Origin of the sequence: Pseudomonas sp. Irchel s3a18, assembly GCF_900187535.1 — a bacterium.
Taxonomy (GTDB): domain Bacteria; phylum Pseudomonadota; class Gammaproteobacteria; order Pseudomonadales; family Pseudomonadaceae; genus Aquipseudomonas.
In genome coordinates, this window is the sequence record NZ_FYDV01000001.1 from 173,015 (window position 1) to 288,357 (window position 115,343).

At 57.3% G+C, this 115,343-nt stretch carries 83 protein-coding genes and 8 pseudogenes (2 of these 91 running past the window's edge); 42 read left to right on the forward strand and 49 right to left on the reverse strand.

Features of this window, described 5'->3' with window-relative positions; genetic code table 11:
• Nucleotides 1–823 carry the 5' portion of a LysR family transcriptional regulator gene (locus tag CKW29_RS00660; RefSeq protein ID WP_095144160.1) on the reverse strand. Its footprint begins 89 nt before the window's first position, so only the first 823 of its 912 coding nucleotides appear in the window; its start codon is at nucleotides 821–823; its stop codon lies beyond the left edge, outside the window.
• A 288-nt stretch (nucleotides 824–1,111) separates the two neighbouring features.
• On the opposite strand from CKW29_RS00660, the gene CKW29_RS00665 reads away from it, so the two are divergent.
• The gene (locus tag CKW29_RS00665) at nucleotides 1,112–2,080 is read left to right on the forward strand and encodes a DNA-binding protein (protein ID WP_095147701.1); all 969 of its coding nucleotides are present in this window, start codon (nucleotides 1,112–1,114) and stop codon (nucleotides 2,078–2,080) included.
• Nucleotides 2,081–2,119: 39 nt separating this feature from the next.
• On the opposite strand, the gene CKW29_RS00670 is transcribed toward CKW29_RS00665, so the two are convergent.
• Both CKW29_RS00670 and CKW29_RS00675 read right to left on the reverse strand, forming a co-directional pair.
• Nucleotides 2,120–3,892 (reverse strand): acyl-CoA dehydrogenase C-terminal domain-containing protein, encoded by a 1,773-nt coding sequence (locus CKW29_RS00670; RefSeq protein ID WP_095147702.1) that lies wholly within the window; start codon nucleotides 3,890–3,892, stop codon nucleotides 2,120–2,122.
• A 120-nt stretch (nucleotides 3,893–4,012) separates the two neighbouring features.
• Nucleotides 4,013–5,635, reverse strand: coding sequence for an acyl-CoA synthetase (locus tag CKW29_RS00675; RefSeq protein WP_095144163.1), 1,623 nt, complete (start codon nucleotides 5,633–5,635; stop codon nucleotides 4,013–4,015).
• Between the two features lie 213 nt (nucleotides 5,636–5,848).
• Between CKW29_RS00675 and CKW29_RS00680 the strand changes: the two genes are divergently transcribed.
• From CKW29_RS00680 to CKW29_RS00710, 7 genes and pseudogenes are all read left to right on the forward strand, one after another.
• Nucleotides 5,849–8,116 carry a PAS domain S-box protein gene (locus CKW29_RS00680; protein ID WP_095147703.1) on the forward strand — a complete coding sequence of 756 codons (2,268 nt, stop codon included), beginning with the start codon at nucleotides 5,849–5,851 and terminating at the stop codon, nucleotides 8,114–8,116.
• 75 nt (nucleotides 8,117–8,191) lie between these two features.
• Nucleotides 8,192–8,884: a response regulator transcription factor gene (locus CKW29_RS00685; RefSeq protein ID WP_095147704.1), complete on the forward strand. Its 693-nt coding sequence runs from the start codon at nucleotides 8,192–8,194 to the stop codon at nucleotides 8,882–8,884.
• Nucleotides 8,885–8,906: 22 nt separating this feature from the next.
• Nucleotides 8,907–9,005: pseudogene (locus CKW29_RS25900) on the forward strand (hydrolase); the annotation flags it as partial.
• A 366-nt stretch (nucleotides 9,006–9,371) separates the two neighbouring features.
• Nucleotides 9,372–10,319 carry a pirin family protein gene (locus CKW29_RS00695; RefSeq protein ID WP_095147705.1) on the forward strand — a complete coding sequence of 316 codons (948 nt, stop codon included), beginning with the start codon at nucleotides 9,372–9,374 and terminating at the stop codon, nucleotides 10,317–10,319.
• A gap of 22 nt (nucleotides 10,320–10,341) precedes the next feature.
• A complete protein-coding gene (locus tag CKW29_RS00700) occupies nucleotides 10,342–12,489 on the forward strand; it encodes an FUSC family protein (protein WP_095147706.1) in 2,148 nt (715 codons plus the stop codon).
• Nucleotides 12,479–12,682, forward strand: a complete 204-nt coding sequence (locus CKW29_RS00705) for a DUF1656 domain-containing protein (protein WP_095144168.1) — start codon at nucleotides 12,479–12,481, stop codon at nucleotides 12,680–12,682. Before CKW29_RS00700 ends, CKW29_RS00705 begins: the two co-directional genes overlap by 11 nt.
• Entirely contained in the window at nucleotides 12,679–13,638 is a 960-nt protein-coding gene (locus tag CKW29_RS00710; protein ID WP_095147707.1) for an HlyD family secretion protein, read from the forward strand. The genes CKW29_RS00705 and CKW29_RS00710 overlap by 4 nt, the downstream gene beginning before the upstream one ends.
• A gap of 84 nt (nucleotides 13,639–13,722) precedes the next feature.
• On the opposite strand, the gene CKW29_RS00715 is transcribed toward CKW29_RS00710, so the two are convergent.
• On the reverse strand, nucleotides 13,723–13,965 hold the full coding sequence (locus tag CKW29_RS00715) for a DUF6868 family protein (RefSeq protein ID WP_095144170.1): 243 nt from the start codon (nucleotides 13,963–13,965) through the stop codon (nucleotides 13,723–13,725).
• 604 nt (nucleotides 13,966–14,569) lie between these two features.
• Between CKW29_RS00715 and CKW29_RS00720 the strand changes: the two genes are divergently transcribed.
• Nucleotides 14,570–15,445, forward strand: coding sequence for a universal stress protein (locus CKW29_RS00720; protein ID WP_095144171.1), 876 nt, complete (start codon nucleotides 14,570–14,572; stop codon nucleotides 15,443–15,445).
• Nucleotides 15,446–15,464: 19 nt separating this feature from the next.
• Here the strand turns inward: CKW29_RS00720 and CKW29_RS00725 are convergent, their stop codons facing one another.
• Nucleotides 15,465–16,388 (reverse strand): universal stress protein, encoded by a 924-nt coding sequence (locus tag CKW29_RS00725; protein ID WP_095147708.1) that lies wholly within the window; start codon nucleotides 16,386–16,388, stop codon nucleotides 15,465–15,467.
• Nucleotides 16,389–16,577: 189 nt separating this feature from the next.
• Between CKW29_RS00725 and CKW29_RS00730 the strand changes: the two genes are divergently transcribed.
• Nucleotides 16,578–16,913 carry a hypothetical protein gene (locus CKW29_RS00730; RefSeq protein WP_143496815.1) on the forward strand — a complete coding sequence of 112 codons (336 nt, stop codon included), beginning with the start codon at nucleotides 16,578–16,580 and terminating at the stop codon, nucleotides 16,911–16,913.
• Complete coding sequence (locus CKW29_RS00735; RefSeq protein WP_095144174.1) at nucleotides 16,903–17,586, forward strand: hypothetical protein; 684 nt, start codon at nucleotides 16,903–16,905, stop codon at nucleotides 17,584–17,586. Before CKW29_RS00730 ends, CKW29_RS00735 begins: the two co-directional genes overlap by 11 nt.
• Nucleotides 17,587–17,752: 166 nt before the next feature.
• Here the strand turns inward: CKW29_RS00735 and CKW29_RS00740 are convergent, their stop codons facing one another.
• Nucleotides 17,753–18,178, reverse strand: a complete 426-nt coding sequence (locus CKW29_RS00740) for a potassium channel family protein (RefSeq protein WP_095144175.1) — start codon at nucleotides 18,176–18,178, stop codon at nucleotides 17,753–17,755.
• A 92-nt stretch (nucleotides 18,179–18,270) separates the two neighbouring features.
• Nucleotides 18,271–18,519 carry a hypothetical protein gene (locus CKW29_RS00745; RefSeq protein ID WP_095147710.1) on the reverse strand — a complete coding sequence of 83 codons (249 nt, stop codon included), beginning with the start codon at nucleotides 18,517–18,519 and terminating at the stop codon, nucleotides 18,271–18,273.
• Between the two features lie 363 nt (nucleotides 18,520–18,882).
• Here CKW29_RS00745 and CKW29_RS00750 point away from each other — a divergent pair, with 363 nt between their 5' ends.
• Both CKW29_RS00750 and CKW29_RS00755 read left to right on the forward strand, forming a co-directional pair.
• Nucleotides 18,883–20,139 (forward strand): MgtC/SapB family protein, encoded by a 1,257-nt coding sequence (locus tag CKW29_RS00750; protein WP_177452364.1) that lies wholly within the window; start codon nucleotides 18,883–18,885, stop codon nucleotides 20,137–20,139.
• A 183-nt stretch (nucleotides 20,140–20,322) separates the two neighbouring features.
• Nucleotides 20,323–21,246 carry a universal stress protein gene (locus CKW29_RS00755; protein WP_095144177.1) on the forward strand — a complete coding sequence of 308 codons (924 nt, stop codon included), beginning with the start codon at nucleotides 20,323–20,325 and terminating at the stop codon, nucleotides 21,244–21,246.
• 54 nt (nucleotides 21,247–21,300) lie between these two features.
• Here the strand turns inward: CKW29_RS00755 and CKW29_RS00760 are convergent, their stop codons facing one another.
• Nucleotides 21,301–21,864, reverse strand: coding sequence for a GNAT family N-acetyltransferase (locus CKW29_RS00760; RefSeq protein ID WP_095144178.1), 564 nt, complete (start codon nucleotides 21,862–21,864; stop codon nucleotides 21,301–21,303).
• A gap of 228 nt (nucleotides 21,865–22,092) precedes the next feature.
• On the opposite strand from CKW29_RS00760, the gene CKW29_RS00765 reads away from it, so the two are divergent.
• Nucleotides 22,093–22,989 carry a universal stress protein gene (locus tag CKW29_RS00765; RefSeq protein WP_095144179.1) on the forward strand — a complete coding sequence of 299 codons (897 nt, stop codon included), beginning with the start codon at nucleotides 22,093–22,095 and terminating at the stop codon, nucleotides 22,987–22,989.
• Between the two features lie 61 nt (nucleotides 22,990–23,050).
• Here the strand turns inward: CKW29_RS00765 and fnr are convergent, their stop codons facing one another.
• The gene (fnr, locus tag CKW29_RS00770; protein WP_095144474.1) at nucleotides 23,051–23,797 is read right to left on the reverse strand and encodes a fumarate/nitrate reduction transcriptional regulator Fnr; all 747 of its coding nucleotides are present in this window, start codon (nucleotides 23,795–23,797) and stop codon (nucleotides 23,051–23,053) included.
• A gap of 307 nt (nucleotides 23,798–24,104) precedes the next feature.
• Nucleotides 24,105–25,947: pseudogene (gene ftsH, locus CKW29_RS00775) on the reverse strand (ATP-dependent zinc metalloprotease FtsH).
• A gap of 549 nt (nucleotides 25,948–26,496) precedes the next feature.
• Here ftsH and CKW29_RS00785 point away from each other — a divergent pair.
• The 7 genes from CKW29_RS00785 to CKW29_RS00815 all read left to right on the forward strand — a co-directional run bounded on the left by CKW29_RS00785 (nucleotide 26,497) and on the right by CKW29_RS00815 (nucleotide 36,504).
• Nucleotides 26,497–27,417: a universal stress protein gene (locus CKW29_RS00785; RefSeq protein WP_095147711.1), complete on the forward strand. Its 921-nt coding sequence runs from the start codon at nucleotides 26,497–26,499 to the stop codon at nucleotides 27,415–27,417.
• Nucleotides 27,418–27,513: 96 nt separating this feature from the next.
• The gene (locus CKW29_RS00790) at nucleotides 27,514–28,896 is read left to right on the forward strand and encodes an MBL fold metallo-hydrolase RNA specificity domain-containing protein (protein ID WP_256577027.1); all 1,383 of its coding nucleotides are present in this window, start codon (nucleotides 27,514–27,516) and stop codon (nucleotides 28,894–28,896) included.
• A gap of 222 nt (nucleotides 28,897–29,118) precedes the next feature.
• Nucleotides 29,119–31,401 carry a heavy metal translocating P-type ATPase gene (locus CKW29_RS00795; RefSeq protein WP_095147712.1) on the forward strand — a complete coding sequence of 761 codons (2,283 nt, stop codon included), beginning with the start codon at nucleotides 29,119–29,121 and terminating at the stop codon, nucleotides 31,399–31,401.
• Nucleotides 31,402–31,581: 180 nt separating this feature from the next.
• Entirely contained in the window at nucleotides 31,582–32,280 is a 699-nt protein-coding gene (locus CKW29_RS00800; protein WP_095147713.1) for an ion channel, read from the forward strand.
• A 285-nt stretch (nucleotides 32,281–32,565) separates the two neighbouring features.
• The gene (fdhF, locus tag CKW29_RS00805) at nucleotides 32,566–34,662 is read left to right on the forward strand and encodes a formate dehydrogenase subunit alpha (RefSeq protein WP_095147714.1); all 2,097 of its coding nucleotides are present in this window, start codon (nucleotides 32,566–32,568) and stop codon (nucleotides 34,660–34,662) included.
• Nucleotides 34,649–35,668: a 4Fe-4S dicluster domain-containing protein gene (locus tag CKW29_RS00810; protein WP_095147715.1), complete on the forward strand. Its 1,020-nt coding sequence runs from the start codon at nucleotides 34,649–34,651 to the stop codon at nucleotides 35,666–35,668. The genes fdhF and CKW29_RS00810 overlap by 14 nt, the downstream gene beginning before the upstream one ends.
• Nucleotides 35,665–36,504, forward strand: coding sequence for an FAD/NAD(P)-binding protein (locus CKW29_RS00815; RefSeq protein ID WP_095144187.1), 840 nt, complete (start codon nucleotides 35,665–35,667; stop codon nucleotides 36,502–36,504). The genes CKW29_RS00810 and CKW29_RS00815 overlap by 4 nt, the downstream gene beginning before the upstream one ends.
• A gap of 57 nt (nucleotides 36,505–36,561) precedes the next feature.
• Here the strand turns inward: CKW29_RS00815 and CKW29_RS00820 are convergent, their stop codons facing one another.
• The 4 genes and pseudogenes from CKW29_RS00820 to CKW29_RS00835 form a co-directional block, all read right to left on the reverse strand.
• Nucleotides 36,562–37,527 (reverse strand): ribose-phosphate pyrophosphokinase, encoded by a 966-nt coding sequence (locus CKW29_RS00820; protein WP_095144188.1) that lies wholly within the window; start codon nucleotides 37,525–37,527, stop codon nucleotides 36,562–36,564.
• Between the two features lie 114 nt (nucleotides 37,528–37,641).
• The gene (locus CKW29_RS00825; RefSeq protein WP_095144189.1) at nucleotides 37,642–38,208 is read right to left on the reverse strand and encodes a phosphoribosyltransferase family protein; all 567 of its coding nucleotides are present in this window, start codon (nucleotides 38,206–38,208) and stop codon (nucleotides 37,642–37,644) included.
• A 180-nt stretch (nucleotides 38,209–38,388) separates the two neighbouring features.
• Nucleotides 38,389–39,755: pseudogene (locus CKW29_RS00830) on the reverse strand (erythromycin esterase family protein).
• 268 nt (nucleotides 39,756–40,023) lie between these two features.
• Entirely contained in the window at nucleotides 40,024–40,431 is a 408-nt protein-coding gene (locus CKW29_RS00835; protein ID WP_095144191.1) for a hypothetical protein, read from the reverse strand.
• Between the two features lie 1,066 nt (nucleotides 40,432–41,497).
• On the opposite strand from CKW29_RS00835, the gene CKW29_RS00845 reads away from it, so the two are divergent.
• Nucleotides 41,498–41,956, forward strand: a complete 459-nt coding sequence (locus CKW29_RS00845) for a hemerythrin domain-containing protein (RefSeq protein WP_095147716.1) — start codon at nucleotides 41,498–41,500, stop codon at nucleotides 41,954–41,956.
• 94 nt (nucleotides 41,957–42,050) lie between these two features.
• Here CKW29_RS00845 and CKW29_RS25350 read toward each other — a convergent pair whose 3' ends face one another.
• The 6 genes from CKW29_RS25350 to CKW29_RS00870 form a co-directional block, all read right to left on the reverse strand.
• On the reverse strand, nucleotides 42,051–42,410 hold the full coding sequence (locus CKW29_RS25350; protein ID WP_143496817.1) for a hypothetical protein: 360 nt from the start codon (nucleotides 42,408–42,410) through the stop codon (nucleotides 42,051–42,053).
• Nucleotides 42,411–42,715: 305 nt separating this feature from the next.
• Complete coding sequence (locus CKW29_RS00850) at nucleotides 42,716–45,811, reverse strand: efflux RND transporter permease subunit (RefSeq protein WP_095144195.1); 3,096 nt, start codon at nucleotides 45,809–45,811, stop codon at nucleotides 42,716–42,718.
• Nucleotides 45,808–46,920, reverse strand: a complete 1,113-nt coding sequence (locus CKW29_RS00855; RefSeq protein WP_095144196.1) for an efflux RND transporter periplasmic adaptor subunit — start codon at nucleotides 46,918–46,920, stop codon at nucleotides 45,808–45,810. The genes CKW29_RS00850 and CKW29_RS00855 overlap by 4 nt, the downstream gene beginning before the upstream one ends.
• 30 nt (nucleotides 46,921–46,950) lie before the next feature.
• Nucleotides 46,951–48,474 carry an efflux transporter outer membrane subunit gene (locus CKW29_RS00860; protein ID WP_095147717.1) on the reverse strand — a complete coding sequence of 508 codons (1,524 nt, stop codon included), beginning with the start codon at nucleotides 48,472–48,474 and terminating at the stop codon, nucleotides 46,951–46,953.
• Nucleotides 48,475–48,591: 117 nt separating this feature from the next.
• Nucleotides 48,592–48,807: a hypothetical protein gene (locus CKW29_RS00865; RefSeq protein ID WP_095144198.1), complete on the reverse strand. Its 216-nt coding sequence runs from the start codon at nucleotides 48,805–48,807 to the stop codon at nucleotides 48,592–48,594.
• Nucleotides 48,808–48,929: 122 nt separating this feature from the next.
• Nucleotides 48,930–51,827 (reverse strand): AAA family ATPase, encoded by a 2,898-nt coding sequence (locus tag CKW29_RS00870; RefSeq protein ID WP_095147718.1) that lies wholly within the window; start codon nucleotides 51,825–51,827, stop codon nucleotides 48,930–48,932.
• Between the two features lie 276 nt (nucleotides 51,828–52,103).
• Between CKW29_RS00870 and CKW29_RS00875 the strand changes: the two genes are divergently transcribed.
• The 7 genes from CKW29_RS00875 to CKW29_RS00905 all read left to right on the forward strand — a co-directional run bounded on the left by CKW29_RS00875 (nucleotide 52,104) and on the right by CKW29_RS00905 (nucleotide 60,979).
• Nucleotides 52,104–53,762 (forward strand): bifunctional 3-(3-hydroxy-phenyl)propionate/3-hydroxycinnamic acid hydroxylase, encoded by a 1,659-nt coding sequence (locus tag CKW29_RS00875; protein ID WP_095147719.1) that lies wholly within the window; start codon nucleotides 52,104–52,106, stop codon nucleotides 53,760–53,762.
• Between the two features lie 2 nt (nucleotides 53,763–53,764).
• Entirely contained in the window at nucleotides 53,765–54,409 is a 645-nt protein-coding gene (locus CKW29_RS00880) for a TetR/AcrR family transcriptional regulator (RefSeq protein ID WP_095144201.1), read from the forward strand.
• 270 nt (nucleotides 54,410–54,679) lie between these two features.
• Nucleotides 54,680–55,294 carry a TetR/AcrR family transcriptional regulator gene (locus CKW29_RS00885; RefSeq protein ID WP_095144202.1) on the forward strand — a complete coding sequence of 205 codons (615 nt, stop codon included), beginning with the start codon at nucleotides 54,680–54,682 and terminating at the stop codon, nucleotides 55,292–55,294.
• A gap of 85 nt (nucleotides 55,295–55,379) precedes the next feature.
• Complete coding sequence (locus CKW29_RS00890) at nucleotides 55,380–56,471, forward strand: VOC family protein (protein WP_095147720.1); 1,092 nt, start codon at nucleotides 55,380–55,382, stop codon at nucleotides 56,469–56,471.
• Between the two features lie 175 nt (nucleotides 56,472–56,646).
• The gene (locus tag CKW29_RS00895; RefSeq protein WP_095147721.1) at nucleotides 56,647–57,603 is read left to right on the forward strand and encodes a fumarylacetoacetate hydrolase family protein; all 957 of its coding nucleotides are present in this window, start codon (nucleotides 56,647–56,649) and stop codon (nucleotides 57,601–57,603) included.
• The gene (locus tag CKW29_RS00900) at nucleotides 57,603–59,504 is read left to right on the forward strand and encodes an acyl-CoA synthetase (protein ID WP_095147722.1); all 1,902 of its coding nucleotides are present in this window, start codon (nucleotides 57,603–57,605) and stop codon (nucleotides 59,502–59,504) included. The genes CKW29_RS00895 and CKW29_RS00900 overlap by 1 nt, the downstream gene beginning before the upstream one ends.
• 155 nt (nucleotides 59,505–59,659) lie before the next feature.
• Entirely contained in the window at nucleotides 59,660–60,979 is a 1,320-nt protein-coding gene (locus tag CKW29_RS00905) for an outer membrane protein transport protein (protein ID WP_095147723.1), read from the forward strand.
• A 226-nt stretch (nucleotides 60,980–61,205) separates the two neighbouring features.
• Here the strand turns inward: CKW29_RS00905 and CKW29_RS00910 are convergent, their stop codons facing one another.
• Nucleotides 61,206–61,436, reverse strand: coding sequence for a hypothetical protein (locus CKW29_RS00910; protein WP_095144475.1), 231 nt, complete (start codon nucleotides 61,434–61,436; stop codon nucleotides 61,206–61,208).
• Between the two features lie 175 nt (nucleotides 61,437–61,611).
• Between CKW29_RS00910 and CKW29_RS00915 the strand changes: the two genes are divergently transcribed.
• Nucleotides 61,612–63,273 carry a SulP family inorganic anion transporter gene (locus CKW29_RS00915; RefSeq protein WP_095147724.1) on the forward strand — a complete coding sequence of 554 codons (1,662 nt, stop codon included), beginning with the start codon at nucleotides 61,612–61,614 and terminating at the stop codon, nucleotides 63,271–63,273.
• A gap of 21 nt (nucleotides 63,274–63,294) precedes the next feature.
• Here the strand turns inward: CKW29_RS00915 and CKW29_RS00920 are convergent, their stop codons facing one another.
• Entirely contained in the window at nucleotides 63,295–63,483 is a 189-nt protein-coding gene (locus CKW29_RS00920; RefSeq protein ID WP_095147725.1) for a ribbon-helix-helix protein, CopG family, read from the reverse strand.
• Nucleotides 63,484–63,931: 448 nt separating this feature from the next.
• Between CKW29_RS00920 and CKW29_RS25915 the strand changes: the two are divergent.
• Nucleotides 63,932–64,191, forward strand: a pseudogene (locus CKW29_RS25915) (helix-turn-helix domain-containing protein); the annotation flags it as partial.
• A 169-nt stretch (nucleotides 64,192–64,360) separates the two neighbouring features.
• Here the strand turns inward: CKW29_RS25915 and CKW29_RS25920 are convergent.
• Nucleotides 64,361–64,645, reverse strand: a complete 285-nt coding sequence (locus CKW29_RS25920; protein WP_095144210.1) for a hypothetical protein — start codon at nucleotides 64,643–64,645, stop codon at nucleotides 64,361–64,363.
• A 527-nt stretch (nucleotides 64,646–65,172) separates the two neighbouring features.
• Between CKW29_RS25920 and CKW29_RS00935 the strand changes: the two genes are divergently transcribed.
• Nucleotides 65,173–65,934, forward strand: coding sequence for a histidine kinase dimerization/phospho-acceptor domain-containing protein (locus CKW29_RS00935; protein ID WP_256577028.1), 762 nt, complete (start codon nucleotides 65,173–65,175; stop codon nucleotides 65,932–65,934).
• A 648-nt stretch (nucleotides 65,935–66,582) separates the two neighbouring features.
• Here the strand turns inward: CKW29_RS00935 and CKW29_RS00945 are convergent.
• Nucleotides 66,583–67,881, reverse strand: a complete 1,299-nt coding sequence (locus CKW29_RS00945; protein WP_095147727.1) for a sodium:proton antiporter — start codon at nucleotides 67,879–67,881, stop codon at nucleotides 66,583–66,585.
• Nucleotides 67,882–68,058: 177 nt separating this feature from the next.
• On the opposite strand from CKW29_RS00945, the gene CKW29_RS00950 reads away from it, so the two are divergent.
• Nucleotides 68,059–68,793 (forward strand): Crp/Fnr family transcriptional regulator, encoded by a 735-nt coding sequence (locus CKW29_RS00950; protein ID WP_095144213.1) that lies wholly within the window; start codon nucleotides 68,059–68,061, stop codon nucleotides 68,791–68,793.
• 51 nt (nucleotides 68,794–68,844) lie between these two features.
• On the opposite strand, the gene CKW29_RS00955 is transcribed toward CKW29_RS00950, so the two are convergent.
• On the reverse strand, nucleotides 68,845–69,015 hold the full coding sequence (locus tag CKW29_RS00955) for a CsbD family protein (protein ID WP_095147728.1): 171 nt from the start codon (nucleotides 69,013–69,015) through the stop codon (nucleotides 68,845–68,847).
• Nucleotides 69,016–69,319: 304 nt separating this feature from the next.
• Here CKW29_RS00955 and CKW29_RS00960 point away from each other — a divergent pair, with 304 nt between their 5' ends.
• Both CKW29_RS00960 and CKW29_RS00965 read left to right on the forward strand, forming a co-directional pair.
• On the forward strand, nucleotides 69,320–69,478 hold the full coding sequence (locus CKW29_RS00960) for a DUF3309 family protein (RefSeq protein WP_095144215.1): 159 nt from the start codon (nucleotides 69,320–69,322) through the stop codon (nucleotides 69,476–69,478).
• A 69-nt stretch (nucleotides 69,479–69,547) separates the two neighbouring features.
• Nucleotides 69,548–70,108 (forward strand): YSC84-related protein, encoded by a 561-nt coding sequence (locus tag CKW29_RS00965; protein WP_095144216.1) that lies wholly within the window; start codon nucleotides 69,548–69,550, stop codon nucleotides 70,106–70,108.
• Between the two features lie 279 nt (nucleotides 70,109–70,387).
• Here the strand turns inward: CKW29_RS00965 and CKW29_RS00970 are convergent, their stop codons facing one another.
• Nucleotides 70,388–70,687, reverse strand: coding sequence for a hypothetical protein (locus tag CKW29_RS00970; RefSeq protein ID WP_095144217.1), 300 nt, complete (start codon nucleotides 70,685–70,687; stop codon nucleotides 70,388–70,390).
• A gap of 270 nt (nucleotides 70,688–70,957) precedes the next feature.
• Between CKW29_RS00970 and CKW29_RS25930 the strand changes: the two are divergent.
• Nucleotides 70,958–71,205, forward strand: a pseudogene (locus tag CKW29_RS25930) (hypothetical protein); the annotation flags it as partial.
• 472 nt (nucleotides 71,206–71,677) lie between these two features.
• Here CKW29_RS25930 and CKW29_RS00985 read toward each other — a convergent pair.
• From CKW29_RS00985 to CKW29_RS26220, 4 genes and pseudogenes are all read right to left on the reverse strand, one after another.
• A pseudogene (locus CKW29_RS00985) lies at nucleotides 71,678–71,855 on the reverse strand (Hsp20/alpha crystallin family protein); the annotation flags it as partial.
• Between the two features lie 71 nt (nucleotides 71,856–71,926).
• A pseudogene (locus CKW29_RS26215) lies at nucleotides 71,927–72,046 on the reverse strand (hypothetical protein); the annotation flags it as partial.
• 448 nt (nucleotides 72,047–72,494) lie between these two features.
• On the reverse strand, nucleotides 72,495–72,920 hold the full coding sequence (locus tag CKW29_RS01000) for an N-acetyltransferase (protein WP_095144220.1): 426 nt from the start codon (nucleotides 72,918–72,920) through the stop codon (nucleotides 72,495–72,497).
• 234 nt (nucleotides 72,921–73,154) lie between these two features.
• Nucleotides 73,155–73,382, reverse strand: a complete 228-nt coding sequence (locus tag CKW29_RS26220; RefSeq protein ID WP_095147730.1) for an Hpt domain-containing protein — start codon at nucleotides 73,380–73,382, stop codon at nucleotides 73,155–73,157.
• A gap of 233 nt (nucleotides 73,383–73,615) precedes the next feature.
• On the opposite strand from CKW29_RS26220, the gene CKW29_RS01010 reads away from it, so the two are divergent.
• Both CKW29_RS01010 and CKW29_RS01015 read left to right on the forward strand, forming a co-directional pair.
• Complete coding sequence (locus CKW29_RS01010) at nucleotides 73,616–74,602, forward strand: two-component system response regulator (protein WP_095147731.1); 987 nt, start codon at nucleotides 73,616–73,618, stop codon at nucleotides 74,600–74,602.
• A gap of 3 nt (nucleotides 74,603–74,605) precedes the next feature.
• On the forward strand, nucleotides 74,606–75,598 hold the full coding sequence (locus CKW29_RS01015; protein WP_095144222.1) for a LysR family transcriptional regulator: 993 nt from the start codon (nucleotides 74,606–74,608) through the stop codon (nucleotides 75,596–75,598).
• Here the strand turns inward: CKW29_RS01015 and CKW29_RS01020 are convergent.
• The 12 genes from CKW29_RS01020 to CKW29_RS01070 all read right to left on the reverse strand — a co-directional run bounded on the left by CKW29_RS01020 (nucleotide 75,507) and on the right by CKW29_RS01070 (nucleotide 100,926).
• Nucleotides 75,507–79,163 (reverse strand): PAS domain-containing protein, encoded by a 3,657-nt coding sequence (locus CKW29_RS01020; RefSeq protein WP_176465289.1) that lies wholly within the window; start codon nucleotides 79,161–79,163, stop codon nucleotides 75,507–75,509. The genes CKW29_RS01015 and CKW29_RS01020 overlap by 92 nt on opposite strands.
• A 62-nt stretch (nucleotides 79,164–79,225) precedes the next feature.
• Entirely contained in the window at nucleotides 79,226–80,674 is a 1,449-nt protein-coding gene (locus tag CKW29_RS01025) for a TolC family outer membrane protein (RefSeq protein WP_095144223.1), read from the reverse strand.
• Between the two features lie 91 nt (nucleotides 80,675–80,765).
• Nucleotides 80,766–87,896, reverse strand: a complete 7,131-nt coding sequence (locus tag CKW29_RS01030; protein WP_095147732.1) for a TcdA/TcdB pore-forming domain-containing protein — start codon at nucleotides 87,894–87,896, stop codon at nucleotides 80,766–80,768.
• Nucleotides 87,897–87,996: 100 nt separating this feature from the next.
• A complete protein-coding gene (locus tag CKW29_RS01035) occupies nucleotides 87,997–90,138 on the reverse strand; it encodes a type I secretion system permease/ATPase (RefSeq protein WP_095147733.1) in 2,142 nt (713 codons plus the stop codon).
• Nucleotide 90,139: 1 nt separating this feature from the next.
• Entirely contained in the window at nucleotides 90,140–91,528 is a 1,389-nt protein-coding gene (locus CKW29_RS01040) for an HlyD family type I secretion periplasmic adaptor subunit (RefSeq protein ID WP_095147734.1), read from the reverse strand.
• Complete coding sequence (locus CKW29_RS01045) at nucleotides 91,525–93,651, reverse strand: peptidase domain-containing ABC transporter (protein ID WP_095147735.1); 2,127 nt, start codon at nucleotides 93,649–93,651, stop codon at nucleotides 91,525–91,527. Before CKW29_RS01045 ends, CKW29_RS01040 begins: the two co-directional genes overlap by 4 nt.
• A gap of 476 nt (nucleotides 93,652–94,127) precedes the next feature.
• Nucleotides 94,128–94,496 (reverse strand): hypothetical protein, encoded by a 369-nt coding sequence (locus CKW29_RS01050; protein WP_095147736.1) that lies wholly within the window; start codon nucleotides 94,494–94,496, stop codon nucleotides 94,128–94,130.
• Between the two features lie 62 nt (nucleotides 94,497–94,558).
• The gene (locus tag CKW29_RS01055) at nucleotides 94,559–95,605 is read right to left on the reverse strand and encodes a fimbrial protein (protein WP_095147737.1); all 1,047 of its coding nucleotides are present in this window, start codon (nucleotides 95,603–95,605) and stop codon (nucleotides 94,559–94,561) included.
• A 141-nt stretch (nucleotides 95,606–95,746) separates the two neighbouring features.
• Nucleotides 95,747–98,356, reverse strand: a complete 2,610-nt coding sequence (locus CKW29_RS01060) for a fimbria/pilus outer membrane usher protein (RefSeq protein ID WP_095147738.1) — start codon at nucleotides 98,354–98,356, stop codon at nucleotides 95,747–95,749.
• Between the two features lie 184 nt (nucleotides 98,357–98,540).
• Nucleotides 98,541–99,281 (reverse strand): molecular chaperone, encoded by a 741-nt coding sequence (locus CKW29_RS01065; protein ID WP_095147739.1) that lies wholly within the window; start codon nucleotides 99,279–99,281, stop codon nucleotides 98,541–98,543.
• Between the two features lie 71 nt (nucleotides 99,282–99,352).
• A complete protein-coding gene (locus CKW29_RS25360) occupies nucleotides 99,353–99,895 on the reverse strand; it encodes a fimbrial protein (RefSeq protein WP_143496819.1) in 543 nt (180 codons plus the stop codon).
• Between the two features lie 401 nt (nucleotides 99,896–100,296).
• On the reverse strand, nucleotides 100,297–100,926 hold the full coding sequence (locus CKW29_RS01070; RefSeq protein ID WP_095147740.1) for a response regulator transcription factor: 630 nt from the start codon (nucleotides 100,924–100,926) through the stop codon (nucleotides 100,297–100,299).
• A gap of 136 nt (nucleotides 100,927–101,062) precedes the next feature.
• Here CKW29_RS01070 and CKW29_RS01075 point away from each other — a divergent pair, with 136 nt between their 5' ends.
• Nucleotides 101,063–104,710, forward strand: a complete 3,648-nt coding sequence (locus tag CKW29_RS01075; RefSeq protein WP_095147741.1) for a transporter substrate-binding domain-containing protein — start codon at nucleotides 101,063–101,065, stop codon at nucleotides 104,708–104,710.
• A 49-nt stretch (nucleotides 104,711–104,759) separates the two neighbouring features.
• Here the strand turns inward: CKW29_RS01075 and CKW29_RS01080 are convergent, their stop codons facing one another.
• The 4 genes from CKW29_RS01080 to CKW29_RS01095 form a co-directional block, all read right to left on the reverse strand.
• Complete coding sequence (locus tag CKW29_RS01080) at nucleotides 104,760–105,485, reverse strand: tyrosine-protein phosphatase (protein WP_095144235.1); 726 nt, start codon at nucleotides 105,483–105,485, stop codon at nucleotides 104,760–104,762.
• The gene (locus CKW29_RS01085; protein ID WP_095147742.1) at nucleotides 105,485–107,707 is read right to left on the reverse strand and encodes a polysaccharide biosynthesis tyrosine autokinase; all 2,223 of its coding nucleotides are present in this window, start codon (nucleotides 107,705–107,707) and stop codon (nucleotides 105,485–105,487) included. Before CKW29_RS01085 ends, CKW29_RS01080 begins: the two co-directional genes overlap by 1 nt.
• A gap of 63 nt (nucleotides 107,708–107,770) precedes the next feature.
• Nucleotides 107,771–108,310, reverse strand: a complete 540-nt coding sequence (locus CKW29_RS01090; protein ID WP_095147743.1) for a polysaccharide biosynthesis/export family protein — start codon at nucleotides 108,308–108,310, stop codon at nucleotides 107,771–107,773.
• A 321-nt stretch (nucleotides 108,311–108,631) separates the two neighbouring features.
• A complete protein-coding gene (locus CKW29_RS01095; protein WP_095147744.1) occupies nucleotides 108,632–109,876 on the reverse strand; it encodes an EAL domain-containing protein in 1,245 nt (414 codons plus the stop codon).
• 658 nt (nucleotides 109,877–110,534) lie between these two features.
• Between CKW29_RS01095 and CKW29_RS01100 the strand changes: the two genes are divergently transcribed.
• A complete protein-coding gene (locus CKW29_RS01100) occupies nucleotides 110,535–111,416 on the forward strand; it encodes a nucleoside deaminase (RefSeq protein ID WP_159950207.1) in 882 nt (293 codons plus the stop codon).
• A 439-nt stretch (nucleotides 111,417–111,855) separates the two neighbouring features.
• Here the strand turns inward: CKW29_RS01100 and CKW29_RS25935 are convergent.
• Nucleotides 111,856–112,040 (reverse strand): annotated as a pseudogene (locus tag CKW29_RS25935) (IS630 family transposase); the annotation flags it as partial.
• A 352-nt stretch (nucleotides 112,041–112,392) separates the two neighbouring features.
• Here CKW29_RS25935 and CKW29_RS01105 point away from each other — a divergent pair.
• On the forward strand, nucleotides 112,393–113,289 hold the full coding sequence (locus tag CKW29_RS01105; RefSeq protein WP_095147746.1) for a winged helix-turn-helix domain-containing protein: 897 nt from the start codon (nucleotides 112,393–112,395) through the stop codon (nucleotides 113,287–113,289).
• Entirely contained in the window at nucleotides 113,286–113,744 is a 459-nt protein-coding gene (locus CKW29_RS01110; protein ID WP_095144241.1) for a hypothetical protein, read from the forward strand. The genes CKW29_RS01105 and CKW29_RS01110 overlap by 4 nt, the downstream gene beginning before the upstream one ends.
• 524 nt (nucleotides 113,745–114,268) lie before the next feature.
• Here CKW29_RS01110 and CKW29_RS25365 read toward each other — a convergent pair.
• Together CKW29_RS25365 and CKW29_RS01115 are read right to left on the reverse strand one after the other, a co-directional pair.
• Nucleotides 114,269–114,610, reverse strand: coding sequence for a hypothetical protein (locus tag CKW29_RS25365; protein ID WP_143496821.1), 342 nt, complete (start codon nucleotides 114,608–114,610; stop codon nucleotides 114,269–114,271).
• 249 nt (nucleotides 114,611–114,859) lie between these two features.
• On the reverse strand, nucleotides 114,860–115,343 hold the 3' portion of the coding sequence (locus tag CKW29_RS01115; protein ID WP_095144242.1) for a response regulator transcription factor. 143 nt of this gene lie beyond the right edge of the window; 484 of the gene's 627 nt are visible here — the last part of the coding sequence; its start codon lies beyond the right edge, outside the window — the gene reads right to left on this strand; its stop codon occupies nucleotides 114,860–114,862.

Genomic DNA, 115,343 nt, shown 5'->3' on the forward strand with positions numbered 1-115,343 from the left:
CGACCAGCGCCGAACCTGTGACGTCCTCGGCAATCGCCACACAGACCAACTGCTGACCATCGTAGGTGCTGCTCGAGTGTGGCCGCGTCACCAGGACCGCGAAGCCGAAGCCCTGGCCCACCATGCCGCGCACCATTTCGATCGACGGCGAGCTGAAGACGATGTTCGGGGTCAGCCCCAGCTCTTCGAAAATGCTCACGAAGTACGTCCGGCTCGGCTGCACATCCAGCAAGATCATCGGCTCGAGCGCCAAATCTCGCAGCGACACTTGGGCCTGATCTGCAAACCGATGCCCCACCGGCAGCAAGGCATAGGGCCGTTGCGGGGCCATTAGCGCTTCGGTTTCGATGGTGCTGTCCAAATCGTGTTCATAAAAGATCGCCAGGTCGAAGCGTCCACCCGTGAGGCCTTGCACCAGTTCCTGCTGTTCGCCGTCCTGCAGGCGAATCTCCACGCCCGGGTAGCGCTGGTGAAAACCGGCGATCAGGCGCGGCAGGTAGAGCGGGGCGACGGTTTCGAAGCAGCCGATATCGATCTGCCCGCTGACCACATCGTTGTCGGCCAGCGCGTTCTGCTCGAACTCCCGCGCCATGCGCAGCAGTTCCTGGGCCTTGCGGTAGAAGCGCGCGCCGCTGGGAGTCAATGACACGCCCTGGGCGTGGTGACGGATCAACAATTGCACGCCGAAGCTGTCTTCCAGGCCCTTGATGGCCGTGGAGATCGACGGCTGGGCGATGTACAGCTTGCGGGAGGCTTCTGCAACGCTGCCACATTCGACGGTGGTGACGAAGTACTTCAACTGACGCAGGGAATAGGACGCCACGGCGTACCTCAGGCTTGGGGTTTTACCTACCTTACTCCGTCCGGCGCCCGGCGGGGTGCGGGCTCTGCTGTGGATTTTGCTGGGCATTGACGACATTTTAGCGTGCGCGTCTCCAGGGCCGGTTCTGGCGTACTGGATCACACGAGTAAACGCAGTTTTGACGATTACAGATGCGATAACGCTCAATTATTCAATCAGACAAACACGCTAATTGGCATCGTTGGCTTTGACATCAATGGAATGTATATACATAGTACGTAATACAGTACGAAATCGTAGGAGCAACACATGGCCCGTGGCGGCGTAAACAAGGCAATCGTGCAGAAAGCGCGGGAGGCATTGCTGGCGCGTGGAGAACATCCAAGCATCGATGCCGTACGGATAGAGCTGGGCAATACCGGCTCGAAAACCACGATTCATCGTTATTTGAAGGAACTCGAAGACCTCGATCTGCGCCGTGGCGCGCCCCAGCAGGCCCTCAGCGACGAGCTTGGCGAGCTGGTGTCACGGTTGGCGTTGCGCTTGCAGGAAGAGAGCGAGGAGCGCTTCGAGCAGGCGCTGAAGGTGTCCCAGGCCGAGCAGGCCGCACTCAATGAGCAACTCAGCGCCAGCCAGGCTGCGCTGGCGCACCTGCAACAGCAGCACGATATCCAGCGTGTCGCCCTGGAAACCGAGTCCGGCGAGCTGCACACCTGCCGTACGACCTTGCAGGCCGAACAGACCCGCAATGCACGGCTGAGCCAGTCGAACCTGGACCTTGAGGTGCACCTCAAGGACAAGCAGGAGCAGGTGCGCTCCCTGGAAGAAAAGCACCAGCATGCCCGTGATGCGCTTGAGCACTACCGCGCCGCGAGCAAGGAGCAACGGGAGCAGGAGCAGCGCCGGCATGAGGGGCAGTTGCAACAGGTGCAGATGGAGATGCGTCATCTGCAGCAGACGCTGATCATCAAGCAGGATGAAGTGACACAGTTGAACCGCGATAACGAGCGCCTGCTCACCGAGGCCCGGCAGCAGCACAAGGCCAATCTGGGACTGGAAACGGTGGTGGATCGTCAGCGCAGTGAAATCGGTGCGCTGAAGATCCAGGTGGCGCAAGTGGAGGGCGGCAAGCAGGTGTTGCTGGAGCAGGTCGCCCATTTGCAGCGTGAGGTCAGCGAATGGGGCGATGTGTCAGCACGTCAATCCGCCGAGATTGCCGAACTGCTGAAAACCCTGGAGGCGGTTGAGCCTCCCCCTGAAGACAAGGCCGAGGCGTGACCGGGCTGCGCCGACCCTGGCGGTCGGCGTAGCGCCCCGTCAGAACTGCTCGGCGCTGAGTCCATAAAGCGGCGCGCTGCCAGCGCGAATGCAGGCTTCCAGACCCAGGGTGCGGGGCAGCAAGCGGCTGAAGTAAAATTCCGCGGTGGCCAGTTTGGCGCTGTAGAAGGCAGGGTCCTGAGCGTGGTGCTGGCGAGCCACGGCGGCCATCCGTGCCCACATCCAGGCATAGGCGACATAGCCGAACAGGTGCAGGTACTCCACCGACGCGGCACCGACTTCGTTGGGGCTGCCTTTGGCCTGGGTCAGCAACCAGTCACTGGTGCTTTCCAGGCGTTGCACGGCATCCAGCAACGGCGCGGCAAAAGGCGCGTCCGCCTGGCTGGCGAACTGGCGGATCTGTGCGGTGAACGAGCGCAAGCCTTCACCGCCATTGGCCACGACTTTGCGACCCAGCAAGTCCAAAGCCTGGATCCCGTTGGTGCCTTCGTAGATCTGCGCGATACGCACATCACGGACCAGTTGCTCCTGACCCCACTCGCGAATATAGCCGTGGCCACCGAACACCTGCTGGCCATGGATGCAGCTGTCCAGTCCGGTGTCGGTAAAGAACGCCTTGGCCACCGGCGTGAGCAGGGCCACCAGGGCGGCGGCCTGCTGTTGCTCAAGGGCATCATCGCTGAACTTGGCCAGGTCCAGTTGCTGCCCGACGTAGCAGGCAAAGGCGCGTCCTCCCTCGGTCATGGCTTTCATGCTGAGCAGCATGCGCCGTACATCGGCATGCACGATGATCGGGTCGGCGGCCTTTTCCTCGGCCACCGGACCGGTGGCGGCGCGGCTCTGCAAGCGTTCCCGGGCGTAGCCGACCGCCGCCTGGTAAGAGGCCTCGGCGCAGCCAATGCCCTGGATGCCAATGGATAAGCGCTCGTAGTTCATCATGGTGAACATCGCCGCCAGGCCCTTGTTCGGCTCGCCGATCAGATGACCGATGGCACCGTCGAAGTTCATGACGCAGGTGGCCGAGGCCTTGATGCCCATCTTGTGCTCGATCGAGCCACAACTCACGGCGTTACGGGCACCCAGCGTGCCGTCGGGGTTGACCATGACTTTGGGCACCAGAAACAGTGAAATGCCCTTGGCCCCGGTCGGTGCATTGGGCAGCTTGGCCAGTACCAGGTGGATGATGTTTTCAGTCAGGTCCTGTTCGCCACCGGTAATGAAGATCTTGCTCCCGGTGATCGAATAGCTGCCATCGGCCCGTGGCTCGGCGCGACTGCGAATCAACCCCAGGTCAGTGCCGGCATGGGCTTCGGTGAGGCACATGGAACCGGCCCAGCGGCCTTCGTACATGGGCGGCAGATAGGTGGTTTTCAGGGTTTCGCTGGCGTGGGCGTCGATGGCCAGGCAGGCGCCGGAGCTCAGGGCCGAATACAGGGCAAAACTGGAGCCGGCGGCGTAGAGCATTTCTTCGAACTGCACGGCGAGCATCTTGGGCATGCCCATGCCGCCGTAGCCTGGGTTACCGGACAAACCGACCCAACCGCCGTTGATGTAGGTGGCATACGCCTGCTTGAAGCCGCGAGGGGTGCTGACCTCGCCATTCAGCCATTGCGCGCCTTCTTCATCGCCACTGCGGTTGAGCGGGGCGATCAGTTGTCCGGTGACCTTGGCGGCTTCTTCGAGAATCGCGTCGGCGGTGTCGGCGTCCACGCTGTGCGCCAGGGCCGGCAGGCGTGCCCACAGGCGCGGGGCTTCGAACACTTCATGGAGGACAAAGCGCAGGTCGCGCAGTGGAGCGTTGAACGTGGGCATGGGTGACCTCTTGTCGATGTGCGGGAGGGGGCGACCATCAAGCACCGGCAGTGCCGGTGCTTGATGATGACGGGGCTTGACCGTGCCCTGGCGTGAGGGCCCGGTGGGCTCGGTTCGGATCTAGAGCGCTTTGGCCATGTCGCGCAGGACGAACTTCTGGATTTTCCCGGTGCTGGTTTTGGGCAGCAGGGTGAACACTACGGTTTTCGGCACCTTGAACCCGGCCAGGTGACTGCGGCAGAAGCTGATGATCTCGTGTTCAAGAGTGCTCTCATGACCCGCCTTGAGGGTGATGAAGGCGCAGGGGGTTTCACCCCATTTTTCATCCGGGCGCGCGACCACGGCGGCTTCCAGCACCGCGTGATGACGGTAGAGCACGCCTTCGACTTCAATGGTGGAGATGTTCTCGCCACCGGAGATGATGATGTCCTTGAGGCGGTCCTTGATTTCGATGTAGCCATCGGGATGACAGACCGCCAGGTCGCCGGTGTGGAACCAGCCGCCCTCGAACGCCTCGGCGGTCGCGCTGGGGTTCTTCAGGTAGCCCTTCATCACGGTGTTGCCGCGCATGAAGATCTCGCCGATGGTTTCGCCGTCACGGGGCGTCGGCTCCAGGGTTTTCGGGTCGCCGACCATCACACCCTCCAGCGTCGGGTAGCGCACGCCCTGGCGCGACTTGATCCTGGCGCGCTCCTCCAGGGGCAACTCATCCCACTCGGCATGCCAGGCGCAGACGGTGACCGGGCCATAGACCTCGGTCAGGCCGTAGACGTGAGTGACCTTGATGCCCATTTCTTCCACGGCGCCAATCACCTTGGCTGGCGGCGCGGCGCCCGCCACCATGGCGTTGACCGGATGCTCGATGGCCGCCTTGGCGGACTCGGGCATGTTCACCAGAGCGTTGAGCACGATGGGTGCGCCGCACAGGTGGCTGACGTTGTGTTCGCGGATCAGGTACAGGATTTTCTGCGGGTCGACGCGCCGCAGAAAAACGTGCACGCCAGCCAGTGCCGTGATGGTCCAGGGGTAGCACCAGCCATTGCAATGGAACATCGGCAGGGTCCACAGGTACACCGGGTGGTTGCCCATGGCCCAGGTCATCTGGTTGCCCAAGGCGTTCAGGTAGGCGCCGCGGTGGTGATAGACCACGCCCTTGGGATTGCCGGTGGTGCCGGAAGTGTAGTTGAGGCTGATGGCCTGCCACTCGTCATCCGGCCACTGCCAGGCGAAAGCCGGATCGCCCTCGGCGAGCAGCGCTTCGTAGTCCAGGTCGCTGACGGCCTGGCCTTCGCCGTATTCCGGGTCATCGACATCGATCACCAGTGGCGGGTGATCCAGCATGCCCACCGCCGCGTGGATCACGTCGTGGAACTCGCGGTCGGTGATCAGTACCTTGGCTTCGCCATGCTGGAGCATGAAGGCGATGGCCTCGGCGTCCAGTCGTACGTTGAGGGTGTTGAGGACCGCGCCGATCATTGGCACGCCAAAGTGCACTTCGAGCATCGCCGGGATATTGGGCAGCATCACCGCCACGGTATCGCCCTTGCCGATGCCACGACCGGCCAGGGCCGAGGCCAGGCGTCGGCAGCGCGCATAGGTCTGGGCCCAGTCACGGCGAATAGCGCCATGAATCACGGCGGGGTAGTGGGGATAGATGCTTGCCGTACGCTCGAGAAAACTCAGGGGAGAGAGGGCGATGTGGTTGGTCGGGGCCGGCGAAAGGCCCTGTTCATAGATCGACATTCGGGTACCCATGGCAGATTGTTTGCTCTTGTATGCCCTGCATCGATGAGGCCGCAGGTGCTTGTTTTTACCGCTGGCGAATCTTTATATACTCACCAATGCCGATATGGAAGTAAGACTATATGCGTATAGTTATATTACTATATAGTGCAAGCCTGTCTGACCGTGGACGTTGTGCCGCGCGCACTCCCGATGATTCAAGGAAAGCCATGCATGAGTGAGGTTCGCGCGCAGTTACGCAACTGGTTGAGCCTGCAGCGCGAGGCGCTACCGCTGGCGGTGCGTGCCGATGGGTTGCGTCGCACGCTGCAAGCCTGCCCGCAGGTGCGCCAGTGCTTTTTCCTTGGCTGGCAAGCCAGCGCCGGTGTCTACAAGCACGCAGGCAACCCACCCCATCTACCGCCAGGTTTTGGCGATCCATTGCAGGCCAGCGATCAGCCATTGTTCGACGCCCTGGCCCGGCAACCACGCTTGAGCCTTGCCGAGCTGCGCCTGCTACCGTGCTGGTTGGCCGGACGTGTGCGGCGAGCCGCGCTGCGTCACGGCCAGGTGCTCACGTTGCCGCTGGACGAGGGTCAGCCAGGCGTGTTGTTGGTGGAGCTGGAGGAGGGCGTTGGCCTGGAGTGGCTGGAATTCATCCATGAGCTGCTGCTGGCCTTGCTGGAGAGCCTGCCACGGCAACGGCGTGGCAGCCCGTTGCTGGGCGCCGACCCGCAACCGAGCCTGTTGCTTGACGCCCAGGCCCGCCCACTGGAGTCGAATGCGGCGCTGCTCACGTGGCTGGGTGATCGGCCCCTGTGCGCGGCGACCGGGTTGCTGCCGGTGAACCACCGGCAACTGGTGCGTGCCTGCCTGCAGCAAGAACGTCCCATTGCCGACGTCGAGGCTCAGTTCGACGGTCAGGTCCTGATCTGGCAGTTTATTCCGGACCCTCTTGAGCAGCGGGTACTGGCCCGTGGTCGACTGGCAACCGCTCAGGTGGTGGCGGAGCGTGAGGCCGCCAAAGCCAGTCGGCTGTACCGTTTGATCACCGAGAACACCACCGACCTGATTTCCCGGCACACGCCGGACGGGCGCTTCCTGGATGCCTCGCCAGCCAGCTGGACGCTGCTGGGCTATTGGCCGCAGGCGCTGCGCGGCACCCGGGTCCAGGCGCTGCTTCACCGCCAGGATCAACAACAACTGATCCACAGTGCGCGTGAGGCACTGGAGCAGGACGGTTACCACACCATGACCTTTCGCATTGCCCATCGCGACGGTCACTACCTGTGGTTTGAAACCGCCAGCCGGGCTATTCGTGAAACCTACACCGGCGCGGTGGTCGAGGTGGTGAGCGTGTCGCGGGATATCACCGCGCGGGTGCAGGCCGAAGAAAACAAGCGGCGCCTGGCCGAAGTGGTCGAGGCCAATACTGATCTGGTGCTGTTTATCGACCCCGGTGGACGCTTGACCTACCTCAACCCTTCGGCGCGACATGCCCTGGGCCTTACCGAGCGCCAGCCGCTGCCCGCGCTCGATGCACTGCTGGCGCGCGATGACCTGCTCAACCTGCAGGCCAATGGCTGGTCCAGCGCCGACGCCTTGGGAGTGTGGAGTGCCGAAGTGCGGTTACTGCCCTTGAATCAAGCCGCATCGTTGCCGGTGTCCCTAGTGGTGCTGGCTCACCGGGCTACCAGTGGGGAGCGTTACTACTCGTTGGTGGCCCGGGACATGACCGAGCGTGAATTGCGCGAAGCCCAGCAACGACGTCACCAGGACGAACTGGCGCATACGGCCCGACTGGTGACACTGGGTGAGCTGGCGTCGGGCATCGCCCATGAGATCAACCAGCCACTGGCCGCGGTGGTCAATTATGCCAGCGCCAGCCAACGTTATCTGAAGGCCATCGCCAGCAATCCCCAGGCGGCGCAGAAGGTGGCGCAGGGCCTGGAGCGCATCAACGAACACGCCAATCATGCCGCGTTGGTGATCAAGCGCCTGCGCGGTTTTCTGCGCAAGGGCCAGCGGCGCTCACAGAAGCTCGACATGGCTCAGGCGGCGCGGGAGGCCGTGCGTTTGTGCCAGTGGGAGGCGAGCAATTGCCAGGTGACCATCAACGAGCAACTGGCGGACAATCTGCCGTCGGTGTATGCCGATCCGGTGCTGCTCGAGCAGGTGCTGCTCAATCTGTTGCGCAATGCCATCGATGCCAACCGAGAGCGTCACCCGGGCCAGCCATCGTGCATTGATTTGAGTGCCGGGGAGCGTGCCGGCCATTTGTGTGTCTGGGTCCGCGATCAGGGGCCGGGCGTCAGCGTCGAGCAGCTGGAGCATATCTTTACCCCGTTCTACACCAGCAAGCCGGAGGGTTTGGGGCTGGGACTGTCGATGAGCCGCAGTATCATTGAAGGCTTTGGTGGGGCGCTGGAGGCTCAACCCGCGGAACCGTCGGGGCTCTGCCTGGTATGCAGCCTGCCGCTGGGGCGCAACGAGGAATCGTAGCCCGCGCGCGGGTGATGGTTGCAGGTGCGGGACCGCGAGGCGGGGCCGCACGCAGAATAATAAAAGGATGAGTGAATGACTTCGCAACAGCAACAAAGGGTCTACGTGGTCGACGATGACCGGGGCATGCTCGACTCCACGGTCTGGTTGTTCGAGTCCGTGGGGCTGCAGGCGCTGCCGTTTACCAGCGGGCGGGCGTTTCTCGAGGCTTGTGATGCCAGCAGTCGCGGCTGCGTGTTGCTGGATGTGCGCATGCCCGGCATGGGCGGCTTGAACGTGCAGGAAGCTCTGCGTGAACGGGGCATCCACATGCCCATCATCTTTGTCAGCGGCCATGCCGATGTGCCGATTGTGGTTCGCGCCTTCCGCGCCGGCGCGGTGGATTTCATCGAGAAGCCCTATAACGAACAACTGTTGCTCGACAGTGTGCAACAAGCGCTGAGTCGCGAGCCGTTGCCAGGCGCTGTCGACCCACGGGTGCTAGAGGTGCAGGCGCGCCTGGACAGCCTGACGCCCCGGGAGCGTGATGTGTTGTTGCCGCTGGTACGTGGCTACACCAACCGCGAGGTGGCCGAACAACTGGCGGTCAGTGTGAAAACCATCGATTTGTACCGATCCCGGGTGATGAAGCGCATGCAGGCCGAGACCCTGGCGGACCTGGTCGGCATGGCCGTGGCGACGGGCTTGGTCGACGCCCTGCAGTTGCGTGTGGCAAGTGACCAGGGATCCTCTACGGATGGCGCGCCGGCGAGCAGGGAGCCACGATAACCGGCTTGACGGAGGCTAATGTCGCAATGACATCGAAGGGCTGGGGACGCTGTTCTCCAACCCTATCCCGGACTACCGCAACCTGATCACCCGCTACACCACCCTGACCGCCGGCAAGTAAGGCTGTCGAACAGGCCCTGAGCGATCGGGGCCTGTTTGTGTCGACGGCGGTCGACGAGCCCTGGCAGTCACTGCCGATTTACCTTGCGTGACGACACGGAACACCCCAACCCAGCGGCTACGCTTAGGGGAGGAGGCGAACGCATGCCTGATTCATCCGCTGTTGAAGGGCGCGTAGCCGTTTGAACCGAAGGGCAGGGCATACACGATGAACCGGCCAGGGTTGTTGATCGCTGGGGTTCCAACGCTTTTCGAGGCCCGGGGCCGGCTGTCCGTCGGGCGCCTTCTCGAACAGCTGCGCGCCCTGCTTAATGCCATTCAGGACTGGCTCACGAAACCCTGGTCCTGGTTATCCGAGAGATAAACGATGAGTAATCAAGAATCCCCCTGTCAGCTGTACACCTCCTGGGACTGTCCGGTGCAGGAGGGCAGTCGTGCGATCCAGCGGATCACCGCGCGCACCGCTGAAGTGGGGGGCGGGATCACGGTCAACCGCCTGATGCCCTCGCGCCAACGACGCATGATCGGGGCCTGGTGTTTTCTCGATCACGCCGGCCCCGCGGTGTTTGAAAGCAAGGCCGGCCTGCGTGTCGGTCCTCATCCGCACATTGGCTTGCAGACCTTCACCTGGATGATCGAGGGCGAGGTCCTGCACCGCGACAGCCTGGGCAATGTCCAGGTCATTCGCCCCGGCCAGGTGAACCTGATGACCGCCGGGCGTGGTATCACCCACACCGAAGAATCCTTGCCCGATGAGCATCATCTCCACGCCGCGCAGTTATGGATTGCCTTGCCCGCGGCCGACAAGGATTGCGCGCCCGCGTTCGATCACTATCCGGACCTGCCGGGCTGGGTCGACGGCGGGGTACAGGTCATCCTGCTGGCGGGCACCTTCGCCGGCCGCACCGCCCCGAGCCGCATTTATACACCGCTGGTGGGGCTGGACCTGTCGAGCCAGGGCGCGGCCTCGATTCGATTGGCCGTGGAGCCGCGCTTCGAGTACGGCATCCTGCCGCTGGAAGGCGCCTTCACGATCAACGGGCAGACCTTTGCCAGTAACGAACTGGCCTACCTGGGGCGCGGCCTCGATGAGGTCGAGTTGTCCTGTACCACGGGCTCGCGTGCCTTGCTGTTGGGAGGCGAACCCTTTGCCGAGGACATACAGCTGTGGTGGAACTTCGTTGGCCACAGCAAGGAGGATATCGCCAAGGCCCTCGAGGCCTGGAACAGCCGGGACCTGGAGCGCTTTGGCGAGGTAGAAGGGTTTGACGGGGCACGTCTGACCGCGCCTGCGTTGCCGTGGCAACGCGTGTGATGAGCGGCCTCGGCGTTTCCCGATGCAGCCACTGATCAATTACTTCAAGGTTGTGTTCAACCCCGGCCTCGGGGTGTTGCTGTTTGCCTTGCGCACCGTCGCCGCCGGCCTGCTGACCTTGTACCTGGCGTTCATCTTCGACCTTGATCAGCCCAAGTGGTCGGTCATGGCGGTGATCATCGTCAGTCAGCCGCTGGGGGGCATGGCCCTGCAGCGCAGTTTCTCGCAAATCATCGGCACCACGGTGGGCGCTGCGGTCGCGGTGTTGATCATGGCGGTGTTTCCCCAGGCACCGTTGCCGTTCATTGTCACCCTGGCGCTGTGGCTGGCGTTATGTACCGCCGGGGGCACCTTGCTGCGCTACACCAGCTCGCACGCCTTTGTCCTGAGTGGGTTCACGGCGGTGGTGGTGGCCTTGCTGGCGGTGCCCGAGCAGGAAAACACCTTGATGCTGGCCATTACCCGGATCACCGAGACCCTGCTGGCGGTCGCCTGTGTCTGCGTGGTCAGCCTGCTGACGGCGCGGCCGGAGGCGGTGGCCCGGGGCTACTTTGCCAAGGTCGACCAGGTCCTGAAATTGATGGCGCAGCACGCGGCGGCCGTGATCCGTACCGAAGAAAGCGAAGCGGACTTTCACAAGCGCCAGTTGCAACTGCTGGGTGAGATCAGTGCCCTGGAAGGGCTGCGTCGGCACTTGTACTTCGATGCCCCACGCTTGCGCAGTGCCAACGGCCTGGTGCAACTGCTGGGCAATCAGCTGGTGTTGTTGACCTCACGCCTGACGGTGTTGCGCCATCAGCGCAAACTGATCGGTGAACGCTGGGAAGGCGAGTTTCCCGAGCATATCCAGCGTCTGCGTGAAGACGAACTGGTGTTTCTCGACGAGCTGGCCAGGCAAGGGCGCTCGCTGCCCAATGAGGCTCGGCATCAGTTCAAGGTGCTCCAGCAACGCTTTGATCACCTGGCGGAGCAGGCCGAACAACTGAGCGAGCGCATGCCGGCCACCTTGCGTTCGCTGGCGTGGGCGTTGCGCTGGGAGCAGGCGCGCCTGCTGCAACAGCTGGAAGAAATCCTTGAGCTGAGCGACGCCATCCAGAGCGGTCGTGAAGCCAGCTGTGTCTACCCGCAACCACGTAGCAACCCCTTGCACCTGGACGTTCGCCTGGCGGCAATGAACGCGACCCGTGCATTCATTGCACTGCTGGTGTCCGGCTTGATCTGGATCGAAACCGGCTGGGACGGTGCCCGTGCGGGCATGATTCTGGTGGGCATCCTGTGCTCGTTGATGGCCACCTTTCCACGGCCGCTGGCGGCCAGCCAGAACTATGTCCGGGGCTTGGGACTGGCCCTGGTCGTTTCGGCCATCTATCAGTTCATGCTGGTGCCGGCGGTCACTGATTTCGAAATGCTCGCCCTGATCCTGGTGCCCTTGCTTTACGTGATCGCGGTCGGGCTGGCGAGCCCGGCGACCGCAGGGATTGCCATGGGGCTGGGACTGTCGACGTTCCTGATGGTCGGCCCGCAGAACATCGGGGCCTGGCAGAACAGTGCCATCCAGTGGTTCGAATTCACCGGGGGCTATGTCTGCGCCGGGGTGCTGTCGCTGCTGGTTTATTCGTGGGTATTTCCCTTCGATCCGGTGCAACGCATCAACCGGCTGTACCGCGAGACCCGTGAACAGGTCTACCTCCTGCTCAAGACCTCGACCGCCGACCAGCAGCAGTTTGCCTTTGAAAGCCGCATGGTCGATCGCCTGACGATGATGCTCGGGTTGTTGCCCGCAGCCAACGACCCTCGCAGCCATGAGCTGTACGAGGTCAGCCTGGCGTGCATGTCCCTGGGTGTGGCCCTCAATCAGCTCAAGCAACAAGGTCAGGACACTGCGCTGCTGAGCCCGCAGGCCAATGAGCGTTTGCAGTCGATCCTGCGCCAGACCGGCCGCTACATCGCTGACCGGCCGGGTATCGATCTGGATCAACTGGTGGATGAACTGCGCGCCCTGGGAGAGGAACTCGACCAGTTGCACGCCGGCGAACGGGCATCCGGTCACGTACAGCTATGGTCCGTGTTCCGTATCCGGGTCGCACTGTTGATCGTGGCCTCGTTCATCGAACGCTATCGCGAGCTTCTTCAACCCTCGGACATGGGAGTGCCGGTCCTTGCCCATTGATTTCGAATTGGGTGGCGTCTACTTGCCGCCGATTGCCCAGGCCCTGCTGTTGGCGCTGCCGGTCTTCCTGTTGCTGGACTGGGGCATACGGCGCAGCGGTCTGTTGAAGTTTGTCTGGCATGAAGCGCTGTTTGAAGGGGCGCTCTATGCCTGCGTGTGCTCGGTGGTGATTTTGCTGATGGGGGCCTCATGACTGTAAACAAAATCGTTGCGCAACTGGTGACGCTGGTCGTTGTGGGGCTGGCCGTGTTGCTCGGCTGGTTCGCCTGGGAGCATTACACACGGTCGCCCTGGACCCGGGATGCACGGGTGCGTGCCGATGTGGTGACGCTGTCCGCCGATGTCTCGGGGCGGATCGTCAGCTTGAAGGTGCAGGACAACCAGCATGTGGAGAAGGGCCAGCTGTTGCTGGAAATCGACCCGGCGCGCTATGCACTGGCGGTCGAACATGTCCGGCGCTCGGTTGAAGTGGCCAAGGCGACTCAGGGCCAGTCGCAGGCAGCAATCATTTCCAGCGAAGCACTCCTCAAGCAGCGCCAGAGCGAGGAGCGCAGGCGACGCGAACTCAAGCAGGGCTTTGCGATCTCTGGCGAAGAGTGGGAGAAGTCCAGCACCGAAGTGGCCGTGGCACAGGCCGAGCTGCTGAGCAACCAGGCCAACCTGAATCTGGCGCAAGCCAATGTCCAGCTGGCCATGGCAGTATTGACCCAGGCCGAACTGAACCTGCAACGCACCCGGGTGATGGCGCCGATCAGTGGCTATGTGACGAACCTGCTGACCCGCGAGGGCGACTACGCCAGCGCAGGCAGCGCGCTGTTGGCGCTGGTCGACAGTGACTCGTTTTATGTCAGTGGTTACTTCGAAGAAACCAAGCTGCCGAGGATCGAGGAGGGCAGCCGGGTGCGGATTCAATTGATGAGTGGCGAGACCTTCGGTGGCGTGGTGCAGAGCATCGCCTTTGCGATCAGCGACCGAGAGAACCTCCCGGGCAGTCGCTTGCTGGCCAACATCAACCCCAGCTACACCTGGGTCAAGCTGGCCCAACGGGTGCCGGTGCGGATCGCGATAGACCCACAGTACGCCGGCAAGGGGCGCCTGCGCGCCGGTACCACCGCCACGGTGACCGTGCTTGAGCCAGGGTCCCGTTGACAGCGCACGGTTGCAAGCTCGACTCGGATGCTTCCAGGTCGCTCAGTGGGTGGGGGGGCTCACTGAACACTCGGCTCCCGTGGTTCAGCCCATCAGTTGCAATGCCAGCCAGGGCGTCAGGTTCAACAGCAGCACGCCGGTTTTGTACAACGCCATGGCTGCGTAGTGCAGGGCGTCGAAACGCTCCCGGGGCAGTTGGAACCAGCGATTGTGCAGGCGCAGTAGCCCGTCATGGGCACAGCTGAAGACCAGAAACCACAGCAGAAGGATGGAGTAGTTGATGGCGAGGCAATACAGCAGAAAGCGCTTGAGTTCGACAATGTCCATGGTGGCCCTCGGCACAGTCATCCACCCGCGACGAAGATTGCCAGCGGGTTGGTTGTTCTGTTTGGACCGTCGCGTGAACGCCAGGTGCCGGGGATCGAGGACCGCGGGGTAGCACAGGCATGGCCAAGCTGTCTTTCATCGTCTTCGTGCTTTCTTGCATGGAGGCCTGTCGTTCGGTAGGTGTTTTGGCAGTCGCCACTTTGTCGAATGTTGCCTGCATCTTTTGCATTTGCTCGGTCATGGCTTGGTTATGCATCGAGATGGACGCTACTGCTGATTGAGCCGGCGAGGAAGGCGACTGCTGCGCAGGTTGCTCATCGACCCTGCCCATGAGCAGGGCCTTGAGGATAAATTTCAGAGAGGTACGCATGACGGTCTCTAATGGCTAGGCCCGTTCATGCTGAGCTTGGCCAACATCGCGACGGGGTCTCTGAAGTACATACGAACATCACTCAGAGACGCTGCGATTGATCCACATCAAACCGATGTTCGACGGGTAGCGATTATTGATGTAAATCAAGCCTGGGACATGAACAAGCGCCACAATCAAATACACCTGCTTTTGATGGTGCCAATAGCCAATTGGCATCAATGGAGGTCTTGAATGAGTCAATATCAACAGTTGCTGTTGATCGCCAGTCGTGATCTCCCGCATTCAGCGGCGACGCAGCGAGCCAAAGCTCTGGCCACAGAGACCGGTGCCTCGTTACATGTACTTGGCCTGGTTGAACCTGCAGGCCAAAGCTACATACACCAGGCCACTGCCGAGCATTTAAAACAATACAGTCGAGAATTGACGGAGGCGGTTGGCGCCTTGCGGCAAAACGATGTTCAAGTGACCAGTGATGCCATCCTGATGCAGGATCCGATCAAGGATCTGCTCGATTACATATCCGAACTCAAACCCGACCTGGTCATCAAGGATACCCATTGCGAATCAACCTTCAGACGAGTGTTTGTCACCCCCTTTGATTGTCAGTTGATGCGCGCGAGCCCGGTACCGGTCCATCTGGTGAATCAAGCCCGGCGGGCATTGCCCAAACTAATCGTTGCCGCTGTCGACACATCCAGTTCGGATCAAAAGTTGCTCGATTTCAACCACGATATCATACGCGCGGCCGCGACAATGGCGCTGCAATGTGACGCTCAACTGCACCTGTTGCATGCCTATGAAATCTCGCCAGCATTTATTGCTGAACCTGGGGGCGCCACAGACTGGGTCGAGGAGCTTCGTGCAGTACTGCGCGAACCTTTTATTGAGCTGGCGGACTTCTATGGCGTTGGCACGGATCGTCGTCATTTCGTCATGGGGGCGCCGGTTGCTGTGATCGCCGATCTGGTAGACGAACTCGAAGTGGATGTGGTGGTCATGGGTATCATCCAACCCAAGGGAGTGGATAAACTGATGGGTGACACGACTGAGCGGACATTGAACCTGTCGCCTTGCAGTGTCCTGACGGTAAAACCGGAGACACCTTGATTATCTTCGCATCTGGACCTCAGCCACAGAGTTCTTCGGGGGTTATGACCAAAACGCTGCTGGGCATTTTGTAGAGAATTTGCTCTACGGTGCTGCCCACCGTATTACCCCGGCTGCGATGATGTACGCGTCCCATGACGATGACATCAATGTTGTTGGCTGCGGCAAAATTGGTGAGCACTTTGGCTGGATGGCCCATGATCATATGCTGGCTTTCGGCTGGGATACCATTGCGTTCAATCATCTCGTCGAACGCTGCGACTTGAACATCGAACAAACTACGGGCCTTGCTCGCCGCCGGGAATAGAGGGGTTCCCCAGGTAAATTCCGACGTATCGAGTGAAGAGAGGTCGTGGGCATAGAGCACATCGACTTCAGCCTTGCATTGCATGCCAAGCTTCAATGCTTCATAGATGATGCGATCGTTGAAACCTTTGTACTGGTCATCTGGATGGAATGGGTCGACTGCTGCAACTATCTTGCGGGGCAGGGCATTGCGTGTTTTACAGACGAAGTGCAAAGGCACGCTGCACTCGCGCAGTAAATGCACATCCAGACTGGTGAACATTGCACGCTTGAGCAACGACTCGTGCTCGATATCCTTGATCAACATGTCAATAGGCTGCTCGTGCAGATGCAGCAGAATTTCCTTCAGCGGGTTTTCAACCCAAACTACTTCGGTTGTCACCTCGATTCCCGCTGCGCGCATGGACAACGCCTGCTCTTCGAGCCATTGCCGATGGTGCTGAACATACTCCTGGCGAAATCGCGCCAGTACCTGGTCGCTGAAGAGCCCAGCGCTTGCCAGGCCTTCAACATAGTCGAACGCCACGATATGGATCGGTTCCCCCCTGATTTTCGCCAGCGCCGTTGCCCTGTCGAATGCGGCGGGATGGTGCATGGTTGATGGGGCCAGCAGCATGAGTCGCAGGTGTTCGGACATGGCACACACCCCTAGTTATCTACCGCCACACAGAGATGGCCCCATCATGTACCAGCACTACGGCACGGATTTGATTTTGATCAAGCATTCAGCTGACTGCCAGTGTGCTCAGAGTTGATGAAAGTCAAATAATTGAAGGAAGCAAAGCGCACCCTGAACGGGTTCCATCCAGCTTCTGAGGGTATGCTCATGCAACTCTTCTTCGTCGGCGCTACTAGTAGCGTCACAGGTAGCAAGCATCTATTGGGGCACAATGCCAGGCGGGGATTGATCGATTGCGGACGTTTGCAGGAACAGGAAGCTGTATATGTAAACCGCCGTGGATACTCCAAACATCATCCGGCAAAGTCGCTGTACGCCGAAGAAGACGCACAACGGACGCTGAAGCTGTTTGATCCGCTCTCGTTGTACAGTCATCTTGATATAAAGAAAGGCGGGCATGTGCTCCTGCGCTCGGTCGGGTATATCCCGGGGGCGGCAACTTTTTACGCACGCAAGGGTGAGGAGGGCAAGGGTGAACGCTGATAATAGAGAGAAGTTGGCGGCTTGGCTGAAAAGGCCCCGGAGCAGCTTTGGTTTTCTGGCGACAGTGGGCAGCCTGGTGTTGCTGTTATCGGTTGTCACCTGGTTCGAACCGGCGTTCGACCGCCTGATGGCCCATCCCTGGATTGTTTTGTTACTGGTGATCAGTAGCATGGCCATTGGGGTCATGGTGCAGCACAGATACACGCTGCTGGTCGGCAAGAGCATTTTCAGCCCGGCACAAACCAACTGGAAAAAAAAGCTCGGCCTGACCAAGACCTACGCCAAAGAATCGAATATTGCATTATGTATCCTGCTCCTGCTGGGCACGGGATACCCACTGACGTTATTTTTCGCAGCGCGCTCCACCGAGGCGATCGTGAGTGCCTGTAAAAGTAACCTGGACGCCAGGCTCCAGGCCAGTGGCGAGAGCGATGAAGCCCCCTCTATTTCGTTGCCGGTCTGCCAATGCCTGTCGAAGGTCTTCCTCGACAGAAATGGCATCCTACGCTTGGCATTGTTCAAGACCGAACTTTTGGATGCGGCCGATTACGAAGGGGTTAGCGAAGCAGACGAGGCGTTCTGTATCGATTCAGTGTTCGAATCGGCATCCGACCTGGCATTGAGGTCCACTTTTCCAACGATGCATGTGTTACCCCGCCAGTCTGGACAATGAACGGTTTTGCCAGCGTAGCGACCGCTCAACGAGGCAGGTGAATACTTGAGTTCGGCACCCGGTCGATTGCACCCGAGCGCCTATAGGTTAACCATGGCGTAAGGTACTGGCTTGGGTGGCAGGATGGTGCAAGGCGCAGGGGGAATACGTCAGGTAAAGTGCCGATTTATTTGGCTTTCCAGTATTTTTGCATTTCGACGAATAAAAACGATGCTGTCCAGGAAATAAGCACCAGACCGGTCAGTGCTTGTAATCCGGTCAGGTGTTTAAGGCGACCGGTTGGTGAGATGTCGCCAAAACCAATAGTGGTATAGGTCGTAAAGGAAAAGTACACACAATCGAGAAAGGATCCATCGAAGTTGCCTTGCAATACTCCCCAGTCACCGGAGCGCACCATCAAGTAATAAGCCAGGGCGAAGCACCAGACTTCAATGGCATGTGCCACCAATGCGCCGAATACACCCACGACTATTCGGAATCGGCTCCAGACCTTGATCTTGGGCAGCCAATCGTTAAGGCGCAACAAGCATTCGTAATGGATGATCACGGCCGTTATCACCACCAGCGTATTGGCTAACACTAACGAAAGCATAAATAGGCCTCACCTCGATCGGTAAACCAGCTACATCGACTTCAACAGGCTTGACATACGCGTCGTCGCATGGGAGCGCAGGGGAGGCCTTATCATGCATGCACGCGATGCGCCCGTACAGGCGGTACTGATCTGTTGCCGGGCGCAGGGCTACATGAAATGGCGCCTGACCACAGCGGCCGATACGCGATCATTGCCAATGAATGCGGTGCATTTATCCGCTCGTTTAACCGTTGAACAAACGAATTGGCTTCATCCAGGCTGCGAAAACGCGCCGCCCATTGGTCCATGTGAACCCACCAATGATTGAGTACGGGATCTTTTTCGATCTTGATGTACATTGCCGACACTCCAGGAATCCCGACACCGCGGGGAAAGCTGCCACAGGATCAGACAAAGATCGTACATGAGGCATGAGCTGCACTCCGGCAAGTGATGGACGAGCGGAACGGGAGTCTTTTTTGTTATTTACTCCTGCCCGATGTCGGCGACTTGATGTATGTCAAATCCGTTGTTCGAGGCTTGTTTCTTTGTTCAATATTCCCCAGCGTCCCAATCCTGCCTGGCTCAGGAGGTGGCATGCAACACAGAGGGCACCCGTGAAATCCTCCAGCAGTCTGCCAGCGGTGCTCCTGAAACGTGTCGCTGCGCCAAGTTGCGACTATAGTGTGAAAGGTTCTTGGCGTCTGATCTGACAATGCAAGATGAATATCTTTGGCTGGCTACCCACCGATGCCACACACATTTTCTTTGTTCTGTTCCTTTGTTTTCTTATCGGACTGGAGAGGGAAGAGCGCAAGGTCAACGATGATCCCTATGCATTTGGGGGCGTGCGCACTTATCCACTGATTGGGCTCATCGGTTATTCCATTGCAGTATTGTCTGGTGGCGAACTGATACCTCAGACACTGGGTTTTACTGTGGTTGCAGCCTTCCTGTTGATGGCCTACTGGCACCGGCTTTCGTTGTCAGGTTATTCGGGCATTGCGTCCGAGATGATCGGGCTTGCCACGTATCTGGTCGGTGCCCTGGTTTATCACGACATGTTCTGGTTGGCCACCGCACTGACGGTATCAAGTATCATTCTTCTCGAACTCAAGACGCAGTTGGAAAATCTGGCAAAACGCATTGAGACAACCGACATTCTGACCTTTGCAAAATTTCTTTTGCTCTCAGCAGTCATCCTGCCGTTATTGCCCAATACGCCATTTACACGATTCCAGATTAATCCTTTCACGACCTGGCTCGTCGTGGTCGCGGTAAGCTCGCTTTCTTACGGCAGCTATGTCTTGCAACGAGTGATAAGGCCCCAGAACAGCGTGTTGCTTTGCGCATTTGTTGGAGGCGCCTATTCATCGACAATGACGACGGTGGTGCTCGCCAGAAAATCGCACCAGGAAGAACAGGCACACCTCTATTCTGGCGCCGTTCTGATTGCTTCCGGCGTTATGTATTTGCGCCTGGCTGTGTTGTTGGTGCTGTTCAATCGAGCGTTGATGAGCCAGTTGGCAGTGTCCTTTGTCGCGCTGGGCAGCGTTGCGATGCTCATCGGTTGGCTTTGGTCTCGAAAAGGATACAAAGATGCGCCAAAGGGAACGGGAGCACTGGAACCGAAGAATCCGTTGGAGCTCAGCGCCGCGCTTTTGTTTGCAGGCCTTTTTGTGGGCATGCTGGTTGCGACCCAACTCACTATCCAGTACCTGGGGGTGGCTGGGGTGTATTCGCTCGCGTTGTTGATGGGGGTCACAGATGTTGATCCCTTCATTCTGGGTATGACGCAGTCAGCGTCGAGCGTGACACCGTTACCGGTTGCAGCATCGGCAATCATCATTGCCGCCGCCAGCAATAACCTCATCAAAGGCATCTATGCATATGCACTGTCCTCCCGCAAGGCCGGTTTGGAGAGTTTGTACTTCCTCTTGGGTATGGCCGCAGGCGGTCTGTTACTCCTTCTGAAGTAGCGAACCATGCTGACCATTGTCATTGCTGGTCAGCTCTGTCTGAGGCTTGCGATGTGGGGCGGCATCTTGCTGTACTTGCGCGTGTCACGTCGTGTAGCTGACAAAGATCAAGTTGCCTGAACCAGGAACGCTCAATCTGGAGGTCATTGACTCCATCCAGAAAGCTGCGTGCCGAGGTGTCCTATGTCGCAGACTCAGCATTTATTGTTGATCGCCCCCCCAACCATGACCCGCACACCGGCGTTCGACCGGGCCGGCGCATTAGCCCATGCGATGCAGTTGCCGTTGCACATTGTAGCTTTCGACTACTTGCAGGCCTTGGCTGTGGCTGGCCTGTTCGCCTCCGAGCAAATCAATCTGGCTCGGGAGAGCTACCTTCAAACCCATCGGCAATGGCTCGAACAGCAAGCTGAAATGATGAGCAAAAACAGCATTGAGGTCACGAGTGAGGTCGTTTGGATACAGGACCCGTACGAAGAGATTCTTCATTTCGTCAACGAGATGCCTTTGGCTCTGATCGTCAAGGATGCTCAGGAAGAGTCAGCGTTGAAACGAGTCTTCTTTACTCCACTGGATTGGAAATTGTTGCGCGATTGTCCGGTTCCAGTGCACCTGGTGACCAATGGCCTCAACCCGCGGCCACGTAACATACTGGTCATCGTCGATGTGTTGCGTAGCGAAGAGCAGGATCTTGTATTCAACGACCAGATTATCGACGCCGCGGCGAAACTGGCTTCACTCAGTGAAGCCCGGCTTGAGTTAGTGCATGTGTATGACTGGACGGTCGCATATGCCCAAGACATGGGCTTTGGCGTACTCCCCCTGGCCACCGGTATTTATCAAGCCTTGGGAACGGCTCAACACGAGGCGTTTGCGGCCCTGGCCGAACGCCACGGAGTGCCACCGGAATGTAGGCATTTCATCGAGGGTGCGCCGATTTTCAGTATTTGTGAATTTGCCGCGCAGCACCGTACAGATGTCATTGTGATGGGGACGGTGCAGCATAAAGGGTTGAGCAAGCGATTAGGGAGCACCGCGGAACAACTCCTGCATCGAGCGCCTTGCAGTATCCTGGCGATCAAGCCAGGCAGGATGTTGCAATCATGAGTGCTTGATCACCCCGCGATGGACCGTTGGCCGGAACGTCGCGGGGGCGACTTTTTACAGATAAAGGCGATGAATGACCTGACGACTGTCATCGGGATCATTGTGCGTCTCGAAACCCAGAGACTTGGCCAGGTCACGCATGGCAGCATTGCTGGAGGCATCAACCGAATGCATCTGGCGAAAACCGTTTTTTCGAGCAGTCTTGATCAAATGTTCCATCAGCAAAGTACCCAGGCCCAAATGCTGCCATTTGTCGGCAACCGTTACTGCGCATTCACATTCATGCTCGCCCGTGGCCGCGTAGCGGCTGACGCCGATCTCGATCAGTTGGCCGTTTTCGTGCACCAGTGAGATATAGGCCATGCGCTGTTTGTTGTCGGTGTCCATCAATTGATCGAGCATGGAGGTGCTCGGTTCGCTGATTTGTGCAAGGAAACGCATGTGCCGGGACTCGGGAGACAGACGCTTGATAAAGTCGTATTCACGCTCGCGGTCTTTTTTCGCCAATGGCCGGATCAGCACATGGCGGCCGTCCTTCAGCGTTTCGATCCAGTGTTGTCCAGTGACCGAGGCATAGGCAGCAGCGGCCCGGTCATTGTGGTCTTTGACAGTGAGCATAGTGTGACCCTCCATCCTGTTTGAACGATTTGCACGCAGTGACGAACCACGCGGCTCATTTCTTTTTACACAGCTGGCGGCACTTGAATCTGATCTGGATCAGACACCGGTGAAGGAGGGCGTTCATTCGCTCGTGCTTGATGTAAATCAACCGGGGGGAGGGGCGATGCGTGCAGTCTTGAAACTGACCGGCGCTTTGCTTAACCCGGTATCTTGCTGAGGTGTGTGATGGGTCAATATCAACGTTTACTGCTGATCGCCGATCAAACCCTGCACCAGTCTCCAGCCATGCTGCGTGCAGTCGCGCTGGCCAAGGCTAGCGGGGCAGCGCTGGATGTGCGTGCCTTTGTCGAACCGGTACCGCTCGCTCATTTGTGGGAAGAAAAAGTCGACGACGCAGGGTATCAACGCTATCTGCGGCGCTATCGCCGCTGGATGGCCGACGAGATCGAGCGGCTGAGCGGGCAAGGGTTGGAAGTGACGGTCGAAGTCATCTTTACGACCCACCCACTGCTGGACATTCTGAAGGCGGTCGCAGAGCTCAATCCAGATCTGTTGATCAAGGATGTCACCCTGGAACCCGTACTCAAGCGTGTCTTCATCACACCGCTCGATTGTCACTTGCTTCGCGAGTGCCGGATCCCCGTGCACTTGGTCAATCAGACCCGTTACAGCTTGCCACACCGCGTCGTGGCGGCGGTGGATCCGTTCGATCCCTCAACCCAAATCAGTGGCCTGAACGACACCATCATCCAGACTGCCAACGCACTGGCCCAGCAGTGTGATGCACCATTGCACCTGCTTTATGCCTATGACTTGTCATCCGCTTTCAATGGCGATGCGTCGCTGGTCAGCGGTGGTTGGGGTGTGGACTTTATTGAGGCGTTGCGTTCGTCCTTGCATCAGGCTTTCGTCACGCTGGCGGATCGCTACGGTGTGCCGCCGGAGCGCAGGCATTTCGTCATGGGCTTGCCGGTGCCGGTGATCAGTGAGTTTGTCGAGCAGTACCTTGCCGATGTGGTGGTGATGGGCACTGTGCATCGCGTGGGGATCGACCGGCTGATCGGAAGTAACACGGAGCGCGCACTGTATTCGGTTCCGGGCAGTATTCTGGCGGTCAAGTAGCGGAGTCAACGATCAGAGGGTGATTACGATCGCGCCTTTGATCTGGCCAGGCGCCCGGGTCTCAGCGAGGGGCTGACCGATGACACCCCGCAACCAGTTGCTTGAGTCCCTCCATGTTCAAGACTTTGGCTTCTCGGCCCGATATCTCCACCAGTCCTAGATCCCGCAAATGCGCGATGCCCCGGCAGATGGTTTCCAGCCTCAGCCCGAGGTAGGAGCCGATCTCCTCGCGACGCATTTTCAGGACAAACTCCGTGGATGAGTAACCACGCATGCTCAGGCGCTGCGACAGGTTCAGTAGAAAAGCCGCGAGGCGCTCATCCGAGTTCATGTTGCCCATTAACATCAACATGCTGTGATCGCGAACGATCTCACGGCTCAGGAGTTTGTTCAGGCTGTGTTGCAAGGATGGCAACTCCTGGGCGAGCTTCTCCAGTTGAGCGAAGTGGAGAGGACAGACCTCGCTGTCCTCAAGGGCGAACGCACTGCAGGCATGTTCGTCGGCACTGATCGCGTCCAGGCCAAGCATCTCGCCAAATATTTGAAAGCCGGTGATCTGCTCTCGACCGTCGACTGAGACCATGCTGGTCTTGAACGAGCCGATACGGACCGCATACAGCGAGCGCAATGGATCGCCTGCGCGGTAGAGGGCCGCGCCTTTTTTAACCTTGAATCGTTGCATGATCAGGGTGTCCAGGCGCTCGATTTCCTGCCCCGTCAGACCAAGCGGAAGGCACAACTCCGACACGCTACAGTTGGCACATGCGGCCTTGAGATGGTGGTTTGGGTACAGGTGGGATTCAGGCATGCTAAAAGCCCCCTCTATCGGTCCATCAAGCATAGTTCCTGAGCGAAGCAGGAGACGTGTCGTATGGTTGTTCCCGGACAGGATTCGACGAGCGGGAAACTCACGACCGGGATGGAGCTGAACGGCATCGAGAGAAACGTTGCACCACGCCATTCGACATGGCGGCGATCAACAACCTGGATCGTTATCAGCTGACACTTTGGCAATGGGCGCCTGTCGCCGGCAGTTGACGTTAAATCATGCAAAAAGAAAAACAGGGGCGATTCATTCTCCCAGTACTACGGTTACGCCAAACACTGTTTGATTGTCATCGCGGCGTCGAGATCGGCCGATATGAGGCCGAGGCCGGCGTCAATGGCAGGAGCGGTGGAAACTCCTCGGGCGTCAGGGTCTCCTTTTCCAGCAACAGACGAGCACCGGCATCCAGATCGTTCCGGCGGTTCTCGAGCAGTGCCTTGGCCTTGTCATAGGCCTCATCGAGCAAGGCGCGGATCCCCAGGTCGATTTCCCGTGCGGTTTGTTCCGAATAGTCTTTCTCGCCACTTCCCTGCATGCGTTCGCCCAAGTAGGTTGCATGTTGCCGTTCGAGTACCGACTGACCGAGTTCCGGGCTCATGCCAAACCGGGTGATCAACTGTCGGGCAATATCGGTAGCATGTCCCAGGTCATCAGCGGCCCCAGTGGAAATCTGGCCATAGGCAAGGAACTCGGCGGCGCGTCCGGCCATCAGCACGATAATCCGGTCCTTGAGCATTTGGCAACTGATCAGGAAGTGATCTTCGGTCGGTCGCTGCAGGGTATAGCCCAGCGAGCCGACGGCGCGGGGGATGATCGATACTTTGTGGACCGGATCCATGGCGGGCAGGCTGCTGGCGGCCAGGGCATGCCCCATCTCGTGATACGCCACCACTTGGCGCTCGTCGGGGTGCAGCAGGCTACTCTTGCGCTCAACCCCCGCGACGATACGTTCCACCGCCGCGGTGAAATCGTCGAGGCGGACCGACTCGGCGCCGCGGCGGGTGGCCACGATGGCGGCTTCGTTGACCAGGTTGGCTAGATCGGCGCCAGTGAAACCGGTGGTGATGTCGGCGATACGCTCACAATCGAGGTCCGGTGTCGCTGTGATTTTCTGCAGATGGACCTTGAGAATCGCATGCCGGCCTTTGCGATCGGGGCGATCGATCAGGATCTGCCGGTCGAACCGGCCAGCCCGAAGCAGTGCCGGGTCCAGAATTTCCGGTCGATTGGTCGCGGCCAGCAGGACAACGCCCTCACGGGGATCGAATCCGTCCAGCTCAGCCAGTAACTGATTGAGGGTCTGCTCTTTTTCGTCATTGCCGCCAAACGCGCCGATGCCTCGCATCTTGCCCAGGGCGTCGAGCTCATCGATAAAGATAATGCAGGGCGCCGCCTGCCTGACCTGATCGAATAGATCACGTACGCGGGCGGCACCGACGCCAACGAACATTTCGACGAATTCGGAGCCTGAGATCGAAAAAAAACGGTACGCCGGCTTCACCCGCGATGGCCTTCGCCACCAGGGTCTTGCCCGTGCCCGGCGGACCGACCAGCAACGTCCCCTTTGGAATATGCGCCCCAAGGCGTGCGTATTTGGCCTTGTCTTTGAGGAACGAGACGATCTCCACCAGTTCGGCTTTGGCTTCATCAATGCCGGCGACATCGGCAAAGGTCACCCCGGTATCGCGTTCCACGAACACTTTGGCCCGGGACTTGCCGATGTTCATCAGTCCGCCGACGCCTTGTTTTTCTGCCAACCCGCGAAACAGGAAATGCCAGATCACTATGATGAGGACAAAGGGCAGCAGCAAACCCAGCAGGTTGTTCATGAAGGTGTTTTCATTGACCCCGGTGAATCCGACGCCAGATCCAGCGAGATCCGCCGAAAGCGCTGGGTCGACCCGCACCGTTGAGAACAGGTTGTGCCCATCGATGGGTATTTGCAGTTTGCCGCTGATCCGATCTTTCTCAACCCGCAAGTCGCTGACTTTTTGCTCACTCAGCAGTTGCAGAAACTGACTGTAAGGAATGGTCTGTACGACTCGACGTTCGAAAAAAAGAAACTGAACGAGGGAGAGCACGACTAACCCGATCGCGAAGTAAGACAGGTTCCATTGGTGAGTTTTTTTCATGACCTTGGCTCAAAGAGAGGGCATGGCATGGACTGGGCAGGTCCTCAAGGACCCGGGAAAGCCGCGTGCTCCCTGGGTGATTGACTCAGGCAATCAGCAAATGATCGTCTGCTTTCTTCTCATCCGGCACCGACCAGGCGGCACGTTCGGCTATCGGGCGCTCGCGCTATAAATGAACGGTGCCTTAAAATTTTACAACTCAGCAAACCCTCGGACTCAAGAGAACTCGGCCATCTCGACTTTTTCTACGCCTGAGCGGCACAAAGACATTGAGCTAAATCAACAAGGCTTCTATGAGCCTGTCCATCGTTAGCCGGCCAGAAGTTGACAAAGATCAGAGACACACCGCGATAACGCCAGATACTTGATTTACAACCTGACGCTACCCAGTCGCGATCAACCTAGGGGAATACCATGAGTCAGCACTTGTTCATTGTATTGCTCGCCGTATGGCTGATAAGGCGATTCGCAAATATCGAGCGATTGAACGAAGACCGCCAGGCGGGCTGACAGTCAGGCAGGTGCAGCGTTCGCAGGACGAGGTGTGTGATGTTGAAAATACAACGTTTACTCTTCATTGCTCCGACCGAGATGATCCGCACCCCGGCATTTGACCGGGCGCAGGCGCTGGCCAGTGCAACAGGTGCGATGTTGCACATTGTCGCTTTCGATTATGTGAACGCGCTTGCGGTCGCCGGTCTGTTCGACCACGACGCGATGGCCCAGGCACGGGAAGGTTACTTGCAGGTGCACCGTCACTGGCTTGAGCAACAGGCCCGGTTTGAGCGATGCAAAGGGGGGCAGGTGAGCACTGAAGTGGTCTGGGCCAAATTCAGCCTGGCGCATGTGCTTGAGTACGTGAATGACTTCCAGCCAGACCTGGTGATCAAGGATACACAGCGTGTGCCGGCACTTGATCGAGCATTCCATCGCCCCTTGGACTGGCTGTTGCTACGCGACTGTCCGGCCCCCTTGCACCTGGTCACCAGTACTGAACACCCCAAGCCATTAACAATACTCGCCGCCATCGACCTGTCCCATCTGGAGATGCTGACCGAAGGTCTCAATGATCGGATTCTTGACCTGGCCTCGACGTTGGCTGCGTCCTGCGTTGCGACCTTGCATGTGCTGAATGTCAGCAACTGGTCGGTGGTGGGCGACGCGCTGATGAGTGTGCCGACATCGAGCCTGGACGACAGTTTGCGAAAAGCCGTCAACGATGCCCAGAAAGAAGCTTTTGATGTGCTTGCCGAACGTTATGGGATCGAGAAAAAACACCGACATATGCTCACCGGTATCCCCGATCAGGTGATTGAACATTTCGCCCGCAGGAATGCCTTCGACATGGTTGTGCTGGGCACGACCTATCGTCATGGGGGCAACATTTTCGTCGGCAGTACCGCCGAGAGTGTGTTGAATCGCGCACCCTGCAGCCTGATGATTGTCAAGTCATTGCCGGGAGGCGAATGAAAGAGCAACCGGTGCGGCCTCGGGTGATAAACATCAATGCCCGATGGAGGAAAGGTGCGATCGACAGAGCGCTTATGAATGTTCAAGGAGACGGCCATGCGAATGACATTTCTCGGTGCGGCTGGCACGGTCACGGGCAGCAAATATCTGCTGGAGTATAAAGGCAAGCATGTGTTGATCGATTGCGGCCTGTTCCAGGGCTATAAACAACTGCGCCTGCATAACTGGGATCCGTTCCAGTTGCCGGTTCGCGACCTGGACGCCATTGTGCTGACCCATGCCCATCTGGACCACAGTGGCTACCTGCCGGTGTTGGCGCGCAATGGCTATCGCGGTCCGGTGTACGCCACGGCCGCGACATGTGAACTGGTGAAAATCCTGCTGCGAGACAGCGGCCGCCTGCAGGAGGAAGAAGCCGAGTTCGCCAATCGTCATGGCTACTCGAAACACACCCCCGCATTACCGCTTTACACCGAGCAGGACGCGGTGCGGGTGCTAAAACTCTTACGACCGCTGGAGTTGCACCATCGGGTCGACATCGTGCCGGGAATGAGCATCCTGCTGCGTTGTGCCGGGCATATCCTGGGGGCGGCTACGGTGGAGGTGGTGGCGGACGGCATCACGCTGGTCTGCTCCGGGGATCTGGGGCGGCCGAATGATCCACTGATGTTCGCCCCGGAAACCATCGAACAGGCCGACTATCTGCTGGTGGAGTCGACCTATGGCGACCGTCGGCATCCCGTTGAATCCCCGGAGGAGCAACTGGCGCAGGTCATCACCCGCACCGCGATGCGCCGCGGCATTACTCTGGTACCTTCGTTTGCGGTAGGGCGCGCGCAATTGCTGATGTATCACCTGTACCGGTTGCTGCAAAGGCGCGCGATCCCCGACCTGCCGATCTACCTCAACAGCCCCATGGCGACCGATGTCACGCGCCTGTATCAGCGTTTTCGCAGTGAGCACCGCCTATCCCTGGAAGAGTGCGAGGGCATGTGCCATGTGGCGCATTTCGTGCGCACGACCCAGGACTCGATCAACCTGGATCTGCAGCGCACGCCAGCGGTGATCATCGCGGCCAGTGGCATGGCCACTGGCGGTCGGGTGATTCACCATCTCAAGGCGCTGGCTCCCAACCCGATCAATACGCTATTGGTCCCAGGCTTCCAGGCCGGCGGTACCCGCGGCGCGCAAATTGTTGCTGGCGCCGAGTCAGTACGCATCCACGGCAAGGATGTGCCGATCCGGGCCGAAGTGGTGCCGATGGAAACCTTGTCGGCGCATGCCGACGCGGATGAAATCATGCAGTGGTTGCGCGGGTTCAAGCGGCCGCCGAAACACACCTATGTGGTGCATGGCGAACCCAACGCCTCGGATGTGCTGCGTCGGCGTATCAGCCAGGAATTGGGCTGGTCGGTCTCCGTGCCGGAGTACCGTGACAGCGTTGAGCTATCCGGTGTCGATCAACCTTCAGGCTCATAGCTGTGACATTACCCTCGGCTTTGCCAATACCTGATTTGAGGCGCCATAGCGGACACGATAGAGAACCAAGCCCCAAGTTCTACCTTGTAATACTGAGTCGCCTGTTTATAGCGTCTCTGCGAAGACGCAGGAGTCAAGGAGACGGACCGACATAGCCTGCTTATGAACGGCAGGTGTTTTCACAGTGGGGGATGCAAATCGCTTTTTGAGGAACTCACTTCAATGCTCGATAAGTGGCTGAACCCCGTTCTGTTGCTGTTCTGCGCCCTGACGCTACTGGCCGGGGGCGTTGCGCATATTGCGCAGAAGTCTGATTGGGCATTAATGTGCTGGGCCGCGGGAAGCCTGGTGATGGCCTTGGTACTGCTCGTTGAGATTACCAGGCGCTTGGCCCGGCGCGAGGTTGGTGTAGATCTTATCGCGCTGCTGTCGGTGATCGCCGCCCTGGTCTTGCAGCAGATGCTGGTGGCGGCGGTGATTGCCTTGATGCTGGCGACCGGACGCAGCCTGGAGTTTTTCACCCGGCAACGTGCCGAGCGTGAGCTTCGCGCGCTTATCGAACGGGCGCCTCGTTTTGCCTGGTTGCAGGACAAGGGTAGCTTGCGCAAGATCCTCGTTGAACAGATCCAGCCGCACCAAACACTGTTGGTACGCCTAGGTGAGGTGATACCGGTCGATGGCCGCCTGCTGAGTCCTGCGGCCATTCTGGACGAGTCGGCGCTCAGTGGCGAGTCGATGCCGGTAACCCGCCGAGAAGGTGAACAGTTGCCCAGCGGCGTTTCCAATGTCGGTGCGCCTATTCTCCTGCTCGCCTCGCGAACGGCAGCGCAAAGCACCTATGCCGCAATAGTGCGGCTGGCCGAGTCGGCACGACGCTCGCGTGCACCTTTCGTGCGCCTGGCAGACCGCTATGCGTTGCTGTTCGTTCCACTGACCTTGCTGATTGCCGCAATGGCCTGGCAAATGAGTGGTGATCCCTTGCGAGCGCTGGCGGTTCTGGTGGTGGCCACACCTTGCCCGCTGATTCTGGCGGTGCCGATTTCCATCATGTCAGGTATTTCGAGGGCCGCGCGGCGCGGGATATTGATCAAGGACGGCGTGACCCTGGAAGCGTTGGCCGGGGTCAAACTGGTGTTTCTCGACAAGACAGGCACGCTGACTAGCGGCCATGCCCGTCTGCAGTCGATAGAGGTCAACGGCCTGATCGATCCGCAGCGTTTGCTTGGCCTGGCCGCTTCGCTGGCGCAGGCCTCGACGCACCCCATCTCCCAAGCAATTGTTGAAGCGGCGCATCAGCACCAATTGCCGCTCAGCGTCCCACAGGAGGTGGAAGAACATCCAGGCTCGGGTCTTTGTGGGCTGATCGAGGGCAGGCGTGTGCGCTTCGGCACGTTGTCTTATGTTCATGAACAAGCCCCTGCGACCGACTGGATCACAGCCATGCTGCGTCACATGGACTACCTGGCGTGTAGTGGAAGCTTCATTGAAGTGGATGGAGAGCTCGCCGGCTTGTTGGTTTTTTCGGACAATGTGCGTCGAGAAACCCCGCAAACTCTGCGCCGATTGCGCAGCAGGGGCATAGAGAAGATCGTCATGCTCACCGGGGACCGTCTGGAAACCGCCGAGATGATTGCTCTGTCTGCCGGGATTGACGAGCTGCGGGCGGGGCTGACCCCCGAGGATAAAGTGCGGGCTGTTCAGGAAGGTTGCCTGCGTGCCAGCACATTGATGGTCGGCGATGGCATCAACGATGCTCCCGCGCTGGCGGCGGCCAACGTCGGCGTGGCTATGGGCGCCAGCGGCGCCACGGCTTCAGCGCAAGCGGCGAGCGTTGTATTGCTGGTCGATCGCCTGGATCGTCTGGTCGAGGCGCTGGACATCGCTCGCCGGACCTGCCACATCGCCCGCCAAGGTGTTCTGGTCGGCATGGGAATGTCATTGCTGGCCATGGCAGTGGCTGCGCTCGGTTACCTGCCGCCGCTTATTGGCGCCGTTGTGCAAGAGGCCATTGACGTGGTGATCATCATTAACGCTTTACGTGCACTGGGGTCGTTGCAGGGGCTGAAGCAACGAAAGCTCGCCGCAGAGCATATCGATCGCCTGCAAGACGAACACAAGCAACTCTCCACGGTGCTTAGCGATCTGCATCAACTGGCCAGTGACTTCGCGCGGCGTCCACTTGAGCAAGCACAGACCGAGTTGCTGGCGCTGGTTAAAAAGCTGCAAACATCGCTGGTGCAGCATGAGCGCGAAGATGAAAACACCCTATACCCGCTGCTGACTCGAAGCATGCCGGGCGAGGACCCCATGTCGACAATGAGCCATACTCACCGGGAGATTTTTCGCCTAATCCATTTGCTGGCGCGCATGAGCAGCGACTTCAGTGCCGACCCCACCACGGCTTCTGCCGATGAGATTCAACATCAGTTGATTCGCCTGGATACCCTCGTGAGACTGCATTTTGATCAGGAGGAGGAGTTGTTCCGATTTCTGGATTGGCGCTAGAAGTTTGAGTCCTGGAAAAAAACGTCGATGGGAATCGTCACTGATCATCTTCACTATGCAAAGTCCGCACACACGCATTCGCGACTATAATTTCCAGCTACCCACTCTTCTAAAACAGGGTCAAATTCCAACCGTGTAACGTCAGGTCGCGAGCGTTAGTTCGGTCTCTTGGAAACTGTCATGAAAAATCCGCAAGATAAAGCCGAGTCCGACGAGGATTTAGCTCAGATGATAATAGGCCACGGGCCTTGCACCTATCTATTGCTGCTCTTGCTTGGTTTGATCCTCCTGTTTCCCTATCTTGAAGAAGGCATATTCGCTCGCACGCTGCTCGGTGTTCTGTTTTCTATCGTGCTGCTCGTGGGCGCTTTCGCCACCAGGCAGTCCCGGTGGGGATTCATCCTCAAACTGGGCTTGGCGTTGCTTGGGGTTGGCCTTCAATGGACTGCGTTATGGACTGGGAGTCTCGCGATTCTGGACCTTGCCGCGATATCCTATGCCGCGTCTCTTGCCGCCTCGATTAGCGGAGTGTTCCACTATATTCTCAAGCGCGGGCCAATTACGGCTGACAAGCTGCATGGTGCACTTGCGGGCTACATCATGCTGGCCTTTGTCTGGTCCTTCATCTATGTCCTGATCGAGAGATTCAGCGCAGGTTCATTCGGGCCTGGCCACCTCGACTTCACACAGCCCGGCACGTTCTTCAGCCTGATCTATTTTAGCCTCACGACACTCACAACCACCGGTTACGGTGATGTTATTCCATTGACCAACCACGCCCGCTCACTTGTGATGCTCGAAGAGTTTGCAGGCGTCTTTTACGTGGGAGTCTTGATCGCGCGGCTCGCCGGTCTCTATCCGTCGACTCTGACCAAGTGACTCTCGATCTGCCTGAACCCACATTGCACCACTGGCAAGAGCGAGGTTGCACCCTGCAGGTAAGTCAGTACCTGGTGTTTGAGCCGGTTTGGACACTTTGCATGCTTTGCGCAGGCATTTGATATAAATCAACGTCAAGGTGAACTCGACAGAGGAATCTGAATGGGAAGCGCTGGTGCCTCAAGCGTGTGCTCCTTACACCGCTGGCTTGATGTTGGCCCAGGTCAAAACGACAACCCATTTATGGGGTGCGATTGAGTCAGTACCATCAGTGAGGGGCATGTGATGCACGTCGTGCCAAGCATATGTACGTTCTGCGGGGTGGGTTGCGGTCTCGGGTTGCGAGTGGACGGCGACCGGGTCATCGGTGTCGAACCTCAGCCCGGACATCCGCTCAGTCAAGGCCAACTGTGCTCCAAGGGATGGGCCACCAGTTTTGCCGTCGACCCGGTCAATCGCCTGACCACCCCGCTGATCAAAGAGCGTGGAGTCTTTCGGCGTGCTAGCTGGGATGAAGCCCTGACGCGGGTTACCGACGAGTTTCGCATGGCGCTTGATGAACTTGGTCCGCCAGGCGTGGGTATCATCAGTTGCGCCCGTGCCACAAATGAGGACAATTACGCCGCACAGAAATTTGCCCGGGCGGTGCTGGGTACTCACAACATTGATCACTGTGCCCGCATCTGTCACAGCCCCTCGGTAGCGGGTCTGGCGTGCACCCTGGGTTCAGGAGCGATGAGTAACAGCATCGCCGACATTGATCAGGCCGACCTGATCCTGATAATCGGCGCGGATGTCACCGAAAATCACGCGATGATTGGCGCTCGCATCCTGCGCGCACAGGCCCGTGGAGCCATGGTGATAGTCGTGGACCCGCGCAAGACACGATTGGCACGTCTGGCCGACATCCATTTGCAACTGCGTCTGGGCAGCAATATCGCACTGCTCAACGGTCTATTGCAGATCATCCTGGCCAACGGCTGGGAGAACCACGCGTTTCTCGAAGCACGTTGTGAAACCATCGAACCGCTGCGCCGACACCTGTGCAGATTGACCCCGGAACAGACCCATGCGAGCACGGGCATCAGCCTCGCCGATTTGCAGCAGGTGGCTTATCTCTACAGCCACGCCAATGCCGCGTTCACCGCCTATGGCATGGGCATTACCCAGTTCCAGAGCGGTACCAATAATGTGGTCGCGGTGTCCAATCTGGTGTTGGCCTGCGGTCAGATCGGTCGGCCAGGGACCGGCATCAACCCGCTACGAGGGCAAAATAACGTGCAGGGCGCATGCGACATGGGCTGCCTGCCGAATGTCTATCCTGGCTATCAGGATGCCAATGACCCATCAGTACAAGGAAAATTCGCCGCAGCCTGGGGGACTCCTGCACCGCGGCAACCGGGCCTTACCTCGCTGGGTATGAGCCGGGCCGCCCTGCATGGGCAATTACGGGCATTGATGATCATGGGTGAAGAACCGGTGCTCACCGACCCGGATCAACATCAGGTGGCCAAGGCCTTGGATGCGTTGGACTTCCTGGTGGTGGTGGAACTGACGCTGACTGAAACCGCCAAGCTCGCTGATGTGGTGCTGCCGGCAGCGGCTTTTGCCGAAAAGGATGGCACTTTCACCAATTGCGAGCGTCGTGTGCAGCGGGTCCGTCAGGCTGTCGCACCACCGGGTGAGGCTCGCAGTGATTGGCAGATCCTGGGGGCATTGGCTCAGCGTATGGGCTATGCGGGCATGAACTGGGAAAATGCCGAAGCGTTGTTCGACGAAATGACCGCGCTGACGCCAATCTTTTCAGCCATGAGCTATACCGCGCTGGATCGCCATGCAGGTTTGCAATGGCCCTGTGATGCCGCCCACCCGCAAGGTTCTCCGGTGTTGCATGAGCTTTCCTTTCCACGCGGCCGCGCTCGACTGCTGCCGGTGACACAGGTGGCGCCGGACGAATGCCCTGACGCCGAGTATCCATTCGCGTTCACTACCCATCGGCTGCATTTCCATTATGGTGGTGGTTCGATGACACGTAAGTCGCCTTTGCTGGAACGTGAGACGCCCGAGGCGTTGCTGTTCATGCATCCGGCTGACGGTGCCGCGCTCAGCCTGCACGATCAGCAAGCCGTTCGCGTTCGTTCACGCCGCGGCTGTCTTGAGACTCGAGTCCATCTCACGGATGACGTCCCCCCGGGAACCCTGGCGATGCCTTATCACTTCCGCGAAGCGCCGTGTAACCTGCTGACCAATAGTGCTCAGGATCCCACCAGCAAGATGCCTGAGCTCAAAGCCTGCGCAGTTGCGGTCGAGCCATTACCCACGGGCGTTCAGCCCCGCATTCCCGAGGTGTTCCCAGAGGGCAGCCATCATGCATGCCTATAATCTGGATCGACCAGAACGTCTGCGTGCTTACTTGGCCAAGCAACGCACGCTGTACGAAGTCCGCGAAGACGGGCAGGGTGGTAAACACTGGGAAACGGTCACGGCTCAAGACCTCCGCCCTTTCGAGCCGTCCGTCGAGCCACCACCTTTTTCAGCCAAGAGTTTTTTCTTCGTCGAGCGCGAGCGGTTGTTTCGTTTCGATGGCGGGCAATTCTATTCGGCGTTGCCGGAGGTGGTGCCGCAGGCGATCTTCGGCCTGCACGCGTGCGATTTGATGGCGGTGGCCTATCAGGATCGCTTTTTTGCCGAGGATACTCATTACCAGATCAGGCGCCAGGCTACCTTGCTGGTGGGGCTCGACTGTCTGCACAGTTGCAATGATGGCTTTTGCAGCGTTCTCGGTAGCGGGCCGGCGGTACAGGCACATACCGCCGACCTGATTCTGTTGCCACCTGCCATCCATGGCGCCGGCTGGTTGCTGCTGGTCGGCTCTGAGGCCGGGAGTGCCGCCATCAGCGGCCTTGGTTTAGCGCCGACAGAGCAGGACTGGCAGGCACAGCGGACGGCCAATAGTCTTCAGGTCGCCCGCGAGCAGGGGGAGCAGCTTGATGTCGTCGACGGAATCAATGCGCTGAACATGGGGCAAATCGATCCGCAACGTTGGGATGACCTGGGGCTGCATTGCCTGGGGTGTTCGGGGTGTACCTCGGTATGCCCGACCTGCTCCTGCTTCGCGCCATTGGACCTGCCTTCGGCTGAGGGCGACATGCAGCGTCTGCGTGTCTGGGACTCCTGCCTGTACGAAGGGTTTCAGAAGGAAGCCAGTGGGCACAATCCCAGCGCCACGGCGGGGCAGCGGGTACAGCGTTTCTGGTTTCACAAGTTCGGTGACGGGTTCAAGAATCGTTTCGAGCATTACGGCTGTGTCGGGTGTGGACGTTGCGATCATGTTTGTCCGGGCGGTATCGGTGTTCATGGTGTCATGCACAAGGTGGTCCAGCCATGATCGACCTGACACCAAGAAACCTGCATATAACCGCTCAGTACGAAGACGGCGAAGAGGCTCGACACTTCAGCTTTCGTATCGACTTGCCCCAAGCCAGTGATTTGGCCGCCAGGGCAGGACAGTTTTTCATGCTCACCGTGCCCGGCTTTGGCGAGGCGCCCTTTACCTATGTCAGTCCGCCGGACAAGGGGGGGAACTTCAATGCCTTGATTCGTCGGACGGGAAGCCTTACCGCAGCCTTGTTCGAACTGGCTCCCGGGACCGTGCTGGGATATCGAGGACCCTTCGGTCAGGGCTGGCCGTCACTCGAGGATACCCGTCGAGTTCTGGCGGTCGCGGGAGGCTGTGGATTGGCACCGTTGGCCAGTGTGATTGATGGCGCGATCCATCACCCCAGGTCGGTGCACATGAGCGTGCTGTATGGGGCTCGATATGCCGCCGCTCAAGTGCTGTTGCGCGAGCGTGAACGTTGGCGGTTGGCATTGCCGTGGATCGAGACCTTCGACCGTGCTCCTGCCGGGCTCCGTCAGGGAAGCCCCCTTGCGCACTTTGATGAGTTGTTTGGTGATGAACCACCCGACACCGTGTTGTGCTGTGGGCCAGAGCCTTTCATGCTGGCCATCGCTCGGGATTGCTTGCAGCGAGGCGTTGCGGCCAACAGAATCTGGTTGTCCGTGGAGCGCCGCATGCACTGCGCGGACGGTGTATGCGGGCACTGCTATGTCGGCGAAAGCTATGCCTGCCGAGATGGACCGACCTATCGCTATGACGACTATCGACGACTGCTGGCCAGTGCGGCGATGGAACCTGCCGGGCAGGACAGCTGGCTCTGTTGAACAGCACGCTATAGAAAAGGTCGATCATGCATTCGCGTGGATAGGGCCGTTCCACCATCAAGCGCGATCAAAGGCACCATTCTCTGCGAGCAAGGCGGCCACCAGGGTTGTGCTGTCGAGTATGTGCAAGTGCTGTGTCACACATTCGGCGGACAGCCGCAACGGAGGCACGCTGTCAGAGATCGCAATGTGTGCAAAAAGTGGTCTGTCGAACAGACGGCTGCCAGCGGTAAACAAACCATGGGTGGCGGCTGCGAACAACCGAACGGCCCCTGCTTTTTGACAGGCAAGGCCGGCATGCTTCAGCGTTTCGCCTGTGCTGATCAGGTCGTCGAAAATGATGGCTGTCTTACCCTGCACTTTACCGGCCAGGAGAGTGCCAGTAAGCGTGGCCTGATCACGGTGTTTTTCCATCAGGGCACTGCCCACCGAACGTCCCAGTTGCAGCTCCAGAGCCTGACGAAACTGCTCGGCTCGCTTGGCGCCACCGGAGTCCGGTGAAACCGAAACCACCTCGTCGTCGCCGACAAGTCTGGCGAAATGTTGGGCGAACAGTTCTGTGCACTGCACGTTCCACGCCGGAATGCGAAAGGCGTTGTTAAACGCTGCCGGATTGTGCACCTCCAAGGCAATCAGACGGTCTACGCCGCAGGCTTCGATCATGGCCGCCAGGTAGCGAGTGATCGTTGGGTCCTGAGGCTGGGTGCGCCTATCCTTTCGTCCGTAGCAGAGGTAGGGCGTCACTACCTGCACATGGCGAGCGCCGGCATCCTTGAGTGCCGCGCAAAAAAACAGCAGGCGACACAGCTTATCGTTTGCGCTCTGCCGGCCATCCCCATACAAAGAATGGAACACCACGACCTCGCGACCGTTAACTGACTCCAGCGGTCGGCATTTATGCTCGCCGTCTTCGTAGTCGCGCTCCTCATGAACCGCCAGTTGGCAGCCAAGCCGCTGCGCGATGCGGACTGCATAGTGTTCACTGCCTTGCAGAGCAAAAAGAAGTGGGCGTTCAGTGAACATGCACGGGCTCCTTTGAGGCGTTTATCGAACACGCCTCTACGTGTACATCAGACCATTTGCAGCGTTGCCGTTATCACGTCAGAAGTCCCCTGCAACCCTGGGTCAGTTGCACCGTCATCGGGCGGCGCCATGACGCAATACATCAATGCAAAACTCCATTTCGAAGGGGGGCACGTTGCATTCGACGATGTCATTAGCGCCAACTTGCAGATGCACGCCGACAATGTCGGCATGGATCGGCTGCTGGCAGACATGCCGGTCGACCAATACCGCAGTGTAGACCCGACGGGCACCCAGTTGCGCCAGATACGCACAGGTGCGCAGGAGCGAGTGGCCTTCAAACAGGACATCATCGACAATCAGCAGGGTGGTACTGGCGAGGTCAAGTTCGCCCAAAAGAGGGTTTTCGGTCAACTCCGTGTGGGCATGCAGCACCCTGAGGTCATCGGCATAGCGCTTGACCTTCAGGGGGTAAAGAGGCAGTTCTGGCTGGCCGGCCTGACGTGACAGATGCTGTTGTAAACGCTGTGCCAAAGGCTCACCGCGGCGTTGGATGCCAATCAGTGCCGCTTGAGAGGGCGGCAACAGTGTTGCGGCTTGGCGCGCCATCGCTCGCAGCACCCCCTCGAGTTCATCGCTGTCGTACAGGCGCAACCGCTGGCTCGCAAGCAGGCTAGGCATGGCAGTCTCCTGTCTAGAACCTATGAGTCATCATGACGCAAGTGACTGTGCTGTCCTGTTTTGTCAACGTAACCCAGTCGGCCTTGATCCGTTTGATATTGATCAACTGCGGTGAAATGAAATTTGAAACCCTTTAGGTACGTTGCCGAGTCACTGGCCAGGCTGGGGCATTGGTGTGCCTCACACACCAAACGGAAAGGTTTCGTCTTCCGGTTCCAGTTCCTGGTTTTTCGGCAATGCCAGTGCCGTCACCGGTTGTGTTTGCTCGATCCAGATCATGGCATCAAATTGTTCGGTCAGTACCGCCTCGAAGTAGTGACTGCTACGCTCGCTCTCGGGGCGATAAATCACACCGATGGCTCGCTCCAGCAACGGTCTGGAAAGGACTCGACGCAGTTCTTTTCGCTGCGGGTCGCGCCAGTCGGTCAATGACGCGGGGACGCCGGCCTTGAGGAACTGATGCTCCCAACTGTCTGGACGAGAAGGTCGGATGTCCTTGATGAGCATCTCGCCATCCCAATCATCCGCCGCTGCCACCTGGCCACGGTCGGTACTCATACCGATCAGAACGACATCGCGCCCATAGGCGCTACGGCACAATTGACCGATATTGAACTGCCCCTTCCAGCCCATTTCCGTGGCGGCCGCATTGCCGATATGGGCGTTGTGTGCCCAGACCACGGCCTTGGATAGAGGGCCCCGGTGCTCAAGCAGTGCGTGTAATGTGTCGAACATGTGCCGGTCACGCAGGTTCCAGGAGGCGGTCGAGCCTCGATAAATCGCTCGGTAGTACTGTTCCGCCGCCTGCACCACCCGGGCGTTTTGCGCTGCATTGAAGAACGCTTCGTCGTCCCGGATGAGCCCGGCCAGTTGCTCGGCCAGCATGACGTTGAGCTGTTCGACCACCGCATGCTCACAGGGCATCAGGCCGCCGCGTTCGACAAAGTGGCCGTACAGGGCAGGATCATCCTGCCAAGGGGTCAGGCAGCCATAGCGCCGCCGAGCTTCGTGGGCCAACTGCGGGTCGATCCGGTCCAGATAACTCAGAACCTCGTGAATGGAGTTGCGCAAGCTGTAAACGTCCAGACCGCGGAACTCGACACGACGTTCAGGAGCGTGCCGGTGGTTGTACCGATGCAGCCAGTGGACGAATGCTCTTACCTCGGTGTTGCGCCACATCCAGGTCGGGAACCGACTGAAGATGTGGCGCTTCCAGGCTGACGGCGCCAACCCACGGGCATACTTATCGACATGGCCTGCATCTGGCCAGTCGGCTTCAACCGCCACGATATTGAACCCGTGCTGCTCAATCAGCCGTTGGGTGATCGCCGCCCGGTTCGATAGAAGTCGCTGGTGCCGTGGCTAGCCTCACCGATCATCACCACGCGTGCATCCGCGTAGCGATCGAACATTTCACCCAAGGCGGACGAGTCCAGTTCCGGCAGGGGCTCAGCGTATTGACGCAAGAGTGGTGCGATGGCGGCCGGGTCAATGTGGGGGGGCGAGCCATACAGTTTATCCAGCATGTCTTGGGAAGGGGGGCTCATGACTGTTGTACCCGTAAGGACGGATTGCTCGACGCGCAGCATCTCGTCGACTGTCAGGGGGGGCACGGACGGAGGGCGTTTCAATTGACATCGCGGGCCTGTGCCGCCTCATCTTTCATTTCTACGCCCGCATGCTGTCGACCGTTTGAGTTTTATCAATATGGATACTCATGGGTTGAGCCCTTAACAACACACATCAGTCAGGTGCGGTCTGCGTTAATCCAATCAGTACCAGTGCTATGTAATGTGCAGCAGCTCTACTGCACATTTACTTTTTCATTGGCATTTCCATCATGGACGACTGCTGCTCCATCATCTGCATCATCATGTCCATCATCCCTTTACCTGCGCCGTCCTTAGTTCCAGACATGCCCATACAGCCCATTGCGCTCTGCTCCTTACTCATCATGGCCATGCTGTCCTTCATCGCTTTCATGCCTTCTTGCATGGCGGCCTGGCGCTCAGCGGGAGTTGTAGCCGCTGCCGCTTTGTCATGTGCAGCCTGCATTTTTTGCATTTGCTCGGTCATGGCTTTAGCCATGGGCGTGGACGTTGGGGCCGTGCTTTCGGTTGCGTCGCCTGGTGCGTCGGCTGGGTGATGCGTATCCTCGGCGGAGGCGATGAGTGCACTGCTAGCCAAGATGGCCGCAAGCATGAATTTAGAATGCTTATGCATGATGAACTCCTGAGATTGTGAGGGGCTAAGCAGGAATGACTGAGTCGCGAAAAAGCGGCGCAGCAAGACAGAGCGACCAGTGCCCGGACACTCTGAAGCAGGGGTTAATTGTTGAAACGGACGAAAATCAAGCGGGCAGGGCCTTCCGGCGGGGCGGGGCGCTTCAGTATGAGAACAGCGAGAGAGGATTTTTCCTCGGGGTTGAGCACCATTATTACTGCCGCAGTTAACAGCAAAAGGACGGTCCAGTAGATGGGATCTAATGCTGGAGTCTGTGATGCAGGTTTTATCGCCGTAGCAGTGTTCTCACAATTTTGAAGGCACCCACTGGTGTGGAGAGCATGACCCTCCACCACATACTGCTCGGCATTGTGTGGCGCGACTATGTTGTGATTCGATTGCACCAAACAACCCTGGATTGCCATCATGGCCACAGCTAACACCCAAACCATAAGGGTAAGGTGCAATAGGCTTCGGCGGTGACGACGGAACCAGAACATGACGTACAACCTCGACTTGTTACGTCGTATTGATGTTCAGTGTAGCCAGCAAAGCAACGGCGAGGTTGATCAAAATCAAACTAATGGATGGCGCGATGATCGAGGTCTAGGTTCGCCTTGAGCATGCTCGCAGCCTCGGGCCGTTTGATCAGTTCGCCTGCTCGCCCTGACCGGAGGGCCGACTGCCACCCTCTTTTCCGCGTTTTAGGTTGTAATCCAACACCTTGGCGATAGCCGATCCCTCAGGCACAAGCTGCCTCTGTGCGAACATCCAGATATGAATCGCATCGATGATGGGCGTTTTTCCTTCCGTATTCGCTGGCAGACATCCGGTAGATCAAATAGTGCAATGAACATTGATTTGATATTTCAATTTTTTCCAAGGGTGGAAAATTTCCTGGGGTGAGCGCTTTGTGCTCGCCTATACTGAAAAGGTTAAATAGTGCTGTCGAGTGTGTTTGGTACGGTATCGAAAATTTGAAATTTAAAGATATGGGTATCCATGCAGGTTACGGGTTAAATAATATGATTTCTGTGATGGTTTGGTGTTGTGACGAGGGTTTGATATGAATGTCTTGTTGAAAGAACTTCAGGCTTATCATCATGAAGTGGCTATCAAAATCACTCAGATAAAGGAGTTGCTGAGGAAGCTGAGGCATGAATCCGATGGTGCTGATGACTGCAAACTGTTGTTCAAGATGCTTGAAGCTTTGCATGGTGACGCAGAGCGACACCACCATGAAAATGAAGAACTTATTCGGCTGGCCTTGCTAACGACCGAGGCACCGATCCACCAACGGGTCAAGGATATCGAGCGAGATCATCAGGCATTTGGGCGGATTGCAGGACAACTGAAGAGGCTGGAGAACACGACTCAGGAAACGAGAGTGATTGCTGACACTATCGAAGACTTCATCAAAAAATATTACGATCATATGGACGCTGAGGAAAACATTTTCTTTCCGGTGGCAGACAAGTGGCTGTCAGACAACCAGTGGCAGGAAATAAAGCGTCAATGGCATTAGTTGGAGCTCACCGTGCACCTTCAATAGTTAGTTGCTACTAAATACTCGACCTCACTAAGTAATTACGTGGATGCCCAGTAATTTTCGCCGAATTTCATTGACTCACCGGGGGGGCATATATCGACTGATCCTCATTGCAAGCTCCTTCGCTTTGGCGCCTGTGCATCCAATGCAGCGCCTGATCGAACACCGACCATAGCAGTGATCGCCGGTGCCGATCTGACAATCCACCGCAGCCATTGAGCGCCGTGATTAATGGCGTCTTTTCCTGCGGCGAGGGCAGGGGAGAGAGTCGCAGGTGGATCCACCAGTTGCCCATGGTATCTCTTCGTAGGTATCCCATCGCAGACCGCCAGTTTTCCCGGCCGACCAGGTCGGAAACCCGAAGGTACATCGCGGACATCGTTGCCACCACAAACAGAGTGCATTCATGAGCCGGCTCTTCGTCGGCCATCTATTCCGCCGTGTCAATGATGAAACACCACTGCATCTCAGTGAGCGATCGAGACGCAACGTGCGCTTTGCGTCTGTGACCGAAGCTTTGGATTTGACGCTACCTGAAGAAGGTCGAAACGCTTTGTGGATTGCAGTCTGTCGCCAGCAACTCCTTTGACCATCAGCATTTCCTGTGAACCGCGAGGGGGCGAAAGAGCGTAACGTTCGCAGAACCTCGCGACTGACCTCGGTTGTTTTCAGAAACGGCGCTGAGCAAGCCTTTCTAATCGCGGTGAGGTCGGGAGCACAACGCCACGGCACTCATCACTCAGAAGCGAGCGCGGTATCCCCCCTCAACGGCTGGGTGCCAGCGGTCGTCTGGCGACCCACCTTGAACCACGCGGCGTATAACGCCGGGACGAAGAAAATCGTCAGCAGCGTCGCCACGGTCAGGCCGCCCATGATCGCTATTGCCATCGGCCCCCAGAACACACTGCGCGTTAGCGGGATCATGGCGAGGACGGTCGCCAGCGCCGTCAGCATCACCGGACGAGCCCGGTGAATGGCAGCATCCAGAACAGCATTCCACGGGTCGCGCCCTTCGGCGATCTCGATCTGCACTTGATCGATCAGGATCACCGCGTTCCGCATGATCATGCCACCCAGTGCGATGATGCCCAGGATCGCGACGAAACCCAGCGGCGACTGGAACACTAGCAGTGCCGGCACCACACCGATCAGGCCCAGCGGTGCAGTCAGCATCACCATCCACATGCGGGAAAAGTTCTGCAGTTGCAGCATAAGCAGCAGCAGGATGGTGATCAGCATCAGAGGGGCCACCGCGAGCAGCGCCTTGTTCGCCTTGTCACTTTCCTCCACCGCACCGCCCACGTCGATGCGGTAACCGGTCGGCAGCTTCGCTTCGATATCCTTAAGCAACGGCTGGATCTCCTGTGTCACCGATACACCTTGCTCGCCATCCTTCACGTCGGCACGCACCGTGATCGCCATATCGCGGTTGCGGCGCCACAGCACCGGCTCTTCCAGCTCAGAGCGCACCTGTGCGACTTGCGACAGCGGCACCACCGTACCCTGGCGTGTGTAGAGGTTGATGTCTTTCAGTGTGTCGAGGCTCAAGCGCTCCTCAGGCACGGCACGGGCCACGATGTCGATCAGGTCCTCGCGCTCACGCAGCTGCGACAGGGTTGCGCCGTTCATCACGGCCTGGGTCGCTAGCGACACGTCGGTCGGCGTGAGGCCAAGCGCGCTCGCCTTGTCCTGATCGAGCTCCACTTTCAGCGTGCGCACCGGGTCGTTCCAGTCGAGCTGGAGGTCGCGCACCTTCGGGTTGGACGCAACCACTTTCTCCACGTCGCGGGCGATCTGGCGCACCACCTGAGTATCGGGGCCTACGACGCGGAACTGCACCGGGTAGCCGACAGGCGGCCCCAACTCGAGCCGGGTCACGCGCACCCATGCCTGCGGAAATTGTTGGTCAGCCGAGGTCATCAGCTGCTCACGTACTCGCTCGCGTGCATCCAGGTCCTTGGTCATCACAACGAACTGGGCAAAGCCCGGATTCGGCAGCTCGGGGTTGAGCGAGAGATAGAAGCGCGGTGCGCCGGCGCCGGTGTAGGCGGTATAGAAACGCACGTCCTTGTCCTTCGCCAGGATCTCCTCCATGCGCTTGACCTGCTCGGTCGTCGCGGCGAACGAGGCGCCTTCCTTGACGCGCAGGTCAATAACCAGTTCAGGACGCGAACTGTTGGGGAAGAATTGCTGCGGCACTAGCTTGATACAGGCCAGAGCAAGCGCCAGAGCGCCAAACGTCGCACCGATGACCGCCCAGCGATGCTCGATGGCCGCGTCGATCAGGCGGCGCAGACTGCGGTAGAACTTCGTGTCGTACAAATCACTGTGCTGGTGCTTGCCCAAGTCGTTGGGCAGCATCTTGACCGCCAGGTACGGCGTGAAAATGCCGGAACAGATCCACGAGAACAGCACCGCGGTGCCGACGATCCAGAAAATGCCACCCGCGTACTCGCCGGTGGTGGACTTCGAGAGGCCGATCGGCAGGAAGCCCACGACGGTGATCAGCGCGCCGGTCAGGCGCGGCATCGCGGTGGACTGATAGGAGAAGGCGGCCGCCTTCACGCGGTCCATGCCGGTTTCCATCTTCGCCACCATCATCTCGATGGCGATGATGGCGTCATCCACCAGCAGTCCCAACGCGATAATCAGCGAGCCGAGCGAGATGCGCTCGAGGTTCCAGCCCATCGCCAGCATCACCAGCGCCACGCCGCCCAGCACCAGCGGCACCGTGGTCGCGACCACCAGGCCGGCTCGCCAGCCCAGGCTGGCCAGGCTCACCGCGATTACAATGATCAGCGCCTCGGCCAGCGCGCGCCCGAAGTCCAGGATGGCGTCCTTCACCGTGGTTGGCTGGTCGGCCACGAGCTCCAGCTCTACACCATGCGCAAGTTCCGACTGGATCTTGGCGACTGCCGTGTCCATCGCCTTGCCAAGGTCCACGATGTTGCCGTCGCTGGTCATCGTGATGCCGAGCATTAGCACTGGCTGGCCGTTGTGGCGCACCGTGTAGGTCGGCGGATCCTCAAAGCCACGGGTAACGGTCGCAATGTCGCCGAGCTTGATCAGCCGGCCACCCGCGGTGATGGGTACGTTGCGGATAGCCTCTTCGCTGGCGAACTGGCCGCTTACGCGCACCATGACGCGGTCGCCGCGGGTGTCGATCTGGCCTGCGGGCAACAGGGCGTTCTGGCTCTTGAGGCTTTCGGCGATGGCTAACGGTGTAATGCCCAGCGCTGCCAGGCGTTCGTGCGAGAACTCGACGTAGACACGCTTGGCCTGCTTGCCGATGACATCGATCTTCTTGACCATCGGCACCTTCAGCATCTGGCGCTTGATGTCCTCGGCCGCGTCCGACAGGTCGGCGTGGCCGACGCCGTCGCCCTTGACCGCGTACATCAGACCGTACACGTCGCCGTACTCGTCGTTCAGGATCGGGCCGATCACGCCGTCAGGCATCTCGAGGCTCAGGTCGTTGAGTTTCTTGCGCGCCTGGTACCAGGCCTCGCGCTGGTCAGCCTTGGAGGTGCCGCCGCGCACGGTGAGCGTCATGCCAGCGTAGCCTTGCCGCGCGTAGGTGACCACTTTCTCGAAGTTGTCGATCTGCTCGAATTTCTTCTCCATGCGGTTGAGGACCTGGTCCTGCAACTGCTGGGCGGTGGCGCCCGGCCAGATGACCATGGCGGTCATGGAGGGCACGGAAAAGTTCGGATCCTCGAGTTGACCGAGCCTGGTGAAGCTGAAGGCGCCGGCCACCGCGACGAGGATGAGCACGAACAGGACAATGGCGCGATGGCGCAGCGCCCAGTCGGTGAGGTTGAGATTGTTCATCGGGCGGCCTGCTGCGTGGTGTTCGCGTCAACAATCGCCGCGCCGGGAAGCGCGACCTTCAATCCGGACGTCATCTTCTGGATCCCGGCGGTGACGACCAATGCGCCAGCCTGCGGCCCGGAAACGAGCACCTCGTCGCTGCGGTAGCCCCAAACTGCCACACGCTCCAGTTCGACGATACCTACCGGATCCTTGCCCACAGGCGTGACTACCCAAAGCGCCGGCTGGCCACCGCTTTGGGTCAGTGCCGTAGCCGGCACCGCCGCCACCGAGACACTTGTCATCACGCGCCTGGCCATTACAGTGGCGGTGGCGCCCAGCGGCAGCGCCTGCATTGGCTTAAGTCGCGCGCGATAGGTGCGCGTCTGCGCCGCAGCCTGCGGCGACAGCTCGCGCAGCGTGACATCGAAGGTCTCGTTCGGCGCACTGGTCAGCGAGGCCTTGAACTGCGCGTCCTTGAAGACGGACAACTGATCCTCGGGCACGTCGATGACGATCTCGGATTCATCCGGATTCGCAACCGAGACAACCGATTGGCCCTCCGCCACGACCTGCCCGGCCTCAAAGCTCACAGCCGTGATGACGCCGCTACGCGAGGCGCGCAGCACCGTGTACTTGAGCCGGTTGCGCGCGAGCTCGAGCTTTCGCGCCTCAGCCTCGGCGTTCGCATGCGCGGTCTGAGCATTTGTGTGCGCGCGCTCGGCGTCGGCCGCACTGACCGAGCCGTCAGCCTTCAACGCAGTCAGGCGCTGGCGGTCCGAGTCGGCCTGACGCGTCTGCTCGACGGCAACCGTCCACTGTTGTCGCGACGCTTGCTCAGCGAGTCGGTAGTCGCTGTCATCCAGCACAGCCAGTATGCTGCCTTCGCGCACAAACTGGCCGACATCAACGTTGCGCTGGACTATCTTGCCGCCCACGCGAAAGGCCTGGTCGACTTCATGTCGCGACTGTACGGTGCCCACGTAGCGACTGATGTCGCGGGCATTGTCGTAGCTGATTTCAACGGTTCGCACCGGTCGTGGTGCCTGCACGGTTGGCTGGTCGGGGCTACACGCGGACAGCATGACGGCTACGGCCAAGGCGCCGGCCGCAGTAAGGGAGGTTTTCAAGACGGTTCCTCTTTGAAAAACGGCAGTTGCTTAGGAAAGTGGTGGCCGGTCGGCTTGGCTGGCTTGGCTGGCTGCGGTGTGGGTAGCGGGTTGTTCGAACACCTGCCAGCCTCCTCCCAGTGCCTTGTAGAGCTGCACGCTATCGAGCAGCAGTCGGGTGTTGCTGTCGTTGGCGCTCAGGCGCACCGCCAGGCGCGCCCGTTGCGCGTCCAGCAGCGGCAACAGGTCGATCTGCCCTCTATCGTAGAGCGACTGCGCGTGGCTCAGCGCAGCCTCCGCGGACTCGGCGGCCGACTGCAGCGACTGGGCGCGCTGACGCTCTTGCGTCTGCGTGACGAGGGCGTTCTCCACGTCCTCGAGCGCGCGCACAATGCCGTCCTCGACGCGCAGTAGCGCCTCACGCTGGCCGCTCTCGGCGACCTCGTTGATCGCGCGCGTGCGCCCGGCGTTGAAGATCGGCATCGCGAGCAGACCGGCCACGTTGGTGAAGCGGGCGGCACCGAGATCCAGACCATTCAGCTCAAGGCCCTGGCGGCCGTAGGATGCACCGAGGAACAGCCGCGGAAACCACTCGGCCGCGGCTTGTTTACGGCGCGCATTGGCGGCATCGAGCTGCGCCATCAGCGCCAATACATCAGGCCGACGTTGCAGCAAGGTGGCGGGCTGCCCCTGGCGAGCCTCGGGTGCAACCACGTTGATAGGGGAGGGCTGGATACTCGCGGCGTTAAAAGCCTGGTCACCGATCAAGACTGCGATGCGGTGCCGCGCCACAGCCGCCAGGGTTTCCAACGGAGGGATCTGCGCACGCGCCGATGCGGCATCGGTCTGTGCGCGCTCGACGTCGAAGGAGGTTGCCAGCCCTACACGGTGGCGTGCATTAACCAGGCGCAGTGTCTCGTCCTGAGCCGTCGAGATCTCGCGTAATGTTTCGGCCTGGCGCAGCGCGCCGACCAGCGTGAAGTAGTTGCTGGCGATGTCGCTCATCACCAGCAGACGCACGCCGCGTACGCCGTCCTCCGCAGCCAATGCCTCGGCCTCGGCCGCTGCCGCTCCAGCGCGCAGGCGTCCGCTCAGGTCGAGTTCCCACGAGACGTCCAGACCCGCGCCGACGGTCTTGGTGTCTGGAACTCCCTGCTTCTTGGCAGTGTCGTAGCCGCTGCTACGGTCGGAGCCGAAGGCGGACATTCCGACACTCGGAAAGAGCCAGGAGTTACTGATCGTCTCACCGGCGCGAGCGGTGCGCACGCGCTCGGCGGCGATCTTGACATCACGGTTCTCGCGCATCGCGCGGCGCACCAGATCCGTCAACACCGGGTCGTTGAAAGTCTTCCACCACGCAGCTTCGGGTTCCATCTCGGAGGTCGTGCTCGCGGCGAACTTGGCCGGCAGGTCTACCGACGGCTTGACGACCTCCGTGGAGCAACCAGTCAAGACCATGGCGATAGACGCGGCGAGTGCCGCACCAACGACGACGCCGAGCAGGCGTTCGGCATGTTGCAGGGGCGCCTGCCCGGCGTAGCGGATCAGCGGATGGGGAGTTGGAAGTCGCGGCATCGGATTGGACTCGTGTAGATTCGAGGTGGCATCAGCGTAGGGCCCGGGGTGCGCGAAGTGGTCAGCGAAGGGTCGCCGTTCGGTCGCCATATCGAGCGCTCGTTCGTGGTGGAGGCGTCACTCGCCGACGGCATCGGCCGTGTGCTCGCCGGCTGCCAACGCGAGGTCCGAGGCAATCGACTCCAGCAGCTCTTCGGCTGACGAAAACTCGCGCTGTCGTCCGGTGACCAGGTTTTCGAGGCGGCCCACCAGGGCCTCCGGCGCGGCGTCGCTACGCAGCTTCACTACGTACGAGCGGCGGCTCGGGTATTTGGATTCAGGGTTCAGGATCATCGCAGGCCAGGGGGGGCAGGAAAGTTCGACGACAGCGTAAGCGGTTCCCTGGGGCGAGTCGTAAGCGAAAGGTCAGACTTCGGTCGGGACAGTAACCCTTACCGCAGAGAAATTGCGTCGCTTCAAGCCGGCTTGGCAGCGTGAATCAGCGAGCGCGCCCGTTTCGCCAGCTCGGTTCCGTCAGTTTCGGGTGACTGGTCAACCAGCGCGGCCAATGCCTGTTGGTCCTCGGCCGTAGCGTCAGGGTGCTCGCACAGTTCGACCAGCGCTTGCAGCTCCAGCCACGGTGCTTCCTGGGCGCGAGCTTCTTCAACCGCGCACCGCACCGCAGCGATGCTGGCGTCGGGCTGACCCTGTACTCGTGAGATCGCTGCCTCCAGCAGCAATAGCTGTGGCAGGTATACGCGCTCGCCCAGTTCCTCGCTCACCCGAAATGCCTCCAGCAGCTCGACTTGCGCTGCGGTGCAATCACCTGCGAGCAGCAGCGCCTCGGTGGCGTAGCCGAGCACCTCGCTGGCACCGGAGCGCATTCCAAACCCGGTGTGTTCTTCATAGGCCTCACGGATGCGACGGTAGCCGTCGCGCGGTGCACCGTTGCGCGCGTCGGCCCAGCCGCGCCACCAGCGACAAGCCGTTCGCCCCAGTGCGAGCGAATACTCATCGACCAACTTCTGCATGTCGTCAGCCAGCGCGGCTACACGCAGATGGTTCCCCAGCCGCACCTCGATCAGCACCTCCTGCCAGGTGGCGACCAGCCAGGTCATGGGCTGGCGAAGCGCTTGCGCGCGGGTCCGCGCCCGCTGCATGTGGGCCCGGCCTTGCTCAACCAGGCCAGAACGCACGAGTTCTATGGCCAGCATACCGTGCAGCATGACCTGAGGATCGACCGCAAAGATCTCGTTCGTCCCGATGTCCAGCGGCTCGGCGATCGCGAGGGCGCGCTCTAGCCAACGGCGGGTTGCCTGCGTGCGACCCTGGAGATGGTGCACCTCGCCCTGCACGATGCACGCCACCAACATGAGCACTGGATCGTTCGCCTCGCACGAGAGGACTTCGGCGCGTTCCGCCACCTCCAGCGCCAGCGCATAGTCGCCGCGCAGACCGAGCAGATAGCCGAATCCGTGCAGCAGGCGACCGCGCATCGGATGCTCGGGTACATCGGCTAGCAGCGTGTACGCGCGTTCGAATGCGTTCCTGGCTTCGCTGCCGACACCGAACGTGTGGAAAGCCGACACCCCCTGCAGTGTGGCCAAGGTAATTTCGAGCGTATCGCGCTCTATCCCTTCTGGTGCCTGCCGCAGCAGGACCAATGCGCGCTCAGTAAGACCGATGCATAAGGTCGGACTGAAGTGCAGCAGCGCGGCTTCCGCGGCCTCGGCGTAGTAGCGCAACGCGGTCATCGGCTGCCGGGCCCGATCGAAGTGCGTCGCTAGCTCCGAGGCAGCAACCGGCACGCCGGCCATGCGCTCGCGTTCGAGGGCAGTGCCAACCTGGCGATGGAGGTGGGTGCGCAATGAGCGCAGCGTGCGGTCGTACAGTACCTGGCGGAAGAGGGCATGCCGAAACGAGTAAGGTAGCTCCACCGTCTCTTCAGGTTCGGCGGCCCGCGACCGTATTAGCCACACCTGCTCGCGCACCAGTTCCTCGCAGGTGTGGGCCACAGAAGCGAGGTCGCGTTCGAGGGCCAGCGAAACCGTCTCAACCCGGAATTCGACTCCGCATACCGCTGCCGCCGAGAGCAGCGCACGCTGCTCCGGCTTGAGCTTGGTGATGTAGTGATCAATGATGGCCGCGAGGTTCTCGGGAGCCGCCATCCCCGCCAGCCGGGCCTCGATGGTGGCGTCGTCGTCCGTGGTGTCCATCACTTCGCTGATGACTGACGACACGAACAGCGGCACACCGTCGGTGCGCTCGTGCAAGGCACGCACGAAGGCTTCATCGCGGGCCAGAGAGGCCGAACGCAGCGCGACATAGTCAGCGACCTCGGTTTCCGAGAATGAATCGAGCACCACTTCCTCGCACAGACGTTGCAGGCGCAGTTCGTGGCGCAACGAGTTGAGCGGATGATCGAGCGCCACCACCTCGGCGACGCGGAAGCTCGCCAGCCACATAAGCCGAGTGCGGCCACGTCGCCGCGCCACATAGTCGATGAGCTGGACCGTCGCCCGATCGCTCCAGTGCAGGTCTTCGGTTATCAGCAACAGCGGCCGCTGCTCGGTGTAGCGGTCCAGCAGTTCACCCATTTCCCGCAACATGCGATCCGGACCGATGCCGGCAAGCTCGCGCCGCAACGCGTCTCGCTCTTGCGCGGTGCTCAGCCACGGCAGTTGCAGCAACCAGGTCGGCGCCACGACGCGCATCAGCGTCGGCAGGGCAGGGTCGCTGCGGCACAGATCGGCCAACGCCTCCAACACCGGCAGGTACGGCTCGCCGGTGCCGTAGTGCTCCACACAGTGGCCGCGTGCGCAGGTAATGCCGCCAAGGCTGGCGAGGAAATGCTCGATTAACGCGGTCTTGCCAATCCCCGGTTCTCCAGCGAGCCAGACCACGGCACGCTGGCCGCCATCCGCTCGCTCCCACGCCCGTTGCAGTCTTGAAATCTCGTCGGTGCGACCGATGAATGGCGGTGACGGGTGCGCGCCAGCCGCCGGCACCGTCGCGGATGCAGGCGGCATCGAAGGTGCAGGGGAGGGCGCGGCGATGAAGCGATATCCGCGCCTCGACACAGTCTCGATATAGCGGGGCTGCTTGGGGTCGTCGCCCAGCACCTTGCGCAGATCACTGATGGCCGTCTTCAGCACCGAATCGCTGACGAACCGATGCCCCCACACGGCATCAAGCAAGGCATCCTTGGTCACCAGCAATCCCGGCTGGCGTGCAAGGACGCACAGCAGTGTGAAGGGAGTTGGCGCCAACGCCACGGCCTCTCCGTTGCGTGACAAGCAGGCGTTGGCTTCGTCGAGTTCGAACTCGACGAAGCGGAGCTGGACTGGGTTCGGATGGGGCTGCGGACGCGCCACGTTGGATTCCTGAAGACTAAAACATGGGTGTGCTCTCGTGAGGCATGGCACGTGGTCACTCCAATAACAACGCTGATCGACTCAGAAGCCAAGCCTCACCGGTCGGAAACTGGCTCTCGGCATAGCTCACATGGGCTCATCACGGTGCGGTAATGATCCCAGAAAATTAATGACAAAAATATCAATATTGAAATATTCCTCAATATTACTTACCTTCACCTTGCCTGACGATGAGATCTCTACGTCTCACGACTTCAATCACAACAAGGGCTCGAGATGAACAACAACAAGAAAGGTACCGAACTGCCTCCCACCGCTGTCGATGTGCTGGTCGTCGGTAACGGTCCGGTAGGGGCGACAATCGCGGCGCTGCTCGGCCGCTATGGGGTAAAGACACTGGTATTGGACAAGACCCATGACGTCCTACTAATGCCCCGCGCCATTGCTCTGGATAACGAGGCGCTTCGCATCCTGCAACTCGCCGGATTGTCGGAAGACGCTTTCGAGAAGATCGCTATCCCTGAAGTGAGGATGCACTCCCCGGTCCTCGGGCAATTCGGTCGGGCCAATACCGCGGGATGCATCGACGGCCATCCCAAACTGGTGACTTTCTATCAACCCGACCTCGAACACGCGATGCGCAGCCAGGTTTCCCGGCTGAAGGCAGTGACCAGCCTGGGAGGATTCGAGCTCGAGAATCTGGTCGAGGAATCAGATTGTGTCGTCGCCACCGTACGGGGCGATGATGGCCAGGCGTATCCCGTTCGCGCCCAATACCTGGTAGGTGTGGATGGCGCAAGCTCCAGGGTCAGGGCACTGATTGGCCAGGAATTCGAAGGACAGACCTATGGTGAGGATTGGCTGATTGTCGATGCCAAGAACCGGCATAAGTCAGCCATCGATCACGTTGAGTTTATCTGTGATCCACGGCGTCCAACGCCGCACATGCCCGCTCCCGGCGGAAGGGAGCGTTGGGAGTTCATGCTACACCCGGGCGAATCCCGGGAAGAGCTGGAAAGCCCCGAAAGCATAGCCCGACTGATCGCGCCATGGATCAATCCGCAGGAGCTGGAAATCGAGCGAAAGGCGGTGTATCGGTTCCACGCGCGCTGCTGTAACAGATTCAGCAAGGGACGCATCTTTCTCGCGGGAGATGCAGCCCACATCACCCCCCCATTTGTCGGGCAAGGTCTCGTAGCGGGACTGCGCGATGCAGCCAATCTTGCCTGGAAACTGGCGTGGGTCCTTCGCGGTCAAGCCGCGCCTTCAATACTCGAAACCTATGACGTAGAGCGTCGCCCCCATGCCCAGGCGATGATCAATCTGGCGAAACTCATGGGCCGCCTGGTGATGCCGAGAAACAAGGTCGCCGCTTTCTTCATCCACGGCCTGATGCGCACGCTGGCGTTGACTCCCGCAACCAGAAAGTACTTCGAGCAGCTGGACATCAAGCCAAAGAACATCTTCAAACAGGGTCTGTTCGTGCAGCATCGTCGTGGCGACAAGCTGGTTCGTGGCAGTCTGTTTCCCCAAGCCTGGGTTCGCAACATGCAACAGCAGATCCAACTGAGCGACGATGCTCTTGGAGACAACCTGACCCTGGTTGGATTCGGTGTTGACCCGTTGTCACTGCTGACCGCTGCTCAGGTCGTTTCCTGGGACAAAATGGGAGGCCACTTCTTGCAGATCGGACCCTGCGGCCAGCGCTCCGGCAGCGGTTGCGACTTCATCGAAGACCTGAACCATGGCATCCTGCCGCTGGCTGCCAAAGGCACGCTGGTTGCGGTTCGCCCCGACCGTATCATCATGCACCACGCCCCAGGCGTAGAGGCAGGCAGTCTCGTTCGAGACTGTATGGGCCTGTTGGCTAGCGCCGACGCCACAGCCGATAGCGTTTCCATTACCATAAACGAGCCCCCTCGATTAAGAGCCTGAAGATGCCTTCCCCCACTTTTCCTTCAGAAGCAACTGAGCAAGAGCCTCTCACTCGGGGGCACAAGAAGCGTGAACGCACCCGTCGCGGCCTGGTGGATGCGGCATTGCGTCTTGTCGCACGTAAGGAGGTGGGGGAGATTGCACTGCTCGATGTCGCCTCGGAGGCCGCGGTATCCAACGGCACCATCTACAACTATTTTCGAACGCGCGACGAAGTACTCGAGGCGGTTGGCATCGCCATGGCGAGTGAGTTCTCCGATGCCATTTCCGCCTTGAGTTCGGGCGTGCACTGCGGTGCACAGCGGCTTTCGATTGGTGTGCGCATGTTCGTATGCCGGGCCGCGTACGACCATCAATGGGCCAACGCACTGCTGCGCATCATCCATTCCGATCAGGCCATGCGCTCGCGCTTGGCTGCCCATGTGCTGGGCGACCTGCGTGAAGGCCTGCGCGCGGGCACTTTCACTTATGAGGACGAGGGGATCGCCCTGGACATGGTCGTATCGTGCACAACCGGAGCCATGCGCTCGGTTGTCGAAGGGCGTGTAGTGGCGGAACACGACCAGCGGGTCGCCGAGATGATTCTCAAGGCTCTGGGCGTAACACCTGCCAGAGCCAAGAGAATCGCCGGTAAGCCGCTACCCTAGTCCCGATGTCATCATCGGCCCGCCAAGGTTTACAGGGGCCGGTTTGACGGCCTTGCTGAGATTTGTATTGAACACATGCGTTCAATAATTTCAGTATGGAGAAATCCCAGCCCCCCCCATAAACCTTGCCGCATCCCTCTTAAGCGCGGTTAATACGAGGGATGCAGCGCTTTGCATCATGATGAATCGGACCTGATTCAAAAAACAGGGTTGACTAAGAATGAACACGAGTGTTCAATTGATCCATGAGGTAATCCTGGAGAGAGAACCGTGGAATCCCTGAATCCAACACAGCGCCGCATTCATCAAGCCGCTTTTCGCCTGTTCGCTGAAAGAGGCACCTCACAAGTGAACATCCTCGACCTCGCGCAAGAGGCGGGAGTGGCGCGCGGAACGGTTTATAGCAACATCGACAGCATGGAAAGCCTGTTCGAGGCGGTCGCCAGTCATCTCGCGAGGGAGATGCATGAGCGCGTCAACAAGAGCTTCAACTCCCTCTCTGATCCGGCTCAGCGCCTTGCCAATGGCATTCGGTTCTTCATTCGTCGAGCTCATGAGGACTCCCAGTGGGGGGCGTTCATCCACAAATTCGCCATGAGCAATTCTTCGTTGCGCGAAATGTTCAGCAGCCAAGCGACTACGGATCTTCTGAACGGACTTTCCACTGGGCGCTACACCTTTGCGCAGGAGCAATTGCTCTCGGTACTGACGCTCATATCGAGCAGCGTTCTTGGCTCGATTTTCCTGGTGCTGGAAGGTCACAGAACGTGGCGAGAGTCGGGCTCTGATACCGCCGAGCTGATACTGCGGGCATTGGGTGTGCCGCCAGAGGAGGCGCGTGCGTTGGCGACCATAGAGTTGCCGGTACTTCCGTCTCTCGACTGAGTTCGTAACTGGCTTAACTGGACAAACCCCTGATTTTTCAGGGGTTCGGGACAGCTTTGCCCTAAAAACCCGGAAAACAAGAACAATGAACAACAGAATTGAATTGCACCGGTTGGCGACACCACATCCCGCGCGGCATCCGCAACCGACGGTAAAGGCCCAGGATCTGACTCACCTGATTTTCCAACGGCCGGACTTGAATGAGGCGGCGCGTTTCCTGACCGACTTCGGCCTGACGATAGGTCGGCAGGACGCCGATACGCTCTATCTACGGGGCACCGACGCTACTTCATATTGTTATCGCGTCCATCGTGCCGACCATGCACGTTTTATCGGGTTCGGACTCGCAGTGCAGTCTCTAGAGGATCTGGAAAAACTCACTCGAATCCCAGGTGCGTCATCGGTAGAGAGGTCGGAACATCCCGGCAAAGGGTATTACGTCAGACTGACTGATCCATCCGGTTTCATTGTGGAAGCTGTTTGCGACCAGACTCCAGGCAATACTCTGGCACATAGAGCTCCTCTGCACTGGAATCTGGCGCACGAGCAACCGCGAATCAACGCCACGCAGCGCCCGCCGATTGCTCCCCCTGAAGTACTCAGGCTTGGCCACATCGTGATCGAAGTGGCCGACTACCAGGCGACCTGTGCCTGGTATACGCAGCATTTCGGGTTTATTCCCAGCGATGTGCAGGTACTCCCCGATGGCACACCTATCGTCGCTTTCATGCGCCTTGATCTTGGTGACATTCCCGCGGCTCACCATACGCTCGCGATAGCGCAAGGGTTCATGGCGACCTATAGCCATAGCGCCTATGAGGTCGTCGATGCCGACGCGGTGGGCATGGGGCAACGGGTCCTGCGAGAGCGGGGTTGGGAGCACTCATGGGGAATCGGTCGGCACATCCTGGGCAGTCAGATTTTCGATTACTGGCAAGACCCTTGGGGTGATAAGCACGAGCACTACTGCGATGGGGATATTTTTACGGCCAAGCAGCCTACGGGCATACATCCCGTGAGTCCCGAGGCAATGGCGCAGTGGGGGCAGCGCATGCCCAAGAGTTTCACAAAACCCAAGATGAGTTTAATCAATCTGCGAGCACTGATCCGTAACCTGCGACGCAGCCCGGACTTAACCATTCGCAAGTTGATAACGCTTATGCGGATGTTCGGGTAGAGCTGCCGTCATGTCGGGCAACTCAACCCAGTATGGCCGGCGAGACGTGCTCAAAGCCGGCGCTTTGATCGCCGGCGGCTCGTTGATCTACAGCATCGCCAGCCCACCCTCAGAACAACACCTCAGTTCTCGTGCCGCCGAGCGCGGGACAAACACCGCTCCAGGAGTACCTTCAATGTCTGCTGTACACGTAGTCCGCTTTGAATTTCAGAACGGTATCCACTGGGGCGTGCTTCGCCAAGGCCGTATCACCGTGGTTCCCGGTGCTTTTGAAACCACCGGTGACTTCATTCGCCAGAACAGTATCGACGACCTCGCTCAACTGAAAGGCCCTGAGCTGGAGGAGGGCGAAGTAAAGCTGCTGTCGCCGGTGACCCGTAACCAGCAGTTCCTCTGCCAGGGCGCCAACTATCGTCAGCACATGATCGAATCGGGCATGGACCCGGATGCGAAGAAATTCAACATGATCTTCACCAAGGCGACGAGTTGCCTGGTAGCGGCTGACAGCGACCTGATCAAGCCGCGCACCGTGCGCTTTCTCGACTACGAAATTGAACTGGGGCTGGTGATGAAACGCGCGATCACCGGCGCTGTTTCTATCACCGACGCCAATCTGCATGAGTTCATTGCAGGCGTCGTCATTGTCAATGACTACTCGGCTCGTGACATTCAGATTCCCCAGATGCAGTTCTACAAGGGCAAGAGCTTCCGCACTTTTGGCCCGGTCGGTCCCTACCTCTGTCTTCTGGATGGCAAGGACATGCATTACCTCAAAACACTGCAGCTGCGCCTGACAGTCAACGACCAGGTGCGACAGAGCGACAGCACGGCCAACCTGGTTTACGGTCCGGCTGAAACCCTTACCGAACTCTCCTCAGTGCAAGATCTCGCCGTTGGAGACCTGATCGCTACCGGCACTCCCGCGGGCTGTGCGCTAACGATCCCTTCACCTGCAAAACAGCGCATTGCGGCCCTGATGCCAGAAGCCACCAAGTGGAAACTTTTTCTCAAGGCGCAGGAGAGCCGGCCGCAGTACCTCAAGCCCGGTGACGTGGTCGAGGCGCGCATTCGCAGCGCCGATGGTGTGGTCGACCTCGGAGTGCAACGCAACCGAGTCGTGGGGGAAGCCTGATGGTTGTGCAGACCCTGGACGACATCGAAAGTCTCGAACGAGTCCCCTTGTCGGAGCGTGGCCTGGCTTGCAGTACCTATGATGCGCTGCGACAAGCTGCCGAGCGCACCCCCCAGTCACCGGCGCTAAGCTTCTTCGCCGATGCCGCCGATTTCAAACGCACCTACGAGTGGAACTACTCCCAGCTCTTCGCGGATATCACCCGCGCGGCAAATGCCTTCCATGACCTGGGCATAAAACCGGGAGAGGTGCTTGCCTTCATCCTGCCCAACCTGCCGGAAACCCATTTCACTCTATGGGGCGGGGAGGCGGCGGGCATCGTCATGGCGATCAATCCTCTGCTCGAGGCCAAGCAGATGGCTGGCTTGCTGAATGCCGCGAAGGTATCCGTGGTGGTAACGCTTGCGCCGACTGCGGGCAGTGATCTGTGGCCCAAACTGGCTTCGCAGATGGATCAGCTACCCACGGTCAAGTCTGTCGTCTGGGTCAGCATGGAGCCCTATGTCGCCAAACCTGTGCGTGGGGCTCTAAAAGCCGTTGCACTGAAGGAGCGAGACTTACACAGGGGGATCGCGATCCACGATTGGCAATCGCTGATGAATACTCAGCCGCACACACACCTGAAAAGCGGTCGACAAATCCGCCAGGATGAGTGCTCCTCCTACATCTGTACTGGCGGTACCACCGGGCTCCCCAAGATCGCCGCCCGTACCCATGGTTCGGAAGTATTCAATGCATGGGCTGTGTCCGCTCATTTGCAGCCACGCAGTGGTGGTCAGGTTATCTTTTGTGGCCTGCCGCTATTTCATGTCAACGGACAACTGGTTACTGGGCTGATGCCTTGGACTCAAGGCGACCATGTGATCCTCGGGACGCCTCAGGGGTATCGTGGCGAGGGGGTGATCCCACGATTCTGGGAGATGGTCGAGCACTTCGGTATCAACCTCTTCTCCGGCGTGCCAACTGTCTATGCAGCACTTCTGCAAAATGAATGGCAGGGCCGCGACCTATCCAGTCTTCGCTTTGCAATGTGTGGCGCCGCACCCATGCCGGCTGAGCTTTTCCGAGAGTTCGAGCGCCGGACCGGGGTAAAGATCCTTGAAGGTTACGGTCTTACTGAGGGCGCCTGCGTCTCCTCAATCAATCCACCCCATGGCGAGCGCCGTATCGGCTCCATCGGGATACGGATCGCCTACCAGAATATGCGCGCGGTCTTGCTCGATGACTCTGGAGAGTACCTGCGCGACGCTGATGTGGATGAGACCGGCCTCATCACGATCAGTGGTCCGAATCTCTTCGAAGGCTATCTGGAGGAGCGTCATAACCAGGGTCTCTGGATCGATATCGACGGTCAGCGCTGGCTGAATACGGGCGACTTGGGTCGCCAGGATGCACAGGGTTACTTCTGGCTGACCGGGCGCAAGAAAGAGTTAATCATCCGCGGCGGCCACAATATCGATCCCAAGCAAATCGAAGAGGCACTGCAGGCGCATCCCGCCGTCGCCTTAGCCGCTGCGATTGGCAGCCCCGACGCCTATTCGGGCGAGGTGCCGGTCGCCTACGTTCAACTGCGCCCCGGGCACACCTGCAACGCTGAAGAGCTTGAGTCGTTCGCTCAACTCAACATCAGCGAGCGGGCTGCAGTTCCCAAGCGCATTGAAATCCTCGAAACGTTGCCACTGACTGCCGTGGGCAAGATATTCAAGCCCGCCTTGCAGCTGCGCGAGATCGCCAGGGTAGTCCAGCAGGAAGTGGAGCGCCTGTGTCTGCAGGAGATTGCGGTAGACGTGGTGCAGGATGGTCGTCGTGGGCTAGTCGCATGCATACGGGCCGGGGCCGATGAGGAAAACCTGGCCCGCCTTCTGGGTCGCTACAGCTTTCAAGTGGAATGGCTTAAATGAGCCCGAATTAGCCACCGTAAGCCCAGCAAACATGTCTTGGTGTTGTTCAGCTAGGGCCTTTACACAACTTCGGTCAACTTCAACTGGCACTGACAAGTGCACAGGAAGGCGAAGCCTTGCCTGCGTGCAATCAAAAAATAATAAAAAGGTGGAAAATGAAACTGAATAGCCGTGCGATTCCTTATTTCTCCGCTCCGCGAGCAAGTGCTGCCTGGATTAAGTTTACCGGCGCCATTGCAATACTCACCGCCTCAACAACCGCGGGCGCCAATGGCATTGCCCTTAATGAACAGAGTGCAAGCAGTGCGGGAACTGCGTATGCGGGCAGGTCGTCTTCCGCGTTGGACGCCAGCACCATCTTTGGAAATCCAGCGGGCTTGACCAAGTTGAAGCGTAGTGAGATTTCCGGCGGAGCCGCGGTCATCTCGGTGAGCGACGACATTAGTGATGCGCAGAGCAGCGCCTCAGGAACGAATAAAGGGGACTCGGTACCTTTGGGGGGCGTGCCCTTCGCCTATATGTCGACGCCGCTTGACGATCGTTTTTCGATTGGTCTGGGCCTTTATGCTCCGAGTGGTCTGATCAATGATTACGAGAGCAGTTTTCAGGGCCGCTACCATGGTTCCTATAGCACGACCAAGGAAATAACCCTGCAGCCCACCATCGCCTATCGGATCAATGATTACGTGTCCATTGGTGGCGGGCCGACCATAAACCGTTTCAATGCAAAGCTTCAGAATTACCTGGCCACCGGCGCCCTGAACAACGGCGAGGACGCACTGGTTACCATCAAAGGCGATGACACGGCACTTGGCTACAACGTCGGCATCTTGGTTGACTTTACTGAGGCTACCCGTTGGGGGATTAACTACCACTCGAAGGTGGACTATGAGCTCGAAGGGCATACTGAGGTTTCCGGCTCCCCGAGCGTTATCCCGCTGGACGGAACGTATGACAACAAGATAGACCTCACTATGCCCGAATCAGTGGACACGTCCATCACCCATCAATTCAATAGTCGCTGGACGGGATACCTGGGGACCACCTGGAAACGTTGGAGCCGGATCCAGAAGGTCGAGGCAGTCAACAGCGGTCTTTCCCCCTTGGGCCAGGCGGCTGGCCTGGGACGTGTGACCGAAGAAATGAACTGGCGCGACACTTGGGCCACCGCAGTTGGCGCCTCCTGGCAATTGAACCAACAATGGCTGTTGCGCGCAGGCTACGCCTATGATCCGTCGCCCATCAGAAATGCCGATCGCAGCGTGCGCGTTCCGGTCGGGAATCGCCAGGCCGTGACCTTGGGCGGTGCTTATTCGCCGAATCCCGATCTGACGATAGACTTTGCTTATGGTTATCTCTGGGATTCCAAAGTTTCCGTAAAACAGTCGAACAACTCCGGTCTTCAGCCTGAATACAGTGCCAAATATGACAATAGTGCGAATGGAGTTTCAGTGCAGGCAACCTATCGGTACTAATTGACAGAACTCCATTTTTAATGGAGACCATTTGCACAAGCCATCCGCTTTTAATCGATAGACAACTATCAGTTTCGCCTGTCAATCAGCACCAACCACCGCGAAGACTTTCGCAGTAGTTGGTGGGTTGTCGGCAATAACCCATTCGAGAATGTGCCGGTCGATTGACTGGGTAGATACTCGCCCCACACTGACATGATCATGTCTCCAGAGTGTGACCCAAGGGTTAAAAGTGGATTTCAGCAGTCTTGAGGCCCAGATCCCGAAGCTCGGCGATTAAGTCATCCAGATGCCCGAAAGACTCGACCTCTTCGTTGTCATCAACCAAGAAATAACTTCTCCCGGCGTCCTTCTTGAAAAACACAATCCACTCCTTGGGGTTGGTCGGGTTTGCGATCACATGGGTGTCGAAGGTCACGCCTTCGGCATGTTTGGTTTTCACAGCTTTACGATTCATGTCTGTCACCACGCTACGCGCGTTCTCAAAATTCTCTATTTGCAGTGCATGCCCGTCCAGCTCCATCTGAGCTTTCACTATAAACATCTCCAGCCGCACGAAGCAGTGGATCTAGGGCATTTCAATTATCACGGTATGTTAATACTATGCACATGCATCCACTGAGGAGCTAGCCATGATTGCGATAGTTGAGGCATGGAAGGTGGGGTTGTTAGGGCGAGGACACTGGCTTCGCAATATGGTGTCTGGTGTTATCGTCGGGGTCGTGGCGCTCCCTCTGGCAATGGCGTTTGCCATTGCATCTGGCGTCAAACCTGAGCAAGGCATCTACACCGCAATCATCGGTGGCCTGCTGGTTTCGCTCTTCGGGGGAAGCCGCTTGCAGATTGCCGGGCCGACAGGTGCGTTCATCGTGATTCTGGCGGGAGTCACGGCCGAGCATGGTGTTGACGGTCTGCAAATCGCGACGATGATGGCGGGGGCCATGTTGTTATTGCTGGGGATGACCCGACTCGGTGCAATCATTAAGTTTATCCCCGATCCGGTGATCGTCGGATTCACTGCGGGCATTGGGGTGATCATCTGGGTCGGGCAGTGGAGAGACTTTTTCGGTTTACCGAAGATCAGTGGAGAGCACTTCCATGAAAAGCTCTGGCATCTGCTCCAGGCCCTGCCGGATCTTCATATCGCCACGTCCCTGCTGGCGGTGCTTAGCCTTTTCCTAGTTATCACCGCGTCCAAAATTCCCGGACTCAAACGAGTACCTGGCCCGCTAATCGCAATGGCGGTCGCTACAGCGATACAGTCAACCTTTCATTTCAAGGGGGTAGCCACAATTGGCAGCGCTTTTGGTGGCATACCTCAAGGCTTGCCAGGGTTGAGCCTGCCTGAAATTACGCTGTCCCGCGTCATCGATTTGATTGGTCCGGCGTTCACTATCGCCATGCTTGGAGCAATCGAATCGCTGCTGTCCGCGATGGTGGCCGATGGCATGGCGGGTACCAAGCACGATTCCAATCAGGAGCTGATCGGTCAGGGTGTGGCCAACCTGGTCACGCCGTTGTTTGGCGGCTTCGCCGCTACCGGGGCCATTGCCCGCACTGCAACCAATATCCGTAACGGCGGCACGAGCCCGCTGGCCGGTATTACGCACGCGGCCACCTTGGTGCTTGTTGTTCTGTTCCTGGCACCTCTAGCCTCAAACATCCCGCTGTGCGCCCTGGCCGCCATTCTTTTCGTGGTCGCGTACAACATGAGCGAGTTGAAGCATTTCAAGCGCATGGTCCAACGGGCTCCACGCGCAGACGTAGCTATCCTGCTCATCACCTTCAGCCTCACCGTGTTCAGCGACTTGGTGATCGCCGTGAATATCGGCGTCATTCTTGCCATGCTGCAGTTCATGCGTCGCATGGCCTCATCTGTGGAGGTGCAACAGGTCGTCGAGCACGAGCTTGAAGAAGAGCTGAGGGCCAACGGGCATGCTCGCCTGCCGCCAGGGACATTGATTTATACGATTGAAGGGCCATTGTTCTTTGGCGCGGCTGAGACCTTCGAGCGTGTGTTGGCTCAGACCCATACCGACCCACGCCTGCTGATTATCCGTTTGAAGCGCGTACCGTTCATGGATATCACTGGCTTACAGGTGCTGGAGGAGGTGATTCAGCAGCTGCACAAGCGGCATATCGTGGTGAAACTTTGTGAGGCGAATACGAAGGTGCTTAACAAGCTCGATAGGGTGGGCATCTTGCAAGAAATCGGCACGGAGCATTACCACACCGACTTCAACACCGCGCTGGCTAAAGCCGTCAGTCTCGCAGAGGGCATGTCGGCCCTCTAGAGGCTAACTGCTCGTGTTGGGTTATAACTTGCTGCTGGTGGCATGCTTACTCTTGGTCGAATAACTGGCACCGTGAGTGTCCAGGTAGTCCCGAATCAGCTGACGTACCACCTGCGAAGGCGTCAAGTCTTGCGCTGCACAGAGCTCCTCGAAAGCTTTTTTCTTGATGGGATCAATGAGCACAGTGAGACGCGCAGTCTTGCTTTCCATGGGGTATTCAATCACTCAAATCGCTAGATGTTCATCAAATTGTAATTGCCTTGTTCGGTGCTGTCACTGTTGCGGCCGTGGGTTGTACGGTATCTCGACTTAACTCCTAGAAAGCAATTGGCGCCTACGGTGGATGAGGAAGCGGATGTGCGTTGACTCAATATGGATAACTCCCGCCCGCGAGCAAGAGAGCGGATTTATTCTAAGCGGAGCGACTGTCGGCAGCAGGTCGATTGTGATCAGTCATGAGCGACCGGGAAAGACTTCACGGCTATCCTGAGTTTTTAGTTGTGACTTGTGTGCAGGGGCACCATGAGAGCCCTCTTCACTAGAGGGTGAGTCATCATTGAAAGCAACATTCAATACCAGGTTTTGACGCCAAAAAACGCTGGCCTGTCTGCCCCACAGGCCTTTAAGGATAAAGCCCGGTGGCCGTATGGAAAGTAGCAGCAGTCGCTTAAAGAAGATGTATGCCGAGGAGCGCCTCTAAGCCGAAATCATCCAGGAAGCGATGGCAAAAAAGTGGTGAAGCCATCTCGGCGACGAGAGATGGCGCAGCACGCTGTACGCTCAGGAAAAATCAGCATTAAGCAGGCGTGTATGGCCTTCGGGGTCAGCCACTGCTGCTATCGCTACCAACCGCGTCTGTCGACGGAAAATGCCGAGATTGCCGATCACCTGATTCGGCTTACGCATAACCAGCGTAACACGCGCAAAACCAACGCCCAGATAGACCATGGCGCTGCTCAGCAAGACGCGAGCAAGCAGCGTTCTAGCCACCAACACCATGGTGATAAGCAAGGCGCCAAGCAGTAATGACCGGAAGGCTACTGAGATGGAGTTCTACTCTAAGTGGGCTTTCTTGAGCTGAGCCCAGCTAGACGTAGGGTTGACCACCATATCCCCTTGGGAGTCTCTGCAGCCCCGGCATGGCGGTGAGCTTGTCCCTCCAGGCATCGCGCCAATTATTAGCGATGTGAAGGCCCTTGGCTTTCCGCGCGGCTCTGCGCGCTGCGTTGCGTGCATCTTTGCGGGCATCTTTGAATGCGTCGGTGCTACGACAGCTGCGGCATTTCACGCGCGTCAGTTCAGTGGTTGAGATTAGATTATCGCCATGATGGCCGCAGGCGAGATGTCCGGCGACCTTGAAGTGAGTGATCATTGGTAAGCTTCCTCGTGGTGAGTGCGGTGCAGGGAGCAATCCGATACGAAGCGCGGGAGCGCCCCCAGTAATCCAGTTTTTCGAGTCTGACGGATAGTGGGCCGATGTTCTGTTCGCTGAAGCACATATCGGCGGCAGATAGTGGACTGAACCGGTGCTGGCCGGCCAGGAAAGCACCGTGCTCGGCCATCTGTTCGGCGCTAAACAACTCCGAAAGCCGTTGAAGCGATGCAAGTGCGCGGGGCCAAGGGTTATCCATAGTGACCTTGCTGAACGAGGTCGGGCTGGAAAGTCAGTTTGCCAATGCCTCGCGCCGGGGTCTGTTCGGTAGCGAACAGACCCGTTACACCGTTGTACTCACTCTAGAGCCTGTCATTTACAGTAAGCCGGCAGACGCCGGTGCCGGAGTGCGCCATGAAACAGTCACTGAGGCCTTTTCTCGCCATCGCCCTGATGACCCTGTCGTTGCTTGGTGCGGGCCTGCGCAGCAAAGCCAGTGCCACCACTGCAGATGATCTGGACGAAGCTTGAACCTCTTATTGGACTGCACAGTGATGCCAAACCAAAATGAGTCTAATCCTGCAGCAGAACTACCCTGTGGCGACGCTGATCAAGGGTTGCTTCTGACCGCAGAAAACGGGTGCATCGAAAGTGCGAACCTGACGTTCTGCCGCTGGATGGGCTACTCGCAGCAAACACTGCTTGGCATGCGCATTCAAGAGCTGATGAGCCTGGAAACTAGGACTTTTCATCAGGCGTACTGGCAGCCACTCATGCAACTTCAGGGGGGCGTAGCCAACGTAAAATTCGACCTTATGCACCATGATGGATACAAGATGCCGATGATGTTGAGTGCAATAAGCTGTGCGCATTCCAATGGTGCTTTTCATGAGTTGGCTCTTTTTAAGGCAGAGGATCGGCACAAATATGAGCTGGGGCTGGTCAATGCTCGCTTGCTCGCTGAGGGGCACTTGACCAAGAACCTGAAGACCCAGCGCTCCAGGGAGATCGCGGAAGGTAAGCTACGTACTGTGTATGCTGCCGCCGAAGATCGGGCGCTCTTTGCTGAGCAGATGATCGGAATTGTCAGTCACGATTTACGCAATCCGCTTTCAGCAATAAGAATGGCGGCCGAAATTCTGTCGCGTCGTGATCAGGATGCCAAGACTACCCAGATGCTGGGCCATATTAGCCATTCCGTCGAGCGTGCCCAGCGACTTGTAGCTGACCTGTTGGACTTTACGCTGGTTGGGGCTAGTTTTTGTGTCGTTGTTTCGCCGCTTGAATAGGGTGGCGGTGGAACCATAAGACCGCTAACGACCAGTAACTCGCCTTCACCTGCGCATCATGTTTTGACTTTTTACAGGAGCGACTATTTCGGCCGCTCTCTGCTCGCCAGAAGACTGGAAACATTGTGTGCATTCCGGATAATTCCTACAGATCTTAGGGGGAGTGAAAGTGCATTTTTACTCGCTCACCTGACTCACGGGATCTTTACCGACGCATGGACTTCAGGTTTTTTGCATCGGGCGAGCACCTTCAATCAATTGTTCACCTGCATTTGGAGTACACCAAGTTCCTCCTGCCCATCACCGCCCCGCTTTACATGGCCTGGCTCATCTTTCCTGTGGTGAGGGCAGGGGAGAGAGTTACGATACCTCACAAGATAGCGCTCGATGTAATCGTCTCTAACGCTGATCTTGGCCGCCTTGTTACACTTACCGAAAATGTGAGACCACAAGTTGCCCGTGGTATCCGGCCGTAAATCTCCCATTGGTCTTTGCATTAGCTTTCACCCTTTATGATGGAGGCCCGGTGGGCGTACATCATTGCATCGGGCTGGAGTGCATTGTGACTGCGCAGACGGTTGGCGTCGGTGGTAAGCGTTGGCGTTGCCAGGTATGCCTGGAAAGGGCACATCAGCGTTATTGCAAGTGTTAGTCTTGCTGCTCATACCACTTGATCAGAGGCAGAACCGACATGCCGTGTACCACGATAGAGACAGTGACGGTCACCAACGTCAGCGTTATCAATTGTTGAGCCAAGTGGGGGTTCAGGCCATGGCGAATGGCGAACATCAGGTAAAAGATGGAACCTATTCCTCGTATCCCGAACCAGCAGATCATCATGCGTTGTGGTTTGGGCATGTATTCACCCAGCATCCCAATCGCAACGGCTATCGAGCGAAGGAGCACGAACAACAAGGGTATGAACCACCACAAAGCTGGCCAATACACCACGTAGGGCAATAATGCCCCTACGAGCAGCACCATCCCAAGCTCGGCCAACTTTTCGAGTTGTTCATTGAACCCGATCACTGCGCTCGTCATGGTTGCGCTGGCATGGTGCGAGTGCGTGGCCAATGCCTTGTAGGCGTGGCCGCTCACGCCAGGTCTCGTGCTCAGTGATGCCGCGTCGGGCTGCGGTTGTTCCTTGACCCTTTGTAGCGCCAGACCCGCGGCGAATACTGCCAGGAAGCCGGATGCCAGGCTCAGTTGCGCAGCGCCATAAGCCATCGCCAGCAGACCGAGTGAGAGGAACTCGTCCAGACCTACGGCCAGTTTATAGCGCGTACGCAGGTGAACAACGAGGCTACCGATGATTGCACCTAACGTAGCGCCGATTAGCAGGCCTCCTGCTGTGGCCCAGATCAGGTCTATTGTCCACCAACGCCAGCCACCCCTGCCGAGGTCGTGCAACCCCAGGAGCCCGAGGCCTAGCATCACGAAGGGAAACGCCGTTCCGTCGTTCAAGCCACCTTCCCCGGAAAGGCTGAAACGCAGGCGATCTGGATGTACCTCACTGTTAGTTTGCACCCCGGAGGCCAGCACAGGGTCTGTTGGGGCAAGGATGCCTCCCAGCAACACAGCTGCCCCCAGTGGAAGCCCCAGTCCCCAGAAACCGACTGCTGTGATAAGCCCTACCGTGAGCGCCATGGATATGAGCGCCAAGCGTAGCGGCAGCCTCCAGCGTCTGTCGGAGAATGGAACGGCCCCCATCTTCAATCCCACATTGAACAGTGAGATAAGCACTGCGACCTCGGCGACCCATTCCAGCACATCAGCATGATCCGCAGGGTCCAGTGTGATCACCGCGAGCACCGCAGGCCCTAGCGTGTAGCCGACAAAAAGGTAAACCATGGCGCTGCTCAACAGCAACCGAGTGAGTAGGGTTCCACCCAGCACCATGGTGATGAGTAAAATCCCGAGGAGTAGTGACCATAGGGCAATAGACATGACAGTCAGTTAACCTGGGGCGCGTCGTAACCTTGTCTAGCATCCTCTACCGTAGGGCCAGGAACTACAGAAAACTGAATCCTTTTGCCCGAGTCGCCGGGAGGTGGAAATTCCCCTGCGGGTCTATCATTGTGAAAACAAGTGTGGTTACAGGCCATTGGCAACGTTGGAGAAACCATGTCTGAGCTTCCCCACCCGCTGCAGAACCGTCTGCTGGCGGCCTTGCCCATTGAGGTTCAAGAGCGGCTGATTCCCCAGTTAGAGTTGCTGGTCTTGCCCTTGGGCAAGGTCGTGTATGAGTCAGGTGATTCTCTGCAGTATGTCTATTTCCCTACCGACACCATTATTTCCCTGCTTTACGTGATGGAAGACGGGGCCTCGGCGGAAATATCCGTGGTAGGCAACGAAGGGCTCGTTGGTATAGCCGTGTTCATGGGCGGCGAAAGCACCCCAAGCCGGGCCATCGTGCAGAGCGCCGGGCACGCCTACCGGCTGGCGGGGCCGCGCCTGAAAAGTGAGTTCAACCGGCATGGCGAAATGATGCAGATGTTGCTGCGCTACACCCAGGCGTTAATTACTCAAATGGCACAAACGGCAGTGTGCAACCGCCATCACTCAATCGACCAGCAGCTTTGTCGTTGGTTGCTGCTATCGCTGGATCGCTTGCCGAGTAATCAGTTGATCATGACTCAGGAACTGATCGCCAACATGCTTGGCGTTCGTCGCGAGGGCGTCACGGAAGCTGCGGGCAAACTGCAGAAACTCGGTGTGATCGAATACAACCGTGGTCATATTGAGGTGTTAGATCGCGCGAAGCTTGAGGCGCTGTGTTGCGAGTGTTATGCCGTTGTAAAGAAAGAAACCGATCGTCTTCTTGCGCATACAGTCTTTAGCCATACCACTTCGCACTGAACAGTGCTCAACAGCCAGGCTCACCTGGTATCACCAGACTATTGAGTTGGATCAGCGTTTCAAATCTTCCTTCAGGTCCCCGAGACCTGCTTGAATAGTGCCAGCGGTTTTCTCAATCTTTCCTCTTTCCTCCAGGCGTTTGTTGCCAACGGCTTTGCCTGCGACTTCCTTGATCGCGCCTTCAATTTCTTTAACCCTGCCTTTTACTTGATTCTTGTTCATGGTGTTCTCCAGTGTCTGCTTGCAATAAATTGTGCTTGTTGTCGCGCGTTTATAGCGACCACGTTCAAGAGGTTCGGCGCAAAAGAGTTTGAAGTCTGTACGGTAACACACATACCTGCAGACCAGCGGTCCGGAACTGTTGTTGTGCTCGCTTATTTCTGGCACTCACCGTTTCCAACGATGTGGATTGTGTGCGGTACCGTACAGATCGCCGCCAGCAAAGAGTTCACACTAGTGTCGTCAAATCGCTGGGCATGCGCGACAGCGATCAAGCCTGTTCTTTCGCGCGCGTGAGGAAATAGTCATGAGCGTGGGCACAATCCTATTAATCATCTTAATCCTGCTACTGATCGGTGTGCTTCCGAGCTGGCCGCACAGCAGGAACTGGGGATACGGACCGACTAGCGGGTTGGGCATCGTGGTGATCATTATCATCGTGTTGCTGCTGATGGGGCGGATATAACCGACTGACAGGTGTCAGTCGCACAACCAACGATGACTTCCTTTCTATTGCTGGCACTGGAGTTCAACAATGAAACATTCATTGCGATTGTTGTTTTCGATGTTTTTTGTCGTTTTGTCATTGGCATCAGCAGGGCTCATTAACAACGCTAGTGCTGCAACGGCCGCTGACCTAGACAAAGACTCCCAACAGGCCTTACAGATGCTCTACAAGGCACACCCATTGGCCGAAACCATGTCGCGCACCGCCAAGGCTGTGCTCGTATTCCCTAACATCGTTAAGGCGGGCCTGGTGTTTGGTGGTAGTTATGGTGAGGGTGAGTTGTTGATAGGTTCTAAAGTAGACGGCTACTACAACTCTGTGACTGGCTCCTGGGGGCTGCAGGCAGGTGCGCAATCCTACGCTTATGCAGTGTTCTTGATGACCGATAAAGCCCTTCAATATGTGCGTGATACGAAGGGCTGGGAGGTCGGTGTAGGGCCCACGGTCGTGGTTGTCGATCAGGGTGTGGCGAAAAATTTATCGAGTTCGTCGTTGCAACAGGATGCTTATGCGTTTGTCTTTGATCAGCAAGGATTGATGGCGGGTATCAGCATTGAGGGCACCAAGATTTCGCTGATCAAGCGCTAGAGCCCAGCGTACGCCCCGATCAATGTCGGGGCGTTCATCTGAGGAGCAATGCCGATATCAGTCAGATGGGTTTGATCCTGCCTCAGGAGTATGCCCCATTATCTGATTGCCAATACAGCGACCATCGATAGGTTGAGCGACGAAAGCAGAATCATGATGCAATGCAGCTTTGCATTCTGAGTAGTACCGCACGAAACTGTCGATTTCTGGCCCGATCTGCTTTTTTAGGAAAAATTGCAGAAGCAACACTATCCTGACACCGGAGGTAAAATGCGAAAACTAAGCAAAAGCCTTTCTTTTGTCGTCGAGATATTCGTGTCCGGACCACATCAAACGATAAAAAATTTTATCCGGCGAATCATAGTGGGCTGAGTATTTCTTCACGAACGCCGCATCTTCTAGGATCTCCAGCTGATATTCCAAGATTTTTTGGAGATCGCCGACCTGCTCACAATCACCTGAGACACCATAGTCGTGCTCAAGCTGTTGCAGAATTTCCGAATACGACGACCCTAGAGGGTCTAGGCCGGACTCAATGCACGACAAAACTCTAAATATCAGCTCGTTGTCACGTCTCATATGGCACCCCCACAGAAATTGACTCCTGTAGGTCAATTCTATTCGTAATGCATTGCTTTCGAAACGAAAACACCAACTCTGTCGCAGTTGATGAGCTCCTTTAGGGATTCTCCGAACAAGTCCTCAAATGTACTGAAATAAGCCTTCACCGCCTGCCCCGAGCCCTCCAGATGAGTTTCTCCGACTTTGAGTATGCCGGCAAGCGCAAAGGCACCGCGAACGGTCACTGGATCAGGCGGTGCCTTGGAGCGGTTTGCAGGGCTTGATCGAACAGTATTCGGTTCCTGGAGCAGCAGGCAGGTGCCCAGTCCTACACCTATGCAGTGTTCCGGATGTCTGACAACGCGAGATCAGGAGTAGGGCCAACCGTCGTCCTGGTCGATGATGCCTATGCGTTTGTCTTCGATCAGCAAGGTTTGACGGCGGGTGTCAGCCTTGAAGGCACTCAAACGCTGATTCAGCCAGCGTCCCGGAAACATGGCAGCTGTCGGAATAGTGATTCTGATGATAGACGGTAATATTTGCGTAAACGCCGCCAAGACTCCGGCGTTTGAGCCGATGCCGGAAAAATTTGGCGGCACTACATAAAAACGGTTAAATAATTTGCTCGGTAGGAATAATCGAATATTAATCAGTAGATTATAGCAAAATAACAGGATTTTAACTTTTTTAACACAGGGTGAACCCAAAGGTTGACTCCGGAATACAAGTCGAAAACAAGGTACAATGGAGGCTCAAAAATCATCTGAAGGAATGTATGAGAAGTCAAATCGATACAGACTTCAGCTTGGGGCTGAATTACGTCAATTTGCGCCGAGGCTCACTTAATCCAATCGGAGAGTTCGCTAACGGTAAGTATCACTCTTATCTGCGAGGTGGGAATTTTTATAGATTGGACGGGGATGACATGTACGACCAGAACGATAACGTGCTCGGTACGATTGGGCGCTACCCCTACAGCGGCATGGTGATGTTTATGGGGATATCACCTACATCAAACAAACCACGGCTGACGGGTGATAGGTTTGAGCGGTGGTTGAAGTCTTCGAACAGGTGATCAACCTGTTGCCGGAGTTTTTCCAGGGGGCGCCAAAGATCAGTGGCTACTGAGTGCTCACTGGCTTTGTCGTCGTTAGTCACGGCCTTTTTTTTTCACGGAATTGCTCATTTTTACACTCCTCTTGGATGAAGGTGGCTGCAGACAGCCCATCTATCAGTCCACCCTGAAAGAATAGGTTTCTCCGTCGCCAGCAGTGTCCAGGCGAGCAGGGCGCCGCCTACTGAAATGATCAAACCGACGTTGAGCAGCAGTGCACCCCATGATCCGGTCACGGCTTCAAGTACGCCGGCCATCGAGGGGGGCAGCGCCGCTAGATCAAGTAGTCATGGCAGTCCCCAGGAGACGCGAGTTCTGCATTCATCGAATGTGATTGGTGCAACGACGGTCTCTAGTTCCTGCTGAACGTCCCAAGCATAACTCAACTAAATAGTCATTTAGTTGAGTTATGTCTAGAGATTATAAGAAAGGCTGTCACGGCATACAGTGGAAAAGGGCGCGAACACGCACTGCAGAGGTCAGTTCAAAGGGGGTAACAGGCACAAAATACTCGACTTGCCACCTTTGAGTTTGCACCGACCTTTGTCGGCGTGATTTTGGCAACCCGAAAGACTATCTGGCGATTATCAAGCGTGAAGCGGAACCCGCCATATTCTCGGGCTTCAATATCCGCTGAATAGTCGGCCGAGCATTGCAATGCGGTGGGCAAATACAGGGTGTTGATAGCCGTCAGCAAGGGCTGCGGGAAGATCAACCCTTGTACGCCATCAGATACTCGCCATGGCCCGTTTGATCATCAACTTGCTCCTTGATCACCTCAAAGCCTTGCGACTGGTAAAAGGCGAAACTGGGCGTGTTTTCCTTGTAAACCGCCAGGATCAACTCGTCACGAAGCTTTTTCGCGTGCTCGAGCAACTGCTTGCCCAGGCCTTTACCTTGATGGCCGGGATCAACAAACAACGCAGCCAGTTGATTGCCCAGCAAAGAACAAAACCCCAGAACCCCGGATTGGTCCTCAATGACATAGGTCTCTGATGCCGGGATGTAAACGTCACGCATCGTCTCTGTATGGGATTGCCAGTAAGACGCATCGATAAAGTCATGGGCCTTGATCGATGCACTCAGCCAGATTTCCAGAATACGTTCCATGTCGCGATGTTCAAATGCTCTTATCATTTGTCATTCCATTGTGGCGTGTGCAGTGCAAAGACTGTGATTATGCCGCAAAGCAAACATTCAGTGATCCGCGCAGAATGAGTGAAATGTTCAAGGCGGATGGCGTCAGAACAAGGATTGGCCAAGAGAGGGATTTCCAGCCTTGAAATCTGACCTCCACTGACCCTGGCACGGATAGATACAACTTCGCATAATGTATATTATGTTAAATTGAGTGTGTTCCGTGAGTAGCCCTCAGGGGCCGAACTCCTGACGTCCGATTGCGAGATGTACAGCCACTGCACGAACACGGGCTTCCTCATCCTCCACGGCCTGATCCAATCCCACCTCATATGCACTAGTCGCGACTATCAGTTCCTGTGCCCCCACCATCCGGGCAGCCCCTTTGAGCCGGTGCACGATCTGCCCTAGATCTCGCCACCGCTTGGCACTCAGCAAGTCATCCAAGCGCCGTATATCCACTTCATTTGTGGTATACCCCCCCCAGCAACATGTGTATCACTTGCTGATCACCGCCGGTCAAGGATTGCAGTAACTCTAAATCGAAGAAGGCCGATTCTGGCTCGTCACGATACGAGATCTGTGCAACCGGCTCATCCACATAGACCAACGCCAACATCACTGCCTGCCAAGGTACCAATTAGTCAATTGAGATAAACTGTCGCCCTCGCCCTACTTTGCAGAGACGCTTCTTCATGCACTCAGAGCACGCCTCCAAGCCTTATACGCTCCTGGCCATCGACGACGATCCGCAATCACTGATCGTGCTCTCGAAGACCTTGACCTCTGAGTATGAAGTGCTGCTGGCCAAGCATAGCGAGCAAGGTATCGCCTTGGCCCGTAGCGCCTGCCCCGACCTGATCATCCTCGACATCATGATGCCCGGAATGGACGGCTTCCAGGTGCTCAGCGAACTCAAGCGCCATCCCGCAACGACCAGCATTCCAGTCATCTTCCTGACCTCACGCAGCAGCGTTGAAGATGAACGCCTGGGTCTGTTATTAGGCGCCGTCGATTACATCGCCAAACCCATTTCGCCTCCGGTGGTGCTGGCCCGGGTATCGGCACAACTAAGTTACCGGAACAAACTCCTGCATAACCTTCAACCCGCCAGCGCCCCTTCAGCCGGCAATGGCATGCGTGACGGTTTCATCAGTGCACTGTCACTGCAGCTGAAACATAACCCGCTCATCCAGCTCGACGCGCTGCTCGATACCCTGTCGGTCCTATCGGACAGCGCTGTGGCGGAGAACGATCCGAGCACATTACGCAGTGCCGCCTGCCTGGCGCTGATGGGCCTCAATCAGTTTAATGCCCCTGTAATTCAGGCCTTGGCCCACAGCAGAGTATTGATTGAGGAAATTCTCAGCTTTGCCGACCCAGAGGACCGAACCCTTAACCTCGCCTGGGAGATCACCCGGGCAGAGGCTCTGCTCAAGGGAGACGTCAGCCATCAAACGATTGACCTGCCGCTGTCGACTCACCTTTTTGCGCTGGCTCTGACTTACCATCTGGAATTGCTTCAACCCGGGCCGGACATTCACTACCGGCATGTGCAGGCATTCAAAAAAATGGTCGAGCAACCCAGTTTTTTGCAGTACTTGGCCTGCGATCAAGAGTCGTTGTCCGCAGCCTTGCTGAGGTCGACGTACACTTTCCTCGGCCTGCACAGCGAGCATTGAAGTATGGCTAACCTTGGAGATCTTGAACTGTTTGTGTTGATCGCCGACTGTCAAGGCCTGTCGCCTGCCGCTCGTGCGATGTCCATCACACCCGCTGCTGCCAGCCTGGCGCTCAAGCGCCTGGAAAACCGATTGGGTGTACGATTGTTCACCCGCTCCACTCGCACCATGAAACTCACCCCCGAAGGCCTGCGTTACCTTGAGAGTGCGCGACACGCCCTGAAAATTCTGGCTGATGGCAAACGCTCGCTGACCCATGATGACGGCATGCTGGAACTCACGGTGCCCTCCGACCTGGGCAGGAACCTGCTACTCGATGTGTTCGCGCAACTCAAGCGGAGCAGGCCGCGACTGTTTATCAAGCTGGCGCTTAGCGACAATGAGGAGAATCTGCTCACGGGCAAGTTCGACGCGGCCCTGCGATTTGGTAAAAGCCTCTCACTGGATCTCGTCGAGCTACCCGTTTTGAAACAGCATTACTTCATCGTCTGTGCTGGCCCCACCTATCTCTCTGAGCATCCCCTGCCCAGCACACCGCAACATCTGAGTGAACATGAGTGCATCATCAGCACCCGTAGTGGCAGAGCGGAAAATCATTGGCGCTTCCATAAGTCTGGGCAGATCGAAGTTGTTCAGGTGCAAGGGCATTTTTGCTGTGACGACGGCGACGCTGTGCGGCGCTGGGCGATAGCCGGTTATGGTGTGGCTTACTTGCCCCTATTGAGTGTCATCGACGACTTACTCGCCGGCCGATTGCTCGCATTGCTGCCCGGCTGGCAGGGCGAGCAAGCCCCACTGAACCTGGTGGTGTCGCACCGGTCGCAAATCACCGAATCGCTCCGGGCCTTGCATCACAGTCTCACCGACCAGTGCAACGAACGAATGTCTCACTACTCCGCCTGGCTCAATCCACCGGCAATGTCTGTGACGCTCGATGAGCTATCAGCAGGTCATAGGCCTGCTGAAATTCCAGACAATAGACACTCTCCTGGATAGCCAGCAGAGCACTGCAGGCACCCTGCTCGCAAAGTTCATCGACCATGCTCAGCGCTTGCGCGTTTTGATCGCGCAACAGCGTGGCCAGGCGCTCCAGTTTTACCATCAAGAGACGGCTTTGGTCTTCGTCTTCATCCACCAAACACAGCACCGGCCCCTGCCCCAGATCAGCCAGGCTCTCCAACACCGAATGCAACTGGTAGGCCAACCGCCATATCAACGGAGCCAGGTCAGTAGACCCTGCACAGTGATCCTCCAATTGCCCGGCCGCTCGCTGCACAGCCCGAGCTCCTATGTGGCCAGAAGCACCGCGCAAGCTATGAGCAAGAAAGCTGATGGCCTGAAGATCCTTGATTGCATGCGAGCGCCACAAGCGCGCGACGAACTGCTGATGACTGTCGCGAAAACTGCACAACAGTTTTTGGTATAGCGCGGCATCATGATTGACCACCGATAACCCGACTGCTGTGTCGATGCCATCGTAATGCGGCATTGATGCAACACGAGGTACAAGCGGTTTATGATCGCCAGGCGGAACTTCCAGGGGTTTGATCCAACGTACCAGAGCGCGGTAGAGCTCATTGACCTCCAACGGTTTGGCGATATGATCATTCATACCGACAGCCAACATACGCGCCTTGGCGTCCAACAGGGTATGGGCAGTGACGGCAATAATCGGCAAGGACTGCAGATGGGGGTGGCGGCGGATTTCTAATGCGGCACAGTAGCCATCCATGACCGGCATCTGGCAATCCATCAGAATCCCGTCGAAGTGACTGTCGCGCAGCAACAGTTGCAAGGCCTCTTCACCGTTGTTGGCAATCACTACTTGTACTTTGGCGCGTTGCAGCAGCCCCTCGAGAACTTCCTGATTCATCGGGTTGTCCTCAACCACCAAAACCCGGGTACCCTCCAGTAACCGCGTAAAATCGTTGACCGTGCACGTGCCAGCGACAACGCTGGCCGATAAGTCAGCGCCTGGCTTGACGGGCTCGTACTGCACAAGGGCAGGCAACTCGAAATCCTGGGACTGTGGCACGCTCAGCGTTACGGTGAATTTGAACTCCGCCCCCCTTCCCTCCAGGCTATCGATCCAGATGCTGCCTTGCATCATCTGTACGATTTTTTTTGAAATGGTCAGCCCCAGACCGGTTCCGCCATAACGTCGGGTAATCGACGGATCAGCCTGGACAAAGGCATCGAATAGACGAATGCGCTGCTCTTCACTGATACCAATACCGGTGTCCGAAACGCTGAAGCACAACAGTACCTTGCCGCTCCACTGCCGCACTTGGTGTACCCCGATGCAGACATGACCGACTTCAGTGAACTTAATCGAATTGTCGACCAGATTGGTCAGTACCTGAGACAGGCGCAATGGGTCGCCCACATAACTGCGAGGCATCAACGAGGGTATCTCCAGGCGCAGACTGATTCCCTTTTCAGCAGCCCGCTGGCGTACCAGGCAAAGCACCTCATCCAGCAGCTCCGGAAGGTCGAAATGCACGTGTTCCATGCTCAGCTTGCCAGCTTCGATCTTTGACAGATCCAGTACGCCGTTGATGATCCCGACCAGATTCTTTGCCGCACGGTCCATCTTCTCGATGTACCCGCGCTGGGTCTCCCCCAGTGGCATATCCAGGAGTAGATGGGACATACCGACAATAGCGTTCAACGGTGTGCGGATTTCATGGGACATGTTGTCGAGAAACATCGACTTGGCCTGGGTGGCCAGCTCGGCATCGCGTCGCGATTGCTTGATCAGTGCTTCCCCGGCCTTGCGCTCAGTGATGTCGAAGATCACCCCGTCCAGGTATTGCGGTACCCCGTCCACGTCAATGGTTTGCCCTTTGTCGTAGACCCAGCGCACCTCCTGCGTCGCGGTGATGATCCGGTACTCGAGCATATAACTGCCGTCATCCAGGCAGCAGTCGAAAATCCCAAGGTCGTCGGGGTGAACAAGCTCCCGGTAGGCTCGGCCGGACAAAAAATGCTGCGCCGAATAGCCACTCAAGCCTTCGATGACATCACTGACAAACATCATCTCGCGTGCGCTATTGGGCAGGCTGCGAAAAACCACTCCTGGGATATTGGCTATCATCGACTGGAGTTTGCTCTGGTTCTCTACAATCGCCAGCTGAGCCTCGACAGCCTGGGTGATGTCCTGCAGCACTCCAGTCACCCGTGTCGCGACACCTTGGGCGTCACGCTGCATGACTTTGCCGATATCCAGCACCCACACCCAGTCTCCGTTTTTATTGCACACCCGGTATTCAGCGCGGTATTCGTCAGTCTGGTTATCCAGGTGCGCGTTGAGCTTGGCCATGACCGATTCAAGGTCATCCGGATGAATCAGACGAGCCCAGCGATCCAGGCCATTACCAAAGGTACACTCCAGTTCGCATTGGCTATAACCGAGAATACGCAGCCAGACACCATTGTTGATGACGATGCCCAGACTGACGTTCCAGTCCCACAGGCCAAGTGCCCCGCTCTGCAGGGCCAGGTCCAGGCGTTGTTCGCTTTGCTCGATCAACGCGACATCGCGATTATGTCGTCGGGCGTCCGCCAGCCGCCGCAGACCACCCCACCACAGCAGAAAAAACAGGCCGGCACTCACCCCGTCGATCAACAGGATTTGTTCATTAGGCAGGATCGAATCCAGATCGCTCAACGTGATAAGCGACCAGGGGCCTCCAGGGTCGCTCCAGTCAAAGTCGGCTCTGGACAGGCCATAACGTCGCCCCTCCAGCGTGACCACAGGCTGATGGGCATCAAACGGCAACCTCTCAGGTATGCCATCGGGAAATGGATAGTCGGCGAATTGCTGGCGGATCGCGCCGATAAACGCGCCCGGCGACCACTCCCGGTCGGCCTTGAGCAGCAACGGCTGTGCGTTGGCGGCAAGCACCACGCCACTGGACGACAGGATCATTTTAACGTCGCCGTTGCGTTGTTTACTCAAGCCGCTGTCCAGCACTTGGGCATCGAAACGCGCCACCAATACGCCGATCACCTTGTCCTGACGGGTACGAGATGCGTAGATCGGTACTGCCATGTAGAACATGCGCGATCCTGTGGCAGTACTTATCGCTCCGTAGACGCTGCTAACACCTTTGAGGGCGGTATTGAAATAGGGGCGGAAGGCTACATTCAGGCCCAGCTGTGACGGATTGAGCAAGTCATGGACCGCCACGATCTCCCCGTCCAGATTGGCGACAAACGCGTGACTGGCACCCACCACGATCGACAGCGTACTCAGGGGTATCGCCGCCTGCTCCATGAGCTCTATGGAAGGACTGCGTTCCTGAATGACTCTTTTGAGCATCGGATTGTGTCGCCCCAGGATCGACAGCGCGCCAATGGCAAATCCGTCGGATTTCCACTGCTCCAGTTCCGCGGCATGCTCCTGCGTCTGCGCTTCGATCCCCGCCCGGTAGACATCTTCAACCTGCAAGCGGTAGTAGTTGCCAACCGCCACGCCCCCACCGACCGCAATCAGCACGCCAAGAGCGTTATAGTACAACCTGTTACCGTCGAAGAACTTCACTAACCTGTACAACATCCACTCCCTCCTCTCAACCATCCTCGCATGGCAAATGCGTCTGTCACGCAGCCCTGAAGTCGCTAGCGTGTGGCCAGCTGACGCGGAAATTCCGGAGGCAGGAAATCACGATCGGGGTCGTAGTTCGGTTTGAGGAAATCACAGAGCGTCTGCAGGTCTTGCGGCGACAAGGTGCCTACCGACTGATGGAGGCGCAGTGTATCGAGAATGTAATCGTAGCGGCTGTTATTGTACTCGCGCACCGCATTGTAGAGCTGACGCTGGGCTTCCAGCACATCGACGATATTACGTGTACCGACCTGGAACCCCAGCTGTGACGCCAGCACCGCGCTCTGGTTGGAGATGATCGACTGGCGTCGCGCCTGGATCTTCTCGACGCTGCTGTTGAGACTACGATGCAGGTTGCGGGTGTTCTCCACCACTTGGCGACGCAGGTTGTCGTTAAGCGACTCGCGCTGGCTCATGCGTTGATAGGCTTCGCGAACCTGCGAGCTGGTCTGCCCGCCGTTGAACAACGGAATGTCGAGTTGCAGACCAACCGAGCGCTGTTCAGCGTTGCCGCCATAGCCACCGCCCCGTACCCCGCTGTTGCCATAGCCGAGGTTGTCGTTGTCGCCTATCTGGTAGCGCATTACTGCATCTACGGTCGGCGCATGCCCGGCCTTGCGTGCGTTCAGCGTTTGCTGCGCCACCTGCAAGGCCCGCTGGCTGACCCGTAGCGCGATGTTCTGATGCATTGCGCGATCAACCCATCGCCTCGCGTCGTTGGGTACGGGTAACAGGATTGGCATGTCATGCCGCACCCCCTGGACTGCGGTGTACTGCTGATGGGTCAAGGTATCGAGGGCTTCAAACGCGTTGTCCACCTGCTGCTGCGCAACAATGCGATTGGCCCGGGCACTGTCATGACTGGCCTGAGCCTGCAGCACATCGGTACGGTCAGCCAAGCCCAGTTGCAAGCCCTTCTCTGCCAGGTCCAGCTGACGCTTGAGGGCGGTTTCCTCGGCCTTGCCTGCAGCGAGTCCGTCCTGGGCTTTAAGCAGGCCGAAATACACCTGGGCGCTGTCGAGTATCAGCTTCTGCTCGGCAACCTCCAACTCCAACAGTGCCTGCTGATGTTGGGACTCGGCAGCCTTGAGGTTGAACCAGCGATCGACGCGCAATACGGGCTGGTTAAGTAGCACCTGGTAGCTGCTGCCACTACGCCCGATGTCCTGCTGCGGTTGTTGCAAGGTCGTCGTTCGGTCTTTGAGCTCGGCACTGGCCGACAGCGAAGGCAACAGGCCGGCACGGGCTTGAGGCACGGCCTCAGCCCGTGCTGCCTGGTCAGCGCGGGCCGCTGCCAGCTCGGAATTGTTCTGTCGAGCATCTTGGTACACCCGCCAGAGATCGCTGGGAATGGCCACAGGTGGATAGTCCCGAGGAGCGCTTGCAGCCGGTTCAACCTGCAACAGGAGCGCGAGCAGCCAGACGATAGGCGCCCGCTGTCGCGAAATAATTGGTTTGATCATGTACAGGGCAACTTTTACAAGAGGAATGATTCAAGCTGAAGGTGGGAGGCAGGAGGCGCGTTGCGCCCCTCCTGCTGTTTCTCGTACTACCTCAAGACATCGAAGGCACCAGTGCCCCATGCGCGGCCTGGCGGTTTTGCGGCAAATATTCGCGGGCACCGCCGGTGTCGGCGAACGCGGCCATCGCGCCGCTCAACTTGGTCAGGCTGGGACTGGTTGCGCTCTCTACTGACTCCGGCTGCTGGTTGGCCCAGGCCAGCTCGAACAGGGCATTTTTATCGGCCCCTACCCGGGTAAAGCCCGCGACCAGATGATCAATACTGATCACCGCCCCGGAACCTTTCAGCTCGATTTGCAGATGCCGGTGCGTCGCCGCCTGGCTGCCAAATACCTTGCGAATGAGCAAGGTAGTGCCTCCTGCCCAGTCAGTCAGCAGCAGATCATCATCATGACGGCTGACGAGGAGCTTTTCCCCATCGGCTGCCGGTATGATCAATCGGTCCAGGGCCTGGTCCGGGTCATCGTTATCAATGACGACTGTGCGGTAGTGCGACCACATTTGCGGGCTGAGGCGGTAGGTATCGCCGTTGGCCCCCCCATGCAGCACGACACTGTCGACACCGTCAATCAGTGGCGGCTGCAGATCATCCTGGCTACCACGCAAGCCGTCGCCCCGCAGCAACAACGACGAACCAACGCGCTCGACAGAGGTGTAATGGCCGAGCCTCTTCGGATTACCCGCCCAGACATGGTACAACCCCTGGTCTGTCTGGCTGTATACATAGGCTGCTCTCTGCCCAACAGCGGTTCCCACGAAACGCAAATCTTCCGCAACCGGGAGACCTTTGCCAGAGAACACTTGTCCACTGCTGACGTCGAACCACCCTTGCCCGTCTTGCCCCTGCAAAGTCAGCACACCCGTAGCCCGCCACTGACTGGCGAGCTCGCTGAGTGCCTGGGGCAAACGATCACGGTTATCTTGCTGCCAGCCGTTGTCGACGGCCACCAGCTGCAATTCACCCTTGCTGTCCCGGAGCAAAATCTCGCCTTTGACGGTGGTCAGGCGTAATCCCGCGTCATTGAGCTCTGCCGCCTTGAGATGCAGATTCGGCACCAGCTCACTGGCGGCGGGCAGTTGCGCCGACACCTCGAGTACCTCGTCAGTGCCAAACGCGCCGGCAAGCGCTGCAGGAGTCAAAGGAGGTTGACGATAGAGCTTGCCACTTGCCGGATCGAAAATCCGCGCAGCGCTGCCGTCCGCTTCAAATCCCAGAAACTGCAAAGGCTTGCCATGCAGCGGGGCGGATGCCACCACGACCTGCCCGTTGTGGTACCACACGGGCAACACGCTCTTGCCGTCACTGCCCTTGACGCCAAACACCGCCAGGGTTGCACTGCGACCAGCGACACTGGATAGATCTTGCCACCAGGTTTGACGCCCTTTGAGCCAATGCTCGTTGACGGCCTCGTAACTGAGCTGCCCCTTGGCATCGACCCGGGCCAGGCGGCCATCCTCGGTGAGGAGGACCAGAACTCCGTTCAAATCGATTACATTCGCCAGCGCCGGGGTGGTAACCCGCAATGCTGTCGGGCGGGTGGAGTCGAGCACCGCCTGGCCTGGCCCTTCCTGGCGGAACAGGACCTTTTGCGCCTTGCTGTAGAAAAAGAACACCTCCTTGCCATCGAGGCCGGGCATGCTGCCCGCCAACACCAGATCAGCGGGAACAGGCCATGCGCTACGACTTGTTTCGTGCGCTTCGAAACGCAGGGTTGTGTCCCCGGGTGGCGCCAGATTGGGTTTGATCACGGCGCCATCGCTGGTTCGTATCCAATAGCGGTGTGCCACGCCAGCCGCATCGGTGCCAAATACCGTCATCAACGCCGCAGGGGTTGGCTCGATCAATCGCGCGCCCAACCCATACACTGGGGTGCCGCGCTGCACGCCATTGCTCGCGTAGCCATTGAGCATGGTTTTTACCGCGTCGCCATATTGGCCAGTGCACGCCGAGAGCTGTAATAGCGCCTCATCACCCACCGCGCTGACCAGCTCCATGCGATCGCCCTGGATCCGGTAGCTCAGCTCGGCCTCACTGCCATCTTTGAGCAAATGGCGGCGCGTCAGGTAGACCGCATCCCCCTCTTGCCATAACCGGCTGATGTTGCCCGCGCTCTGGTTGAACCATGGATCGAACTGCGCATCGATCCTGCCACTGGCGATGTCCACCCGCCACGCCGCGGCGTTCGCGGCGTCAAAAAAATAAGCATAGTCGCCACTAACGGCCCCCAACTGAGCATGCCTGGCCTGCTCAATATCAGTGTTGGTGAACAGCATGCGATCCTTGGCGACGTCATAGAACGCCCGGCCGACATTTCGTCCCTCGTGGCTGTAATTCTCCACCACAACGTACTGACCTTGCATCTGATGAGCCTTGGCCAAGTCGCGCAAGTGCTGCTCGATACGATGACCTGGCACCTGCCATTTACTGGCGTCCTCCACCAGCACCCGGGTAGTCATGCCGGCAAAATCGACTTCCCGCACCTCGCCTTTGGCATTGACCAACAGTATGCGACCGTTCTGGGCGGGATCGAGCTCGACCACAACACCACCGACCACCAACTGTTGGTTCGACACGCTGATGCTATCGCTGGCAAGCTGGCTGCTATCGATGATCCAGCGCGAGGGCATGCTGCCTGTTTCGCTGGTGAGCTTGACCCGCACGCCTTCATTCAAACCAATTACGTATTCGCCCCCTGTGCCCTTGATCTCGTAGCGCAGGAAGCCGTGCAGCTCATTGGGCAGCTCGGGTACTACCAGTTGCCGGTTACGCTGATCGAGCAGCACTTCGACCGGCGTATCGACGTACTCTTGATGAATCTTGCGGATCGTGTACTCGCCCGGAAAGAGGTAGAAGTCGTAGTCAAAGCGTCTGTCTTGCTCAAGCCGACGAATCACATCAAAGCCGCCGTCATGGCGGTTGGTGGTGCCGGGAAGTGTCTCGTATTCGTAACTGATATAGGACTTGGGTGTACCAGGCAGAATAACTACCCTGGTATCGCTGTGAGCGAGCGGATGGTGGCTCCCATAGCCGATGCCACTGCGCACCTCGACCGCCTGACTGCGATCGCGGACCATCACCGGCATGCCCCACCCGAAGTAATTGATTGCTCCAGAACCGCCATTACCGTGATGCGTGCGGTAGATGTACTGACTGTCGAAGTCGATTTGCCCGTTGCGCAGGTCGACGGTCTTCACTACCGCCCCGGCAAGAGGGACCAGCACCTGTTTCTGCTCGTCATAACGATAACCTTGGCCTTTGTATGCGCTGTCGAGCGCCTCAAAGTAGCGGCCCACCGCTTGGGCTTCCATAGCCACAACACCATATGCCTGTGCCAGTGCGGTAAAGCCGACCGCAAGCCCACCCAGGACCACAGCACACCCACCGAGCATGGCAGCGGCGGTGGAGGCACCGATCAGGCCGGCGCTGAGTCCCGCAATACTGGTCACGAAGCTTGCCGAGTCGAAGGCGAGCTGGGTGCCGAACACAGCCTTTTGCATATCGTTTTCGGCGTGAGCCAGCTCAAACCCATCAAAGCCAACCATCGCTGCCCCCAACAGGACGCCAATGCCTTCATCGGCGGTGCGCCCCAGCGTTTTGGCAAAGTCCTGGAGAGTGGCTTCAGCGGCTACCGCTTCGCCGCGCAGTGCCGTGCGAACCAGCTCGGTGACCCTGGCCACATCCTGGAGGGTGCCATGCCCCATCTGGATAAAATTGATGTAACTGTGCACTTTGAGCGCCGTAGCAAGATCAGGCGCCGCCCCCCCGCTCGCAGCGTCTTTGCGGCTCCTGTCTGCAAACCAATGGATCAATGCCTGCACCGCAAAACCTGCGTTCAAACCGTCTACCGGTGCGGCCTCACCGGATACGCCCTTGGGCCGCAGTTGGCCATTCTCGAGGGTAAAGTGCTGGCTGAGCCGCTGCAGATTTTCGTCGACGAAGCGCCGAAACTCGATAAAGGTGACATCTTCGGTAGTCAGCCAGCGGGTTTGCTCGGGCTGGTCACGGTTGATGAACTGAACCCGGTACCGGCCTTCGCCTTGCGCTTCGGTATTGGCAATCACCGGCATCCAGCGATGGTCGAGCCCCGCTTCCCGCGCAAGCAGGGTGCATGATTCTTCAAATCTGGCGCCCCACTGCTCGGCATCGAGCGTCACCAACGCCATGCGCAACCGGGTGTCCTCGATAGCCTGTGCTTGTGTACTGAGCGTACGTTCGACCAGTCGCCGCTGCTCAATGGAACTCACCAGCTCATCAGCCCGTGACAGGTCAGCAACGTACAGGTCGTTGCCCACCGGCACCTCGGCCATTTTGGCGACATCGATCTGCACCAGGTTAAACACAGGAGCCGACTGGGTGCCGAACGAGCCGTAGAAAGCGGCCATTTTGCGGCCGATCAGGTGCTGTGTCATTGCCTTCGACAAACTGGCCGTATCGTCGAAAGCGAAAATCCCGACATTCGGGTCGTAGAAATAGTAACGACGCCCTTCGGCACTAATGGTGCTCCCCACTAGCATGGAGTGCCCTTGGGTGTTGAGCGCGAACATGGCGGTTCGGGTCGTTTCAGCCAGCCGAGCAACCACGTCGGCCACTTTGAAATGGCCCAGTTCGGTTGATGCCTCAACTGCGTCGACATTGGCGTGCAGCCTGCTCAAACTGTTCTTGAGCAATATGGAACTGGCCCCTTGCGGGTCGGCGCCAGCCAGGAACAGCTTTTCCACCAGGTTATTGACACCGTACTCACCGCCGTTTGCCAGCGCCACCGCCATGGCCCTGACCAAGGGATAGCAACGACCTCCCGACGTGTCGCCTACCAGCGACAGATAAAAATCCTGTGGCACCAGCCGATCGAAGGTACTGCCGGCACGATGAAAGTCTTCGCTGAACTTCGCCGTTCGACTTAACACTTTATCGATGTATTCGGCCTGGCTCGCCACACTGATACGCCCACTCAGAGCGCCCTGCTGCTCAGGGGTAAGCTGTCCCTTGAGGAACAGACGCTTCATCTCCAGGACTGACATCTTGTCACCCAAACCGGGAATGGCTATATCACGGAAATTGCGCAAGCCTTCAGCAAACCCGGGGACCTGCGTCCCGCGCTGAAATGCTTCTGCGATCGAGTAACGTTCCCCAACACTGTCAACACGCGACGCTCCTTCTCCCTGGATTGAAGCGTCGTCAATTCGCACCACCGCGGCGATGCCTTTTTTTTCCTTGATCTGCTGCCAAAGCCAGGTTCTCTCGACAGATCTGGCTTCTAACAATAGTGGTTGGTATTGCGCACGGTAGTAATCCTGAGTGAGGTTTATCTGCTTGATCTGCTGGTCGATCAAGGCTTTGTCACTTGAAGTGCGCCGGGCATCCTGGAGTTGAACGCGCTTGTATCTCAACTCTTCGATGTCAGCATTGACGATGGCTTGAATCGCATTGCGCAAGTGGATCCATGCTGCAATTGCCGGGTGCTCGGAAGAAAAATCGCCGTCCGTATAGGCAACATCGGCTACTCCTTCAGCAGATACGCCGAACTGACCGGCCACTTTTTTCAGTTGTTGGTGAATCTTTTCCCGGTAAGCGCTGAATTGAGCCTGATTGCGCTGCGCCACTTGGTCGTCGGCGACTTGGATCGAAAGGGGTGACTCGCCATCACGCAGCTTCGGCCGGGGTCCCTCATCTACTCTCTGGTTCTCCTCGTACTCCTGACGCTGAAAAGCCAGCTGCCATTCGCCATTGACATACTGCATGTACGCTGCGGCCAAACCCGTAGAAGTGCCGGAAACCTGATAATCCTTGAAGTCGATCGCCATCACCACGTTGTCGTAGAGTGTCGAGCTGTTGACCCGGCCGTCGTGATACACCCGATAGGTGTTTGCATCCAGACTGGTGACTATCAGCGAACAGCCTGAAAGCGTGGCGGTGAAGAGAAAGCTGCCGGGGGCCGCGTGCTTGGGAATATCCACATACGCAGGGGATGGAGTGGCCTGATCCGCACCATTGAAGCCAAGAAAGTATGCCGCCACACTGTCGACTTGGCTGGCGGACTGACCTTCATGACCATGCTCAGTGTATTCAATTTCATACAGGTTAGGCGCAACTTTCACCAACTGGGCAAAACCCTGGGCCGGAAGACGGCCCGACTTGAGTAGAGCCTCGGCGCTGAGTGTGTAGGTCTTGGCAAACAGCACAGGATCCAAAGCAAACTGTCGGATGTCAGGACTGCCCGTGCGGGGTTCAGCCCCACCACTGACAGGCACCAACCCTCCCTTTAACGCACGGTCTTGTACAGCTTGTGCTAGCAGGGCCGGGTCTTGTACATCGTACCCACGCCTCTGCAGGGTACGCTGCAAAGTCTTCTCAATTGGAGTATCGGTGAGCAAGGCCTCAGCTCCCGCTGCAGCAATCAGTCTGGCTCTGGATTGACCATGGCTGCTCGACTCCCCTTGCGCCGTCTCGGAGTAGGCAATGCCTTTGTCCACCCGGAGCATGCCGGTGGGAGTGTGTTCGACAAAGGCCGGCGCCGGTAGAAGTTCGGCAAGCCTTCTGCCGATGGTTCGAGCATGCTCTACCCCCGCTTCAGACAGGTAAATCACCGCCTGGTCGGTGCGGCGGCCCAGGTTTTTCGGCCCCATGATCTTGGCCTGCTCCAGCCAGCCGCGGTTTTCATCGCTGAACAATTGGGTCAGTGCATTGGCCAGCTGGTTGAAGTACGCCTTGTCGACGTTGATGGTCAGTCGTGCGCCAACCTTGGATCGTGTGCCATACCGTTGCGCAAAATCTTTAGGCAGAACTCGAAACGCTTCAGCACTTCCTAGAACGCTGTCCGTTTGCGAGAACAAGGCTATTGCCTCGCTGCCTTGTACTTTGATATCGACCATTGCAGCACGCGCCGCCAATGCCTTCATGTACTCGACAAACTCACGCTGTTCAACCTCGTTGAGGCTACTGACCGCTGTCGGCCTATCGTTGCTATAGCGGCCGTAGGCATCTGCCTCAAGCGCCTTTTCAAGCTGGCGCTGTTTGGCATTCGCTTCGGGAGTCCACTTGTTACCGTTATCACGAAACATTTTTTTTATGTCGTTAACCAACGCTTGGATCGCTGGTCTGCGTTTCATCTCTTTATAGGTCGCTTGCGCGGATTCGAGCAGTGACTGGTAGCTTCTGCTGGGCATAGGTCTCTCTCCTGAGAATAGGCTTACGGATAGTTTTTGCGGGTTACAGCGCTGGATTGACGGCCACGGCATGTCCACCTAGCCGTCTGTGATCGGGATATCAACCCTTCATCTGCAAGGCCCATTGCCGGGCATACAACCCGTCCAGGGCGAGCAGCTGTTCGTGACTACCTTGCTCAAGGACCTGGCCTTGATCGATGACGAGAATTCGGTCGGCATGACGCAGCGTGTTGAGGCGATGTGCGACACTGATGACCGTGCGGCCCTGGGCGATTCGCTGCAGATTGGCCATTACCGCCGCCTCGGACTCGTAGTCCAGGGCACTGGTGGCCTCGTCCAGCAACAGGATCCCAGGGTTGGTCAACAGCGCCCGCGCCAGGGCTATGCGCTGACGCTGGCCGCCTGAAAGCTGGCCGCCGCGCTCACCGACCTGGGTGTCGTAACCCTGGCTTAGCGCCTCGATAAAGGTCGCAGCACCGGCGAGGGTGGCCGCCTCGTGTACTTCGGCATCGCTGGCCTGGGGTCGGCACAGGCGAATGTTCTCGGCAATGCTGCCAGCGAACAGCACGCTTTCCTGCAGCACCACGCTCATGTTGCGACGCAGGGCCACCGGGTCGGCAATGGCCAGGTCTATGCCGTCCACCAACACCCGCCCGTGCTGCGGTACATAAAGGCGTTGCAGCAGTCGGGTCAGGGTCGACTTGCCCGAGCCGGAAGGCCCGGTGATACCGATGAACTCCCCTGGTTGTACGTCCAGGTTGAGGTTGCGCAGGATTTCCTGGCCATCTTCGTCATAGCGGAAACGCACGCCCTGGAAACTCACCGCGCCCTGCAGCGCCGGCACTGAGGCCAGACCGCCGCTACCGCTTTCACACTCGGTGTCGAGAATATCGCCCAGCCGGCGCAACGAGATCAGGGTGTGCTGGAAATCCTGCCAGACCTGGGCCAGGCGCAGAATCGGCTCCACCACATGGCCGGCCAGCATGTTGAAAGCCACCAGTTGGCCGGGCGTCAGCTGCCCATCCATAACCAGCATCACGCCCCACCACAGCAGCAACGCGGCGGTCAGCTTCTGAATCAGACCAATACCCTGCCCGGCCCAGATACCGACGATGCGCGTGTGGAACGCTGCCCTCACATAAGCCGCCAACTGACGTTGCCACTGCTGCTGGAAACCGCCTTCGGTGGCGCCGGTCTTGATGGTTTCGATGCCCGTCACAGTCTCGGTGAGAAAGGCGGTGTTTGCCGCACTCAGTTCGTACTCGCGCAGCGCCCGACTGCGCAACAAGGGGCCCACGCACAGCCAAAACAGGAAGTACAGGAACAGGGAGCCGACTACCACCCATGTCAAGAGCGGTGCATAGCTGTACATCACCGCGATGAACAGGCTACAGAAGGCCAGATCCAGCACCAGGGTCAGCGCCGAACCGGTGAGAAACTGGCGGATCTGCTGCATCTCTCCGACCCGGGCGATGATCTCGCCGGTTTGACGACGCTGGAAGTAGCTCAGCGGTAACTGCACCAGATGCTGGTACAAGCGCGCGCACAATTCCGCGTTGATCTTGCTGGCCAAGTTGCTAAACAGCCAGGAACGCAGCAGGCCGAACAACGGTTCGAACAGCGCCAACGCCAGCAGGGCAATGCCCAATACTTGCAGGCTGGACATACCCCGGCTGACCAGCACCCGGTCGATGATGTTTTCGAACAGCAGCGGCGTGACCAGGGCTACCAACTGCAGCATCAGCGAGACCAGTAACACGCTACGAAACTGCCGCACATGTTTGAGGATCGATGGCCAAAACCAGGCCACGCCGAAAGCAGGCGGTTTCAAACCGGTGTGCTGTTCAGCCAGCAACAACACCTCGCCCTGCCACAGTTCAGCCAGGTCTTCACGGGGCAGAGTCTGACAGTGCCCCTCTAGCGGCCAGAACAGGTTGACCTGCCCTGGTTCGACGGCATTGAGCACCACCCACCCGCGCGCGGTCTCCAGCAAGGCGGGTAACGGCAGTTGTTCCAGGCGCTGGACGCTGCTGCGCACGGCCCTCGCCCGCAGCCCGGCCCAGCCGGCACAACGGCGCAAGTCGATACTGTCGGCCATGCCCTCGACGCGGCCCAGGCGGTGATTCAGCTGTGCCGCCGTGAGGGTCAGGTCAAAACGCCGTGCCGCCCATACCAAGGCCTCCAGGCCAGTATCCAGGATGTTCGGTGTATCGTCGCCAGCGTGGATAAATGCAGTGGTCATATCAACGCTCCCGCAGGGCTTCGGACTGGTATTGCTGGATCGGGCTCAACAGGTAGTCAATCACCCGCCGATCTCCCGTGCGAATCTCGCCGGTCACTGTCATCCCTGCCTGCAAAGGCACCCAGCCCTGGTCCACGGCAATAGCGGCCTTTTCCAGGCGGATGCGCGCTGGGAACACCAATCCCTGCTGCTCATCCTTGATGGCATCACCAGACACATGCATAACGGTCCCGCGCAAGGTGCCGTATCGGGTATAGGGGAACGCATCAACCTTGATCTCCACTGGCTGTCCAGCCCTGACAAAGCCCACATCCTTGTTCAACACCATGACTTCGGCGTCCAGCTCCGCTCCCTCTGGCACAATCACCAGCAGTTGTTGCGCTGGCTGTACCGCACCGCCCAGGGTATGCACCGCCAGTTGTTGCACCACGCCATCAACCGGTGCCAACAACGTTTGCAGGCGCTGCTTGTCGCGCCCGCGGATCAGTTGCTGCTCGAGAATGGCAATGTCCTGCTGGGTACGATGGCGCACGTCGTGCTGCTCGCGCTGGGTCCTGGCCAGAAAACTGTCGCGCTGATCCTGCCGGTTGCGCGCCTCGGCCTTTAGCACCTGCAGTTCGGCATGCTGTTGGGCCAGCGAGCGCTCGACCTCCAACTGCTCCTTTTCCTGCTCCAATAGATCAACCTGGGGCATCAGTTGCTGGGCCGCCATCGCCCGGCGTGCATCGAGGCGCCGCCGGACATTGCTAGCCAACTTGCCCAAGGCGGAAATCTCCACACTGCGAGCCCGCTGGCCGGCCTGATTGATGGCCATCTCTGCATTCAGGCTGTCCAGGTTGGCGTTGATTTCTTTCCAGGTGCTTGCCAATTGCGCACGGGCTTGCAGCGATTGCTCCGGGCTCAGATCGGGTGGCGGCAGATAGCTGCCAATCGGGTCATTGCTCAGCAGCGCCTGGGCCCTGGCCAGCTCCAGGCGTTTGAACGCCAGCTGAGCCCGCAGCTCGCTCAGCTCGGCATCGACACCAATCGGGTTCAACGCCACCAACACATCACCGGCCTTGACCCGTTGCCCGTCACGCACGTGGATTGCACCGACCTCACCCGCATCATGGGCCTGAATGATTTTGGTGTGGCTAGGCACTATCAACCGGCCAGAAGCACTGGCGTGAATGTCGAGAAAGCCGAGAATCGCCCACGCCAGCGCCAGTGCGATCGACAACATCAACACCATCGCCGTGCCACGCGCCCAAGGCGCTGGTGGTCGCTCGACAATCTCCAGATAACCGGGTTGGAACTCGTACTCGTCGCGACTGCGTTTGAGTGCGGCAGGCGCCTGGCACAAAGCGCGCCAAGCCTGCCGGGGAATGCTCAACAATGACCAACGCATCATGCCTGCTCCTTGCGTAACGCACGTTGCAACGCCCATAGGCGTGCATAACAACCACCGTTGGCGAGTAACTCAAGATGGGTGCCCGATTCACTGACCCGCCCCTGCTCAACGGCAACAATGCGTTGGCATTGGCGCACGGCCGACAATCGGTGAGCGATGATGATCACCGTGCGCCCCTCAGCGATCCGCGCCATGTTGCCCTGGATCAATGCTTGGGATTCGTCGTCCAGTGCACTGGTGGCCTCATCAAAAATCAGGATCCTTGGGTCGCCCATCAGTGCGCGGGCAATGGCCATGCGCTGGCGTTGGCCACCAGACAGCGATCTGCCCGCTTCAGCCAGCACCGTGTCGTAGCCCAGCGGCAGTTGCAGGATAAAGTCATGGGCGCCCGCCAGGCGGGCTGCGGCGATCACTGCTTCCAGGGAGGCCGTGGGATGACGCAGGGCAATGTTCTGTCGCACGCTGCGGTTGAACAAATAGTTTTCCTGCAGCACCACACCAATCTGGCTACGCAGCCAGGCCGGCTCCAACTGCTGCAGAGGCAAGCCGTCAATCAGAATGCGTCCGGCATCAGGGGTATAGAGTTTTTGCAGCAAGCCGGTCAGCGTGCTTTTGCCAGAGCCAGACGGCCCGACGACTCCCAGGGTCTGGCCCGCGACGATGTGCAGGTCCAGCCCCTTGATCACAGGTTCCAGGTCGGGACGATAGCGGAACACCAACTGCTCGATGCGCACCTCGCCTCGTAACGGTTGTAGCGGACGCTGTTGGCCCTGCATCTGCTCGACCGGCAGGTTGAGCATATCGCCCAGTTTGTCCACCGATACTCGCACCTGGACAAATTGCTGCCAGACCTCGATCAACTTGGCCAGCGGCTGACTGATGTGAGCCAGCATCATGTTGAAGGCGATCAATTGGCCGATGCTCATCTCCAGGCCAATCACCTTGCTTGCACCCCAGCAGATCACCGCAACGGCGGTAAATTTCTGCAGCAGGGTAACTGCCTGGCTAATCGAGCTGCCCAAGGTCTGGCTGGCGAAACCGGCCTCGACCATCTCAGCGGTCTGGGACTCCCAGCGCCGTTGCATCCGCGGCTCTACCGCCAGACTCTTGATGGTCTCGGCGCTGCTCACGGTTTCGTTGAGAAAGGCAGTATTGCGGGCAGAACTCTGAAACTGGCGCTCGATGCGCTTCTCCAGCGGTCCGGTGCTGATCCAGGCCAGCAGGACATACAGTGGAAGCGTCGCCATCACCAGCAGGGTCAAGGGCCATGAAATCCAGGCCATGACCGCAAAAAACACCAGGGTGAAAACGACATCGATGCACAACGTCAGCAGTGAGCCCGTGAGGAACTCACGAATGCTATCCAGCTCCTGAACCCGGGTGATGATCGCGCCCACCTGGCGCTGCTTGAAATACAGCAGCGGCAACCCCAGCAGATGACGGAACAGTTTGATGCCAAGACCAATGTCGATGCGATTGGCGGTATGCGCCGAAAGGTATTCGCGCAAGCCTTTGAGCAAAACCTCGAAGATCCCCACCACGACCAAGGTCATGACCAGAACATCCAGGGTCGCCAGGGCCCGATGCGCCATGACCTTGTCCATCACCGCCTGGAAAAACAACGGTGTCGCCAGGGCCAGTACCTGCAACAGCAACGAACACAGCACCACCTCCGTCAACACCCGACGATGGCGCAGCAGCTCTGGAGCAAACCAGGACAGATCGAAACGCAGGCCTCCCTGGCGCAGACGGATCACTTCCCCGCTCCACTGTTCGGCCAATTGCGCTCGCTCGATCACATCGGGCGTGCTGGTCAAAGGCGATTGAATCAATGCCTGGGTGTCAGACAGGCGTGCGAGCAGTACGAAGTCGCCTGCCTGGGTGCGCCAGACCAAAGGCAACAACTTCGGCGTCAGCTTGCACAACGACAAACGCTCGAGGCGCAGATTGACTCCGGCGCACTGCCCGTAGTGCTTGACCGCGCGACGTACGTCCGGGCCAGTCACTTCCTGTTCGGGTTCCGGAACCCGCCCCTGGCACACTTGCAACAGCAGTCGGCAACAGGCCAGCGCTGCATGGACTTCGGCCGCCGTAGTAGAAAGAGGAAGCGCTCGCGCCGTCATACCGGAGCACGCGATAAAACCTGGGAGTAGCATGTTGCAGAATTTGCTGACATAAACCGCTCTTTACATGATCAAGGGAACATGGAGGCACGGTCGAATTCTGCGTCAATAACTGTGGGTTGATAATCACAGCCTGGATTGAAAGGTTTTAATTAAAACTTAATAGTTCACTTGAGATGTTGCGCAGGGCATCTAAGCCCATTCGAACGCTTTTGTGCAACTTAAGAAATTTCTTGCAGACACAAGCACTGCCCTGAGTGAAACTGAACGGGTTGCTCCGCATCGAGAACTTTGCCCCCGCTGCTGGCAGTAATACTGCGACTTGAGATTTCGTGACCGCATTGTAGCCCCAACAGGCGCCACGTTTAACTTAAGTAAACAGTATTACGCCACCGGGGGATTTTTTGCGTTCCCCCATCTTAATGCGTCATCAAGGCGGCACTCTGCCTACCACCAGGCGCCACTTGCCGCACGCTTTAGTCCTTTGCACACCCTTGTGCCGCATTGATCAACCTGCCTTTGTCAACCCACGCATGCCTCTGGTAAACGGTGTAGGTGGTTTGGCCGCTGACGCGTGACAGTTGAACAAGTCCTACTGCCGTAGTGCGGTCAATACTGCCAATCAATAGATTGATGCTACCGTTATCCTCCACGGTAAACGTTTTTGTGCCGCTGGTGAGTTCGTGCTTTATGCAGGCGATGTAAGCTTGAGTGCCTTTGGCCGTAAAACCATTAGCATGATTGCGATCAAGTCCTATATCCGAATGATGTGAGCAACCAACGACCAGCAATAGAGTGTAGACACATAAAGTTTTACCCAGCCTTCCAGCGATTATTACTTTCATATGTTAAGTTCCTGGTTTTCGGGCACGGTGAATCCTGACGACGCTGCAAGATAAGCCCGTAGTTATTGATATGAAAACGTTATTGTCGAACGCGCGCGAACCGTTCCAGGTTGCACGGCTGCTGCTGTTTGCACATATCTCACTGTAAACGGAATAATATGGTTGGTCGGAGGCGAAGTGGCATTGCCACCGACAAACCATTGGTTATTGTTGCCTGCCACCCGCGAGTCCGCTCCATATGAGACCACGTGCGCCCTGTCTGTTGCGCTGATTTGAAGGCCAACCCCCGTAGCTGTTGAGCCTTGAGCAAGCGTCAAAATATTGCTCGTGTTAGCCGGGGAGTTGACATCTGTCATGGTTGCATGCAGGGCAACGCCAGCAGGGCAGTTTACGCCAATCGTAAAACCTTGTGAGCCGGCGGTGGAACCTACGCCTTGCAAATTGCTCGCGGAAACAGTGGGCAGCACTACCTGCTGATTCCGATCAGCAGCGTGCACCGAGCATGTTAAAGCGGTGACGGTTACCGTGCCTGCCGAATAGGACAGATCAGTATCAAATCTGCCGATTTCTGCATTATTTAACGCTGAGCGCGTATCCGCCCAAATGAAATCCCTACTGGAAAGAGAATAGGTGCCAGGATTTAATGGGCCTGTGGCGACAAATCTGACCCACACATTGATGCTCCTAAGCACATGATCCAACCGAGTATAAGCATCCCCAAGAGTAAGATCATTACCAGCGTGATCTTGAACACGTACATAATATCCAATATTGTTAATCTCAGTTGGATACACATCGTAGGTGATCCCTCCCTCATTTACGGTCAAACGCGATGCCGGCTGAGCTGACATCAGTCTGTTCAAAATCGTGATATTAGCATTACAATTTTTCAACCCGGTCCTTACGCGGCCTGGCTGAGACCACCCACCTAAAACGGATCCGATATTTGTCGCCCCAGATGTTACATTAATCGGAGCAGGGATTGGTGCCACTTGATCTTTGAGAATCGTGCACGCCAACGCATAGCTGGGGAAGCTACTTTCAATTAACAGTCCGACCAAAAAAACGAATACTACTGAAGTAAACGATTTTTTTTTGAGTATTTTCATCACAACACACCAATTGATATTTCTCTGGTTGCAGAGTGGTATGCCAGACCTACCTCTACGTATTTACTCATAAAGTTGTTTTTTGCCATCTCGTACAATTCGATCGGTCAGTTCTTCAGGCAAATTGCTCAAAGCTAAACCCTATACACGACACGGCAGATCGACCCGCTCTAATTCCGCATCCGCTTGTTGCTTCTCCCTTGGCTTGAGGTGATAAGTCATACTGCACTGACTTGACTCCTTGCCATGAGTGCTGACCCTCAATGTGCCCTGGTCGCTGCCGAGACGGGCGAATATCTGCCCACCCTGTCCGACCACACCCACCGTACGACCGTCCGAATCATAGACATTGGCTCCGAAAGGCAAAGGCTTTCCATCGGCCTGCCGGGCATTGATCAGTAATGCCCGACCCGTGACAGTCTTGAAGCGGGCCATGACCACTGAGCCACTGCGCGGCACCACTTCCTGACTGGTGCTTTGCAATTCAACGTCATCGGAAAGACCCTTGGGATCGATTCCCAAGCTGTTTACCCGGTAAGGCGTCAAATACGATACGACTGCCTGGCCATTGCGGTCGAGTTTCACGCCCGTAGCATTGTCCAACGTCGCACCAGCCGCACCAGGGGCATGAACGATGGCAATGGTGTCACCCAACGGTTGACCGAAGGTAATACCAGCCGGATGGACGACCACCGAGCCACTCCCCCCCAGTGAGACCTGCTGGAAGTCGCTACCCTTACTGAGCGAAGCACTCAGATCAGCCGCCGACGTTCGGAGCTGGACGTTAGCGCTGGTGCTACTTGAATGCTTACCGCTGCTTGGACGATTGTTGCTGGCCGAAATGCCATAGCTCAGGCTGTGGTCTTCGCCGCTGGTTCCACTCAAAGTACTTTGCACATCAGCACTGCCGTCGCTGTTGGAGCTGGCACTGGCGCTCAGATGGGCGCGATTTGTGCTACTGGCCGAGCCCAAGGGCATGCTAAAACTGACCATGAATTGGGTGGAGTTATCGCCATACATATCCTGAGTGCGCGAGGCGCTGACGCCCGCAGTGCCCCAGTTGAAAGTGTGGTTGTAACCTGACTGAAACTGCTTATCACTACCGGGACTGTTCCAATAATTCTGCACCGAGGCATTGAGATACAGGTGCGAGCTATTGTTGATGCGCTGGCTGATGTTCAGTTGCGCTCTGCTGCGAGCATGACGGAAGGCGTCCGGGTTGCTGTCGCCACTTTGTTGAAGTTGGTCGCGGGCAACAAGTGCATCGCGTATACCGAAATAGCCTTCAGTGGAATAGCGATACGCGGCCAAGGTGAAATTGGTGCCTGTGTTTTGCAGTACTTTATTGTAAGTGACACGCGCCGATTGACCGGTGAAGGCTTTGCCCGCCAAGTCGGTTTTCGAGGCGGTAATGTCTGCGCCTAGAGCACCGTATTCGCTGTTCAACACACCACCTAGCAGAGCAGCACCATAGCCCTCGGAGGCGGACATGCCGGCATAGCCGGTCACCAGATTGCTAAGTCCTCGCTGGTAGGTGGCCTGGGCAACAGTGGGCGAGCTACCGTACGACAGGTTGCGCGCCTGGCCAACAGTTGCCGTATAGCGTGAAGTACCTTCGCGCAGGGAACGACTGACCGACGAGAACGGCACGATAAACTGCTTTTCCTGCCCGTCGGCTTCAGTCACTGTGACTTCCAGATCACCGCTTTGGCTGGCAGGGTTCAAATCGGTGATTTCGAAGGCCCCGGGGGCGACGGAGGTCTGCTGGATGATGAAACCATTCTGACGCACTGTGACCCGCGCATTGGTGGCGGCCACGCCACGAACAACGGGGGCATAACCGCGTAGCGAGTCGGGCAGCATACGATCGTCAGTGGCCAGCTGCACTCCACGTGTCGCAACCGAATCGAACATCTCGCCATCGGTGAATACATCACCCACCGTCAATTCCGAGCTGAGGGAATCGATATCCCGCTGCGCGTAGCGGGTAACAACCTGGTAGGCCTTGCCAGTTTCGTTGTTCCAGTTCAGCGCCGAACGTTGGCGCAAACGCCAAATGCCCAGATTGATGCCAGCATTGAAATCGGCATATGCGGTATTGCTCTGACTGCCCTGAGCACTGCTTTGGTAAGCGTTGACACTGTAGTTGACGAACGCGGCGTTAACGCCCCTGTCCCAGCGGTGTGGGCTGACATAGCCGCGTGGACGGTTGAGCATTGCGACTTGCGGTACGCTTAACTCAAGCCGTTGATCGGCACTGTCGTAGCGATAGGTCGCATCGGCGATGAGACCGAACAGATCCTTGGAGGCCGCTTCAGCACCTGCGCTCGCTTGTAATTTGTCGGTATCAACACCGAGTTGATCCAGCAGCTCCAATGGCAGCTCAGGCTTGGCCTGGTGCGGTGTCGCACCAGGAATAAACACAACATCGAAGCGTCCTGCTGATGCACCGTTGATACTGAGGTCAACACTGTAGGTACCTGTTTCGACAGGGTTTCCTCGATTGTAGCGCTCGACATCAAGCGAACCGGCGCTCGCGCCCATCAACATGCCGCTATCAAAGTTGGCGAATTCGCTCGAGGGGCCATCGAACTCTTTCGCCCGGACAGTGGAGGTCAGGCCAAAGCTGTCAATCAGTGTCGCAACTGCAAGTGACTTTAAACAAAAAAGATTAAAGCAGCGAGTAACACTGAAATTGTTCCCACGCCTATTGAGGTTACGCCCTTCCCAGGTTTTGACTTGCGACGTCATTCAAACCACCACAGCCCCAAGGCTTTTTCTTGCACCAACGAGGAAACGTCACGAAGACAAAAGCCTCAATGATTAGATGAATAGACAAGAAAGTTCTTCAGGCTTTGACAGCCTTAAACACAACAAACAGCTAATGATAAGAGCATGACGCTCGACTACCGTACGCAACTATTGAGAAGCCCTTCTATAATAAAACAGGAAGCTCGAATTTACTGGTGCCACCGTAATCATTCACCACGCCCCCTTCAACTCGGCTGCCGCTCGCTGGATTGTAGGACCCCTTAAGTGGCAGGGTCTTGCGCTCGCCCGGCGCGAACATACTGTTTGCCAAGTTCAATTCAGCACTGGCATCGCCCACTTTGAGCGAGTTCAATGTTAGAAAATAGGGTGTTGTATTAACCCCTTCAAGGGCCCAACCGCCAGCGCTATTCTTCAACCGCCATTGGATTTTCTGGGCAGCCTGCGCCACATCTTCTTTCAAGCCAGCCGGACGATAGAAGAGCTTGATCCGGCTGCGAAAAGCAATGTTGAGCTTGTTTTGCCCATCCTCGGCAGACGGTGGAACTTCCAGTACATTCAGCCAGAATAATGATTCCTTATCCTGTGGCAGCATTTGCTGACCAGTCAGGCGTACCCGCAGGGTCTGCCCCTGGCCGGCATTGACCCGGGCAATGGGAGGGGTCAGGACAAACGGCGCCGTGGAAGTATCCGGTCCGCTGTGCTTATCACTGCCATCAATCCAGGACTGCACCAGAAGAGGAACCTTCCCGGTATTATCGAGCTTGACGCTGACTTCCTTCTGGTCGGAGGGATAGATCACCCGGGTACCGTTGATCACGATGGCCGCATGGGCTTGAGCAATAAAAAGGCTGCTTAGAAGGATCAATCCAGACAGCAACAACCGGGGAAACTTAAAGGGTCGCATCGCTTATCTCCTAGCGCTTATAAATGGTTGCTGGCAGCCGGGGGGGCCATAGCGGCCCACCGGCATATGGCTTAAAAATAGACGATGGAGTAGGTTACGCTTGAACTCACAGCACCCGCGGTCGGAGTTGTAGAGATTGAGCGGTATTTGACGGTATAAGGCAGCGTAATAGCGCCGCCTGCTATGTTTCCGATAGCGGTGAGGGGAGCTTGACCAAGCATAAGCGGGGTGGCGTTGTTCCGTGGGTAGATCGCTAGCTCTACACCAGATCCGGCGCGAGTGGGGTTCAAGCGACCATCAGTATTGACTTGAGAACCCGATTCGAAATGTACCGCCGCACCCTGGCCGGTGGCAGGAAGGCCTGTGCAGTTGCTCAGCACGACATTGAAGTCGGTGGCGCCTGCTGTATTGCCACTCACCCCCAGATCACTCAATCGGGCAGCCGGCAAGTTCACAGTAGCACTAGCATTGACACCGTTGACAGTGACGGTACAGGTAGTAGCAGTTATTGAACCGTTGAAGGTGATGGTGCCATCTGCAGCTTGGGCCGGTAAAATAATTGCAGCGCCCAACACAGTACTAACGGCAGTAGCAAACAGCGTTTTTAATTTCATGGGTTTTCCATATATAAGTTGAATCGACAGACTTGCTTTGACAGCAAAACTAAACGCCCCCCCCGAAACAAAAACCTGAACATACTTCAAACCCTTCCTTGAGCCCCCATTAGCGAATCACCGAACCACTCACCATAAAGTTACGGCGAGTTGAAATATCGGAAATTCCCGTCCCTCAGAGGCGGGGGTATATAGGTAGGTTTCTGTTTGGAAGCGACAGGTTCAGTTTCTAGGAGAGTCGTGCTGGCGTCTGCAAGAAAAGTCTTAAGCTGCACGGATTGGCATGGGGATGAGTGCTAGATCTACACGGTAGAGCGCGCGCCACCTGAAGGGCAGCGCTTAGACTTGATCGAATGGCCAGAGCACGAACGGCCTGCCACCCGTGAAGATTGGCGCCCGATTCAGATCAACTTGTTGCGCCGGGCGAGGTCGGCAAGATCGACCACAGACTTGACACCCAGCTTGTCAATCAAGCGGGCTTTATAGCAGCTGACCGTCTTGCTGCTGAGCATGAGGTTTTCGGCAATCGCCTTGTTACTCATACCTCTTGAAAGCTGCTGCAACACCGAAAGCTCACGATCAGAGAGTAAGCCAATCATTTCCATTTCACCCACCAGCATGTCGCTTTTACGGGTAGACACGCTGACTTCGTCAGGGTAATAAATTTCCCCTTTCATGACCGACTTGATGGCATCGGAAACAGCGCCCAAGTCATCCGTCTTTGTTATAAATCCTGACGCCCCTGCCTTGATACAGCGCTGCGCGTAGTATTCCGACGCCAACGAGGTAAGGATAATAATTCTCGTTGGCAACTCGAGCCTTTTGATCCGGTCGATGACCGCAATTCCATCGAGCTTGGGCATCGTCACATCAAGGACGACAATATGTGGATTGTGCTGGCGAACAAGACTGATGGCCTCTACACCGTTTTCCGCCTCGGCCACCACGTCATGCCCCGCCTGAATCAGCACTGCACGCAACGCCAACCTAATGAGCGGATGGTCATCTACCACAAGAATTTTGTACGCCACGTCGCTAACCCTTGCTTTCTATAAGGTGATAGCGAGTGTACCATGGAGGCATTGAGATATCAGCCGCTTTAACCCGGGTTCTTATCAGTATCTATAAATGCAAGAGTCTGGCAGCGGGCATCGGCAAGGAAAAAGCATGAAGTATGTTTGGATATTAATTCTTTCCTGCGTTGTATTTAATTATGCCTCAGCCAACAATAACCCGGTGGTACTGAACGTTGTTGGTCGCTCGGTTATTGAATCTGATCAGTTCTCTCTCAACCAAAGCGATACCCAGTGGTTGGCAAAGAAAGCCACCTTACGCATCGGCATATCCGATCCTGACTACCCTCCTCTCGATATCACTACCCATACAAAAGAATTCGAGGGCATTACCGCCGACTATTCCGCACTACTTGGGCAGCTTCTCAAAGTCCGGGTCGAGATAGTCAGCTTTCCAGACCGCACCACGCTGATTGAGGCGCTCAAGCGCCGCGACATTGACCTGATCGGATCGGCCAACGCCTATGAAGCAGTGGATCCGCAGCTTATGCTCTCGGCGCCTTACATGCTCGACCAACCCACTATTATCACGCGCATTGAAGATGATGTCGCAACTGACGAGAGCCTGGCCGGCAAAAAAATTGCGATGCTTTACCATTACCTGCCTTTAGCGACCGTGCAGGGTTTTTATCCCCAAGCGCAGATCGTGCTCTACCCCTCCATACTCAATGCCATCGGTGCGGTCGCGTTCGGCGATGCTGACGTATATTTGGGCGATACGGTTACTGCCAATTACCTGATCAATAAAAGTTACCTGAGCACTGTTCAGATGACTGACTTCTCAAGGCTGGAAGCCAACAACTTCTCTTTTGCGCTGCTGCGCTCAAACGCGCAACTTAAACGCGTGGTCGACCAGGCGCTTGAAGCCATTCCCTCCAGCGAACGCATCGCCATTGTCCAGCGCTGGCAAGCAGGCGGTGTCAGTATTTCGGGGCGCAACACGATCAAGTTCAGTGTTGAAGAACAAGAATGGCTGACCCAGCATGGCCAGTTGAAAGTCTTGTTCAACGAAGACTACTTGCCCTTCTCCTTCGTCGATGAAAATGGTCAGTCCAGGGGATTGACGGTTGATGTACTGAAGAAGATCAGCCAGAGAACCGGCCTGCGCTTTGAAACAGGCCGCGGATCCTCGGTCAACCAAATGATTGCCGAGCTCAACGCCGGCAGGTTCGATATTGTCGCTTCGCTGACACAAAGCCCAGACCGGGAAAAGCTGGTCAACTTCAGTCGCCCGTATCTGGCAACACCGCTGGTGCTCGTGACACGCGCCAGATCTGACGCGCCTCATAACCTTGAAGAGCTGGCAGGCAAGAAACTGGCCGTGGTCTACGGCAACGTCAACTTGTCGCTGCTTGCACGTAAACATCCGCACGTACAGCTTGTGCCGGCCAACAATCTAAATGAAGCATTCGCCATGGTCGTTCAAGGAAAAGCGGATGCAACCCTCAGTTCGTTGATCAGTGCGCGCTACATCATCGCCAGGACCTACCCGGACGCACTCAAGATAGCCTCGACCACCGGTACCAAAGCAGGCCAGGTCGCCTTCGCTGTCAGCAAAGAAGCCCCCGAGCTGTTGTCGATACTCAATAAATCATTGCTGAGTATCTCACCCGAGGAAATGGATGAGATCACCAATCGGTGGCGCCGCGCGGTTGTCGTCGAAGACAGCTACTGGACTCGACACCGTGAAACCATCTATCAAGGCCTGGTTGTAGCTGCATTGCTACTGCTGGGCATCTTCGTGTGGATCACTTCGTTGAAGCGCGAAGTGTCCAAGCGCAAACTCGCCGAGCGCGCACTCAACGACAAACTCGAGTTCGAGCGCGTGTTGCTCAATGGCACCCCGCACCCGATCTATGCCAGGGACCGCGATGCGCGCTTGTTACTGTGCAACAAAGCCTACCTCGATACCTTCAGCGTCAGCGACGGCGCGCCCCTCGAGGGCACGACCGTCGAACAAAGCCTGCTACTCGATCCAGCCCAGGCCGCTGAATACAATAAAAGCTTTTTTGAAGTGATGGCCTCTGGCGAGCCAAGATTCGAAGATCGCCTGCTCAGACTTCCCTGTGGCGAGACACTCACGATCTATCACTGGATGCTGCCCTATCGTGCTAGCGATGGCGCCGTCAAAGGGCTGATTGGTGGTTGGCTCGATGTGAGTGAACGCCAGGACCTGATCCAACAACTGCACGCTGCCAAGAATGACGCCGATAACGCCAGCCGGGCGAAAACGACCTTCCTTGCCACCATGAGCCATGAAATCCGCACACCTCTGAATGCGGTGATTGGGATGCTGGAAATGGCGTCAAAAACCGCCGAGCAAGGCGTTTTTGACCGGGCAGCCATCGATATCGCCTCGGAAGCCGCACAAGGGCTGCTCGATCTGATCGGCGACATACTTGATATCGCACGCATTGAGGCGGGACAACTCAGCCTGACCCCCCAGCAGGCAAACCTGCGCGACCTGTTGATGTCGATCGTGCGTATTTTCGATGGCCCGGCGACACAGAAATCACTGCAGCTGGTCACTCATATCGACCCTTCGGTCGACCAGCTTGTACTCATCGACCCCGCGAGCTTCAAGCAAGTGTTGGCCAACCTGCTGAGCAACGCAATCAAGTTCACCGCCCAAGGCTCGGTCAACCTTTCGGCAAGCGCGACACTTCACCCCACAGAACGAACCTTGAGCCTAGAAGTTAAGGTCGAGGACAGCGGCATTGGTATTTCTGTCGCCGACCAACAACGCCTGTTCAGGCCTTTCTCCCAGGTTAAGAGCGCTCAACAGCTGTCTGACAGCGGCTCGGGTCTTGGCCTGGTCATCAGTCGGGCATTGGTAGAAATGATGGGGGGAACACTCGAACTGGTCAGCCAGGAGGGTGTGGGCACCCTGATCACAGTCAGGATCGATCTGCCGCTTCAGAACGCTCTCCATGTCGAAGCTTTAGCCTCGCAACAGCAGACGCCAGAAGTACTGGCTGCCGATTGCCCGCTGAACATCCTGATTGTCGATGACTACATGGCCAATCGTATCCTGCTTATCCGCCAACTGAGTTACCTGGGCCATCATGTCAGCGAAGCCTGCGATGGTGTCGAAGCACTAAAACTATGGCACGAAGCTCCCTTCGACGTGATCATCACCGACTGCAATATGCCCAACATGGACGGGTATGAACTGGCACGAAACATACGTCAGCAGGAACAGCAAAGAAACGAACCTGGTTGCCTGCTGCTGGGCTTCACTGCCAACGCAGTGCCTGAGGAACGGCAAAATTGCCTGGATGCCGGGATGGATGACTGCCTGTTCAAACCCATCAGCCTGAGCACCCTGAGCAACAGATTGCTGGCGCTCTGCAACGAGTATAACGATGGGTTCAATGATGGCGAATTGTCAGGTGATCAACTTCACGCCCACCTGATGCGCTTGGCTGTTGCAGACGAGACGGCGATGCAAGCCCTCTGGTCAGAGTTGGAGCGCAGTACCGCGAACAACCTGCTTGAACTGCAAAAGTTACTCGATCAGCGTGACACCAAAGGAATGGCCAGCCTCGCCCATCAGATCAAGGGCAGTGCACTGATACTGAAATATGAAGCGCTCAATATCAGTTGCACCAATATGGAAATAGCCTGCCGAGACAACGTGGATACCGAGACGCTGACGGTCACGGCAGGCGTAGTCTCCAGCTGCATGCAAAGCCTGTTGGTTTTGTTGCAAGAGGGGAAGGTGTCAACCAAAGATCCGTAGAAGTGGGCTTGCGCCGCGAGAAGACCCTGAGAGCCTGCATATCGCACGACTATGCAAAAAGCCCCTGCGCTATTTCCCACGGAGTATCATGCACCAGGGCATGGGCCTTGCGGTCTCCAATAAGCTGTGCCGCGCATTGATGTGCTTGAGCGAGAACTGCAGGACGGTGCCGCACGTTGTGACCATCACTTGCCAGTACGTGCACGACACCTTGCTCCAGCAAGTCACGGGCAACTGACTGAACCTGCTGACCAAAATAACCTGTCAGGGAGGCTCCGGTCACCTGCAACAAACACCCTCGTGCGACAAACGGCCTGAGCCTCGCCGGATTTCGCATCACAGCCTTGTTGCGCTCAGGGTGCGCGATCATCGCAACGATGCCCTTAGCCAACAGCCAATCGATCAGATGCTCTGCGGCATACGGGATTTGTCCATGGGGAAACTCAAGCAGGACCACCCTCCTACCTTCCCACTCCCCCATAAAGGGCAATGATTGCGACTCAATTGCTGCCGGCAGGTGGTCGCCGAATCGTACTTCTGCGGCAGCGGCAATGCGCAAGGCAATGTCGGCTTCAAACAGTGCAACTTTCATTCGGGCACACGCGGCTTGAATTCCTGAAACGCTGTTGTCGTGGCGCCCGGGGTGCATATGAGGTGTGCATACGATTGTTTTTATACCGTCTGCCACCGCCATGCGCGCCAGATCCAGCGCGGCTTCAAGGTCAATCGAGCCATCATCCAGACCCGGGAGCATGTGATTATGTAGGTCGATCATCAGGTCGGGCTGTCGCTATAGCTGTAGTAGTCGTAGTAACCGTCGTAACGGCCACCCTTGGAACCCGCTGCCGTAACATCGACCTGGTTGAGCACAATGCCTTTGACCGGTGCATTGCCTTGTAACAACTGGCCAATTCCTTTGTGGACGAGAGGTACCGCGGTCGCATCGGACTTGACGACATAAAGTACAAAGTCCGCCAGTGTGGACATCAACAGCGCATCGCTGACGGCGAGGCATGGCGGAGTATCAATAACAATGCGTTGATAGCGTTCACTCAGTTGTTCCAGTAGCTGGGAAAACAAGGGAGACGCCAACAGCTCCTGCGGGTTAGGTGGCACGGTGCCCGCTGCCAATACATCCACCCCGTCAGCCTGCTGAATGCAATCGTCCAGAGATGCAGTGCCGGCGAGCAAGTTAGCCAGCCCCGGCGAACCAATGGGCAACTGAAAATGCTTCGCTAGCATGGGACGGCGCAAGTCTGCATCAATCAGCAATACTTTCTCCATCTGCCCCAGGGCGCATGCAAGGTTAGTAGACACCGTGGTCTTGCCTTCGCCAGGTATGGATGACGTGACCAGCAGAACCTTGTGCGGTTGCTTGAGATCGCTAAGCACGATGCCGGTACGCATTGTCCGGATAGACTCGCTGAAGCGCCTATCCAGCTCTCGACTGTAAAGTTGCCACAACTCGCAGCCAAGCTTTGTGGACAACCGCGGAGCAACGCCGAGTACCGGAATGTTCAACTGCTCTTCGACCTGATCCACACTTTTGAAGGTGTTGTTCAATGCCTCGAACAATAGTGTCAACGCGGCCGCCAGGATGAGGCTCAACATTGCGGTGAGGGTGACGACCAAGACTTTGCGTTGCCCCACTGGCATCGTCGGTACGATCGCGGGGTCAACGATACGCACGCTGACGATATCCAGGTCGGAAGTGGCCGCAGTTTCCTTCAAACGATTGGCGAAGGCGTTATACAGCGAGCGATTGGCGTCCACCTCACTCTTTAGCTCACGCAATTTGAATTCCTTGCGAGAGACGCTCTGTTGCTGTGACTGAACGCGGTTGAATGACGCTTGCAGGGTCTTTTGGTTGGCAACCGCAAGCTGGTAGTTACGCTCGATACCTGCTACCACTTGCACGATCTGCCCGTGCAGGCTGGCGGAGGCCGCATTCAATTCGGCGCGCACAGCTTCCATCTGCGGATGTTGCGCTCCGTAGCGCTTGGAACGCTCCTCAACCTTGGCCCGCGCCTTGGTCTCATCTGCCTTGAGTTGCTGAATCAGTGGATGACCGAGCACTGCCGGAACAGCTGCCAGCTTTTCCCAGTTGCCACGATTGGCCTGAACCTGGCGATATTGGCTTTCGGCTTCCGCATACTTGAGCCGGGCATCGATCAACCGGTCACCGGTGCGCGCCAGTTCCGTCGCGCTGATCGTCGACACACCACCTACATCGACCAAATTCTCCGCCTCCCGATAACGCTGCAGACGTTCTTCCGAGACTTTGAGTTGCTCGCGTAGGCTCACCAACCGGCCATTCATCCAGGCGCTGGCCCCGGCAGAGACTTCCACAGCCGCCTCCATTTGGCTCTCGATCAATTCCTTGGCCAAGGCGTTGGCAGCTTTTGCCGCCATGTGCGGGTCGCTCATTTCGACCTGCACCTTCACCAGCGTGCTGTTGCCTTGGCGTATAACCTTGATGCGAGTCATGAATGCCCGCGTCACTTCATCAAACCGAAGTACCTCAAGCTCTTCAGGTGTAGGAGGCTCAAGCGCTGCTCCGCTCGGAACAAGTTTACGAATGTCGAGCGCACTGAGCAGTTTCTTCAGCAAGGCAAATGTCCCCTCCTGTTCCTTCGCTAAAAACTCGGGATGGGCGACCAGGTTCAGTTGACGAACCACGCGTTCGGCCAAAGCCCGGGACTTGAAGAGTTCAAGCTGGGTGGGCAGGTATTCGCTACTTACGGTATCCCTGCCGTAAACATGTTCGATCGAGCCAACCGATGAAGGCTTACCCTCGATCAGAACGGTTGTCTCAGCCCTATAGGTCGGTGTAACCGTCAATAGGGAAAGGCCGACCAACAGGCTGGGTAGCATCGAAAAACCAACAATGGCCCACTTACGCCGCCAGAGAGCTTTCCAGAACTTGAGTAGATCAATCTCATCAGACATTTCAAGACCCGGGGGATTCGGCTTGCGTGAAAGAAGGTTACTTTGCATATAAATCTCACCTTGAAATTTGCTTAATACTGAGGACGAAAACACGCGCCGTTACCGTGATTACTAAAAGACACCCCGAGCAATGGTGACGGCGTTTCCCGGCAAAAGTGGTGAGTCGAACGAGCCTTTATGCGTTTGCGTGACCGAGCCCTGATCTCGACCAATGGTCATTCGGCTTTCGGAGCCACGCTTGGTCAGGCCGCCCGCGAGGGCGACAGCACGCCTCAGTGTCAGCCCAGCCTGATAGGGGTAAACGCCCGGGCTGCGCACTTCGCCGCTGATAAAAAACTGCCGGTAGCGCGGCACACTAACCGACACCCTTGGGTCGACCAGGTAGTCACCACGCAATTTGTCGGCAATCAGCTGCTCGATCTGCGCTGCAGTCTTGCCCTGCGCATTGAGATCCCCAATAAAGGGATAAGTAAAACTGCCCGCGTCAGTTAATCGAAGATCATTAAAGCTCAGGTCCTGCTCACCCACTACATCGATACGTATAACATCACCTGAAGACAACCTGTATTGGGAGCTCCCTTGAGCCAATATCAAAGGGCTCTTGAAAAATAGCAGCCCGATCAGGACATAAAAAAACATCGACGGCTTCATAAACTTAAACACTCTTGAAAGACTAACCGCTGATGAGTAGTAACATCGCGCACTCATCTTGAAAGGCCTCAGATGATGGGAGCTAAATTGCTCTCAGCGACCAGAAGCATTCAATTACCCCATGGCCAATTGCGCAAAAGCAATGCCATTACTTTGTTTCTCATAATGAAAGTTGAACCGCTGAATACTTGAGGATATGGTTAACCCCAAGCGAGGGAAATTACACACTCAGTTTCCACGCACGCGGTGTTTGTGTCTGCAAGAAAAATCCTAACCTGCACGGACGGGCGTTTGGACTAGTGTTTGATGCCCTACGCATGCTTACACTGCCTTAACTAGGCCACCGAGATTGGTGCGCTCTTCAATCCAACACAACAGGTCGACCTCACTCATGGGGCGCGCAATGAAATACCCCTGTACGGTTAGCCCTCCCAATTCCTGCAAGGCTCGATAGTCACACGCTGTTTCCACACCTTCGACCACCACGCTCAAGGCCATTTTTTGCGCCATAAACAGAGCCCCGGCGACCACTGAGGCCTTGCGTCCATTGTCGCCAATGCCACGCACGAACTCTGCGGGGATTTTCAACTCGGAAAATGGTAGTTGCAGCAAACGCTGAATGTTCGACGCGCCGGTGCCAAAGTCATCAATCGACAGATGGCAGCCCTGCATGCGTAAGCGCAATAGACCTTCCAGGTGTGCAGCCGTAGTCTGCAACGACGGGTTTTCGACAATCTCCAACGTGAGCACGTTGGCAGGTAGCCCGAAGCGCCCCAACAGCGCCAATACTTGCCGAGCAAAATCATCCCGCTCGATCATCGACGGTGGGATATTGACCGATACTGGCAGGCGTTCACCGCGCTCGCGCAGCACTCGCGAGGACAACGTCAATGCCAGTTCCAGCATCCGCCAGGTTAACGGTTCAATCAGCCCGGCACTCTCCACTGCGCCCATGAATTGACCGGGTGACATCAACCCATGGATAGGATGTTGCCAACGGACCAACGCTTCCACACCTGCCAGTTGCCCCTCAAGACTGACTTTGGGCTGGTAATAGGCAACCCATTGCTCAAACATACCCGCGTCACTGATGCGCTGACCGGGAGCAAGCTGATGTAACTCTTCCAATGAAAACCGCTGTGATATCTGCTTCAGTGGCAGTGATTGAGCGTCTTGAGCAACAAGATTCTGATAAGTCTCCAGCAACTGGCACAACGCTTCAAGCGACATGGGTTTGCACAAACTACCAAGCACTAAAATTCCCTGCGATCGGGCGAAATGGGCCGCACCGTCAAGTATGCTTTGGTCAGTGCCACTCAGGATGATTAGCGCACGAGCCAAGCGGTATTTGGCCAAAAACCGTATCATGTCGAGGCCATCCTGGCCGTCCATCTGCAAATCGCAAATGGCAATATCGACCCCTCCTCGATTGGCTAACGCTTGCTGGGCGACCTCCACACTGTCCGCCGTCAGCACATTGAAGACCTGAATGGCATTTAGCATCTTGTGTAAGGCCATTAACTGGAAAGCGTTATCTTCAAGAACCAGCACATTCAGTGAGCGCAACGCAACACCTCTATAATTTAAGTAGTTTTATCCAAGGCTAATTTATCCGCTCAGCGAAAGTTACCCGCGCCGGGGAAAGACGCCACAGTTTATACCCTCTCACTACGACCAATTAAGCACTAAATATAGCTAGGCTCGGGCCGCTGTTATCTCCAAGAGTGCGATTATCACCCACTCGAACTGCCTTGGAATGCAAGAAATTTCTTAATCTTCAGCAATCTCATCCTCATGGGCAGTTTGCCCTGGGAGACAGCTTAAGAAATTTCTTGCAGACAAAAAAAACACTGTGCCAGAAACTAACCAGGTTGCTCCACGTTAGGCACCTTTATGCCCCCGGCCCTGGGGGCTTTTTTTTACTGAAAACCTTCGTTGATGTGGTACCACCGCGCCCGCAATAGTCATCTGTTCGGTCTCCCGTGCACTGTAGCCAATCAGCAAAAGCGACTTCGTTGCAAGGGGTGTTTGCCCCGCAGATATGGGGACTGCCCATTGAGCCTCGCGCGCGGAAAATTTTTCTAGCGAAAATCATCTGTTGCGGCGACACCTGTGGGATATGCAGTGGCATCTAACTGATTCGCTTGTTTGCCGTGCCGAGCATGTCGAATTTAGGCACTCTGGATGCCTGTTCGCCCCAACAAACATAATTAGGACAGCCAAATTGAAAAGCCTCCTCGTACTCACGATATCCCTACTATCAATTGCCTACGAAACAGCCGAAGCATCGCTAACATGCAAATTTTTCTTTCATGAGTCTGGGCGGTCTCATCACTATTCCTACGCGGAACGACCAGAGTTTGTTGGCGAAAAAAAAACCAGAGCTTACATCCCGTCATGCGATTTATTAGGGCGGGGCAGTATTGCAGCCAAGATGGAGAAAGATGAAATTTTTTCCCTTCTGGCAATGGCCATGGTCGAAAAAGACTGGCAAGCAGGCGTTAACGGACGGGGCCACAATATAGGTTCAATTCTCGTTAATAACTCAAACAAACCAGTATTTTGGGCAAGAAACTCCATAAGAAAGCACGACGACGCCACGCAGCATGGCGAGGTTCGTCTGATGCAGGGCTTCTTAAAGTGCCCGGGTGTAGGCAAATATGTCAAAGGATATAGCGTCTATACCACACTAGAGCCATGTGCCATGTGTTCGGGGATGCTCGCAATGACTCAAGTTGATCGTGTCATCTACCTACAACGAGATCCGGCCTATGGAGGTATCGGTGAGAGACTTAAGAATAGCAAATACCCTCGAACTTATGAAGAATACACGCCTAACCAGTTGACTCAAAAAAATAAACTTGAGCGTGAATTTGAGATCTTTCAAAAAAAAAATAACAGCATTACAGATTTTCTGCTTACGGACGAAGCTCATCGAATCTTCATGTCGGCTGGGCGTGCATTATCAGAATATCAGACCTCCCACCCTGAAAATGAGCAAATACTAAACTCAGCACGAGCCTACCTATCGAAAATTACGGAAGGAAAATATGACGAGCACGCTATGGGAAGCTGCCCGACTTTTAATGATTCGCAGGCAAGTTAGTGCCATTTTAGCAACCTTCTAGAAAGTTGCTAATTCCATCCTATCCGCCAGATAACGCTGGGTGTACATCCGCGCAATCGCAGGATGCAGATCAATGATACACCGACGTCAGAGGCAAACGAGTCTGAATGTGCTATCTAGTATTCATCGTCATAGCCGTAATCATTGCCACCCTTGGTGTAGCGCTATTTGGTTGGTATAGCCACCTGCAAGACGACGAGGATGACGTAGTCTAGTAGGGGCAAGTCCAGGTCTGAAAGACTCCCATCTCCAGGGATGGTCTGAAGTAGCCATGTAGTTCGGGCTGACTTCAGCCTCCGCCAATGTTGAAAACGACGAATCGATCAAAGATATTATCCGATGTTATTTTTCGAATACTGGAATTATAGGAGTGAACAGCATGACAACCAGGACGTGGTGAACCAGTCCTGACTCCACAACAGGTAATTGTGAGGGATGACAAACCGATCAAGCGCGCGATCTCTATCCGTGAGCACCTTGTGCTGCCTAGCAGCACAAGCACTTGGGCGCGACGGCCGTCGCGCTGGCTGATGGTGACCGAAGGTACTGGCGGCTCAGCTCGGCTTGCTCTCCTGAGCCGAGGACAATTTCTTGGGCGTTCACTTGTGTCCCCCCCGAGCGCTGAATGGCAGGGAAAGTCTAGCCAAGATTGCAGGAAAGTTATTTCGAGAACCGCACACTAGCGAAGGTCTTCCATCTGCAATGGCCGGATTGCGAGAAGAAAACGCGCTCTTTTTTGGCCAAAATTCGTGAATTGATGTAAATTGACATCTATTGACTTCACGTTTTGAGAGTCCTGCTTGATAGTTCTCACAGGTCCATCAAGCAGGTTGTCAAGCAATGTGCACACTCGACATGGAAGAAAGGATACTCCTCGCCATTACTCCCTCAGGATATTAGCCACTGCATCATTTTTGGATGCTATTTTTACCTTGCATCTTTCTAAGGCCGAAGCATGACCTACACAAATGTACAAGAACCTCACCTTCCCTTAGAGTCACCTCAGAATCTTGATATTGAAAGTCCAACCGTGGCCACACAACCTTGTGGCAGCCATGTGATTCGCGGTACCAAAAAAGAACACTATATTCATTTCGCATCCAAATGCCAGTTGCTAACGTTTTATCTTCGAGAAAAACCAACCTCTAGGATAGAGATCAGTTTTTCAGCTTCTCGCTTGCTCGAACTGTTAATTCTTAGAGCGGATACCATTGTCGCGCGAGAGGATATTTTGGCATATGCCTGGCCTGGTCGCGTAGTCACTCAAAGTAGTTTAAATCAAGCTATTTCAGGCATAAGAGAGCAACTAGGTGACGAAACCGCCAAGGAAATCATACAAACGATGCCTCGTCGCGGGTATCAATTCAACTCTCGATTTCTCATAAGTCCCTCGGAGTGGCCAGTATTGCAGCATGACATTAATTTGGCTGCTACCGTAGTCGCACCTCCCCCACGCGCAACTGAACTGAGCATAAAATGCAATGCCCGGCGTCTCCGCATTCCACTTCTAATATTGGCTGCAACTTTATTTGCGGCACTTATTTGGCGCTTTAACTACGCCCTATTGATGCAGCCCGGCCTGGTCACTAGCAATCAATATATCGGCAACCAAAGCATTCTATATACGGCACCCGACAAAAAACAGCTCGTTACTTTACAAGCCGATGTCATGCACTTACGGGACAGGTTAGTGTCGCGCTCCGAGTCGCCAAGCACCCTATTGTTCAATCGCATGCACAACTTCCTTGATGTCATTTGCATCAATCAGTCTGGCGAAGTGTTTTCCATGCTCGTGCACCAGTCCCAATTATCAAAAATCACTGATCATCACCTATTGGCATGTGTGAAATGATTCATTCAAACCGCTGGCTCTATGTATTGATATTTTTTCTGGTTCTGGCTCATGCCGTCTATTTTGTTTTAGAGCGACATCATCTCTCAGGCTCTTATTTCTCCCATGGCATTGTTTTATTGGAAAGCGGCGAATCGCTCCCCCAAAGCTCGCGCCTGCAGTTTCAAAAAAACACCATCTACGACTTTCAACAGGTCGATGGCTCTTCGAGTCTTTTGCCCCTCAAAGTAAATGACAGCATTCGTAGTAGTTTCTTTTTAACGACCACATCCCAAAACCAGAGCCTGAACAAGATGCTAGCAAAATATGCCAGCAGTCAGCTGGCATACAATCAAGCTTACTATGCCAAGGAAAATATGCCGCTTACGCTTTATCGACTCCCCACCGACACAAACAATTTTTGCGCGTATATAGTTGAGCTGCAGAAACTGCGCTGCTTTGGAGTGGCGCATTAGGGCTACCCGACTCCTGATGTCGAGTTGCGGCGGAAAATGTTGAACGTCATGCCCTCGCCCGCCACTTGCGGCCCGACAATCGTCGGTTGGCCGTGATCGGTCTTGCCAAAACACAAGGCAGGGCGAGTTTCCAGCTTGACCGGGTCTGGTTGAGAGCCACCATGGTTTTTTCCAGTGGCAACAGGAACGACGGCAAGGCCGAGGTGATGTGCCCGATAAACGTAGTGAGGCCGTCGGCATGGCATAATCGGGAAGCCGGTCGTACAACTGCTGGACATGCTCGTCGATGGGCGTCGGCGACTCCGGCACGCGTATGCTGGAGAACAGCGTTTACAACGTTTGCTGGTCTATCCCGGGGTTGAATCCCGGGTAGCCGAAGAACGCCACGGGATGCCGGCTGATGCTCTGTTCCTGGCACGTCAACAGTTCCTGGGCGGCTGTCGTTGGCTGAACAGTTGCTGCAGTGCCTGCTATGCCCCCTGCTCAGCCACAAGGTCGAGCGGCTCGGCCGAAAACCAGCACCGTCACAGGATTTTCCCGTCCAGCTTGGTCAGCACATCACCGGGGCCGACCTCCTTGAACTGAGCGCCCCCGCCGCGCGCATTCGAAACATCGAATCCTTCCACATCACCGAACTGCATAACAGCGCCGACAGGAGCGCCACCAGGCTGTCGTCGGTGTAGAGCCCAGCGTCGATTTTTGACAGCACCGGCACTTTCAAGGGAGAAAAGCGAATCCCCTGGAGTAACCCGGCAAACACTGGCTTTCAGCGGCACATAGGCGATGCCTAATTGCCGTGTCACCTCGTAGGCCAGCGCACCACCCGAGGAATAACCGCCCAGGAAATAAAATCGGATAAAAACCATCCAGGCTGCCTTTTTCCAGCCACACAGGCATCCCCCATTAGTTGGGCCAATCCACATGGGGCTGCCCCGATACCACGCTAAGTTTGCGCAAGCGGGTTGCCGTATCAGGTGAGTTCTTGTGAATAACGCAGCGCCAGGTGAATTCTTGTGAATTTTGCGAGTGCCGATCTGCCAGTTCAGTCCTGAGCCAAGCCTTTGGCTCGCCTGTGTGCTATCAGGACATTCGTCAGACGCTTGATGGCGTCCAGTTCATATCAGTTGGTTTCTTTTGGCCATATCGGCCAAATGCACCAACGAGGTGACTCCGAGCTTTTCGATAATCCGGGCCTTATAGGTACTGACGGTTTTATTGCTCAGCATCAGATGATTGGCAATTTTCATATTATCAAAGCCTGCAGCCAGCTGAATGAAGATGCTCATTTCGCGATTTGACAGACTTTTCAGCAAGGTTCGCTCTGATGATTCAGCTTCTTTGCTACACACCGAGCCATGCGTTATTTGCGGGAAAAACGTATAACCGGAACTGACTACATTGATCGCCTTCAATAGTTCGTCAGGGTCTTGAATCTTAGACAGAAAACCGACGGCACCGGCTTTCATGCAGCGCATGGAATAGAACTCGGCGGGATGGCAACTCAACACTAGCACTTTGCTCACCACCCCCAGTTCATTCAGGCGATGCAAGACCATTAAACCGTCGAGTTTGGGTATAGAGATATCCAGGATAATCAAT

Coding starts and splice junctions, on each gene's coding strand:
- CKW29_RS00745 (WP_095147710.1), bottom strand. CDS start 18,519: ATGTACATCAAGATCGAAAAAGATCCCGTACTCAATCATTGGTGGGTT.
- CKW29_RS01055 (WP_095147737.1), bottom strand. CDS start 95,605: ATGAAAATACTCAAAAAAAAATCGTTTACTTCAGTAGTATTCGTTTTT.
- CKW29_RS00915 (WP_095147724.1), top strand. CDS start 61,612: ATGATTGCGATAGTTGAGGCATGGAAGGTGGGGTTGTTAGGGCGAGGA.
- CKW29_RS01025 (WP_095144223.1), bottom strand. CDS start 80,674: ATGATCAAACCAATTATTTCGCGACAGCGGGCGCCTATCGTCTGGCTG.
- CKW29_RS00890 (WP_095147720.1), top strand. CDS start 55,380: ATGAACAACAGAATTGAATTGCACCGGTTGGCGACACCACATCCCGCG.
- CKW29_RS01075 (WP_095147741.1), top strand. CDS start 101,063: ATGAAGTATGTTTGGATATTAATTCTTTCCTGCGTTGTATTTAATTAT.
- CKW29_RS01080 (WP_095144235.1), bottom strand. CDS start 105,485: ATGATCGACCTACATAATCACATGCTCCCGGGTCTGGATGATGGCTCG.
- CKW29_RS01050 (WP_095147736.1), bottom strand. CDS start 94,496: ATGAAAGTAATAATCGCTGGAAGGCTGGGTAAAACTTTATGTGTCTAC.
- CKW29_RS00730 (WP_143496815.1), top strand. CDS start 16,578: ATGCAACTCTTCTTCGTCGGCGCTACTAGTAGCGTCACAGGTAGCAAG.
- CKW29_RS00860 (WP_095147717.1), bottom strand. CDS start 48,474: ATGCCGCGACTTCCAACTCCCCATCCGCTGATCCGCTACGCCGGGCAG.
- CKW29_RS01045 (WP_095147735.1), bottom strand. CDS start 93,651: ATGACGGCGCGAGCGCTTCCTCTTTCTACTACGGCGGCCGAAGTCCAT.
- CKW29_RS01010 (WP_095147731.1), top strand. CDS start 73,616: ATGCACTCAGAGCACGCCTCCAAGCCTTATACGCTCCTGGCCATCGAC.
- CKW29_RS25920 (WP_095144210.1), bottom strand. CDS start 64,645: ATGATCACTCACTTCAAGGTCGCCGGACATCTCGCCTGCGGCCATCAT.
- CKW29_RS01105 (WP_095147746.1), top strand. CDS start 112,393: ATGACCTACACAAATGTACAAGAACCTCACCTTCCCTTAGAGTCACCT.
- CKW29_RS00695 (WP_095147705.1), top strand. CDS start 9,372: ATGAGTAATCAAGAATCCCCCTGTCAGCTGTACACCTCCTGGGACTGT.
- CKW29_RS00725 (WP_095147708.1), bottom strand. CDS start 16,388: ATGTCCGAACACCTGCGACTCATGCTGCTGGCCCCATCAACCATGCAC.
- CKW29_RS00880 (WP_095144201.1), top strand. CDS start 53,765: ATGCCTTCCCCCACTTTTCCTTCAGAAGCAACTGAGCAAGAGCCTCTC.
- CKW29_RS25350 (WP_143496817.1), bottom strand. CDS start 42,410: ATGGCCGACGAAGAGCCGGCTCATGAATGCACTCTGTTTGTGGTGGCA.
- CKW29_RS00875 (WP_095147719.1), top strand. CDS start 52,104: ATGAACAACAACAAGAAAGGTACCGAACTGCCTCCCACCGCTGTCGAT.
- CKW29_RS00810 (WP_095147715.1), top strand. CDS start 34,649: ATGCATGCCTATAATCTGGATCGACCAGAACGTCTGCGTGCTTACTTG.
- CKW29_RS00820 (WP_095144188.1), bottom strand. CDS start 37,527: ATGTTCACTGAACGCCCACTTCTTTTTGCTCTGCAAGGCAGTGAACAC.
- CKW29_RS01040 (WP_095147734.1), bottom strand. CDS start 91,528: ATGATGCGTTGGTCATTGTTGAGCATTCCCCGGCAGGCTTGGCGCGCT.
- CKW29_RS00785 (WP_095147711.1), top strand. CDS start 26,497: ATGTTGAAAATACAACGTTTACTCTTCATTGCTCCGACCGAGATGATC.
- CKW29_RS00765 (WP_095144179.1), top strand. CDS start 22,093: ATGGGTCAATATCAACGTTTACTGCTGATCGCCGATCAAACCCTGCAC.
- CKW29_RS01030 (WP_095147732.1), bottom strand. CDS start 87,896: ATGCCCAGCAGAAGCTACCAGTCACTGCTCGAATCCGCGCAAGCGACC.
- CKW29_RS00945 (WP_095147727.1), bottom strand. CDS start 67,881: ATGTCTATTGCCCTATGGTCACTACTCCTCGGGATTTTACTCATCACC.
- CKW29_RS00905 (WP_095147723.1), top strand. CDS start 59,660: ATGAAACTGAATAGCCGTGCGATTCCTTATTTCTCCGCTCCGCGAGCA.
- CKW29_RS00710 (WP_095147707.1), top strand. CDS start 12,679: ATGACTGTAAACAAAATCGTTGCGCAACTGGTGACGCTGGTCGTTGTG.
- CKW29_RS01085 (WP_095147742.1), bottom strand. CDS start 107,707: ATGCAAAGTAACCTTCTTTCACGCAAGCCGAATCCCCCGGGTCTTGAA.
- CKW29_RS00910 (WP_095144475.1), bottom strand. CDS start 61,436: ATGAATCGTAAAGCTGTGAAAACCAAACATGCCGAAGGCGTGACCTTC.
- CKW29_RS00920 (WP_095147725.1), bottom strand. CDS start 63,483: ATGGAAAGCAAGACTGCGCGTCTCACTGTGCTCATTGATCCCATCAAG.
- CKW29_RS00700 (WP_095147706.1), top strand. CDS start 10,342: ATGCAGCCACTGATCAATTACTTCAAGGTTGTGTTCAACCCCGGCCTC.
- CKW29_RS00960 (WP_095144215.1), top strand. CDS start 69,320: ATGAGCGTGGGCACAATCCTATTAATCATCTTAATCCTGCTACTGATC.
- CKW29_RS00800 (WP_095147713.1), top strand. CDS start 31,582: ATGAAAAATCCGCAAGATAAAGCCGAGTCCGACGAGGATTTAGCTCAG.
- CKW29_RS01065 (WP_095147739.1), bottom strand. CDS start 99,281: ATGCGACCCTTTAAGTTTCCCCGGTTGTTGCTGTCTGGATTGATCCTT.
- CKW29_RS00950 (WP_095144213.1), top strand. CDS start 68,059: ATGTCTGAGCTTCCCCACCCGCTGCAGAACCGTCTGCTGGCGGCCTTG.
- CKW29_RS00670 (WP_095147702.1), bottom strand. CDS start 3,892: ATGCCCACGTTCAACGCTCCACTGCGCGACCTGCGCTTTGTCCTCCAT.
- CKW29_RS00865 (WP_095144198.1), bottom strand. CDS start 48,807: ATGATCCTGAACCCTGAATCCAAATACCCGAGCCGCCGCTCGTACGTA.
- CKW29_RS00795 (WP_095147712.1), top strand. CDS start 29,119: ATGCTCGATAAGTGGCTGAACCCCGTTCTGTTGCTGTTCTGCGCCCTG.
- CKW29_RS00760 (WP_095144178.1), bottom strand. CDS start 21,864: ATGCTCACTGTCAAAGACCACAATGACCGGGCCGCTGCTGCCTATGCC.
- CKW29_RS00965 (WP_095144216.1), top strand. CDS start 69,548: ATGAAACATTCATTGCGATTGTTGTTTTCGATGTTTTTTGTCGTTTTG.
- CKW29_RS01035 (WP_095147733.1), bottom strand. CDS start 90,138: ATGACCACTGCATTTATCCACGCTGGCGACGATACACCGAACATCCTG.
- CKW29_RS00825 (WP_095144189.1), bottom strand. CDS start 38,208: ATGCCTAGCCTGCTTGCGAGCCAGCGGTTGCGCCTGTACGACAGCGAT.
- CKW29_RS01060 (WP_095147738.1), bottom strand. CDS start 98,356: ATGACGTCGCAAGTCAAAACCTGGGAAGGGCGTAACCTCAATAGGCGT.
- CKW29_RS25365 (WP_143496821.1), bottom strand. CDS start 114,610: ATGGTTTTTATCCGATTTTATTTCCTGGGCGGTTATTCCTCGGGTGGT.
- CKW29_RS00755 (WP_095144177.1), top strand. CDS start 20,323: ATGTCGCAGACTCAGCATTTATTGTTGATCGCCCCCCCAACCATGACC.
- fdhF (WP_095147714.1), top strand. CDS start 32,566: ATGCACGTCGTGCCAAGCATATGTACGTTCTGCGGGGTGGGTTGCGGT.
- CKW29_RS25360 (WP_143496819.1), bottom strand. CDS start 99,895: ATGAAATTAAAAACGCTGTTTGCTACTGCCGTTAGTACTGTGTTGGGC.
- CKW29_RS01020 (WP_176465289.1), bottom strand. CDS start 79,163: ATGTTGTACAGGTTAGTGAAGTTCTTCGACGGTAACAGGTTGTACTAT.
- CKW29_RS00815 (WP_095144187.1), top strand. CDS start 35,665: ATGATCGACCTGACACCAAGAAACCTGCATATAACCGCTCAGTACGAA.
- CKW29_RS01000 (WP_095144220.1), bottom strand. CDS start 72,920: ATGATAAGAGCATTTGAACATCGCGACATGGAACGTATTCTGGAAATC.
- CKW29_RS01015 (WP_095144222.1), top strand. CDS start 74,606: ATGGCTAACCTTGGAGATCTTGAACTGTTTGTGTTGATCGCCGACTGT.
- CKW29_RS00675 (WP_095144163.1), bottom strand. CDS start 5,635: ATGTCGATCTATGAACAGGGCCTTTCGCCGGCCCCGACCAACCACATC.
- CKW29_RS00845 (WP_095147716.1), top strand. CDS start 41,498: ATGAATGTCTTGTTGAAAGAACTTCAGGCTTATCATCATGAAGTGGCT.
- CKW29_RS01090 (WP_095147743.1), bottom strand. CDS start 108,310: ATGAAGCCGTCGATGTTTTTTTATGTCCTGATCGGGCTGCTATTTTTC.
- CKW29_RS00895 (WP_095147721.1), top strand. CDS start 56,647: ATGTCTGCTGTACACGTAGTCCGCTTTGAATTTCAGAACGGTATCCAC.
- CKW29_RS00955 (WP_095147728.1), bottom strand. CDS start 69,015: ATGAACAAGAATCAAGTAAAAGGCAGGGTTAAAGAAATTGAAGGCGCG.
- CKW29_RS00790 (WP_256577027.1), top strand. CDS start 27,514: ATGCGAATGACATTTCTCGGTGCGGCTGGCACGGTCACGGGCAGCAAA.
- CKW29_RS00685 (WP_095147704.1), top strand. CDS start 8,192: ATGACTTCGCAACAGCAACAAAGGGTCTACGTGGTCGACGATGACCGG.
- CKW29_RS00680 (WP_095147703.1), top strand. CDS start 5,849: ATGAGTGAGGTTCGCGCGCAGTTACGCAACTGGTTGAGCCTGCAGCGC.
- CKW29_RS00750 (WP_177452364.1), top strand. CDS start 18,883: ATGAATATCTTTGGCTGGCTACCCACCGATGCCACACACATTTTCTTT.
- fnr (WP_095144474.1), bottom strand. CDS start 23,797: ATGCCTGAATCCCACCTGTACCCAAACCACCATCTCAAGGCCGCATGT.
- CKW29_RS00665 (WP_095147701.1), top strand. CDS start 1,112: ATGGCCCGTGGCGGCGTAAACAAGGCAATCGTGCAGAAAGCGCGGGAG.
- CKW29_RS00970 (WP_095144217.1), bottom strand. CDS start 70,687: ATGAGACGTGACAACGAGCTGATATTTAGAGTTTTGTCGTGCATTGAG.
- CKW29_RS00835 (WP_095144191.1), bottom strand. CDS start 40,431: ATGCATAAGCATTCTAAATTCATGCTTGCGGCCATCTTGGCTAGCAGT.
- CKW29_RS01110 (WP_095144241.1), top strand. CDS start 113,286: ATGATTCATTCAAACCGCTGGCTCTATGTATTGATATTTTTTCTGGTT.
- CKW29_RS00715 (WP_095144170.1), bottom strand. CDS start 13,965: ATGGACATTGTCGAACTCAAGCGCTTTCTGCTGTATTGCCTCGCCATC.
- CKW29_RS00720 (WP_095144171.1), top strand. CDS start 14,570: ATGAGTCAATATCAACAGTTGCTGTTGATCGCCAGTCGTGATCTCCCG.
- CKW29_RS00900 (WP_095147722.1), top strand. CDS start 57,603: ATGGTTGTGCAGACCCTGGACGACATCGAAAGTCTCGAACGAGTCCCC.
- CKW29_RS00740 (WP_095144175.1), bottom strand. CDS start 18,178: ATGCTTTCGTTAGTGTTAGCCAATACGCTGGTGGTGATAACGGCCGTG.
- CKW29_RS00850 (WP_095144195.1), bottom strand. CDS start 45,811: ATGAACAATCTCAACCTCACCGACTGGGCGCTGCGCCATCGCGCCATT.